This window comes from Bradyrhizobium sp. RDM12, from assembly GCF_051917485.1.
In the GTDB taxonomy this organism is placed as follows: Bacteria; Pseudomonadota; Alphaproteobacteria; order Rhizobiales; family Xanthobacteraceae; genus Bradyrhizobium.
In genome coordinates, this window is record NZ_CM133064.1 from 6,818,533 (window position 1) to 6,930,782 (window position 112,250).

General features: G+C 63.5%; 94 protein-coding genes, 1 tRNA gene, 20 pseudogenes and 1 riboswitch (2 of these 116 only partly in view). Of the genes and pseudogenes, 57 read left to right on the plus strand and 58 right to left on the minus strand.

The window, feature by feature from the left end; all coding sequences use genetic code 11:
- From ACTGJ9_RS33260 to ACTGJ9_RS33285, 6 genes and pseudogenes are all read left to right on the plus strand, one after another.
- On the plus strand, positions 1-194 hold the 3' end of the coding sequence (locus ACTGJ9_RS33260; RefSeq protein WP_456674492.1) for a branched-chain amino acid ABC transporter permease. The gene continues 682 nt to the left of window position 1, outside the view; 194 of the gene's 876 nt are visible here — the last part of the coding sequence; its start codon lies off the left edge, out of view; its stop codon occupies positions 192-194.
- Positions 191-2,731 carry a branched-chain amino acid ABC transporter ATP-binding protein/permease gene (locus ACTGJ9_RS33265; RefSeq protein ID WP_456674493.1) on the plus strand — a complete coding sequence of 847 codons (2,541 nt, stop codon included), beginning with the start codon at positions 191-193 and terminating at the stop codon, positions 2,729-2,731. Before ACTGJ9_RS33260 ends, ACTGJ9_RS33265 begins: the two co-directional genes overlap by 4 nt.
- Positions 2,732-2,861: 130 nt before the next feature.
- Positions 2,862-4,025 (plus strand): IS4 family transposase, encoded by a 1,164-nt coding sequence (locus ACTGJ9_RS33270; RefSeq protein WP_456674494.1) that lies wholly within the window; start codon positions 2,862-2,864, stop codon positions 4,023-4,025.
- Positions 4,026-4,527: 502 nt separating this feature from the next.
- Positions 4,528-5,130: a hypothetical protein gene (locus ACTGJ9_RS33275; protein ID WP_456674495.1), complete on the plus strand. Its 603-nt coding sequence runs from the start codon at positions 4,528-4,530 to the stop codon at positions 5,128-5,130.
- A gap of 23 nt (positions 5,131-5,153) precedes the next feature.
- Positions 5,154-5,228, plus strand: a pseudogene (locus tag ACTGJ9_RS33280) (HGGxSTG domain-containing protein); the annotation flags it as partial.
- 12 nt (positions 5,229-5,240) lie between these two features.
- On the plus strand, positions 5,241-5,405 hold the full coding sequence (locus ACTGJ9_RS33285) for a hypothetical protein (RefSeq protein WP_456678781.1): 165 nt from the start codon (positions 5,241-5,243) through the stop codon (positions 5,403-5,405).
- A 97-nt stretch (positions 5,406-5,502) separates the two neighbouring features.
- Here the strand turns inward: ACTGJ9_RS33285 and ACTGJ9_RS33290 are convergent, their stop codons facing one another.
- The gene (locus ACTGJ9_RS33290; RefSeq protein ID WP_456674496.1) at positions 5,503-6,240 is read right to left on the minus strand and encodes a metallophosphoesterase family protein; all 738 of its coding nucleotides are present in this window, start codon (positions 6,238-6,240) and stop codon (positions 5,503-5,505) included.
- Positions 6,241-6,543: 303 nt separating this feature from the next.
- Here ACTGJ9_RS33290 and ACTGJ9_RS33295 point away from each other — a divergent pair, with 303 nt between their 5' ends.
- The 4 genes from ACTGJ9_RS33295 (at position 6,544) to ACTGJ9_RS33310 (ending at position 11,679) form a co-directional block, all read left to right on the plus strand.
- Entirely contained in the window at positions 6,544-7,788 is a 1,245-nt protein-coding gene (locus tag ACTGJ9_RS33295) for an MFS transporter (protein WP_456674497.1), read from the plus strand.
- Positions 7,789-7,852: 64 nt separating this feature from the next.
- Complete coding sequence (locus ACTGJ9_RS33300; protein ID WP_456674498.1) at positions 7,853-9,058, plus strand: M20/M25/M40 family metallo-hydrolase; 1,206 nt, start codon at positions 7,853-7,855, stop codon at positions 9,056-9,058.
- Between the two features lie 164 nt (positions 9,059-9,222).
- The gene (locus ACTGJ9_RS33305) at positions 9,223-10,305 is read left to right on the plus strand and encodes a mandelate racemase/muconate lactonizing enzyme family protein (protein WP_456674499.1); all 1,083 of its coding nucleotides are present in this window, start codon (positions 9,223-9,225) and stop codon (positions 10,303-10,305) included.
- A 225-nt stretch (positions 10,306-10,530) separates the two neighbouring features.
- On the plus strand, positions 10,531-11,679 hold the full coding sequence (locus ACTGJ9_RS33310; protein WP_456674500.1) for an amidohydrolase: 1,149 nt from the start codon (positions 10,531-10,533) through the stop codon (positions 11,677-11,679).
- A 77-nt stretch (positions 11,680-11,756) separates the two neighbouring features.
- Here the strand turns inward: ACTGJ9_RS33310 and ACTGJ9_RS33315 are convergent.
- Positions 11,757-14,860: pseudogene (locus ACTGJ9_RS33315) on the minus strand (DEAD/DEAH box helicase).
- Between ACTGJ9_RS33315 and ACTGJ9_RS33320 the strand changes: the two are divergent.
- On the plus strand, positions 14,859-15,074 hold the full coding sequence (locus ACTGJ9_RS33320) for a hypothetical protein (protein ID WP_456674501.1): 216 nt from the start codon (positions 14,859-14,861) through the stop codon (positions 15,072-15,074). The pseudogene ACTGJ9_RS33315 and the gene ACTGJ9_RS33320 overlap by 2 nt on opposite strands.
- 232 nt (positions 15,075-15,306) lie before the next feature.
- On the opposite strand, the gene ACTGJ9_RS33325 is transcribed toward ACTGJ9_RS33320, so the two are convergent.
- Positions 15,307-16,482 carry a CaiB/BaiF CoA transferase family protein gene (locus ACTGJ9_RS33325; RefSeq protein ID WP_456678708.1) on the minus strand — a complete coding sequence of 392 codons (1,176 nt, stop codon included), beginning with the start codon at positions 16,480-16,482 and terminating at the stop codon, positions 15,307-15,309.
- Positions 16,483-16,675: 193 nt separating this feature from the next.
- Between ACTGJ9_RS33325 and ACTGJ9_RS33330 the strand changes: the two genes are divergently transcribed.
- Positions 16,676-17,563: a hypothetical protein gene (locus tag ACTGJ9_RS33330; RefSeq protein WP_456674502.1), complete on the plus strand. Its 888-nt coding sequence runs from the start codon at positions 16,676-16,678 to the stop codon at positions 17,561-17,563.
- Between the two features lie 58 nt (positions 17,564-17,621).
- On the opposite strand, the gene ACTGJ9_RS33335 is transcribed toward ACTGJ9_RS33330, so the two are convergent.
- The 3 genes from ACTGJ9_RS33335 to ACTGJ9_RS33345 all read right to left on the minus strand — a co-directional run bounded on the left by ACTGJ9_RS33335 (position 17,622) and on the right by ACTGJ9_RS33345 (position 21,246).
- Entirely contained in the window at positions 17,622-18,683 is a 1,062-nt protein-coding gene (locus tag ACTGJ9_RS33335) for an ABC transporter permease (RefSeq protein WP_456674503.1), read from the minus strand.
- A complete protein-coding gene (locus ACTGJ9_RS33340) occupies positions 18,680-20,206 on the minus strand; it encodes a sugar ABC transporter ATP-binding protein (RefSeq protein WP_456674504.1) in 1,527 nt (508 codons plus the stop codon). The genes ACTGJ9_RS33335 and ACTGJ9_RS33340 overlap by 4 nt, the downstream gene beginning before the upstream one ends.
- A 74-nt stretch (positions 20,207-20,280) precedes the next feature.
- Entirely contained in the window at positions 20,281-21,246 is a 966-nt protein-coding gene (locus tag ACTGJ9_RS33345) for a sugar-binding protein (protein WP_456678709.1), read from the minus strand.
- Between the two features lie 256 nt (positions 21,247-21,502).
- Between ACTGJ9_RS33345 and ACTGJ9_RS33350 the strand changes: the two genes are divergently transcribed.
- Entirely contained in the window at positions 21,503-22,771 is a 1,269-nt protein-coding gene (locus ACTGJ9_RS33350) for an ROK family protein (protein ID WP_456674505.1), read from the plus strand.
- A 156-nt stretch (positions 22,772-22,927) separates the two neighbouring features.
- On the plus strand, positions 22,928-24,028 hold the full coding sequence (gene dinB / locus ACTGJ9_RS33355; protein ID WP_456674506.1) for a DNA polymerase IV: 1,101 nt from the start codon (positions 22,928-22,930) through the stop codon (positions 24,026-24,028).
- A gap of 62 nt (positions 24,029-24,090) precedes the next feature.
- Here the strand turns inward: dinB and ACTGJ9_RS33360 are convergent, their stop codons facing one another.
- The 3 genes and pseudogenes from ACTGJ9_RS33360 to ACTGJ9_RS33370 form a co-directional block, all read right to left on the minus strand.
- Positions 24,091-24,966, minus strand: a complete 876-nt coding sequence (locus ACTGJ9_RS33360) for an exonuclease domain-containing protein (RefSeq protein WP_456678710.1) — start codon at positions 24,964-24,966, stop codon at positions 24,091-24,093.
- A gap of 67 nt (positions 24,967-25,033) precedes the next feature.
- Complete coding sequence (locus tag ACTGJ9_RS33365) at positions 25,034-25,849, minus strand: hypothetical protein (RefSeq protein WP_456678782.1); 816 nt, start codon at positions 25,847-25,849, stop codon at positions 25,034-25,036.
- A 140-nt stretch (positions 25,850-25,989) separates the two neighbouring features.
- A pseudogene (locus ACTGJ9_RS33370) lies at positions 25,990-26,247 on the minus strand (exonuclease); the annotation flags it as partial.
- A gap of 191 nt (positions 26,248-26,438) precedes the next feature.
- On the opposite strand from ACTGJ9_RS33370, the gene ACTGJ9_RS33375 reads away from it, so the two are divergent.
- Positions 26,439-26,639 (plus strand): hypothetical protein, encoded by a 201-nt coding sequence (locus ACTGJ9_RS33375; RefSeq protein ID WP_456674507.1) that lies wholly within the window; start codon positions 26,439-26,441, stop codon positions 26,637-26,639.
- Positions 26,640-26,816: 177 nt separating this feature from the next.
- Here ACTGJ9_RS33375 and ACTGJ9_RS33380 read toward each other — a convergent pair whose 3' ends face one another.
- Positions 26,817-26,987 carry a hypothetical protein gene (locus tag ACTGJ9_RS33380; protein ID WP_456674508.1) on the minus strand — a complete coding sequence of 57 codons (171 nt, stop codon included), beginning with the start codon at positions 26,985-26,987 and terminating at the stop codon, positions 26,817-26,819.
- A 213-nt stretch (positions 26,988-27,200) separates the two neighbouring features.
- Between ACTGJ9_RS33380 and ACTGJ9_RS33385 the strand changes: the two genes are divergently transcribed.
- Positions 27,201-28,136 (plus strand): NADP-dependent oxidoreductase, encoded by a 936-nt coding sequence (locus ACTGJ9_RS33385; RefSeq protein ID WP_456674509.1) that lies wholly within the window; start codon positions 27,201-27,203, stop codon positions 28,134-28,136.
- A gap of 18 nt (positions 28,137-28,154) precedes the next feature.
- Positions 28,155-28,877 (plus strand): annotated as a pseudogene (locus tag ACTGJ9_RS33390) (DUF72 domain-containing protein).
- 25 nt (positions 28,878-28,902) lie between these two features.
- Here the strand turns inward: ACTGJ9_RS33390 and ACTGJ9_RS33395 are convergent.
- Together ACTGJ9_RS33395 and ACTGJ9_RS33400 are read right to left on the minus strand one after the other, a co-directional pair.
- Positions 28,903-29,073: a hypothetical protein gene (locus ACTGJ9_RS33395; protein ID WP_456674510.1), complete on the minus strand. Its 171-nt coding sequence runs from the start codon at positions 29,071-29,073 to the stop codon at positions 28,903-28,905.
- A 27-nt stretch (positions 29,074-29,100) separates the two neighbouring features.
- Positions 29,101-31,410 carry an FdhF/YdeP family oxidoreductase gene (locus ACTGJ9_RS33400; RefSeq protein ID WP_456674511.1) on the minus strand — a complete coding sequence of 770 codons (2,310 nt, stop codon included), beginning with the start codon at positions 31,408-31,410 and terminating at the stop codon, positions 29,101-29,103.
- 183 nt (positions 31,411-31,593) lie between these two features.
- Here ACTGJ9_RS33400 and fdhD point away from each other — a divergent pair, with 183 nt between their 5' ends.
- The gene (gene fdhD / locus ACTGJ9_RS33405; RefSeq protein ID WP_456674512.1) at positions 31,594-32,391 is read left to right on the plus strand and encodes a formate dehydrogenase accessory sulfurtransferase FdhD; all 798 of its coding nucleotides are present in this window, start codon (positions 31,594-31,596) and stop codon (positions 32,389-32,391) included.
- On the opposite strand, the gene ACTGJ9_RS33410 is transcribed toward fdhD, so the two are convergent.
- The 6 genes and pseudogenes from ACTGJ9_RS33410 to ACTGJ9_RS33435 form a co-directional block, all read right to left on the minus strand.
- Positions 32,388-32,999, minus strand: coding sequence for a cysteine hydrolase family protein (locus ACTGJ9_RS33410; protein WP_456674513.1), 612 nt, complete (start codon positions 32,997-32,999; stop codon positions 32,388-32,390). The two genes, fdhD and ACTGJ9_RS33410, sit on opposite strands and share 4 nt — an antisense overlap.
- 2 nt (positions 33,000-33,001) lie before the next feature.
- Positions 33,002-35,239: pseudogene (locus tag ACTGJ9_RS33415) on the minus strand (xanthine dehydrogenase family protein molybdopterin-binding subunit).
- A 9-nt stretch (positions 35,240-35,248) separates the two neighbouring features.
- Positions 35,249-36,260, minus strand: a pseudogene (locus tag ACTGJ9_RS33420) (FAD binding domain-containing protein).
- On the minus strand, positions 36,257-36,763 hold the full coding sequence (locus tag ACTGJ9_RS33425; protein WP_456674514.1) for a (2Fe-2S)-binding protein: 507 nt from the start codon (positions 36,761-36,763) through the stop codon (positions 36,257-36,259). Before ACTGJ9_RS33425 ends, ACTGJ9_RS33420 begins: the two are co-directional and overlap by 4 nt.
- Before the next feature lie 150 nt (positions 36,764-36,913).
- On the minus strand, positions 36,914-37,963 hold the full coding sequence (locus tag ACTGJ9_RS33430) for a flavodoxin family protein (protein ID WP_456678711.1): 1,050 nt from the start codon (positions 37,961-37,963) through the stop codon (positions 36,914-36,916).
- Positions 37,964-38,062: 99 nt separating this feature from the next.
- The gene (locus ACTGJ9_RS33435; RefSeq protein ID WP_456674515.1) at positions 38,063-38,239 is read right to left on the minus strand and encodes a DUF2934 domain-containing protein; all 177 of its coding nucleotides are present in this window, start codon (positions 38,237-38,239) and stop codon (positions 38,063-38,065) included.
- 286 nt (positions 38,240-38,525) lie between these two features.
- On the opposite strand from ACTGJ9_RS33435, the gene ACTGJ9_RS33440 reads away from it, so the two are divergent.
- Positions 38,526-39,428 carry an SCO family protein gene (locus tag ACTGJ9_RS33440; protein ID WP_456674516.1) on the plus strand — a complete coding sequence of 301 codons (903 nt, stop codon included), beginning with the start codon at positions 38,526-38,528 and terminating at the stop codon, positions 39,426-39,428.
- On the opposite strand, the gene ACTGJ9_RS33445 is transcribed toward ACTGJ9_RS33440, so the two are convergent.
- The 7 genes and pseudogenes from ACTGJ9_RS33445 to ACTGJ9_RS33475 form a co-directional block, all read right to left on the minus strand.
- A complete protein-coding gene (locus tag ACTGJ9_RS33445; RefSeq protein WP_456674517.1) occupies positions 39,334-40,311 on the minus strand; it encodes a hypothetical protein in 978 nt (325 codons plus the stop codon). The genes ACTGJ9_RS33440 and ACTGJ9_RS33445 overlap by 95 nt on opposite strands.
- A gap of 95 nt (positions 40,312-40,406) precedes the next feature.
- Complete coding sequence (locus ACTGJ9_RS33450; RefSeq protein WP_456674518.1) at positions 40,407-40,931, minus strand: c-type cytochrome; 525 nt, start codon at positions 40,929-40,931, stop codon at positions 40,407-40,409.
- A gap of 5 nt (positions 40,932-40,936) precedes the next feature.
- Positions 40,937-41,467, minus strand: coding sequence for a DUF3341 domain-containing protein (locus tag ACTGJ9_RS33455; protein WP_456674519.1), 531 nt, complete (start codon positions 41,465-41,467; stop codon positions 40,937-40,939).
- Positions 41,460-42,815: an NrfD/PsrC family molybdoenzyme membrane anchor subunit gene (gene nrfD / locus ACTGJ9_RS33460; protein ID WP_456674520.1), complete on the minus strand. Its 1,356-nt coding sequence runs from the start codon at positions 42,813-42,815 to the stop codon at positions 41,460-41,462. The genes ACTGJ9_RS33455 and nrfD overlap by 8 nt, the downstream gene beginning before the upstream one ends.
- Entirely contained in the window at positions 42,812-44,065 is a 1,254-nt protein-coding gene (locus ACTGJ9_RS33465; RefSeq protein ID WP_456674521.1) for a 4Fe-4S dicluster domain-containing protein, read from the minus strand. The genes nrfD and ACTGJ9_RS33465 overlap by 4 nt, the downstream gene beginning before the upstream one ends.
- Positions 44,062-45,690 (minus strand): TAT-variant-translocated molybdopterin oxidoreductase, encoded by a 1,629-nt coding sequence (locus ACTGJ9_RS33470; RefSeq protein WP_456674522.1) that lies wholly within the window; start codon positions 45,688-45,690, stop codon positions 44,062-44,064. Before ACTGJ9_RS33470 ends, ACTGJ9_RS33465 begins: the two co-directional genes overlap by 4 nt.
- Positions 45,687-46,341 (minus strand): annotated as a pseudogene (locus ACTGJ9_RS33475) (cytochrome c3 family protein). Before ACTGJ9_RS33475 ends, ACTGJ9_RS33470 begins: the two are co-directional and overlap by 4 nt.
- A 133-nt stretch (positions 46,342-46,474) precedes the next feature.
- Between ACTGJ9_RS33475 and ACTGJ9_RS33480 the strand changes: the two are divergent.
- Genes ACTGJ9_RS33480 through ACTGJ9_RS33500 form a run of 5 tightly spaced genes read left to right on the plus strand, consistent with a single transcriptional unit; the run spans position 46,475 to position 50,311 of the window.
- The gene (locus ACTGJ9_RS33480) at positions 46,475-46,828 is read left to right on the plus strand and encodes a hypothetical protein (RefSeq protein ID WP_456674523.1); all 354 of its coding nucleotides are present in this window, start codon (positions 46,475-46,477) and stop codon (positions 46,826-46,828) included.
- A 31-nt stretch (positions 46,829-46,859) separates the two neighbouring features.
- Positions 46,860-47,801, plus strand: coding sequence for a cytochrome c oxidase subunit II (gene coxB / locus ACTGJ9_RS33485; protein ID WP_456674524.1), 942 nt, complete (start codon positions 46,860-46,862; stop codon positions 47,799-47,801).
- A complete protein-coding gene (ctaD, locus tag ACTGJ9_RS33490) occupies positions 47,798-49,405 on the plus strand; it encodes a cytochrome c oxidase subunit I (protein ID WP_456674525.1) in 1,608 nt (535 codons plus the stop codon). Before coxB ends, ctaD begins: the two co-directional genes overlap by 4 nt.
- On the plus strand, positions 49,398-50,039 hold the full coding sequence (locus ACTGJ9_RS33495) for a cytochrome c oxidase subunit 3 (RefSeq protein ID WP_456674526.1): 642 nt from the start codon (positions 49,398-49,400) through the stop codon (positions 50,037-50,039). The genes ctaD and ACTGJ9_RS33495 overlap by 8 nt, the downstream gene beginning before the upstream one ends.
- Positions 50,036-50,311 (plus strand): cytochrome C oxidase subunit IV family protein, encoded by a 276-nt coding sequence (locus ACTGJ9_RS33500; RefSeq protein WP_456674527.1) that lies wholly within the window; start codon positions 50,036-50,038, stop codon positions 50,309-50,311. Before ACTGJ9_RS33495 ends, ACTGJ9_RS33500 begins: the two co-directional genes overlap by 4 nt.
- Positions 50,312-50,314: 3 nt before the next feature.
- Here the strand turns inward: ACTGJ9_RS33500 and ACTGJ9_RS33505 are convergent, their stop codons facing one another.
- The 7 genes and pseudogenes from ACTGJ9_RS33505 to ACTGJ9_RS33535 form a co-directional block, all read right to left on the minus strand.
- Positions 50,315-50,602, minus strand: coding sequence for a c-type cytochrome (locus ACTGJ9_RS33505; RefSeq protein ID WP_456678712.1), 288 nt, complete (start codon positions 50,600-50,602; stop codon positions 50,315-50,317).
- A gap of 157 nt (positions 50,603-50,759) precedes the next feature.
- Positions 50,760-51,545 (minus strand): annotated as a pseudogene (locus ACTGJ9_RS33510) (c-type cytochrome); the annotation flags it as partial.
- Positions 51,538-53,316, minus strand: a complete 1,779-nt coding sequence (locus ACTGJ9_RS33515; protein WP_456674528.1) for a GMC family oxidoreductase — start codon at positions 53,314-53,316, stop codon at positions 51,538-51,540. The pseudogene ACTGJ9_RS33510 and the gene ACTGJ9_RS33515, both read right to left, overlap by 8 nt.
- Before the next feature lie 8 nt (positions 53,317-53,324).
- Positions 53,325-54,053: a gluconate 2-dehydrogenase subunit 3 family protein gene (locus ACTGJ9_RS33520; protein ID WP_456674529.1), complete on the minus strand. Its 729-nt coding sequence runs from the start codon at positions 54,051-54,053 to the stop codon at positions 53,325-53,327.
- Positions 54,054-54,173: 120 nt separating this feature from the next.
- Entirely contained in the window at positions 54,174-55,001 is an 828-nt protein-coding gene (locus ACTGJ9_RS33525; protein WP_456674530.1) for a thiamine pyrophosphate-dependent enzyme, read from the minus strand.
- A gap of 124 nt (positions 55,002-55,125) precedes the next feature.
- Positions 55,126-55,560: a PPC domain-containing DNA-binding protein gene (locus ACTGJ9_RS33530; RefSeq protein WP_456674531.1), complete on the minus strand. Its 435-nt coding sequence runs from the start codon at positions 55,558-55,560 to the stop codon at positions 55,126-55,128.
- A gap of 128 nt (positions 55,561-55,688) precedes the next feature.
- Positions 55,689-55,856 (minus strand): hypothetical protein, encoded by a 168-nt coding sequence (locus ACTGJ9_RS33535; protein WP_456674532.1) that lies wholly within the window; start codon positions 55,854-55,856, stop codon positions 55,689-55,691.
- A 305-nt stretch (positions 55,857-56,161) separates the two neighbouring features.
- On the opposite strand from ACTGJ9_RS33535, the gene ACTGJ9_RS33540 reads away from it, so the two are divergent.
- Positions 56,162-56,377, plus strand: coding sequence for a hypothetical protein (locus ACTGJ9_RS33540; RefSeq protein WP_456674533.1), 216 nt, complete (start codon positions 56,162-56,164; stop codon positions 56,375-56,377).
- 69 nt (positions 56,378-56,446) lie between these two features.
- Here ACTGJ9_RS33540 and ACTGJ9_RS33545 read toward each other — a convergent pair whose 3' ends face one another.
- On the minus strand, positions 56,447-56,848 hold the full coding sequence (locus ACTGJ9_RS33545) for a VOC family protein (RefSeq protein WP_456674534.1): 402 nt from the start codon (positions 56,846-56,848) through the stop codon (positions 56,447-56,449).
- Between the two features lie 201 nt (positions 56,849-57,049).
- Here ACTGJ9_RS33545 and ACTGJ9_RS33550 point away from each other — a divergent pair, with 201 nt between their 5' ends.
- Complete coding sequence (locus ACTGJ9_RS33550) at positions 57,050-57,448, plus strand: VOC family protein (RefSeq protein ID WP_456674535.1); 399 nt, start codon at positions 57,050-57,052, stop codon at positions 57,446-57,448.
- A gap of 455 nt (positions 57,449-57,903) precedes the next feature.
- Here ACTGJ9_RS33550 and ACTGJ9_RS33555 read toward each other — a convergent pair whose 3' ends face one another.
- Positions 57,904-58,758, minus strand: a complete 855-nt coding sequence (locus ACTGJ9_RS33555) for a LysR family transcriptional regulator (RefSeq protein WP_456674536.1) — start codon at positions 58,756-58,758, stop codon at positions 57,904-57,906.
- A 244-nt stretch (positions 58,759-59,002) separates the two neighbouring features.
- On the opposite strand from ACTGJ9_RS33555, the gene ACTGJ9_RS33560 reads away from it, so the two are divergent.
- Both ACTGJ9_RS33560 and ACTGJ9_RS33565 read left to right on the plus strand, forming a co-directional pair.
- A complete protein-coding gene (locus ACTGJ9_RS33560; protein ID WP_456674537.1) occupies positions 59,003-60,514 on the plus strand; it encodes an MFS transporter in 1,512 nt (503 codons plus the stop codon).
- A 209-nt stretch (positions 60,515-60,723) separates the two neighbouring features.
- Positions 60,724-60,846, plus strand: a pseudogene (locus ACTGJ9_RS33565) (transcriptional regulator); the annotation flags it as partial.
- A 207-nt stretch (positions 60,847-61,053) separates the two neighbouring features.
- On the opposite strand, the gene ACTGJ9_RS33570 reads toward ACTGJ9_RS33565, so the two are convergent.
- Positions 61,054-61,128, minus strand: a tRNA-Gln gene (locus ACTGJ9_RS33570).
- Between the two features lie 238 nt (positions 61,129-61,366).
- On the opposite strand from ACTGJ9_RS33570, the gene ACTGJ9_RS33575 reads away from it, so the two are divergent.
- Positions 61,367-63,145 carry an acyl-CoA dehydrogenase gene (locus ACTGJ9_RS33575; RefSeq protein ID WP_456674538.1) on the plus strand — a complete coding sequence of 593 codons (1,779 nt, stop codon included), beginning with the start codon at positions 61,367-61,369 and terminating at the stop codon, positions 63,143-63,145.
- A 43-nt stretch (positions 63,146-63,188) separates the two neighbouring features.
- Here ACTGJ9_RS33575 and ACTGJ9_RS33580 read toward each other — a convergent pair whose 3' ends face one another.
- A complete protein-coding gene (locus ACTGJ9_RS33580; RefSeq protein WP_456674539.1) occupies positions 63,189-64,421 on the minus strand; it encodes an MFS transporter in 1,233 nt (410 codons plus the stop codon).
- Positions 64,422-64,717: 296 nt separating this feature from the next.
- Between ACTGJ9_RS33580 and ACTGJ9_RS33585 the strand changes: the two genes are divergently transcribed.
- The 8 genes and pseudogenes from ACTGJ9_RS33585 (at position 64,718) to ACTGJ9_RS33620 (ending at position 73,687) form a co-directional block, all read left to right on the plus strand.
- Positions 64,718-65,476 carry an enoyl-CoA hydratase-related protein gene (locus ACTGJ9_RS33585; RefSeq protein WP_456674540.1) on the plus strand — a complete coding sequence of 253 codons (759 nt, stop codon included), beginning with the start codon at positions 64,718-64,720 and terminating at the stop codon, positions 65,474-65,476.
- A 49-nt stretch (positions 65,477-65,525) separates the two neighbouring features.
- Positions 65,526-67,185 (plus strand): annotated as a pseudogene (locus tag ACTGJ9_RS33590) (bifunctional metallophosphatase/5'-nucleotidase).
- A 134-nt stretch (positions 67,186-67,319) separates the two neighbouring features.
- Entirely contained in the window at positions 67,320-68,249 is a 930-nt protein-coding gene (locus ACTGJ9_RS33595; RefSeq protein WP_456674541.1) for a histone deacetylase family protein, read from the plus strand.
- Positions 68,250-68,323: 74 nt separating this feature from the next.
- A complete protein-coding gene (locus ACTGJ9_RS33600; RefSeq protein ID WP_008132970.1) occupies positions 68,324-68,575 on the plus strand; it encodes an exodeoxyribonuclease VII small subunit in 252 nt (83 codons plus the stop codon).
- Between the two features lie 591 nt (positions 68,576-69,166).
- On the plus strand, positions 69,167-71,095 hold the full coding sequence (dxs, locus tag ACTGJ9_RS33605; protein WP_456674542.1) for a 1-deoxy-D-xylulose-5-phosphate synthase: 1,929 nt from the start codon (positions 69,167-69,169) through the stop codon (positions 71,093-71,095).
- A gap of 38 nt (positions 71,096-71,133) precedes the next feature.
- Positions 71,134-71,688, plus strand: a complete 555-nt coding sequence (locus tag ACTGJ9_RS33610; protein ID WP_456674543.1) for a nucleoside 2-deoxyribosyltransferase — start codon at positions 71,134-71,136, stop codon at positions 71,686-71,688.
- A 27-nt stretch (positions 71,689-71,715) separates the two neighbouring features.
- On the plus strand, positions 71,716-72,450 hold the full coding sequence (locus ACTGJ9_RS33615; protein WP_456674544.1) for a TlyA family RNA methyltransferase: 735 nt from the start codon (positions 71,716-71,718) through the stop codon (positions 72,448-72,450).
- Positions 72,443-73,687, plus strand: a complete 1,245-nt coding sequence (locus ACTGJ9_RS33620; protein WP_456674545.1) for a class I SAM-dependent RNA methyltransferase — start codon at positions 72,443-72,445, stop codon at positions 73,685-73,687. The genes ACTGJ9_RS33615 and ACTGJ9_RS33620 overlap by 8 nt, the downstream gene beginning before the upstream one ends.
- Positions 73,688-73,726: 39 nt before the next feature.
- Here the strand turns inward: ACTGJ9_RS33620 and ACTGJ9_RS33625 are convergent, their stop codons facing one another.
- From ACTGJ9_RS33625 to ACTGJ9_RS33650, 6 genes and pseudogenes are all read right to left on the minus strand, one after another.
- A complete protein-coding gene (locus ACTGJ9_RS33625; RefSeq protein WP_456674546.1) occupies positions 73,727-74,578 on the minus strand; it encodes an ABC transporter permease in 852 nt (283 codons plus the stop codon).
- A 2-nt stretch (positions 74,579-74,580) separates the two neighbouring features.
- Positions 74,581-75,429, minus strand: coding sequence for an ABC transporter ATP-binding protein (locus ACTGJ9_RS33630; RefSeq protein ID WP_456674547.1), 849 nt, complete (start codon positions 75,427-75,429; stop codon positions 74,581-74,583).
- On the minus strand, positions 75,426-76,472 hold the full coding sequence (locus tag ACTGJ9_RS33635) for an ABC transporter substrate-binding protein (protein WP_456674548.1): 1,047 nt from the start codon (positions 76,470-76,472) through the stop codon (positions 75,426-75,428). Before ACTGJ9_RS33635 ends, ACTGJ9_RS33630 begins: the two co-directional genes overlap by 4 nt.
- Positions 76,473-76,513: 41 nt before the next feature.
- Positions 76,514-77,727: pseudogene (locus ACTGJ9_RS33640) on the minus strand (CaiB/BaiF CoA transferase family protein).
- A pseudogene (locus ACTGJ9_RS33645) lies at positions 77,724-78,658 on the minus strand (hydroxymethylglutaryl-CoA lyase). Before ACTGJ9_RS33645 ends, ACTGJ9_RS33640 begins: the two co-directional pseudogenes overlap by 4 nt.
- Before the next feature lie 68 nt (positions 78,659-78,726).
- Entirely contained in the window at positions 78,727-78,909 is a 183-nt protein-coding gene (locus ACTGJ9_RS33650) for a hypothetical protein (RefSeq protein ID WP_456674549.1), read from the minus strand.
- Positions 78,910-78,953: 44 nt separating this feature from the next.
- Between ACTGJ9_RS33650 and ACTGJ9_RS33655 the strand changes: the two genes are divergently transcribed.
- On the plus strand, positions 78,954-79,658 hold the full coding sequence (locus ACTGJ9_RS33655; RefSeq protein WP_456674550.1) for a GntR family transcriptional regulator: 705 nt from the start codon (positions 78,954-78,956) through the stop codon (positions 79,656-79,658).
- Positions 79,659-79,679: 21 nt separating this feature from the next.
- Here ACTGJ9_RS33655 and ACTGJ9_RS33660 read toward each other — a convergent pair whose 3' ends face one another.
- Positions 79,680-80,273 carry a hypothetical protein gene (locus tag ACTGJ9_RS33660; protein ID WP_456674551.1) on the minus strand — a complete coding sequence of 198 codons (594 nt, stop codon included), beginning with the start codon at positions 80,271-80,273 and terminating at the stop codon, positions 79,680-79,682.
- 239 nt (positions 80,274-80,512) lie between these two features.
- On the opposite strand from ACTGJ9_RS33660, the gene ACTGJ9_RS33665 reads away from it, so the two are divergent.
- The 3 genes from ACTGJ9_RS33665 to ACTGJ9_RS33675 all read left to right on the plus strand — a co-directional run bounded on the left by ACTGJ9_RS33665 (position 80,513) and on the right by ACTGJ9_RS33675 (position 82,751).
- Complete coding sequence (locus ACTGJ9_RS33665; protein ID WP_456674552.1) at positions 80,513-81,571, plus strand: class I SAM-dependent methyltransferase; 1,059 nt, start codon at positions 80,513-80,515, stop codon at positions 81,569-81,571.
- A gap of 151 nt (positions 81,572-81,722) precedes the next feature.
- Positions 81,723-81,887, plus strand: a complete 165-nt coding sequence (locus tag ACTGJ9_RS33670; protein ID WP_456674553.1) for a hypothetical protein — start codon at positions 81,723-81,725, stop codon at positions 81,885-81,887.
- A 33-nt stretch (positions 81,888-81,920) separates the two neighbouring features.
- Positions 81,921-82,751, plus strand: a complete 831-nt coding sequence (locus ACTGJ9_RS33675) for a nucleotidyltransferase domain-containing protein (protein WP_456674554.1) — start codon at positions 81,921-81,923, stop codon at positions 82,749-82,751.
- A gap of 4 nt (positions 82,752-82,755) precedes the next feature.
- Here the strand turns inward: ACTGJ9_RS33675 and ACTGJ9_RS33680 are convergent, their stop codons facing one another.
- Together ACTGJ9_RS33680 and ACTGJ9_RS33685 are read right to left on the minus strand one after the other, a co-directional pair.
- Positions 82,756-83,391 carry a hypothetical protein gene (locus tag ACTGJ9_RS33680; RefSeq protein WP_456674555.1) on the minus strand — a complete coding sequence of 212 codons (636 nt, stop codon included), beginning with the start codon at positions 83,389-83,391 and terminating at the stop codon, positions 82,756-82,758.
- 164 nt (positions 83,392-83,555) lie between these two features.
- A pseudogene (locus ACTGJ9_RS33685) lies at positions 83,556-84,433 on the minus strand (DUF1194 domain-containing protein).
- Between the two features lie 223 nt (positions 84,434-84,656).
- Positions 84,657-84,735, plus strand: a riboswitch (Fluoride riboswitch).
- A gap of 139 nt (positions 84,736-84,874) precedes the next feature.
- Between ACTGJ9_RS33685 and ACTGJ9_RS33690 the strand changes: the two are divergent.
- The 5 genes and pseudogenes from ACTGJ9_RS33690 to clpS all read left to right on the plus strand — a co-directional run bounded on the left by ACTGJ9_RS33690 (position 84,875) and on the right by clpS (position 87,566).
- Positions 84,875-86,037, plus strand: a pseudogene (locus ACTGJ9_RS33690) (MFS transporter).
- Positions 86,038-86,044: 7 nt separating this feature from the next.
- Positions 86,045-86,443 (plus strand): fluoride efflux transporter CrcB, encoded by a 399-nt coding sequence (gene crcB, locus ACTGJ9_RS33695; protein WP_456678713.1) that lies wholly within the window; start codon positions 86,045-86,047, stop codon positions 86,441-86,443.
- 6 nt (positions 86,444-86,449) lie between these two features.
- A complete protein-coding gene (crcB, locus tag ACTGJ9_RS33700; RefSeq protein ID WP_456674556.1) occupies positions 86,450-86,875 on the plus strand; it encodes a fluoride efflux transporter CrcB in 426 nt (141 codons plus the stop codon).
- 2 nt (positions 86,876-86,877) lie between these two features.
- On the plus strand, positions 86,878-87,219 hold the full coding sequence (locus tag ACTGJ9_RS33705) for a DUF190 domain-containing protein (protein ID WP_100179236.1): 342 nt from the start codon (positions 86,878-86,880) through the stop codon (positions 87,217-87,219).
- Between the two features lie 41 nt (positions 87,220-87,260).
- The gene (gene clpS / locus ACTGJ9_RS33710) at positions 87,261-87,566 is read left to right on the plus strand and encodes an ATP-dependent Clp protease adapter ClpS (RefSeq protein WP_456674557.1); all 306 of its coding nucleotides are present in this window, start codon (positions 87,261-87,263) and stop codon (positions 87,564-87,566) included.
- Here clpS and ACTGJ9_RS33715 read toward each other — a convergent pair.
- The 4 genes and pseudogenes from ACTGJ9_RS33715 to fabI all read right to left on the minus strand — a co-directional run bounded on the left by ACTGJ9_RS33715 (position 87,530) and on the right by fabI (position 91,405).
- Positions 87,530-88,740: pseudogene (locus ACTGJ9_RS33715) on the minus strand (adenylate/guanylate cyclase domain-containing protein). The gene clpS and the pseudogene ACTGJ9_RS33715 overlap by 37 nt on opposite strands.
- Before the next feature lie 70 nt (positions 88,741-88,810).
- A pseudogene (gene aroC, locus ACTGJ9_RS33720) lies at positions 88,811-89,898 on the minus strand (chorismate synthase).
- Positions 89,899-89,983: 85 nt separating this feature from the next.
- On the minus strand, positions 89,984-90,583 hold the full coding sequence (locus ACTGJ9_RS33725; protein WP_456674558.1) for a histidine phosphatase family protein: 600 nt from the start codon (positions 90,581-90,583) through the stop codon (positions 89,984-89,986).
- Between the two features lie 12 nt (positions 90,584-90,595).
- Positions 90,596-91,405, minus strand: coding sequence for an enoyl-ACP reductase FabI (fabI, locus tag ACTGJ9_RS33730; RefSeq protein ID WP_456674559.1), 810 nt, complete (start codon positions 91,403-91,405; stop codon positions 90,596-90,598).
- A gap of 171 nt (positions 91,406-91,576) precedes the next feature.
- Between fabI and ACTGJ9_RS33735 the strand changes: the two genes are divergently transcribed.
- On the plus strand, positions 91,577-92,065 hold the full coding sequence (locus tag ACTGJ9_RS33735) for a sigma-70 family RNA polymerase sigma factor (protein ID WP_456674560.1): 489 nt from the start codon (positions 91,577-91,579) through the stop codon (positions 92,063-92,065).
- Positions 92,066-92,171: 106 nt separating this feature from the next.
- Positions 92,172-92,945 (plus strand): anti-sigma factor family protein, encoded by a 774-nt coding sequence (locus ACTGJ9_RS33740; RefSeq protein WP_456674561.1) that lies wholly within the window; start codon positions 92,172-92,174, stop codon positions 92,943-92,945.
- Between the two features lie 315 nt (positions 92,946-93,260).
- Here the strand turns inward: ACTGJ9_RS33740 and ACTGJ9_RS33745 are convergent.
- Positions 93,261-94,225, minus strand: a pseudogene (locus ACTGJ9_RS33745) (DnaJ C-terminal domain-containing protein).
- A gap of 167 nt (positions 94,226-94,392) precedes the next feature.
- Entirely contained in the window at positions 94,393-94,800 is a 408-nt protein-coding gene (locus tag ACTGJ9_RS33750; RefSeq protein WP_456674562.1) for an RT0821/Lpp0805 family surface protein, read from the minus strand.
- 113 nt (positions 94,801-94,913) lie between these two features.
- Between ACTGJ9_RS33750 and pdxH the strand changes: the two genes are divergently transcribed.
- The 3 genes and pseudogenes from pdxH (at position 94,914) to ACTGJ9_RS33765 (ending at position 97,147) form a co-directional block, all read left to right on the plus strand.
- Positions 94,914-95,555 carry a pyridoxamine 5'-phosphate oxidase gene (gene pdxH, locus ACTGJ9_RS33755; protein ID WP_456674563.1) on the plus strand — a complete coding sequence of 214 codons (642 nt, stop codon included), beginning with the start codon at positions 94,914-94,916 and terminating at the stop codon, positions 95,553-95,555.
- A 62-nt stretch (positions 95,556-95,617) separates the two neighbouring features.
- Positions 95,618-96,369: pseudogene (locus ACTGJ9_RS33760) on the plus strand (SDR family NAD(P)-dependent oxidoreductase).
- A 187-nt stretch (positions 96,370-96,556) separates the two neighbouring features.
- On the plus strand, positions 96,557-97,147 hold the full coding sequence (locus ACTGJ9_RS33765; RefSeq protein ID WP_456678714.1) for a methyltransferase domain-containing protein: 591 nt from the start codon (positions 96,557-96,559) through the stop codon (positions 97,145-97,147).
- A gap of 83 nt (positions 97,148-97,230) precedes the next feature.
- Here the strand turns inward: ACTGJ9_RS33765 and ACTGJ9_RS33770 are convergent, their stop codons facing one another.
- Together ACTGJ9_RS33770 and ACTGJ9_RS33775 are read right to left on the minus strand one after the other, a co-directional pair.
- A complete protein-coding gene (locus ACTGJ9_RS33770) occupies positions 97,231-97,452 on the minus strand; it encodes a hypothetical protein (RefSeq protein WP_456674564.1) in 222 nt (73 codons plus the stop codon).
- A 206-nt stretch (positions 97,453-97,658) separates the two neighbouring features.
- Positions 97,659-98,636, minus strand: coding sequence for a magnesium transporter CorA family protein (locus ACTGJ9_RS33775; RefSeq protein WP_456674565.1), 978 nt, complete (start codon positions 98,634-98,636; stop codon positions 97,659-97,661).
- Between the two features lie 336 nt (positions 98,637-98,972).
- Here ACTGJ9_RS33775 and ACTGJ9_RS33780 point away from each other — a divergent pair.
- Positions 98,973-99,654, plus strand: a pseudogene (locus tag ACTGJ9_RS33780) (L,D-transpeptidase).
- Positions 99,655-99,687: 33 nt separating this feature from the next.
- Here ACTGJ9_RS33780 and ACTGJ9_RS33785 read toward each other — a convergent pair.
- Positions 99,688-100,773 (minus strand): extensin family protein, encoded by a 1,086-nt coding sequence (locus tag ACTGJ9_RS33785; protein WP_456674566.1) that lies wholly within the window; start codon positions 100,771-100,773, stop codon positions 99,688-99,690.
- Positions 100,774-100,838: 65 nt separating this feature from the next.
- On the opposite strand from ACTGJ9_RS33785, the gene ACTGJ9_RS33790 reads away from it, so the two are divergent.
- The 3 genes from ACTGJ9_RS33790 (at position 100,839) to ACTGJ9_RS33800 (ending at position 105,024) form a co-directional block, all read left to right on the plus strand.
- Positions 100,839-102,467 (plus strand): fatty-acid--CoA ligase, encoded by a 1,629-nt coding sequence (locus tag ACTGJ9_RS33790; protein ID WP_456674567.1) that lies wholly within the window; start codon positions 100,839-100,841, stop codon positions 102,465-102,467.
- Between the two features lie 147 nt (positions 102,468-102,614).
- The gene (locus ACTGJ9_RS33795) at positions 102,615-103,823 is read left to right on the plus strand and encodes an ABC transporter substrate-binding protein (RefSeq protein WP_456674568.1); all 1,209 of its coding nucleotides are present in this window, start codon (positions 102,615-102,617) and stop codon (positions 103,821-103,823) included.
- 346 nt (positions 103,824-104,169) lie between these two features.
- A complete protein-coding gene (locus ACTGJ9_RS33800; protein ID WP_456674569.1) occupies positions 104,170-105,024 on the plus strand; it encodes a DUF1499 domain-containing protein in 855 nt (284 codons plus the stop codon).
- A gap of 55 nt (positions 105,025-105,079) precedes the next feature.
- Here the strand turns inward: ACTGJ9_RS33800 and ACTGJ9_RS33805 are convergent.
- The 4 genes and pseudogenes from ACTGJ9_RS33805 to ACTGJ9_RS33820 form a co-directional block, all read right to left on the minus strand.
- Positions 105,080-105,996 (minus strand): annotated as a pseudogene (locus ACTGJ9_RS33805) (MBL fold metallo-hydrolase).
- A 168-nt stretch (positions 105,997-106,164) separates the two neighbouring features.
- The gene (locus ACTGJ9_RS33810; RefSeq protein WP_456674570.1) at positions 106,165-107,379 is read right to left on the minus strand and encodes an acyl-CoA dehydrogenase; all 1,215 of its coding nucleotides are present in this window, start codon (positions 107,377-107,379) and stop codon (positions 106,165-106,167) included.
- Positions 107,380-107,518: 139 nt separating this feature from the next.
- A complete protein-coding gene (gene ribB, locus ACTGJ9_RS33815) occupies positions 107,519-108,595 on the minus strand; it encodes a 3,4-dihydroxy-2-butanone-4-phosphate synthase (RefSeq protein ID WP_456674571.1) in 1,077 nt (358 codons plus the stop codon).
- 201 nt (positions 108,596-108,796) lie between these two features.
- Positions 108,797-110,527: a cation:proton antiporter gene (locus ACTGJ9_RS33820; protein WP_456674572.1), complete on the minus strand. Its 1,731-nt coding sequence runs from the start codon at positions 110,525-110,527 to the stop codon at positions 108,797-108,799.
- A gap of 67 nt (positions 110,528-110,594) precedes the next feature.
- Between ACTGJ9_RS33820 and ACTGJ9_RS33825 the strand changes: the two genes are divergently transcribed.
- On the plus strand, positions 110,595-111,122 hold the full coding sequence (locus ACTGJ9_RS33825) for a DUF3124 domain-containing protein (RefSeq protein ID WP_456674573.1): 528 nt from the start codon (positions 110,595-110,597) through the stop codon (positions 111,120-111,122).
- 259 nt (positions 111,123-111,381) lie between these two features.
- Positions 111,382-112,250, plus strand: partial view of an aminotransferase-like domain-containing protein gene (locus ACTGJ9_RS33830; RefSeq protein WP_456674574.1) — the 5' portion only. Its footprint extends 364 nt past the window's final position; only the first 869 of its 1,233 coding nucleotides appear in the window; its start codon is at positions 111,382-111,384; its stop codon lies beyond the right edge, outside the window.

Here is a 112,250-nt window from a genome sequence, read left to right on the forward strand (position 1 = left end):
TCGTGGTCGTGATCGGCGGGCTCGGCAGCTTCTGGGGCGTGGTCATCGCCGCGCTCCTCGTCGGCGTCGTGCGCGGCATCGCCATTCACTTCGAGCCCGCGGCGGGCGAAGCCTCGATCTACATCCTGATGTTCGTGGTGCTGCTGGTGCGCCCGCGCGGCCTGCTCGGCGAACGCATCGAGAAGTTTGAATGAGAAATGCCTCGACCATTGACCGGCTGAGGCCGCTGCTGATCGCAGCGGTGGCGGTGATCGCGCTGCCGTTCCTGCTGCGCGCGCTCGGCCTCTCGCTCAACACCGGCACCTGGATGCTTGGGCTGGCGATCGCGGCGATGGGGCTCAACCTCTGCATCGGCACGACCGGCCTCGTCTCCTTCGGCCACAGCACCTGGTTCGGCATCGGCGCCTACGCCGCAGGCCTGATCCAGCTTCGTTTCTTTCCCGGCGAGATCTGGCTGCCGCTGCTCGGATCGATGGTCGTCGTCGCGATCACCTCGGCCGTGACCGGCCTGCTGATCCTGCGCCGGCGCGGCGTCTACTTCTCGCTGCTGACGCTGGCGCTGGCGGCCCTCGTCTACACCACCGCCTTCCGCTGGACGAGCCTCACGGGCGGCGAGGACGGACTTGGCGGACTGAAGCGCGGTGGCATCGGCCCCGTTAGCTTCGACGGTGCGCTCAGCTATTACGTCGTGGTCGCGGCGATCGGCCTCGTCGTGCTCTACGTGCTGATGCGCCTGGTGCGCTCGCCGTTCGGGCATGTGCTGGCGGCGATCCGCGAAAACCAGTTGCGCGCCAGTTTCCAGGGCTATCCGGTCCAACGCTACAAGCTTGCCGTGTTCGTCATCTCCGCTATCGTCACCGGCCTTGCCGGCGCGCTGATCGCGTTCCTGAATTATCTGGTCTCGGCCGAAGCCGTCTCGGTGCCGTTCGCCGGCGAGCTCTTGGCCATGGTCGTGATCGGCGGCATGCGCAACCTGCTCGGCCCCGCGCTCGGCGCGGTGTTCTTCATCCTGTTCCGCGAGCTGTTCTCGATCTGGACGTCGGACTGGCTGTTCTGGTTCGGTCTCACCTTCGTGGCCTTCGTGATGTATTCGCCCGGCGGCCTCGCCGGCATCGGTTCGCTGATCATGCGTCGCGTCCGTCCGCCCGCGGAAGAGACGGCGGCGATGAGCCGGCGCAAGATCTATGACGGCCTGCCACTGCCGGACTTTTTGCGGCCGGAGGCGCTGAAGGGCACGGTGCTTGAGGTCAGCGGCGTGTCCCGAAAGTTCGGCGGCATTCGCGCGGTGGAGAATGCGAGCCTCAAAGTCGCCGCCGGCGAGATCCACGCGCTGATCGGGCCGAACGGCGCCGGCAAGACCACGCTGTTCAATCTGGTCTCCGGCCTCTACGCACCGGACCAGGGCACGATCCGACTCCAGGGCCGCGACATCGCAGGTGTGCCCGCCAACTTGATCTGCCATCAGGGGCTGGCACGCTCATTCCAGATCACCAATTTGTTTCGGGGGCTCTCGATCTACGAGAACCTGCGCCTGTCGCTGCAGGCGCGGCGGGCGATGCGCTTCAACATCTGGAACGACATCGACGCGTACGAAGACATCCACGCCGAGACGGCCGCGCTGACAAAATTCCTCGGCCTCGAAGGCATAGAGGCGATCGAAGGCGGTGAGCTCTCCTATGGCGGGCAGCGGCTGGTCGATCTCGGCATCGCGCTCGGCTCCAAGCCGCAGGTGCTGCTGCTCGACGAGCCGCTTGCCGGCCTTGCCGCCGCCGAACGCGAGCGCGTCTCCAATCTGGTCACGAACATCGCCGCCAACATTCCCGTGCTGATCGTCGAGCACGACGTCGACCGCGTGCTGGGCTTCTCGCAGGTCGTCACCGTGATGAACCAGGGCGAGGTGCTGATGTCCGACTGCCCCGACGCCGTGCGTGCCGACCTGCGGGTGCAGGAGATCTATACCGGCAAGGGCATTCCCGCCGTCGAGCATCGGCGCAGCGACGAGGCAGGAGGCGTGCACGAGACCGTGCTGCGGCTCGATGGCGTCAACACGTTCTACGGCAAGAGCCACATCCTCAACGATGCCGCGCTCGACGTCCGCGACGGCGAGATCGTCGCGCTGCTCGGCCGCAACGGCGCAGGCAAGTCGACGCTGCTGAAGACCATCGCGGGTCTCGTGCCGGCGGCGTCGGGCAGCATCGCCTATCGCGGCGATGAGATCGCGGCCGTCGCCGCGCCCGACATCGCGCGCCGCGGCATCGGCTATGTGCCGCAAGGCCGCGGCTTGTTCGCCGGCATGACCGTGCGCGAAAACCTCGCGCTCGGGCGTCTCGCCCGCAAGACCGACGGCAGCGACGGCGTGGTCTGGGACGAGGAACAGATCCTGCAATACTTCCCGCGCCTGAAGGAGCGCATGAACATCGCCGCCGACTATCTCTCCGGCGGCGAGCAGCAGATGGTGGCGGTGGCCCGTGCGATGTCGGGCAATGTGCGCCTGCTGCTGCTCGACGAACCGTTCGAGGGGCTCGCGCCGGCGGTGACGCTGGAGCTGTTTCGGGTGTTCGATGCACTCCGCCGCCACATGTCGATCGTGATCGTCGAGCACAATCTCGACCTCGTGCTGGCGCTGGCCGACCGCGTCTTCGCGCTGGAGCGCGGCGCCGTGTTCCACCAGGGACCGGCGGCGCCGCTGCTGAACGATCTCGGCTATCGCAAGCAGATCCTGTGGTTGTGACGGAAGCAGGTGCGCTCCCTCTCCGCTTGCGCAGGGCTGTCCGGGGAATGATTCACTGTGTCGCGGTGCATGCTCGGCAAAACCGAGGCAAATCGGTTTTTTCTGGTTGTCGAGACACAGAAGGCCGAGCATGCGATTTCGTGATAGCATTTTTAGTAGTCTGCTTGAACCGATCAATCGGCGGCAGTTCCAGACGGCTGTGGATCGTCTGGACGGGGATGCCTATGACAAGTCGTTCAAGAGCTGGGATCACCTGGTGACGCTGATCTATGCGCAGTTGAGCGGGAACAACAGCCTGCGCGCCGTGGTGACCGGCTTCAACGCCAATCCCCAGCACCACTATCATCTGGGCACCGGCACGTTGTCGCGCTCGACGCTGTCGGATGCCAATGCCCGCCGCCCGCCCGGCGTTTTTACGCAAACTTTTGCCAGACTGTCGGCGATGGCGAGCCGGCAGTTGCGGAGCGAAGGCCAGGAGATGGTGCGCCTGATCGACGCCAGTCCGATCCCGCTTGGCAAGGTTTGCACTTGGGCGACGTGGAACGGGCGCATCCGTGGCATGAAGCTGCACGTGGTCTACGATCCCAAAGGCGATGTCCCGAAGTGCGTCGAGGTGACAGATGCGAACGTCAATGACATCGAGATCGGTCGCCATGTCCCTATCCAGGCCGGCACAACGTACGTGTTCGACAAGGGATATTGCCGCTTCGACTGGTGGAAGAAGATCAATGACAACAAGGCCTTTTTCGTCACCCGGGCGAAGACGAGCATGCGTCTTCGCAAGATCAAGGGACGCACTAATCGCAAGTGCAAGGGCGACGGCTTCAAGGTCATCGCCGATGACGAGGTGAAGCTCACCAGCAAGGGCGACTCGCGGCTGCCAATACCGCTGCGGCGCATCAAGGTCAGGCGGGAGAACGGCGGCGTGATTACGCTTCTCACCAACGATATGACCCGAACGGCCGTCGAGATCGCCGGCCTCTACAAGTGCCGGTGGCAGATCGAACTCCTATTCCGCTGGATCAAGCAGCATCTCGACATCCGCAAGTTCCTCGGCACCAACGATAATGCGATCCGCCTGCAAGTGCTTGCTGCGATGATTGCCTACCTGCTGCTACGCATCGCTGCGCGGGCCAACTGCATCAAAATGCTTCCCCTCAGGCTGGCCCAACTTGTCGGCCAGTTCCTGTTTACCCGCCGATCCATCGCAACCATCGATAAGCCGCCTCCCATCAACCCCAGCCGTCGACAATCCAGAACATCACCCGACCAGATGGAGCTCTGCTATGCCTGAGTTTCCCCGGACAGCCCTGCCGCTTGCGGGAGAGGGTTGGGGAGAGGGTGCCTCGACAAAGGGACAATCCCCAGAGGATGAAGCCCTCACCCGGCGCTACGCGCCGACCTCTCCCGCGAGCGGGAGAGGTTAAGGAGCCCGCGGCTTTGGCGTGCCCTACTCCGCCTTGATATTCGCGGCCGCCACGACCCCGGCGAGTTCCTTTTTCTCTTCGCGAAAACAACCCCATGCACAGTAGCCGGCGCCAGTCAGCCAAAGGACTTGCGGCGAGATGATTTACGTAATCCCGAAATTACGTTTGACACGTCGGGCAAAACAGGTGCACGATGACATCATCGCGACAATCGCCCGTGTCCACGGCCGCCCGATCATGGGCGCTCGATACTTGGCTGCGCGTAAGCTCCTCATCGACATCCAGAAATCTCAACCGCCGCACAGCAGGCCCGCGATCGGCTTCGCGCGCCGCGAACGCTCGCGCCTGCACCGGCCAAGGACCCACCGCATGACGATACTTCCTAAACCTCCCGAGACGATGCCCATCGCGTCAGCCGCTCGTGCCCCGATCATCGCAAGCCCGAAAGTCAAGCTCCGCCGCCGGCGCATCGTGATCGACCATCCCGACCCCGGCACCGGCGAAAAATTGCTGGCCGAGGCGCTCGGCGCCGTCGACCGCGAGGCGCTGCATGGCCTGTTGAGCCAGCTGGTGAAAGCCAGCGTGGTTGCGCGCAGGCCGGACCAGGGCAATCTCGGTTTCATGGTCTCGATGCTGAAGAGCATCGCGCCGAAGGATCTGCTCGAGGCCATGCTGGCGGCGCAAATGGTGAGCGTTCACGTCGCGTCGATGCGCTGCGCCTGCCGCCTCGCCTGCACCGACGACGCGCCGCAGCAGGAGGGCCTCACGCGCGCACTGACCCGGCTGGCCCGCACCTATGCAGCCCAGATGGAGGCCCTGAACCGCCATCGCAGCAACGGCGCCTGTGCGATCACGGTGCAGAATTTGTCGGTGCAGGATGGCGGCAAGGCCGTGGTCGGCCATTTCACGCAGCATGCGAGCCTGAACGCGGCGCAGCCGGCCCTGGCGGACGCAGCGGCCGTCACCGCGTGAGCCACACCCGCAACACCGGCCCGATGGGGGCGAGCCTCCGTTGCGGCGCGAACACGCGCAGCGGTGGGACCTGCCGCGCGCCGGCGCTGCGCGGCAGGACGCGCTGTCGCATGCATGGGGGAACTGCGGGATCGGGAGCGCCGTTCGGAAACAGCAATGCCGTCAAGCACGGCTTCTTCACCAGCGAGGCCATCGACGAGCGAAAGCTTGTTCGCACCGTGTTGATGGAAGCCGAGGATTTGTTGCGTGAACTGTCGACCCGATGGCGCGGCTGAGGGAAGCGGCGCAACAGGAAGAGGTGTGTTGCCGCAGCGAAGGCTTACCCTCAAACCCGCGCGGCGAGCCGCTTGGCCGGTGCATCTTTGCTGGCTCTCACCGTTCGACCCACCCACTGGCAATCGCGCTTGCCCAAATCGGCATGCCCTTGTTGCGCGCGAGTTCAGCCATGGCCGTGCTGTCGTATGGCACGTACCGGATCGTCGCCGACCAGCCTGCGCGGGCGCGCTCCAGAATGGCGTAGCAGGCGTGGGGCGTGCCGACCTCCACGACATAAGGAACAGGTGCCCGTCCATCGTAGCCGGGCAATCCGACGCTGCCTGGATTGACGATCATCCGCCCGTCCCTCAGGCGGATCACGCGCGGAATGTGCGTGTGCCCGCAGAGAATGAGTTTTGCGTCGACGCCTTCGGCGCCGGCCTCGATCATGTCGATCGGGCTGGCGCGGACGCTGCCGTCGGCGGCGACGCGATCGAGCCAGAAGGCGGCATCATCCCTGGGGGATGCATGACAGAGAAAGACGTCTTCGCGATAGACGAGCGTCGGCGGCATGCTCGCCATCCAGTCGAAGTGCCTGCGCTCCAGCTGTTGAAAATCGCTGCGGGCCGATTTGCCGGTCCGCGAGAGGGCGACGAGGATGTGGTCCTGGTCGCCCTGCACCGAGGGAAAACCGCGTTCGATCAGCAGATCCGCCGTCCGGACCGCCTCGAGCGGGCCGCTGACGTGATCGCCGAGGTTCACAACTTCATTGATGCCGAGGTCGGCGATGTCGGCGAGCACAGCCTCGAGTGCCGCGCAATTTCCGTGGATGTCCGCGATTGCGGCAAATTTCATCGAGCCCTCCCCCTTCGAGACGACCGACGACATTCCTGATGCGGGACGATGCAGACGTGACGCTTCGCTTTAGCTGCATTTGGAGAAGCGCCCGCAAGCTGAGTGTCAAATCGGCGCTATCCTCGAAACTAACACCGCCCGGCGGGCGCAAGCAAGCGGTCGCTATGGCGAGGATCGGAAGCCGACACGAGACGGTGCGCCGCCGCGTCCGGCGGGCCATGCGATAAGCCGCCCACTTCCGCCATTGGCACCCTCCGCCCAATCATGTACCCCACTCAAAACCCCTGCCGGGACGGGACGCTGATGACTGCGGTTGCCAATGATGAAGCGGGACACGGCACCCGCGCGCTGATCTTTGCGCTGGTGGCGCTCGCCTGCGGGCACATGCTGTCGACCTTGCTGCGCACGATCCCGGCGCTCAGCCTCGATCTGATGGCGGCGGATTTCCACGTGCATCCGCAGGCGCTGGCGAGCCTCAGCTCCGTCTATCATTTCGCCTTTGCGGCCTCGCAGATCCCGGTCGGCGCTGCGATGGATCGCTTTGGCGTGCGGCCGGTGTCGCTGAGCCTGCTGGCTGGCACCGTCGTCGGCGCGATCGCGTCGGGCTTTGCGACGGGGCCGGAGAGTTTCGCGTTCGGGCAATTGCTGCTGGGGATCGCGACCTCGGGCATGCTGATGTGCCCGATGACGCTCGCGGCCAAGCAATTGTCCGCAGCGCGGTTCGGGCTGTGGTCGGGCGCAATCCTGTCGATCGGCAATATCGGCATGCTGCTGTCATCGAGCCCGCTCGCCTTCGTGGTCGATCAATGCGGCTGGCGCGCCGGGTTCTGGATCGCAGCAGCCGGCGGAATCGTGGTGGCGCTCGCCGTATTCGCGCTGGTGCCGAACCAGCAAGCCGAGCACAAGGACAATGCCTCGCCGCTCTCGCAGATGATCGAGGTGCTCAGGCTCGGTCTGTCGCGGCCGCTGCGCGGGCTGATCGCGCTGGCGCTGGTATCGCTGGCGACCTCGCTGGTGCTGCGCGGATTGTGGGGCGGACCGTGGCTGATGCAGGTCAAAGGCCTGTCGCGGGTCGAGGCCGGCAACCAGCTCGGCGCCTATACGCTGGCGATGATCGCGGGCCCGCTGCTGATGGGCATGATCGATCGCAAAGTCGGCCGTCGCCGCGAACTGGTCGCCGGTACGCACATGATTGCCGCGCTGCTGGTGGGGCTGATGGCGCTCGGCGCGCCGCATTATGCAGTTGCATGGCTGTTCGGCGTGCCGGTCATGCCGCCGCAGTACGATCTCGTGCTGTTCGTGCTGATCGGGCTTGCGACCTCGGCGCAGCCGCTGCTGTTCGGCATGTGCCGGCAACTGGTCGACGCGCAAACCGCGGGCAAGGCGCTGGCCGCGGTGAACCTCGCCTTCTTCCTCGGCACTGCCCTGATGCAGTCGATCACCGGCGCGGTGGCCGCGTTCGCGGGACTGCCGGCGGTGCTGCTGTTCATGGCGGCTGCGCTCGCCGTGGGCGTGCTGGTCTTTCTGGCTTGCACGCGGAGTGTTTGAGTTCGTAGGATGGGAAGAGCGAAGCGAAACCCATCCTACGCGCTGCATCGGGGGAATTGAGTTCATGCTTGTCGATACCAAAGCCGCCACCGACCGCCTCATGCGCTTTCTCGCGATCGAGGGCGTCACGGGACAGGAGGCGGCGATCGGGCGTGAGCTCACCGCCGCGCTGAAGGAGAGCGGCGTGCCGGCCAAGGCGATCCGGCTCGACGATGCCAACACTCGCATTCCCGTGCCGACCGAGACCGGCAACCTCATCGTCGACCTGCCCGGCCGCGGCGCGCTGCACAACCAGCCGCGCATCATGTTCATGACCCACATGGACACCGTGCCGCTCTGCGCCGGCGCCAAGCCGAAGAAATCCGGCCGCAGAATCGTCAACGAGGCCAGGACTGCGCTCGGCGGCGACAATCGCTGCGGTTGCGGCGTGCTGGTGACGCTGGCGGCCGAGCTCGAAAAGCAGAAGCTCGACCATCCGCCGATCACGCTCTTGTTCTGCGTGCGCGAGGAGAGTGGGCTCTACGGCGCGCGCCACGTCAAGCTGGACGACCTCGGTTCGCCGGTGATGGCCTTCAACTATGACGGCGGCTCCGCGTCCAACGTCGTGATCGGCGCGGTCGGTGCCGATCGCTGGAACGTCGAGATTTTTGGCCGCGCCTCGCACGCCGGCGTCGCGCCGGAGCGCGGCATCTCCTCGACCATGATCATGGCGCTGGCACTGGCCGACGTGAAGGCCGGCGGCTGGTTCGGCAAGGTGGTGAAGGGCAAGGGCGCGAACGCGCGACAGGGCACCAGCAATGTCGGCCCCGTCACCGGCGGCGAGGGCCGACCCGCGGGCGATGCCACCAATGTCGTCACCGATTACGTGCATGTGCGCGGCGAAAGCCGCAGCCATGACGGCAAATTCTTCAAGGAGATCACCAAAGCCTACAAGGCCGCATTCGAGAAGGCGGCCAAGAAGGTGACGAATGCGCAGGGCAAGTCCGGCAAGGTCAAGTTCAAGGCCGAGACCGACTATTACCCGTTTCGCATGAAGGACAGCCAGCCCGTCATCAGGCGCGCGGTCGAGGCGGTATCCGCGGTCGGCGGCACCCCGAACGTCCGCACCGCCAATGGCGGCCTCGACGCCAACTGGATGGTCCGCCACGGCGTTCCCACCGTGACCTTCGGCGCCGGCCAGAACGAGGCGCACACGATCGACGAGTGGATCAATATCGACGAATACGACCGCGCCTGCGCGCTCGCCGTGCAGCTCGCGACGATGCGGTGAGGGATTCGTAGGATGGGTTGAGCCCTTCGCGAAACCCATCTTCTTTGGTTCGTAGGATGGCTTGAGCGCAGCGAAACCCATCGACGTATTCACTGCAATGATGGGTCTCGTGAAGGGCTCAACCGATCCTACGACGAACCAAAGAACGAAAATCGGGAGGCCATATGCCACACATCGCGACGATCGAATCCGCTCTCTACCGCATCCCCCTCCCCGTCACGCTGTCCGACTCCACCCATGGCGAGATCGCGGCGTTCGAGCTGATCACCTGCCGCATCCGCGATGCCGACGGCGCCGAAGGCGTCGGTTACACCTATACTGTCGGGCGCAATGGCGGCGCTGTCGCCGATATCCTGAAGCGCGAGATCCCGCCGCTGGCCGAAGGGCGCGAGGCCGACGACACCGAAGCCGTCTGGCATCACGTCTGGTGGGGCCTGCATTATGGCGGGCGCGGCGGACCTGCGGTGCTCGCGCTGTCCGCGCTCGACATCGCGCTGTGGGATTTGAAGGCACGGCGCGCCAAATTGCCGCTGTACCAGTTGCTCGGCGGCTTCGACGCACGCGTGCCATGTTACGCCGGCGGTATCGATCTCGATCTCCCGGTCGAGGCGCTGCTCAAGCAGACCGACGGCAATCTCGCAAAAGGCTTTCGCGCCATCAAGATGAAGGTCGGCCGGCCCGATCTCAAATCCGACGTCGCGCGCGTCGCCGCGATGCGGCAGCACCTGGGCGACGGCTTTCCGCTGATGGCGGATGCCAACATGAAATGGACGGTCGAGGAGGCGATCCGCGCCGCCCGCGCCTTCGTGCCCTACGACCTCACCTGGCTGGAAGAGCCTATTATCCCCGACGACGTCGCGGGCCACGCGCGCATCATGCAGGCCGGCGTGCCGATCGCCGCCGGTGAAAATCTGCGCTCGCTCTGGGAGTTCAAGAACTATATCGCGGCCGGCGCGGTGTCCTATCCCGAGCCCGACGTCACCAATTGCGGCGGCGTCAGCGCCTTCATGAAGATCGCGCGGCTGGCGGAGGCCTTCAACCTGCCCGTCACCAGCCACGGCGCGCACGACATCACGGTGCACCTGCTCGCCGCCTGCCCGAACCGCTCCTATCTGGAGGCCCATGGCTTCGAGCTCGACCAATACATCGAGCATCCGCTGGTGCTCGAGGACGGCAAGGCGCTGGCGCCCGCGCGCCCGGGCCACGGCATCAGCTTTGACTGGAAGGGGCTGGCGAAGCTGGCGTGACACCCATCGCCTGTCATTCCGGGGCGCGCTACTTGGCGCGAACCCGGAATCCATCGTGCAATAATCTCTGCGGCCCAATGGATTCCGGGCTCGCGACTTCGTCGCGCCCCGGAATGACGAGAGCGGCGTACTTTGCTGCACGCGAGGCATTCCAAGGGGCTTGATGCACCGCGCGGATAATCGGCTAGAGTGTCGGCAGCCGTCACTATTCGAGAGAGCCACGCCTTGACCCCCGAGCTGCACCAGAAACTGACCACGTGGCGCCAGCATCTGCATGCCCACCCCGAACTGTCCCTGCAGGAAAAGGCGACCGCGGCCTTCGTGCAGGAAAAACTCACCGAGCTCGGCATTGCCTTCGAGGCCGGTATCGGCGGGCACGGCGTGGTTGCGACGCTGACGCGCGGGTCGGCGCATGCCCGCGTCGGGTTGCGCGCCGATATGGATGCGCTGCCGATTACCGAGGAAACCGGGCTTGCCTACGCCTCGAAGACGCCCGGCGTGATGCATGCCTGCGGGCACGACGGACACACCGCCTCGCTGCTGGGGGCCGCCGCGCTGCTGGCGGCGGATACCGACTGGAGCGGCACCGTCGACTTCATCTTCCAGCCGGCCGAGGAAGGTTTTGGCGGCTCGCGCGCGATGGTCGCGGCCGGGCTGTTCGAGCGATTCCCGATGCAGCGCGTGTTCGGCTTCCATAACTGGCCGGGCCTCGAGGCCGGCACCATCGCGGTCCATGACGGTGCTGTCATGGCCTCCGGCGGACGCGTCACCATCAGCATCGAGGGCCATGCGGGACACGCGGGCATGCCGCATCTGACCCGCGATCCCGTGATGGCGGCCGGCCATCTGATCGTGGCGCTGCAATCGATCGTGTCGCGCAGCGTCGATCCGCTCGACACCGCCGTGCTCTCGCTGTGCACGATCGAGGGCGGCACCGCGCCCAATCAAATCGCGGGCAAGGTCGTGATCCGCGGCACGCTGCGGCATCATCGCAATGAGGTGAAGGACATCCTCCTGGCGCGGATCCGCGAGATCTGCGCCGGCATCGCCACGAGCTTCGACGTCAAGGTCACGCCTGATATCGTCATGGGCGTCGGCGTGACAATCAACACGCCGGAGGAGGCCGGCTTCGCGCGTGTGGCCGCGGAGAAGGTGCGGGCACAGGTCAGGCGCGATCTCGCGCCGAGCATGGCCGGCGAGGATTTCGCCTTCTATCTCCAGCAGCGCCCCGGCGCGTTCGTCTGGATCGGCAACGGCCCCTTGCGCAACGGCGCCGAGCTGCACGGCCCACGCTACGATTTCAACGACGCGATCCTCCCCGTGGCATCGACATGGATGGCCGAAGTCGCCAAGACGGCGCTGTCGGCGAACTGACGCCGCGAAAGCCGCGCTGGTCGCGATGGCGCGATCCTGGGCGAGCGGGCTCGCGCCGCGCGGCACCACGTCTCCTGTCAGGCTTCGTCGAGCAGCTCGAACAATTGCTCGACCATCTCGAACGGGGCATCGCGCGCATCGCTGTGGTAGACGACGCGATCGCCGTCGCGCTGCAGCGATTTTCCTTTTGATTTCCGCAGCCGTCCCGGCAGGAACGTCGCGGCTACGGCGCTTTGTCCGACGTCGAGGCGGACGATGCCTCGGCGCTTGCACTCCAGCCTCAGCCGCGCGGCCGCAAAGAAGTCGCGCGCGGCTTGCGGCAATGGCCCGAAGCGGCGGGAGGTCTCCTCCTCGAGATCGTCGAGATCGTCCTCGCTGGCGCAGCGCGCGGCGCGGGCATAGAGCTCCAGCCGGACGGGCACGGATTGCACGTAGCTCTCGGGGAGCATGTCCGCGACCGGCAGGTTGAGGTCGGGCACCCACACCACGGACCTGCCGTCATCGACCTTCTCCGAGGCCATTTTCAGAAGATGGCTGTAGAGCACGGGGCCGAAGACCTGGACGTGGCCGGATTGCTGCTCCGAGAACAGATCGCCCGCGCCGCGGAGATCGAGGTCGCGCTCGCTGATGGCAAAACCTGCGCCCGGCCGGCTGAACTCCTCCAGCACGGCGAGCCGCTTTTCGGACTGTCCCGAGGCCGACTCGGTCAGCAAAAATGCGAAAGCGCGGATGCCGCCGCGCCCGATACGTCCGCGCAGCTGGTGCAGCTGCGCCAAGCCGAATTTTTCCGGCCAGCACACCACGATGGTGTTGGCGCGCGGGATATCGAGGCCGCTCTCGACGATGTTGGTCGCGAGCAGGACGTCGGCATTGCCCTCGACGAAGGTCATCATGCGGTCATCGATCTCGTCGGCCGGCAATCTGCCGTGCAGGCAGACGATCTTGAGATCGGGCGCCACCGCCTGCACACGCGCCAGCATCGGCTCCAGATCCTGGATGCGCGGGCAGATCAGGAAGCTTTGCCCGTGACGGCGCTGCTCGCGCAGCAAGGCCGAGGCGATGGCGGCATCCGACAGCGGCGCGATCTTGGTCGCGACCGGAAGCCGGTGCACCGGCGGCGAAGCGATGACACTCAGGTCCCTGAAGCCGGCAAGACCCGCGGCGAGCGTGCGCGGGATCGGCGTGGCGCTCATCCAGAGCGTATGCACATTCCTGGCAAGCCCCGAAAGCTTTGCCTTCTCGGCGGCGCCAAAATGCTGCTCCTCGTCGATGATGACGAGACCGAGGTCATCGAATTTCACGTCCTTCGAGGTGAGCGCCTGCGTGCCGACCACGACCTTCACCCGGCCGCTGCGCAGGCCCTCCCTGGTCTCCCGCGTCTCGGCACCGGAGGTGGCGCGCGAGAGGTTGCCGACCTCGATGTCAAATGGCGCAAACCGCTTGCGGAAGGTCGCAACGTGCTGGCGGGCCAGCACCGTCGTGGGCACCGCGATCGCCACCTGCTTTCCGGACAGCACCACAGCGGCCGCCGCGCGCAGCGCCACCTCGGTTTTGCCGAAGCCGACGTCGCCGCAAATCACCCGGTCCATGGGATGTCCGGACGCGAGATCATCCAGCACGTCGTTGATCGCGTTGGCCTGATCGATCGTCGTGAAATAGGGAAAGCGCGCGACGAATTTTTCGTAGGCCGATCCGGGCGGGACCAGCTTGGCCGCTTTCCGCCGCTTGCGCTGGCTGATGTGCTTGGCGAGCGCCTTGCCGGCGAGCTGGATCTCCTGCTCGGCGGCGGTGCGGCGGGCCCACCATGTGCTGCCATCCGCCTTGTCGAGCGCGAGCTTGCCGCGCTCCGCTGAATAGGGCCACATCTGCGCCAGATCGGACGGCGGCACCAGAACTGCGTCGTCGCCGGCGAAGGACAACCTGACCATCTCGCGCAAGGCGCCGCCGCCGGTGTTCACCGTCTGCAGCCCATCGAGCACGGCAAGGCCGCGTTGAAGATGCAGGACCACCGTGCCCTGTTCCGGCACGTCGGCATGGTCGAACGCCGCGATCCAGCTTCGCGCCATCGGCTGCGGATGATGCGCACGGCTGCCGAGCACGTCACTCGCCGTCAGCACGGCGGCAGGCTTTACCCGGAATGACGAAGCCGGCGTCGAGATCGGCGATCAACGCCACGTCGCCATGACGCGCGCTCCCGGCCTCGTCCCAGTCCGCGACGCGCTCCGCTTTCACGCCGCTCATCCGCTCCATCGCACGCAGATCTTCCTCCTGGGCCGCGACCAGGATCAGGCGCGAGCCGTCGCGCCTGATGTCCTCGACGAAGGCGCGCAGGGCTTTCCTGGCGGATGTCAGCTTGGAGAATTCCGGCGTCGGCTGGAACGGGCGCTGCGCGGCAGCACCTTCATGCCGCGGGTCGCCTGCTTCCACTCGGGGCGTGCCAGATATTCGCGCTCCCTGTCCGCGCGAGCCGCGCCCTCCTCGATCGTGCTCAGCCAGGCATCGGCATGCACCGACACGCCGGCATCCGCGATCCACCTGGCCTTGCCGCAATAGTCGAACAGCGTCGCGCGCTTGGCCCGCGCGCCGGAGATGGCGAGCCGCTCCGACATGGGATCGACGAGAAGCTCCTGGTCTCGAAGATGATCTCGTGCTCTTTCGGATCGAATGCCACGATGCGGCGGATGGCGCGCGCGGAATGCTCGACCCGGAACGGACCCAGCGCGCCTGCGGGAAATATCTCGAAGGTCTGGCCGTGAAACAGCACACCACCCGGATAATCCGGTTCGTCATCGAGATCATAGCCCAGCTCTTCGAGGCGGACGCGAAGCTCGCTCTCGGAGAAATGGCCGCCGACCTTCAAGGCCGTGTTCAGGCGCAACAGGCTCGCCGGCGTCGGCAAGCGCTCCATCACCGCTTCTGCCGTCGAGATGAGAAAGAGCGGCTGTTTGGATTTCGCGAGGCGCCGCAGCACCGAGGCGCGACGGCCGGCAATCTCGCGCGATGGTTCCAGCTGATCGAACGGAAGTGTGTTCAGCCGCGGAAACACCAGCACCTCGCAGGACGGATCGAGCGCGTGAATCACGCTGCCGAGTCGCTCCGCCCTGTTCTCGCTCTCGGCGAGGAACACGAGACCGCTGCGACCGGACTCCTTCCACTGCGCCAGCAGATGCAGCGCCAACATGCCAAGCGGCGACGATGACGCGATCGTGGCGCGCGGCAAGTTCTTGCCTTGCTTCGGTAAAGCCTTGCCTGGCGAGCGTCTGCTTGTCGCGCTGTTCGCCGGGGTGCGCTTCTTTGGCGAACTCTTGACTGACGAGTTCTTCCCGAGCGAACTCTTCTTAAGCGAGCTCTTGTTAGGCGAGCTCTTGGCTGCTGGCCGCAATTTCCTGGAATGACGCACGTTGATCCGTTTCTCGTCGTAGGCAGTCGCTAGTGGCACGCGCAGCCGAGTTCATCCCGATTCGGTCGCGAATGGTCACGCCGAGGGGACGGGGCGTGCGAACGCGCGCCTCCCCTAAAACCTCGCGCGACATGGAAGTCGCCGGCACACGCAAAAGCGCGAGGACAAGCCGGCCTGTCGTCTAGCAGACGCGCCGGCCCATTTCCACTCTTGTGATCACGCGGCGGCTAAATGATGCCGCCCTGTCGAAGCGCCTCGATCGCGGCCTCATCGTAGCCGAGTTCCGCCAGAACGGCATCGGTATGCTCGCCGAGCGTCGGCGGGCGCGACGCGATTTCGCCCGGCGTTTCCGAGAGTCGAATCGCGGCACGGGCAACCGGTGCCCGCTTCGGCAAGCCGGGATAGTCGACGTCCTGCAAAAAGCCGGCGGCGCGGATGTGCGGATGATCAAGCGCCTGCTGCGGGCTCAAAACCGGCCCGGTCGGAATCATCGCCTTGCCGAGGGTATCGACCGCCTCCTGGGTGGTGCGCTCGGCGCACCAGCGCGCCATCCGTTCGCTGATGACGGGGCCGTTGTTGCCGCGGCTGATGTCATCGGCAAAGCGCGGATCGTTCAGCCACTGCTCTTCCTCGCCCATCAGCCTGGCCCAGCGCTTGAACAGCGGATGTCCCGTGACCTGGCACAGCACCCAGCCGTCCCGGGTGCGGTAGATGTCGGCGGGCGCGGCGGTCTGGCCGAGATTGCCGGATGGAACGCGGTTGACGTTGATGACGGCCTGCTCGATCAGCGTCGCGTTGGTGAAAGATAGCGCGGTCGCCAGCAGCGCGCCCTCGACGATCTGACCGCGCCCGGATTTGCCGCGCTCGATCAGTGCCGCGAGCGTCCCGAAGGCGCAATGCAGCGCGGTACCGAAATCGACCCAGTTCACCGCCGCGCGGTAGGGCGGATTGCCCGCGCCGGTCATGTAGACCGAGCCCGACATGACCTGACCTACGCCATCAAAACCGACGCGATCGGACCACGGCCCCGGCCCGCCGAACGCAGTTGCGGTCGTCAGGATGATGTCTGATTTGATCGTCTTCAGCGAGTCGTAGTCGAGCTTCATGGCACGCAAGGTCTGCGGCGGCAGATTGGCGACGACGACGTCAGCGGTCTTGACCAGCCGGCGCATCACCTCCTGGCCCTCGGGCGTCATCGGATCGAGCGTGATGCATTTCTTGTTGCGGTTGACCTGGAGGAACAGCGCGCCCTCGCCGCCTTCGCCGACCGGCGCCACGAAGCGATCCTCGCTGCCATCACGCTTCTCGACGCGAATGACCTCGGCGCCGAACTCGGCCAGCAATGTCGCGCAATACGGCCCCGCGATGTAGCGCCCGAAATCGAGGACGCGCACGCCTTCCAGAACTCCCCATCGACCTCTTCTTTCGCTCGCTGGTTCAGGCAGATTACAGGGAATGCCTGCCACGGCAAGGTGCAGCGCAAACCATGCCTTGTCTCAGGATGGCTGCCAAGATGTGATCATCCAGCCGTTTCGGCTGGCGGAAATTCTGCTCTAGTATAGGCCTGTCGGTCCCTCCAGCCAGAAGCGCACATCCATGCCGCAACAATTCGATCGATCCGCAGAAGATCTCGGCAACGCCATTCATTTCGAGCACGTCAACATCCAGGTCCCGGACCAGCGCCTCGCCACGCTGTTCTACGTCACCGGGCTTGGGTTGACCCGCGACCCCTATCTGATGGTGTCCGACACCAACATGTGGATCAATGCCGGTAGGAGCCAGTTTCATCTGCCGAGCGGCAAGGCGCAGGTGCTGCGCGGCCATACCGGGCTGGTCATCGAGGGCCGCGAGGCGCTGCTGGCGCGATTGGCCTCGGTCGCCAGCAAGCTCCAAGGCACCGCCTTCGCGTATGCCGAGCACAACGATTATGTCGAAGCGACCTGCCCCTGGGGCAACCGCCTGCGCATCCATGAACCCGAAGCGGCGCGCTTCGGGCGCATCACGCTCGGCATCCCCTATGTCGAGTTCGAGGTGCCGGTCGGATCGGCAGAGGCGATCTGCGCTTTCTATCCCGAGATCATGGGCATGCCGGCGAGCTTGCGCAACCGCGGCGGCAAGGTTGCCGCGGTGAAGACCGGCCGCGACCAGCATCTGCTGTTCCGGGAGAACGATCGGCCGCAGCCCGCCTATGACGGCCATCACGTGCAGATGTACATCACCGATTTCTCCGGCCCCTATCGCAAGCTGCTGGCGCGTGACCTGATCTCGCGCGAGGACAACCAGTATCAGTACCGGTTCTGCGACATTGTCGATCTCGACAGCGGCAAGCATCTGTTCACGGTCGAGCACGAGGTGCGCAGCGCGACGCATCCGATGTTCATGCGGCCGATGGTCAATCGCAACCCTGTCGTCAACAACCGCAACTACGCCTACGGCCACGATCAGGCATCGTGGGCGATGGGGCCGGATCAATATGAGGGATAGGACTCCCGCAACATAGCCGCCGACAAAGCGGCTCTGTCTCAACGCGAGCCTCGATCCGTCATACCTGGTCGCCGGTCCTCGCCGGCAGCGCGTCCACGCCGCGCGGCGGTGCGCCCGGCTGTCCTTGCACAGGGGGCGATCTGGGGGCCGTGCGGGCGAGGCCGGCCAGCGCCAGCTTGCGTTTGCGCCGGGCCTGCAATTGCTGATCCGCCAGCACGCCGATCAGAATCACCGTTCCCATCACCGCGAAGTTCAGGGAATTGGGGATGCCCAGGATATTCACGAGGTTCTGCAGCACCTGCAGCAGCGCAGTCCCCAGCACGATGCCGAGAATAGAACCCTCGCCGCCGCGCAGGCTGCAGCCGCCCAGCACTGCAGCAGCGATCGCGTAGAGCTCATAGAAATTGCCGAAGGAGCTCGGAGACACCGAGTTCGTGTAGAACACGAACAACACCGTCGCAACTCCTGCGAGTCCACCACTGATGATATAGGCGGTTGCGATCACGAGATTCGTGTTGATGCCGGAGAAGCGCGCCGCCTCCTCGTTCTTGCCGACGGCATAAAGCCAGCGTCCATAGACCGAGCGGTGCAGCACCACGCCGAGGACGAGCGCAAGGACGATCAGGAGGATGAAGGTGTTCGGGATGCCCGCCACGTGGCCGGAGGCAATGTTGCTCAGTGTCGCTGCCTCGTCGCCGTAGCCGAAGCCGCGTGTCGAATCGGTCGTGTAGTAGCGGGCGGCGCCGCGATAGATCAGCAACCCGCACAGCGTCACGATGAAGGGCTGCATTTTCAGCCGCGTGATCAGGACCCCCTGAATCGCCCCCAGCACCAGTCCGCCCAGCAACACAGCCAGCAGCGCCAAGGGCCAGGGAACCTGGTAGGTCGTCAGAAGATCGACGAAGACGACGCCGAGCAGCGCGAACATCGAGCCGAGCGACAGGTCGATGCCGCCGGTGATGATCACGAGCCCTTCGCCAAGCGCAAACACGCCGAACAGGCCGATCAGATTGGCCAGGTTCAGCAGGTTCACCACCGACAGGAAGGCTGGATTGATCATGCCCGTGATGACGGAAATCACCACGAGCAGCAGGCCGAGGCCAAGTTCTTTCTTGTTCATTGCGCAGCGGCTTCCACGGTTTCCAGCGCCTGGCCTATTGCAAGCCGCAGCACGTTGTATTCGCTGAATTGCGGGCGCTCCAGCACGCCGCTCACTCTTCCCTCATGCATCACCGCGACCCGGTCGGAAACGCCGATGACCTCCTCCATGTCCGAGGAGATCATCACGATCGCGACGCCCTGGTCGGCGAGCTCGCGCATCAGCGCGTAAATCTCGCTCTTGGCACCGACATCGATGCCGCGGGTCGGCTCGTCGAAGAACATGACGCGCGGCTGCATGGAGAGCCATTTGCCCAGCACGACCTTCTGCTGGTTCCCGCCGGAGAGGGTCACGGCCTCCATATCCACGCTCGGCACCTTGATCGAGAGCCGCCTGACCTGCTCCTTCGCGACATTGCGCTCGGACGAGCCGTTGATCAGCCACATCCGCGCATAATTCAGCAGGCTCGCCAGCGTCACGTTCTCGCAGATCGGCAGCTCCAGCACGAGCCCGGTTTTCTTGCGGTCCTCCGGCACCAGATAGATGCCTTGCCTGATCGCGTCCCGGGGCGATGCGACATCGACCGGCGCGTTGTCGATCCTGATCTCGCCACTCAGCACCGGATCGATGCCGAAGGCCGCGCGGGCAAGCGAGGTCCGACCAGCGCCCACCAGCCCTGCCAGTCCGAGAATCTCGCCGTGCCGCACGGAAAGATCGATCTGCCGGTCGGGGAAAGCCGACGTCACGAGGCCGACGATGTCGCAGCCCCCCGGCTGCGGCGGCCGTTTCGGCGGCGTATGCAGCGTTTTCAGGTCGCGGCCGATCATCAGCCGGATCATTGCGGCATGGCTGAGCTGGTCTCGCGCCAGCTCTCCCACCGTGCGCCCGTCGCGCAGCACCACGACGCGGTCGGCGCAGGTCATGATCTCGCCGAGCCGGTGGGAGATATAGATTACTGCGATGCCGTGCGCCTTCAGGTCGGCAATCACCTCCAGCAGCCGCTCGGTCTCCGAAAGCGTCAGGCTCGAGGTCGGCTCGTCCATGATGATCACGCGGGCATCGATCGAGAGCGCCTTGGCGATCTCTACCATCTGACGTTCGGCGATCGACAAATTGTCGACCAGCGTGTCAGGGCTGAAATCGGCGCCCAGCCGCTGCAGCAGCGGCGTCACGCGGGCGCGCATCTCCGCGGTGTCCACCAGCTTCAACGGGCCGCCGATGAGCTTCTCGCGTCCGATGAAGACGTTCGCGGCGACGTCGAGATTCTCGAACAGGTTCAGTTCCTGATGCACGAAGGCGATGCCGGCCTGCGTCGCCTCGCTCACCGTCAATTGGGCATGGTCAGTGCCGCCGATGCGGATCACGCCCGCGCTCGGCTCAGTCACGCCGCCCAGCACGCGCATTAACGTCGACTTGCCGGCGCCGTTCTCGCCGATCAGGCCCAACACCTCGCCGTGGTGCACGCGCAGGCTGACATCGTTGAGGGCCATGACGCCGGGATAGGACTTGCTGATCCCGGCGAGTTCGAACAGGACTTCCGCCATTCACTTCCTCCTGCTCGACACCCGACGGCCATGTTCGCTGGTCATGGTCGCCGGGCGCCGAAAGGCACTCAAAGTCACTTCTTCAGCAGATCCTTCATTTTAGCGGTGAACTCCGCGACGTTGGTCTTGCTGATCACCTGGGTTGGCACGATCAGCTTGCTGTCGGCTGGAATCCAGGACTTGTCGCCGTTCAGAGTCTTGATGATGTTGGTGGCGGAGAGATAGCCGAATTCGAACGGCTGCTGCACCACCGTCGACTCGATCGTGCCGTCGGAAATTCCGCGCAGCGTGCGTTGATCTTCGTCGAAGCCGACGATCTTCACCTTGCCGGCCTTGCCCGCCGCCTTGACCGCATCATAGATCAGCGGTGTCTCGTAGCTCCAAAGGCCGGACAGCAGTGCAATGTCGGGATATTTGACCAGCACGTTCTCCATGTTCGCCTTGGCCTTGGCGGAGTCCACCTGGTCGGTGAACACGTCGACCAGCTCGATCTTGGTGCCGGCGATCGCCTCCTTGATACCCTGCACCCGCTCACGGGCGTTGTCCGCGTCCATCGTGCCGACGAACAGCGCAATCTTGCCGCCGTTCGGCAACGCCTTCTTGAACTCCTCGCCTGCTTGCCGCCCGGCCGCGACGTTGTCGGTGCCGATATAGGCGAGACGCTTGCTCTGCGGCGCATCGCTGTCGGTCGTGATCAAGATGGTCTGGGATGCGACCTTGTTGAGCTCTTCGGTTGCGTGCGGCGCATCGTCGACCGAGATGGAGATGCCGGCGACGCCGCGCACCAGCAGGTCGTCCAGCTCGCGCCGCTGGCCCGCCGCGGTGGCATCGTTGGTGACGATCAACTGGATATCGTATTCCGGGTGCTCTTTCTGAGCCTTCTCGAGCCCACGGCCGGCGATGGTCCAGAAATCGGCCGCGGCATTGGTCACCAGCGCGATGGTCTTCTTCTGCTGGGCCTGTGCCGCACCCGTAGTAAGCGCGAACGCAGCGGCGGTCGCGAGCAACGGCACTAGTAATGTCTTCACTGATCGATTCATGTGGTCCTCCCTTTGGTCACCCCAGATGCGGGGCTTTACAGCGCTTTTGCGCTCTATTTTATTCACGCAGCGAAGAAATGTTGCAGGCAGAACATCAAAATCAAGATGCACTGGCTGCTTCTTCAAGCGGAAATAGTACATGAGGCATGATATTAGTAAATATGGCTCGCTACCACGCACCCCCGCGCTGTGCTTCTCCAAACACACAGCAGCAAAGGCTCTTATTAAATTCATGCCCTGAATTAAATAGGACAGCATGACTGACCAGATTGAGGCGCCGAGACGAATTCCAGGCATCGCCCGTGGCTCGAACCGGGGCCGCCTGGTCGACGTTCTGCGACGCCTAGGACCGCTGCCGCGTGTGGAGCTAGCCCGGAGCACGGGATTGAGCTTCCCGGCGGTCTCCGGCCTGACCTCCCGGCTGATCGCAGAAGAGTTGCTGTGCGAGACCGAGACAGCGGCACCCCCTTGGTCCGACGACCCCGACGAAGAGGATCCCGATGGGCTGAATGGACGCCGCCGTGGCCGCCCGGCCATGCTGCTGACCCTCAACCCGGAGTTCGGCCGCATCATCGCGGTTTCGCTGCGCATGAATCTGATCGAGACATTGATTGCGGATTTCAGCGGCTTCAGCTTGGCACAATCACGACTTGAAATCGCAACCCGGGCTCTCGATGCGGGCGCGTTGTGCGACCTCGTGATCAGGCAAATCAATGCGATGCTGGAGGCGACGGCCACACCGCGCCATCGGCTGTTGGGAATAGGGATTGCCCTTCAGGGTATCGTGGACGCGGACACTGGCCGGCATCTGTGGAGCCCGGTGTTGTCCGTCACCGACATCGATCTGGCGAAGCCGGTCCGCGAGGCATTCGGCACCGAGGTCGTGATGGCGAATGATGCTGTCGCGGTTGCGCTCGCCCTCGCCGCCGCGGAGCCGTCACTGGCGCAGGGCCTCATGGCCACCATCCTGATCGGTCACGGCGTCGGCATGGGCATAGTGGTCGACGGTGAAGCGCGTCTGGGCGCCGGCGCCGGCAGCGAGATCGGCCACACCAAGTTAGGATCGAACGGGCCGCAATGCCGCTGCGGCCAGCGCGGCTGCATCGAAGCCCATCTCGCCGACTATGCGCTCTACCGCGACGCCCGCACCTTTCTCGACTTGCCGCCGGCGGCGTCGCAGCAGCCCTCCGAGGCGCAGATGACCCTCCTGCGCGAGCGGGCACGCAGCGGTGATCCCCGTCTCGAGCACGTATTCCAGCAGGCAGGTCGCGCACTTGCCGAGGCGGTCGCGGCAACGATATCCGTGCTGCGTCCGCACCATGTCGTTCTGGCAGGGCCAGGCCTGCAGGCATTCGACATGATGCGCGCCGCCTATGAGGAGCGGCTCGAGCAAGCGGTATTGCCATGGCTGCTCAAGTCCACGACGATCCATCTGCGTCCAAGCGAGTCCGCGGCCATTGTCGACGGCATGATGCGACGAACACTGCGGGACGTGGACCGAAACCACATGGACGCGACAGAATAGGCAACGGCCCCCTCCGCCGACATGAAGCCGAGCCGGCGAATCCGGGGACGAGTTGCGCGATCCAGAACGCCATCGCGTCCCCCGAGCGTTCCCGCCGAACGTCCGCCAACTTGCGATCATCTCGCGATTCTCGCGGCCCGACTGTATCATCCGCGCATGAGCGAATCCGGCACCGTGGAAAGCGACGCAAGGCGCGTTCGCAAGATCATCCATATCGACATGGATGCCTTCTACGCGTCGGTGGAACAGCGCGACAATCCGCAACTGCGCGGCAAGCCTGTCGCTGTCGGTGGTTCGGCCGAGCGCGGCGTTGTCGCCGCGGCGAGCTATGAGGCGCGCAAATTCGGCGTTCGGTCCGCGATGCCGTCGGTGACCGCGAAGCGGCAATGTCCCGACTTGATCTTCGTGAAGCCGCGCTTCGAGGTCTACAAGGCGATCAGCCGCCAGATCCGCGAGATTTTTGCCGAGCACACGGAGATCATCGAGCCCTTGTCCCTCGACGAGGCCTATCTCGACGTGACGGAGAACCTGCAAGGCATCCCGCTCGCGCGCGACATCGCGCTACGGATCCGCGAAAAGATCAAGGCCGAGACCGGCCTCAACGCGTCGGCGGGCATTTCCTACAACAAGTTCCTGGCCAAGCTCGCCTCCGATCACCGCAAGCCCAACGGCCAGTTCGTGATCTCCCCCGAGATGGGACCCGCCTTCGTGGAGATGCTGCCCGTCGGCAAGTTTCACGGGATCGGGCCGGCAACAGGCGCGAAGATGAATGCACTCGGCCTGTTCACCGGTCTCGACATCCGCAACCAGACGCTCGAGTTCATGAATGCGAACTTCGGCAAGTCGGGTGCCTATTACTACTGGATCTCGCGCGGCGTCGACGAACGGCCGGTCCGGGCCAACCGGATCCGCAAATCCATCGGTGCGGAAACCACGTTCTCGACCGACCTTGCCGAACTCGACGCGCTGATCGCCGAGCTTCGCCCCCTCGTCGACAAGGTCTGGCGCCATTGCGAGACGACCGGCAGCCGGGGCCGCACCGTCACCTTGAAGATCAAGTTTGCCGACTTCGAGATCATCACACGCAGCCGGTCGCTGCTCGCGCCGGTCGCAGGCCGGGACGAATTGGAGCGCCTCGCCTGCGGGCTGCTCGAAGTCGAGATGCCGCTGCCCAAACGCGTCCGGCTCCTGGGTGTATCGCTCTCTTCCCTTCAGCCCGGAGACGATGCGGAGCCGCAGCTGACCTTCGGAATCTGAGACAGAGCCGCCGGCGCGATGCGGCAAGCAAGACCCTCCAGTCATTTTCTCGCCGGCCGGGATCAGGCCGCAATCTCTTCCGCCCCGCTTCCGCCCGCATCGCGCTTTGCATTGATCAAATTGAGAAGGCGTGCGGCCGCGCGGGCGTCGCTGAGAGCGCGGTGGTGGTCTTTCAGTTCGATATTGTAGGCACGGGTGAGCTTGCCAAGCCCGTAAGACTTGTGACCGGGGTAATGCCGGCGCATGCCCGAGCAGGTGCAGAGCTTCGGAAAGCGGAAGCGGCGTTCGAGGCGGCCATATTCCGCGGCGATGAAGCCATAATCGAAGTTGACGTTGTGGGCGACGAAAACGCCGTCGCCCATGAACTGCATGAAACTGTCCGCGATGTCCACGAACAAGGGCGCGCTCCGCACCATCTCGTTGGTGATGCCGGTCAACGCGACGATCTTGGCCGGAATCGACCGCTGCGGATTGAGCAGTGAATGCCACTCCGCCACGATCTGATGATTGCGGATCTTGACGGCCCCGATCTCGGTGATGCGATCCCCGCCGGTCCAGCCGCCCGTGGTCTCGGTGTCGACGACGACATAGTCCTGGTCCGGATCGAAACGAAAATGGGCGCGGCCGATCTCCGCGGCAATGCCGACGTTGCCGAGCTGGCGAAGCCGCGTCAGCTGGTTGCGCCTGATGACGTCGCCCTCGGCCTTCACTTCCATGAACGAGACGATGCCGTCCGCCACGAGCATGAGATCGGGGAAACCGTCGCGCATCGCCCGATAGTCCTCGCACATCAGGCGAAGGATCATGGCGAGGCCGGCAGCACTCGCGCCAGCAAGGAGAGCGCGAAGCGCATCCATATCGATATGGTCCCAGGCGAACACACCGTTCGGTTTTCCCCATTTCGTCGCGACGATCCGCAGGATCCGGGGAGCACGGATTTCGACGCGACGGCCTCCAGCTTCATGTCGATCTCAGGAGCGAACAATCGCGCAAAGGTTCTGTCCTTCAGGCAATGCGGCATCCAATCAAAGCCGCTGTGCAGCTGTCCGGATCGAACAGCTCGTCCCAGAACAGCAATCCGAACAGGCAGCGCCAAAGCGTATTTTCAGCGTAGAAGACCTCAAGGCCCTGCCGGCGCAACACGCCCGCGATCCCGGCCTCAGGACTGCCGCGCCAATTGTCGTCAACCAGGAGCGTCCGGCCCGCCCGCAGCAGCTCGGTGCATAGTCCCGTCCGGCGCCGATCGAACTTCCGGGCATAGAAATCGCTCGCGAAGACGAATTCGTCATCACTGGCGGGATCGTCGATCATCCGACGCAGCAGTTCCTCGGCGGCATCCTTGTCGCCCTCCGCGTAGAGCAGACGGGCGAACCGCTCGTGACATTCGGCCGAGCAGCCGGCGCGGTAGAGCTGGATCGCCAGCTCGGCCTCCCCCTTCTTCTCAAAGTGCAGACCCGCCCTGTGTGCCGCGCGGCTCCGCAGATCGACAGCGTAGTCCGTTGGGCAGGCAGGACCGCCGAGAATGCCGGCGACGGAATTGCGATACATCTCGTCGGATTTGGTCTCGATGCGGCGCAGCAGGCGGGCGTAGTGAAAGCAGGCCCACGCCTCATCCGCGTCGGCAAACCGGGCGCTGAAATCCGCCTGGTCGTTCGTCCGCAAGATGCCGAGGTCGCGCAGCGCGAAATTCTTGAGGTTGTCCTCCGTCTTGCCGAAATAGAGATAAAGCAGAAACTCCAGCGGCTCGGTGTCACCGAGCGCGATGAAGGCCTCACCCCGCAGTGCTGGAATGCCGTGGCGAACGACAGATTGGCGAGACAATACTCCGTCAGCTTGCGCTTGGGCCATGAGGTCCTGATATCGCTCATGCCGGCGGCCTTTGCGCCATCGAACAGCACCGGCTTTGCGAGGCTCGCCACGAACGCAGCGTAATCCTGTTCGATAAGACCCCGGACATACCCGGCGGCAGCAAGCTCCCCCAGCGCGCCGAAAAGGTCGCCGATCTCCGTGTACTTGAACGTGGAGGGATTGAAGACCGTGCCGTTCCGGTTGACCATCCGGATGAACAGGCACTGGGCGTCTCTTGATAGCGACGAGAAGCGAGCGATGAACGCGTGATGTCCCTTCGTCAGCACCGGACCGTAGGTCTCGCAAACGAAGCTCAGCATCTCCGTGAAATGGTCGTGATAGTAATAAACCGGCAGGACAGGCAGCGTCATCCGTGCTTCGCCCTCGGCGCGGCGTCGTGGGATCCTGCTCTGGAATTCGCGCGGGTGGCGGCAACACCACCCGCCCCTGGGTGATGGACGGCCATGTTCGACTTCTGTTCTTTTCGTCCGCCAGTGTCAAGAGCGCCTCGGCTCTCCTGAGCCGCAAGGAACCAACCGCCTCCGAAGGAGGTTCGGAGTTGATGAACGCGCAAATCAACATTTTTGAGAAGCCGATCGAACGGATCAAGAAGACCTGCGACCTGATGGGTCTTGGTGCGGATTTCGAGCAAAGACTGCCGGAACTGGAGACTTACCTGGAAAGCCTCGTCGCGGATGGCGAGACCAGTGAGGACCGGCTAACCGTCAACGGCCTGGCTTTTCTCAAGGGCGACACGAGATAGCCCGTCAGGAAATCTCATCCGGAAGCTTCCATTCGGGCTTTGTCTCACATGGTTCGACCTTGAGCTGAGCTCTGTATTGTCTTGCCGCGTCCAGGAGAGCCTTCCTGACGTCATCATCGGCCGTCTGGGCCGCGAGAGCCTCGGCTCGATCGGCTTCGTGCTCCAGAGATTCCCGATTCACGGCTCGACCCGCTTGACGTGGTAGCCGTCCGGAAGGATCTGGCCGCCCTCCTCGTCAGCCACCGGAACGTCGGTGACGAGCCCTTCTATGAGCGCAGCCTCCCACACTTCCTTTTCGGTTGGAAATGCACTCCCGATTTGTCTGTCGCGTTCGAACAATGCGTACATCGGAACTCCACATGCAGCATTCCTTTCGTCATTTCGCCATCCTGACCGAGCGACCATTCGTTCCGGGGTTCTCCCCGGGGTTTCCTTTCTCCGACTAACCGGCGCCATTAACTGACGTTCCAAGGAGGATCCCAAGCTCCCCGCCCGTCTTTCGGAACGAGGGGTAATGGACACCGTTGATCGTCCAGTCATGGCGAGAAGAACGGCTGAGAGATGACCAGGATACGAAAAATCAGGTTTCACCGTTTCGGTGACAACGAGGTGCTTCGGCTCGACGAGGTGGAGCAGTCGGGGCCGGACGCTCGCCAAATTCTGGTGGCTGTCCGCGCGGCAAGCGTGAACCCGGTCGACTTCAAAATCCGCTCCGGCAAATATCCCTCCGTGAAAGATGACCGGCTGCCTTATACCCCCGGCCGCGACGTCTCCGGCATCGTTCTGCAATGTGGGGCCCAGGTCGATCGCGTGCGTGTCGGCGATGAGGTGATCGGCATGGTCCCGGTCTGGGGCGGAGGCTATGCCGAGCAGGTCGTCCTCGAGGAGCGCGCCGTCGCCGTCAAACCCGCTGGCGTCGATCATATCCATGCGGCTGCAATACCGCTGGCCGGACAGACAGCGCATCAGGGCCTGTTTCGATACGGGCAGTTGCGAGCCGGAGAATCCGTCCTGATTCACGGCGGGTCCGGCGGCGTCGGCCATTTTGCCGTTCAATTTGCCAAAGCAAGCGGGGCGCGTGTCCTGACCACGGTGTCGACAGAACATGTCGCTTTTGCCCGCTCGCTCGGGGCAGATGTCGTGATCGACTACAAGACTCAACGCTTTGAAGAAGCTGCTTCCAACGTCGACCTGGTTTTCGACTTGATCGATGGAGAGACGCGCGAGCGGTCCTGGGCCGTGCTGAAGCAAGGCGGACGGCTGATCTCCACCCTGACGGCACCGTCACAGGACAAGGCGCACGCCGCGGGCGTGAAGGCGATGCGATATACGGTCGAGCCCGATGGAGACGAACTGTCCGGGATCGGCGCGCTGATCGCCGCCCGAAAAGTCCGCCCGCACGTCGAGAAGCGCTTTCCGCTCGAGCAAGCGATGGCGGCGCTTGCATCGGTCGAGCGCGGGCACTCGGCGGGAAAGGTCGTGCTTGCGGTGTCCTGAGTTGAGTTGAAATTCCACATGGCACGCGTTCATATCGGCACGTCGGGCTGGCACTACGCATCTTGGCGGGGCCATTCTTTCCCAAAGATCTTCCGATCAAGCAGCAGCTTTGCTATTACGCCAGCCAGTTCGATACGACCGAGCTCAATGGCGTGTTTTATCGGACACCGACGCCGGAGGCCGTAAAAAGGCTGGCGCGAGCAGACCGGCAAGGATTTTGTCTTTGCGTGGAAGGCTTCAAAGTTCATCACGCACTGGAAGCGATTGTCGGATCGGTCGGTCAACAGTATCGAGCTGCTTGAAGAGCGCCGTTCGCTGTTGGGACAGAAAGCCGGCCCCATCCTCTTCCAGCTTCCACCGCAATTCGAGGCCGATGCAGATCGGCTCGCCTCCTTTCTTGAACTTCTATCGCGCAAACGACGTTACAGCTTCGAGTTCCGGCATCCCAGCTGGTATCATCCAGGCATTCTGAAAATATTGCGGAGAGCAAACATCTCGCTTTGTCTTTCCGATCATCACGACGCCCCGGCGCCCTGGAAGCGAACCGCCGATTTCGTCTACATTCGAGGCCACGGACCGAGCGGCCGCTATCACGGCCGTTACCCCCCGGCGGTTCTGGAAGAATGGACCAGACGCATCAGATCCTGGAAGCGGCAGGGATGTGACGTCTACGTCTATTTCGACAACGACCAGAAAAGCGCGGCGCCGGCCGATGCCAAGCGGCTGAAGGAACTGCTTTAGGCATTTCCGGCTGACATTCGACGCATCACGGACCGCCGGCCACGGACCCTGCGATGACCATGACGAGCTCCGACAACTCGATCTTGCCGTTGACGACCAACTCGTCCGAACCTTCCACGCTGAGAGTCTGAGGGCTGTTTGCGGCCTGACGCTTCAGCTCACCGATGATTGCTTGCTTGAGCTTCTCTTCAAGCATCGTTTGCTCCTTTAGCCGCCATCGCGGTCAGACTGCGGCGGCTTCGGCTTTCACCCGGACCGGGATCGATTTCGCCGCCGGCGTCTTGGCTTTTTCCTCGTGGTGCCACAGAGGCAGCAGCGGGTTGCATTCCGGAAAGTAGCCGGCGATGCAGCCTTCCGGGATGTCGTAGGCAACGACCCGCAAGCCGCTCACCTGACGATCCACGCCGTCGTCAACCGCCGTCGCCAGCGTCACGGTCAGTCCTTCTTTCAATCCCCACCGCTCGATGTCATTGCGATGCATCAGCACCACAAGCCGCGAGCCGTAGATGCCGCGGAAGCGGTCGTCATAACTATAAATGGTCGTGTTGAACTGGCCGTTGCTCCGCAGCGTGATCAGCTGCACCACGTCGCGAGCTTCCGGCGGCCTATCGATGTCGGTCACGAGCGAGGTCGGCACGATGAAATTGGCTTTCCCCGTTTTGGTTTTCCATGATCGTTGCCGGGCGGCGATCGGGCGATGAAAGCCGCCCGGCTTCCACATGCGCTCATTGAAGTCGTGGAAAATGTCCGGATAAGTGGATGCGATGGCGTCGCGGATCCCGGCGTAATCCGCAACCCATGCGTCCCAGGGAATGCTCGTTCGGCCGGACACCGTGGCCTTGGCGAGCTCCGCGACGATTCTTGGCTCGGACAGAAGGTCGGGACTTGCGGGCCGGGCCTGTCCCCGTGAGCCATGCATGCAGCCGGTGGAATCCTCGACGGCGACCGCTTGCGGGCCGGTTTCTTGCAGGTCGATCTCGGTCCGCCCCAGACACGGCAGGATGTAGGATATCTCGCCATGGACGAGCGCCGACCGGTTCAGCTTGGTCAGGATCTGCACCGTGAGCCGAAGTTTGCGCCACGCCGGGACCACCAGGCGATGCTCCGGTACGGAGCGTACCAAATTGCCGCCGAGCTGGATCACCGCCCGAACCGATCCGTCGATGATTCCCTTGCAGGCCTCCACCGTGGTGAGACCCTTCTTCTGCGGCACGTCGATGCCGAACAGCGCCTTGATCTTGTCAGCGGGCACCATCGCCGGCTTCTCGGTAATGCCCACCGTACGCTGTCCCTGGACGTTGGAATGGCCGCGCACCGGACAGATGCCGGCACCCGGGCGGCCGACATTGCCGCGCATCAGCGCGAGATTGACCATGGTTTGCACGGTCTCCACGCCTTTGCGATGCTGCGTCAGCCCCATTCCATAGATGAACATCACCGAACTTTTCTGCGCGTAGACATGAGCGGCTGCCTCGAGCGCACCCCGCGTCAAGCCGGATCTGTCCTCGATGTCGGACCAACTGCACGCCTTGACGGCGGTCGACCAGTCGTCCCAGCCATGACAATGCTCCTTGATGAAGTCCCAATCGATGACTGAGCCACCGGCAGGTCCGGCCTCTTCCAGCTGCAGCAACGCCTTGGCGATGCCCATCATCGCGGCGGTATCGCCACCACTCCTGACCTGATGATATTGCGAGCTGATCGGCGTCGCTGCGCCGCTCAGCATTTCGCCCGGCGATTGCGGGTTGGCGAACTCGACCAGCCCCCGCTCTCGCAAGGGATTGAAGGTGATGATCGGGACGTCCCGCTTCACCGCCTCTTGAAGCTGGTGCAGCATGCGCGGGCTCGAGGTGCCGACATTCTGCCCGAAGAAGAAAATGCAATCGGTCTTGGCGAAGTCATCCAGCGTGCAGGTTCCAACGGGAACGCCAAGGCTCTCGGGAAGCGCCACCGATGAGGTCTCATGACACATGTTGGAACTGTCGGGCAGGTTGTTGGTGCCATAGGCCCTGGCCAAAAGCCCATACATGAAGGACGTCTCGAGCGAGGCCCGTCCGGAGGTGTAGAACACGGCGCTGTCCGGCGTGAGCTCGCGCAACTCCCGGCCGATCCCCGCAAAAGCCTCCTCCCAGCTCACGGGCACATATTTGTCGCTTGCAGCGTCGAAGCGCATCGGGTGCGTCAATCGCCCCGCCGCCTCGAGCTGATGATCGTCCCACGAGTCCAGCTCGCTCACGGGATGATGATCGAAGAACTCGGGCGTCACCCGCTTGTGGGTGATTTCCCAGGTCGTTGCCTTCGCACCGTTCTCGCAGAACTCGAAGACGCGCGGATCGGCGGGCTTCGCCCAGGCGCAACTCACGCAGGCAAAGCCGTCGGGCTTGTTCTGCTTCAGAAGAATGCGCGAACCACTGAAAGGAGCATGAGAGCGTGCGAGGCTTCTGGCAAGCGACCTGACCGATCCCCATCCGCCCGCGGGCGCATCATATCGCTCGACTTTCAAATTGGGGCTGAGTTTGCGTGACCTTGCCATTGATCGATTCCCAAAAACGGCCCTGCCTTGGGAAAAACCGGCCGACATCTTTCGTTCCAACGGCGTCGACAAGGGGCCAACAGCCGATCCGCCGACGCTCGTCATCCAGGAACCATCGGGATAGCTCGGGCGTCACCACTTCACAGGAGGCTCATTTGCATCCCGCGCCGCTCGATCAGGACCATGCCGCCCTCCCCTGCCGTGGTGAATGCAGGCCGCCTCAATCATCGCCATGAGGCGTCCTCACGCCTCCTGGCGGAGGAGACGCCGGTCGCCCTGATCTACAATGGAATGACACTGGCGGTCCTCATGACGACGCCGGCGGACCTCACCGACCTGGCCGTCGGTTTCGGCCTGACCGAAGGCATCATCAACAATCCTGCCGAGATTCGCGATCTGGAGATCATCTGCCATCCGGAAGGCACCGAGTTGCGGGCATGGCTGACGACCGGGCGCGGGCGCGAACTCATGGAGCGGCGGCGGCAACTCGTGGGGCCAACGGGGTGCGGTCTTTGCGGGATTGAAAGCCTGCAGTCCGCGACGAGGGTGCTGCCGCCCGTGCCGCGTGGCCTGTCGCTTCGCCCGCCCCAGATCGCAACGGCGGTGCAAGCGATGGTCGACGCGCAGGAGCTCAATCGCAGGACGCGAGCCACCCACGCCGCCGGCCTCTATCTCCCGCAAGAGCGAACAATTTTGGTGAGAGAGGACGTCGGTCGCCATAATGCGCTCGACAAGCTGGCTGGCGCACTGGCCGTGCGCGGCATGTCCGGATGCGACGGTGCCCTCGTTCTGACCAGCCGCGTTTCGGTCGAGCTCGTTCAGAAGGCTGCCATGATGGGTACGGCAGTTCTGATCGCAGTCTCCGCGCCTACCGCTCTCGCCGTGCGAACGGCCAAGGCCTGCGGCATGACGATTATCGGAATTGCGCGTGGGAATGAGTATGACGTCTTCAGTCATCCCGATCGCGTCCTGCCAGCCTAGGACGTCCCGATCCGCCACCGGTCGAGAACGCACTCGGTCGTCGTGACCTCGATCTGCAAGCTGAAGCGCTGGCTGTAGACACCAAGCAACGCATCGTGACTTTGGTCCGAGGAGCTGCAGAGCGCATCCGTGACGAGTATGACGCGGTAGCCATAGTCCACGGCAGCCAGCACCGTCGCCAGGACGCACACGTCCGTCTCGCCGCCGGAAACGATCAGCGTGTCAATGTTGCGCTCAACGAGATATGCGCGCAGGCGCCCGTTTCCGAAGGCATTGTAGCCGTGGCGATCGACGATGACAGCCGGCGGCACGAACTTTGCCAACGACGGCGCGAGGTCGAGTAGCGCGGGCGCGAGTTTCTCCCGGGTGACGTTTTCCCATTTCTCGTAATAGGCTCGCCAAACGCCGCACGCATCGTGCTTGGTACGCGGCGGGATGAAGCGGGTGAAGACGGTGCGCGGTGGATCGTGCTCGACGACACGAACGATCCGGGGCAACACGCGCTCGAGCCAGGGCGTCGCCCACGGAGCGCCCGGTTCAAACAGCCGCTGCATGTCGATGCAAAGATGCACGGCATTCGCACCGGGAGATGCAATCAACTCACCCACGATTATCCGATGATCTTGTCCAGCGTGATGGGAAAATCCCGTACGCGCTTCCCGGTCGCGTTGAAGATCGCATTGGCAACGGCGGCCGCGGTTCCGACGATTCCGATTTCGCCGAGCCCCTTCACACCCAGTGGGCTGACCTTCTCATCCTGCTCGTCCACGAAGATGACGTCGATGTCGGCGATATCGGCATGCGCCGGAACATGATATTCCGCCAAATTATGGTTCATGATCTTGCCCGAGCGGTGGTCGGTCATGGCCTCCTCGTGAAGCGCCATGCCGATGCCCATCACCACGCCACCCAGAATCTGGCTGCGAGCCGTTTTGGGGTTGATGATCCTGCCCGCTGCCGTGGCACAGACGATCTTGGGAATTCGAACGATCCCCAAATCTCTGTCCACTCTCACTTCGGCAAACACCGCGGAATGGGTATAGCTGACATACTTGCGCATCTGGAGCAACTTTGGAGCGGCCTTCCCGCTCCCCTTGATCTCGTCGAGATCCGACGCATGCATCACCTCAAGCAGGGATAATCCGCGGTCCGGATCGGTCCGAAGGGCGATGCGGCCGCCAAGAAACACGACCTGATCGAACGAGGCTGCTGCCAGCGGGGAATTGGCCATATTCCTGGCATGCTTGAAAAGTGCCTGCTTTATCGTCTCGCATGCCGCAAGAACCGCCGACCCGTTGGATGCGGCGGTCCATGACCCTCCTTCCACGGGAGAGGCTGGCAGCGAGGAATCTCCGATCATGGGCGTGACATCCTCGATTGATAGGCCGAGTGCGTCGGCCCCGATCTGAGGGAGAATAGTCCAGGTGCCGGTCCCGATGTCAGAGGCGGCGGTCGACACCTGAAGTCGTCCATCCGCCGTCAACTTCGCCTCGGCCGATGCCTTCATGAGGGACGCTTCCCACATCCCGGTCGCCATGCCTAACCCGACCAGTTCGTGACCATCGCGGACCGTGCCGGGCTCGGCCGAGCGGCGCTGCCATCCAATGCTTGCCGCTCCTGCCGGTAGCAGGCATCAAGCGCTTTCGAGGTGAATTGCTTGCCCGTGTTCTCGTCGAGCGTCGCGAAATTGCGCTTGCGAAACTCCAGCGGATCGGTCCCCGCCTCATGAGCGAGCTCGTCGACGGCACATTCAAAGGCAGTCACGCCGACCGCCGCTCCCGGCGCCCGCATGTCGCACGGCGTCGCCGTGTTCAGCTTGGCGAGGCCATAGCTGAGCTTGACGTTGTCGCAATGGTACAGCATGCCCGACCAGTTCACGAGGTTCTCCTGGTAGTCCTCGTATTGCGAGGTGGCGGCAACGGCGTCGTGAATGATCGAGGTCAGGCGCCCTTGGTTGTCCGCGCCCAGGGAGATGGCGTGGCGGGTCTCGGGCCTGTAGCCGATGTAGAACATCTGCGAGCGGGTGAGAACGACCCTCACGGACCGTTTGAGCTCGAGGCTCGCCATGACGGCAAAGAACAATTGTTGTTGCGGCCGCAGCCCAGACCCGAAGGCGCCGCCGACATAGTGATTGATGACCCGCACGTTCTTGCTTTTAAGTCCGAAAACGGACGTGACATAGCCCTGACTGTTCTGCGAACCCTGCGTTTTCTCGTAGATCGTGAGCTTGTCCTTGCCTTCGTAGACGCAAGTCGTCGCAAACAGCTCCATCGGATTGTGGTGCTCTGCGCGAAACCTGTAGTCCGCGGCAATGCGATGGGGGCGCGCTCGAAAGCATCCTCCGGCTTGCCACGTGGCTCTGGCGGCGGCGGGATGCCTGATCTCTTTTCCGGGGGCTCGTAAGCCTCGGATCGCTTGACCTCCAGCTCGGTGCAATGCTGCTCGACCTCGTAGGCGGCTGTCACCAGCGAGGCGGCGTCCCGGGCTGCCTCAAAGTCTCGGCCACGACGAGAGCAACAGGCTGGCCATCGAAGAGGATGCGGTCGGAATGCAGGGGCCGAAATGGATGACCCGGCGGCGCGACCTCATCCCTCCAATTGCGGTCGAGCCACGCACCGCTTCCACGATTTTCGTGCGTGAAGATTTTGACCACGCCCGGCACGGACGAGGCGCGCCCGGTCTCGAGACTCACGATGCGGCCGGCGGCGATAGTCGCCGCAACGATGACGCCATGGAGCAGATCCTGCGCCTCATGTTCCGCGGCATAGCGGGCCGCGCCGGTGACCTTGAGCCGTCCGTCCACCCGGTTGGTCGGGTTGCCGATGTGGTGAATGTTTGCCGTTTCCACGATGCGCCCTCAGCGAATGACTTTGTCCGACTGGTTCTGAGGCGTGCCTGCGGCAGCCTGCATCAGCGCACGAACGATGGTGCGTCGCGCCAGCTCGATCTTGAAATCGTTCTGGCCTCGCCCCTTCGCATCGCGCATCAGGCGTTCGGCAAAAGCACGAAACCTGGTCTCGTCCGGCCTCTCGCCCTTGAGCAGGTCTTCAGCAACCTTGTCGCGCCAGGGCTTGTGCGCCAGACCGCCGAGCGCGACGCGCGCATCCTCACAATCCCATCGCGGATCTCGATTGCTGCGGCCACGGAGACGAGCGCGAACGCGTAGGACAGACGATCGCGGACCTTCAGATAGGTGTGGTTGCGGCCGAAATCAGACGGCGGCAGGATCACCGCAGTAATCAGTTCATCGGCCCGCATCGTGTTGTCCCGCTGTGGATCGTCCGCAGGCAGCCGATGAAATTCCGCGAACGGGATCGTGCGAACGCCTTGCGGGCCCTCGACCTCGACCTCTGCGTCCAGGGCGGCCAAGGCGACGCACATGTCGGAGGGGTGAACCGCGATGCAGCTATCGCTGGCGCCCAGCACCGCATGGATGCGATTGACACCGCCGATGGCCGAGCAGCCGGACCCGGGTTCTCGCTTGTTGCACGCGGTCGACGTGTCGTAGAAGTAGTAGCATCGCGTTCTCTGCAGGAGATTTCCGCCCGTCGTGGCGGCGTTTCTCAACTGTGGCGAAGCCCCGGCGAGAATGGCGCTGGCAAGCAAGGAATATCGCTTCGCAATCCGTGCGTCCCAGGCAAGAGCGGTGTTGGTGACCAGGGCACCGATCCTGAGGCCGCCGCCCGCTCTTTCCGCGATGTCCTTGAGCGGCAGCCGATTGATGTCGACCACCCGGCGAGGCTTCATGACGTCGTATTTCATGAGATCGACGAGGTTGGTACCGCCGGCGAGGGCCCGTGTGCCGGGGACGAAAGCGCCGCCACGGCTTCGGCGACCGAGTTTGCCCTGACATAGTCGAACCGGTTCATTCAGCAGCCTCCCGGCCGGCATTTTGCCGATCCATAACCGTCTCGATCGCATCGGCGATATTGGTATAGGCTCCGCAACGGCAGAGATTGCCGCTCATCAGCTCTCGGATGTCTTCGCGCGTATGGGCACGCCCCTCATGCAACAACGCAACACCCGAGCAGAGCTGGCCGGGCGTGCAGTAACCGCACTGAAACGCGTCGTGCTCGATGAATGCCGCTTGCAAGGGGTGAAGCTCTCCTCCTTCCGCCAGGCCTTCCACGGTGGTAACCGCGGCCCCATCGCGGGACACGGCCAGCGCCAGGCAGGAGTTGATCCGCTCGCCGTCCACCAGCACCGTACACGCGCCACACTGCCCTTGATCGCAGCCCTTCTTTGACCCGGTGAGGTGCAGGCGTTCGCGAAGAACATCCAGCAAAGTCTCCCACGGTGCCACCGGGATATCGTGGCGGACGCCGTTAACGGTCAAGGCGATGTCGATTTTGGGAGCGTCGATCTGGGTCACGAGGGCTCTCGCTTCGGTCTCAGCTCTTAAACCATCACCCGGAGAACAGTTCCTGCTTAAGGTCAGAGGCCGGCTCCAATGGAACCTGAGCATTGGTCGCCGCAACGATTGCTGCGGCAAGCCCGCCGGACAAAACTACTTAGGACAGCACTATTTGGGATAAGGCTGCTTGAGACCCTTGCCTGGATTCTCCGAACGCCCTGTCCGCGCGAGATCCACCGCCGCTCCAAGGGCACGCGCCACATTCAGGACCTCTTCCTGAAAACCCCGGTCCTCGTCGAACTCCGCGTGCGATGTGGCATAGGGTTTCATGTACCCGACGTAACCGTCCCTCTCGGCCCAGCCGCCCGCAGAAATCAGCTCCATGTCCGTCAGCCAGTCTGACAGCGAACGACGTACGGTCTCGGCGCCGATGCTGTCGCCATGCGCGACGATGCCGAAATGGCGTCCCTTCAGATGGCGGGGATAGGGCCACCCCTTCAATTCCAGCTCCTTGGCTTCAACCGCGGTCTTGCCGTGGGTTGAGGTCGGATCCGGATTGCCACCATCGGCGCAGACGAGGCGGTCAATCATCGCCTTGAGGACAGTCGGGGCGTGATACCAATTGACCGGCGCGATGATCATGATGCCATGCGCCGCGACCCAGAGCGGATAGATTTCGTTCATCCAGTCGTCCGTCTGCCCGAGAGAGTAGTTGGGGTAGCAACTGCAGGGCCAATGACAGAGCGCCATGGAAGTCGAGACGCAGGATTTGCAAGGGTGGATCTGCCTGCCGTATTCCGAAGTCAGGCGTGACAGGTCGAGGATATCGACATCGAAACCCATTTGGTAAAAGCAAGGCTCGGCAAGCTTCACCATGCGCCAGCTCTTCGACATTTCACCCGGACAGGTATGTTCGCTGCGAGACGAGCCGTTGACGATGAGAATTCGGGCTCTTTGAGCCGGATCATCATGACGGCGACGTGCGTCATCGATTGCCTCTTTGGCGTTGATCCAGTCAATTGCCAGATCATAGTCCGGATCTGCGTAGTCCGGACCGGCCTTCCGCGTATGCGGTGACTTGCGCGAATTTGAATAACCGTCCCATGCGGCGTCGAGAAGTGCAGCAATTTCGGCCTGAAGGTGATCGAAGGCGGGATCGGCGAGACGGGAGCGGAATCGCTTCTCGAATGTCTGCCGGTCGAGTTTGGTGGGCGGCATTCCTTGCGGACGTCGATCGCCAAGACAATCTCCCGAAAACACCTTCAATGAGAGGAGATATACTCCGGTTCCGGTACGACGGCGGTGTGTTGGTCCGCTTCAACCCGGCAGGATGGTCCGGTTGGGCTGGTCAGTGGTGCCAGCAGCCTCGTCTTCGGCGCCGAGTTCGGCTTTCGCGGCGCGCCAGAACTCCTCATCTCGCCCCTCGGGCTTTCCCGCCTTTTCCCAAAGCTGATAGGCATCATTTCGGATCTGCTCTTCCAGTGCCATCATCATCTCCATTGACCGCTGAAACAACACTCGGGCCGTTAGCGGGCTCCGTTACGCTGGAACGGATCAGGGCGCCGTTCATTGCATGCATCGGACACGGAGCGTCGTCGTGGGAAAACTGTTTCTCGCCATCATGCTGGTCGGCCTCGCCATTCTCATCGGCGCCGCTGCGTACATCATCACGCTGTAGACTGCTTCTGCGGTTCCTGACCGGTTGCGGCCGCCGCAGAAAGCGAAAGCCCTCCACGGCAAGCTTTCGGCAGAACGCAGGAACCATACGACCGTTCCTAAATTGAAACCCGAGACCGGAGCATTTCATGGGCCGTGGCCCAATCGGGGGGAGCGCCACTCCGTGATACGACTGCTCGCGACCATGCTGGCTGTCATCCTCGTCGGCGGCACCGCCACAGTTCCGGCACGGGCCATGACGCCGCTTCAGCTGGGCGAGGTTGGCGTCGCCCCTCCTGCAGGTGCCGGCTTGCCCGCCTCACTCGTTCTGTATGGCGAAAACGGAGCGCCACGACCGCTACGGTTCTGGCTCGACAACAAGCCGACCGTCTGGCTGCTGGCGGATTACACGTGCGAGACGCTTTGCGGCCCGATGATCTCGATCGTCTCGGATGTGCTTGCTCGCAGCGGCCTGCATCCAGGCACCGACTTTCGCGTGGTCGTGGTCGGGCTCGACCCCAAGGATACGGCTGCCGACGCCGCCGCCATGAAACGGGCACAGATCGGCTCGGACGCAGTTCTTTCAGCGACGGACTTTGTACGAGGTGACGCCGCCACGATCGGGGCTCTGGCACAGGCGCTGGGATTTCGCTCCATCTACGATGCCGAGCACGACCAGTACGCACATCCGGCGGCGGCGTTCGTCATCACGCCGTCCGGCGGTCTCTCCAGCGCGCTTTCCGGCCTGGCGGTCGAGCCAACGACCATACGGCTCGCGCTGATTGCGGCGGGCGAAGGCAAGACCGGCGGCTGGACCGACCATATCCGGCTGCTCTGCTACGGTTATGATCCGGCCCGCGGAACCTATACGCTCGCGATCGGCCGCCTGCTGGCAACCGCTGCGGCTGTGACGATTGCCCTCCTTGTGCTGCTCATCGGGATCCTGTTTCGGCATGAGCGTCTGGCGCGGACCATGCGCGCGCCGAATTCTTTTGCTCCGCGATCTCGAACGTCCACCACAAACTGATCCCGATGAAAGCGAGGGCGGGGATCAACAGAAGCCCAACGGTCAAAGGTTCAATGTGCGGTATCGCCGGCAGTGTGAGAATAGCGGCTTCCAGCCACCGCATGATCAGCGTCAATCCGCACAGGCCCTGCAGCCAGGCTGGATCGCTTCTCACGCGCGCGCTGAGCAGGGCAAGGAACGGAAAGACGAATTGACCGAGTGCCAGGATCCTGAGGGCGACCTGCCAGCCGCCGGACGAACGCTTCAGATACCAGGTGACCTCGTCAGGAAGATTAGCCGCCCAGATGACGATGTACTGCATGGCATGCAAATAGGCCCATAGCAGGATCGTCGACAGCAGCAATGCACTATACCCGCGGGTGGCTCCGATACGACGTGCCGACAACAGCGCGGCGCCGATGCCGAAGCTAACTCCAGCCAACAGGGTGAAGCACAGAAAGACGAGCCCGTAGATCGAGGAGTGAAACTCCGGTTCGAGCGACTCCATCCAGTCGACGCCGGCCAATGAGACCAGCAAGGCATAGACGATCAGCCCTGCGGATGCCGAACGGATCATGCGCTGAGGTTCGCCCCACGTACTCCGCTGCCAGAGCGCGATGAGTGCGAAAACGACGAAGTAGGCCATGGACCGCGACGCAAAGAACCACGGTGCGAGATAGACGGCCTTGAATGCCGGCAATGAGCTCGCGTCCGAGACGGCGGGATAGAGCTCCTTCATTCCGATCAGGACCGGCGCGAACAGCAATGCGGCCACGGGCAGCACCGCCGTTCCCGCAACAAGGATCGCATGCAGGGCGCGCGTCCAGGCGCGTTGCACCAGATAGGTCGTCATCAGCACGCCCAGGGCGCCGATCGGGACCGCGCCGAGGCCGATCCAGGCCACGAGATAGCTCGCGAGCGTCGCGCGGCGGTCAATCACCGCGCCTGCAAGCAGAATCAGCGCGGAGATGGCAAGCACAACGATCTTGGCCTGACGCCTCATCGAGCTTCCGACAATTTTGCACGCTGCTCTGGAGGCACGTCATCGATCGAAGCGTGCCGGCTCAACTGGAGTGCGCGGATATAGGCCACGATGGCCCATCGATCGCGTGGAGGTACCCGTGCGGCGTAGGAATACATCGCACCGTAGCCATTGCTGATGACGTCGAAGAAATGCTGGTCGTCCGCGGTTCGCAAGCGCTCGTCATGATAACTGGTCGGCCGCGGCATGCCGCGCTGGACGATGATGCCGTTGCCATCGCCGGCGGCCCCATGACAGGGCGAACAGAAGATACCGAACCGGTCCCGCCCACGATCGAGCAACGCCGCCGTTACCGGCGGCTTGTTCACGGCAGCCAGATCCCGCGCGGGATCGTCTCTCGCAACGGCTCCCGGCGGCGGCTCGCGCAATGCCCCGCCTCGAAAAGCCGGTGCATAGGCATATGCGCCGTACTTCGGCTGCGCATCCATGTTCTGCTCGCAGCCAGCAAGTGCGATCGCGGAGATCGCGAGGATGGCAGGCATCCGCCTCATAGTGCCGTGAACTCCACCGATTTGGCTCCGGCCTGCCTGAGAAAGCTGCCGGTTTCCGTCTCGTCGAACCTGCCGTCGTCATCGGCGATGCAGAGAAAAAAGCGGTCCTTGCTGGCAAAATGAAACCGCCTGGCATCAAACAGCGGATGATTCAGCCGCGGCAGACCGTTCTGCCACAGCATCGCCGCGATCATCGACAGTGCGGAGAACAGGATCGTCAATTCGAACATCACGACGGCAAACGCCGACAAGGCGTATAGCGGCCGCCCACCGACGTTGATCGGGAAGTCGTAGTTGACATAGCACTGCATCAGCAGCGCGACGCTCGCGCCGGTGACGCCGCCAGCCAGCCCGACCCAGGAGATGTTGGGCTTCGGCAGCCTCAGGATCTGGGCTAGCCCCTCGACCGGAAACGGCGTGAAAGCGTCGAGCCGGCGATACCCAGCCGCGCGTGCTTGCCTTGCCGCCGCCTTGAGCGCCTCGGGGCTGTCGAACTCCGCCAGCAGGCCGTAGCTCCTCTCAGCCATGCTTCGCCTCCTGCTCCTCGTGCAGAAGTTCCTCGGTTTCGAAAATCGAGATCAGTGGAATGACCCGAATGGCAATCAGAAACGGGACGAGGAACAGGCCGATGGTCCCGAAATAGGTCGACCAGTCCCAGAATGTTGGCGTGAAGCTGCTCCACGACGACACCAGGAAGTCGCGATAGAGACTCGTGACCAGGATCATATAGCGCTCCAGCCACATACCCACCGCAACGGAGATCGAGATCAGCATCAGCGACCAGCCGGTTCGCCGCGCGCTGCGCCACCACAAAGCCTGCAGCGGAATGAAGTTGAAGAAGATTGCGCCCCAATAGGTCCAGGCATAGGCGCCGGTCAGCCGATCGGACAGGGTCTGCAGCTCGTGCGCGTCGCCCGAATACAAAGCGTCGAAAACCTCGAAGATGTAGCCGTACGCGGTCATCAGGCCGGTCGCGAGCAGCACCACGCCGAGGAGGTCGAGATGCTCGTCGGTGACGAGATTGTTCAGTCCGAACCAGGAGCGCAGCGAGATCGCGATGATCGAGACCACCGCAAAGCCGGAGAACGCGGCGCCCAACACGAAATAAGGCGGGAAGATCGTGGAATGCCAGCCGGGAATCTGTCCGGCCGCGAACAGCAATGAAACCTCGCTGTGGACAGAGACGACCAGCGGAACGGCCAGTCCCGCCGTCAGCCGATAGGCCTGCGACCAGCGCAGCCAGTGCGCCGCCGAGCCGCGCCAGCCGAGCGACGTAATCCCGAAGAAGATCTGCCAGCTGCGTGTCTTCGCGCGGTCGCGCGCGGCGGCGAGATCAGGAATGAGGCCCGTGTACCAGAAGGCAAGTGAAACCGTGAGATAGGTGAGGACCGCCCAGATGTCCCATTCCAGCGGACTTCGGAACTGCGGCCAAACGCCCATCGTGGCGGGATACGGAAACATCCAGTACAGGTACCAGGGCCGCCCGAGATGCAGCACGGGATAGATCCCCGCGCACACCACCGCAAACAGCGTCATGGTCTCGGCGAACCGGTTGAGCGAATTGCGCCATTCGCTTTGGGTCAGGAGCAAGAGCGCCGATATCAGCGTGCCGGCATGCCCAATGCCGAGCCACCAGACATAATTGTGGATCGCAAAGGCCCAATTGACGGGGATGTTAATGCCCCAGATGCCGACCCCGCGCGTAAACAGCGCGATCACCGAGATCACGAACATCAGCAGCAGCAGCGAAGCAAGGAACATGGCAATCAGCCAGCGCCGCCCGGTCGGAAAATGCAGGGGAATGCCGGTGAGCTGGTCGGAAACTCCGCCGATGCTTTGATCGGCAGGAAGGACATCGGCTGCGCGGTCGGTCATCCCTGCCCTCCGCCATTGTCGCGCCAGCGGGCGAGATAGGTCGTGCGCGGCCGCGTTCCGAGCTCCTCAAGCAGCGTGTAATGACGGCCATCGCGCCGCAGACGCGACACTTCGGAATTGGGATCATTGATGTCGCCGAAGACGATGGCCTTGGTTGGGCACGCGGCCTGGCATGCGGTCACCACCTCGCCGTCGCGCAGTGCGCGGTTTTCCTTGTCGGCGGTGGCGTGCGCGGCCTCGATCCGTTGCGTGCAATAGGTGCACTTCTCCATCACGCCGCGCGAGCGGACGGTGACATCCGGGTTCTGCGCAGCGTGCTCAGGCGCTTCCGGCGGGGTGCGATAGTCGTAGAAGTTGAAACGGCGCACCTTGTAAGGGCAATAGCTGGAGCAGGTCCGCGTGCCGATGCAGCGGTTATAGACCATCTGGTTGACGCCCTCGGGACTGTGCGTCGTTGCATGGACGGGACAACCCATCTCGCAAGGCGCCTGCTCGCAATGCATGCAGGGGACGGGTTGGAAGAAACTGCGCGGCGTCTCCGCCTCGCCGGAATAATAGCGCGCGATACGGAGCCAGTGCATCTCGCGGCCGACCGTCACTTGGTCCTTGCCGACGACTGGAACGTTGTTCTCCGCCGTGCACGCAGCGACGCAGGCATTGCAGCCGATGCAGGAATCGAGGTCGATCACCATGCCCCACGCGTTCTTCGAGGATGGCCAGGGCGGATAAAAGCTCTCTTGCGGTTTCGGCTGCGGCAGTGCCGGCTGGTCCGCGCTGACCTCGCGCACGAAATCGAATCCTTCCATGCGGTGGTGCAACTGGGTCACCGCCAGAGTTTCGCTGCCACCTAGCTTACGGAGACGCCCTTTGGCGAGCCAGGGGCGATCGGCTGGTTGAACGCCGTAGGCGTCGTAGCCAAGGCTATCGCCAACACGTCCCGTCCGCCTGCGGCCGTATCCGAGATACAGCGCGATGGTGTTGTCGGCCTGTCCGGGCATGATCCAGGCGGGCCCCACGACTTTGCGCTCGTCGATCTCGACTTCGACGTGGTCGCCGTTTGCGATATCCATGCGCTTCGCAAAAGCCGGGCTGACGCTCACCACATTGCCCCAGGTCAAGGTCGTCAGTGGCTTTGGCAATTCCTGCAGCCAGCCGACATTAGCGAAGCGGCCATCCCGGACGGTTGGATCCAGCCGAAATACGACATCGAGGCCCTCGGTTGCGATATCGACCGGCGTGCCGCCGCTCATTTTGGGTGCCGCATCGACGAAGGGCGCCGCCCCTGCGATGAAACCGTCGTGGAGCGCCGCCCGCCAGCGAACGTCGAAATCGTCCCCGAATGCCGATTGCCAGGTCGCGCGAACCGCCGCATCAGGCGCCGGATCGATCTCGCCAAGCAGCATCGCCATGACTTGATGGACGTTGCGGACGTCATAAAGGGCGTGATCGTCGGTTGCAGGATTGACGCGGTACCATCGACCGCCCGGGCATCGCTCCAGCTCTCCAGCGGATGCGCCACCGCAAGCTGCCATTCGCAGAGCTCGCCGGTTTCGTCGCGTTGCAGGCCGATATGCAGCGTCGAGGAAACCTGCTTGAGCGCGTCCGCGAAGCCGAGCACGCCGGGCGCCGCATAGGCCGGATTGCAATCGAGAATGATCAGCGACTGAACCGTACCGGCGCGTATATCGCGCACGAGCTCAGCGAGCGTTCCTGCGCTGGCCGGACCTACGATCGGCCGCGTCGCTTTGAGAGCGGCACTCTTCAGGACGTCGTTGATCCGCGCGACCCAGACCGCCGTAGCCGGGTCCCCGCACGCGCTCGACGTCACAAGGGTCCGTTCCGCGGCGGCACGACAGGCTTTTGCGGCGCCGTCGATCCAGCTTTGTTCGGTTGATGTCAGATCCCTGGCTTTGGCTCCGCCGACGCCAAACACGCTGGCGAGTGCCTCGGCAAGCCCGGCCATCCGAGAGGCGTCCGCGATCAGGCGTTCGCCCGCAACCACTCCCGTGGCCGACGGCACGCTTTCGGCGGCATAAAGGGTGATGCCGGGCCGATCCGCAGCCCGACGTCGCGATGCCGCCCAGCCCCGCGCGTTGCGCACCTGATCCGGTCCCGGTCCCAACACATCATCATCGAAGCTGACGACAACGTCACAGGCGTCCAGCACATAATGCAGATCGAGCGCCTGACCATAGGCAGCGGTCGTGAGGGCTGCACGCGCGGTCGTACCCGCGGGCGCGTCAAGATGGATCCGCATTTTTGGGAACTGGCTGCGGAGCGCATCGAGCTGTCGCAACAGGGTCGGCGAACTGGTCGGCCCGAGCAGCATCCGCAACCGCTCGCCCTGATCGCTACCCCATGCCGTCCGGAGGAGGGCAATAGCTGCAGCCACCTCTTTCCAGGTGACGGGCTCGCCATGCCGAGCCGGATTCTGCGCACGATCGGGATCATAGAGCCCAAGCACGGCAGCTTGCATGAACGCATCGCTGCGCCCCTTCGTGACAGGATGCTCCGGATTGCCGTCGAGCTTTGTCGGCCGGCCGGAATGCGTGGTGGCAATGACCGGCTGCGCGTAGCCGTCCAGCAGCACCGCGGTCGCATAAGAACGCGGCTCACCGATCGCCTCCCGTTCGGGCTGGCTTACATAAGGCAGCGCCGTGACGAACGGACTCTTTTCGCATCCGGTCAGTCCCGCGAGCGCGAACGAAGCGCCCATGAGCTTGAGAAACTGACGCCGTGCGGTCGGCGCGAATACGGCAACGGCCGGATATTCCGCATCGACCCAGGCCTCGAAGGCGGGATCACCGGACAACTCTTCCAGGCTGGACCACTGCCGCGGTGCGGTCGGCATGATGCGTTGGGACGGGCGCGTCATCGGTGACACATAGCAATGGGTGAGTTTGCCAAAGCGGATGCCTTCATGCGCCGCAATCGCCTCGCCTACGGTCCGGGCATCTGGCGCCGGCTTCCAGGCCATGTCGGTGATGTGATCCTGCTGACGCAGATGGGGCGTGGGATCGCGGTGACAGTCGAGGCAGAACTCCATGGTGAAGGCCTTGGCCCGATAGGTCAGCGCCATCTCGTCGATGCGGCCGTGGCAACTTTCGCAACCGACGCCCTTGGCGATATGGACGTCGTGACGAAAGAATACGTAATCGGGAAGTTTGGCGACCCGCGTCCATTGGATCGGCTGGTGGTCGGCGAGGCTCCGTCGCACCGGCTCCAGCATCGATGCATTGGTCCAGATCTGGGAATGGCAGGTCATGCAGGTTTCCGTCGGCGGTAGTCCGGCCCGTCGCGAGGTCTCGACGCCGCTATGGCAATAGCGACAGTCGATCCCGAGTTCGCCGGCGTGATGCCGGTGGCTGAAGGGAACCGGCTGCGGCGGCCGAAACGCGGTCGAGGTCACGTAGCTCGATCGCGCAAAGCCGCCGATCCCAACCGTTCCGCCCGCCAGGATAGAAAGCGCCGCAAGCAAGGACAATCGCAGCCAGGTGTCGGCGGCAGGAGAGAATATCTGGGCCATCCCGGCTGACCGATCGTGAGTGTTTTGTCGTGAGTGCTTTGCGACGAACAATCCAGCCGCCCGGGATTCGTTCCTGTTCTGGAACCCCTTTGCTGCTCCGGAATTGTCCGGACGCGCTTGGGAGATCCGGGCCATGAAGGGCACCGCAGGGTTCGACTATGAGCGGGCTGACATCAACCCGGTCGGCATCGGCTGGATTGCGCTGGGGCTTGGATCGTTCGTGATCGCCACGCCGCTGTTGATGCCGGTCATCTTTCCGCAGGCCATGAGCCACCGCACGCCGTCCGCTCCGCCTGCGCTGAGTGCCGACGCCCCACAGCTGGAGATAACGCCACAACGGGATCTGCAACACCTGCGCCGAGGCAATGATGAACTGGCGCAAAGCTACGGCTGGACCGACCGCGGCCACGGCGTCGTTCGCATTCCGATCGCGCGGGCGATGGAGCTGTTGGTGCAGCGGGGTCTACCGGCATGGCCATCGCCGTGACGTCAAACTCTTGATCTAGCCGGACAGTTCAATGTGGCGTCAATGGATTCCCCTTTGGCATCCCGGCATATCGCCCCATGGTGGCGACGTTGATCTTCTCTTTATCGGTCTGCTGGTCGTCAGTTCGCTCGTGCTCGGCCTGTTGTTTTTTTTGCTGGTTCTGTTCTGCGTCCGTTATCGCGCGTCCAACCCGATCGACCGCGGCCCCGAAACCAGCAAGAGCTGGCACTGGGAGGTGAGCTGGACGGCGGCTTCGCTGATCTGCTTTCTCGCCCTGTTCGTCTGGGGCGCGAGCATCTACTTCCAGATCTTCCGAACCCCGCTGGATGAACTGTCGGTGTTCGTCGTCGCCAAGCAGTGGATGTGGAAGGTCCAGCACGCCGGCGGCCAATCCGAGATCAATGCGTTGCATATTCCCGTCAACCGGCCGGTCCGGCTGGTGATGGCCTCGCAGGATGTCATTCACAGCTTCTTCATTCCGGCGCTACGGCTGAAGCACGATGTCGTGCCGGGGCGCTATCAGGATCTGGAGATCACGGCGCAAGTGCCCGGGCATTATCACCTGTTCTGCGCCGAATATTGCGGCACCGAGCATTCCGGCATGACCGGTGAGATCGTGGCAATGGAGGCCGCCGACTATGCCACCTGGCTAGGGAGTCAGACGCCATCGAGCCCCCTCGCACAAGAGGGCGGCGTCCTGTTCCGCGAGCTCGGCTGCAGCGGCTGTCACGGCACGGGCAGCAAGGTCAGGGCGCCGCTACTCGAGGGGGTCTACGGAAACCCGGTGCCGCTTGCCGACGGCAGCGTCGTCACTGCGGATGACAAATATATCCGCGACTCCATCCTGCTGCCCCGCAGCCAGATCGCCGCAGGTTACGACCCGCTGATGCCATCGTTCGAGGGCAAGATCGACGAGGAGCAGTTGCTGAGACTGATCGCCTACATCAAGTCGCTGGGTGGACACGGATCATGACCGACGTCAATTATCTGAACGCCGAATACAGCCTGCGATCGTGGTTTTTCACCACCGACCACAAGCGCATCGCCATCCTGTATTTCGCAAGCCTGATCCTGTTCTTCTTCATTGGCGGCGCCGCGGCAACCGCGATCCGGATCGAGCTGGCGACGCCGCAAGCCGATCTCGTCAGCTCCGACATGTACAATCGACTATTCACCATGCACGGCATCATCATGGTGTGGTTCTTCCTGATCCCTTCGATCCCCAACACGCTCGGCAACTTCATCGTGCCGCTGATGATCGGCGCGCGCGACCTGGCCTTTCCGCGGCTCAATCTGCTGAGCTGGTATCTGTTCATGCTGGGAGGTGCCGTGACGCTGTTTGCGGTTTTGGCAGGCGGGATCGACACTGGCTGGACGTTCTACACGCCCTTCTCGACGCTCTACTCCAACAGCTATGTCGCCGTCGCCGTCACCGGTGTCTTCCTCTCCGGCTTCTCTTCGATCCTGACCGGGCTGAACTTCATCGTCACGATCCATCGCCTGCGCGCACCCGGCCTCACCTGGTATCGATTGCCGCTGTTCATCTGGTCGCTTTACGCCACGTCGATCATTCTCGTCCTCGCCACACCCGTTCTGGCGATGACGCTGGTGCTGATCGCCATCGAGCGGCTGCTCGGCGTCGGCATCTTCGATCCCGCGATCGGTGGCGATCCGCTGCTGTTCCAGCACCTGTTCTGGTTCTACTCCCATCCGGCCGTCTACATCATGATCTTGCCCGGGATGGGCGTGATCAACGAATTGATCTCCTGCTTCTCGCGCAAGGCGGTGTTCGGCTACAAATTCGTGGCCTGGGCGAGCCTCGCCATCGCCGCGGTCGGGTTTTTGGTCTGGGGGCACCACATGTTTGTCAGCGGGCAATCATTGCTGGCAAGCCTCGTTTTCTCGTTCATGAGCTTCGTTGTCGCGGTCCCGTCCGCCATCAAGGTGTTCAATTGGACTGCGACACTGCACAAGGGTTCGATCCATTTCGACGCGCCGATGCTGTATGCGTTGGGCTTCATCGGACTATTCACGACCGGCGGCCTCACCGGCCTGTTTCTGGCCTGCCTCGCCTACGACGTCCATGCCACCGACACCTATTTCGTCGTGGCCCATTTTCACTACATCATGGTCGGCGGCATGGTGACCGCTTATTTCGGCGGACTGCATTACTGGTGGCCGAAGATCACCGGCAGGCTCTATTCCGAATACTGGGCACGCACCGCGGCCGTTCTGATCTTCTTCGGCTTCAACCTGACGTTCTTTCCGCAGTTCGTGCTCGGAGCCGAGGGCATGCCGCGCCGCTATCACGTCTATCCGCCCGAATTCCAGGTCTGGAATGTCCTCTCGTCGGGAGGGGCTACGATTCTCGCCGTCGCCTATTTATTGCCGCTGTTCTATCTCGGCTATTCACTATTTTTCGGCGCCCGCGCGCCGGCCAATCCCTGGAACGCGCCGGGGCTGGAATGGCAAACGCCGTCGCCGCCGCCCGAGCATAATTTCGACCACCAACCGGTCGTCACGCGGCCGCCATATCAGTACTCGCCCGATTTCAAAGCCGAGCCGCAAAATGCCTGAAACCAGGGCCTTCGCACCACAATTCGTCTCCGGTCAGCATCGCGACGAAGCGGCCGAGCTCGGCATGTGGGTGTTCATTGCCACCGAGGTGCTGCTGTTCGGCGCGCTCATTCTCGGCTATTTCGTCTATCGGCATCTCAACCCCGCCGGCTTCGCCGCCGCGAGCGGCCGGACCGATCTCGTCATCGGGACTGCGAATACCGCAATCTTGCTGACGTCCAGCTTTGCCGTCGCCTGGGCCGTCGAGGCCTTCTCGGCAGAGACGCGAAAATTCTGCGCGACACTACTCGCCTGCGCCATCGGACTCGGAATTGCGTTTCTCGTCCTCAAGGGCTTCGAGTACAGGAGCGAGTATCGCGAGCATCTCGTTCCAGGCATCGATTTCAAGTTTGATAGTGTTCACGCCGACGGCGCTCGGTTGTTCTTCCTGTTCTATTTCGTCGCGACCGGGCTTCATGCGCTTCATATGATGATTGGCATCGGCGTGCTGGGGGTCATGGCGCTACTCATCAATCGGACACCGTCGACCCGGCATCGGACCGCCTTGCACAGCGCCGCAATCTACTGGCACTTCGTCGATGTCGTCTGGATCTTCCTGTTTGCCTTGATCTACCTGCCGGGGCGAGCAGCATGACGAAGTGGCGCCCTCCTCTTCATCTCGTCGGAGCATGGCTCGCACTCCTTGCGCTGCTTGCGCTGACCGTGAGCCTCGCCCATCTGCCGCTTGGCGCTTTCAACGCGGTCATTGCCATGTCGATCGGTGCTGTCAAAGCGGCGATTGTCGCAGCGATCTTCATGGAGCTTCGTCACCGCAACGCCACAACTCTCACCTTTGCCGGCGCCGGCTTGTTTTGGCTTGGTATCCTGCTCTGGCTCGGGATGATGGATTTCCTGACGCGCACCTGACGGTCAATTGATCCGCGCAGTCTGGGCCGTGCGCTCGTTCTTGACCTGAGTTTCACTGACAGCTGGCGCCTTGCCGAAATGATCGCGAACATAGGTCGCGACCGCGGCGATCTGGGCATCGTTTAGCTGCCACCCAAAGGCTGGCATTGCCGGCGCCGTGGGTTCGCGATCTGTCGCGGCCGTCTGCGCGCCCTGGAGGAGGACTCGAATGACACTCGTCGGATCGGCCGCTTTGACGGTAGCGGCCTCCGCAAGATCTCGGGAACATATTGGGGACCCCATGACCGTCATGGCGATGGCAGGCCGCGCAGAGATCCTGGTAAATGGCACCGCCGGCCGCAAGCACGCCTTGATCGGCAACGGGTGAACCTTCTGCTGGCGTTCCCGAGACGTCTTTCAGATACGTGGCCATTGCCTTGATATCGCTGTCGGTCAATTTTGAAGTCGAGAGCTCGATCACCTCGCCCATTAGTCCAGCGGCCGCGGCGTAAGCGTTGTGGCCGGATTTGAGGTAGGTCGCAATTTCATCGGCCGACCAGTCGCGCAGGGCGCCCTGTCCGCTGGTGATGTCGGGTGCGGTCCAGCCTTGCAGCGTATAGCCCCGAAGAAATTCAGACGTTTTGTCGCCGCCAAGAAACGTCTTCGGCGTGTGGCACGCCCCACAATGTGCGGGTCCCTGCACGAGATAGGCTCCGCGATTCCATTCTGCCGGCTTGGAAGCATCGGGGCGGAACTCGCCGGGCGTAAAATAGAGCGCATCCCAAGCGATCATCGCGGTTCGCAGATTCAGCGGGAACGGCAGGCGGTTCACCACGACCGCGTTATTCGCTGGCTCGATTGTGTTGAGATAGGCGCGAATGTCGCTGACGTCTTGGCGTGACATCCGGCTGTAATAGGGAAACGGCATCGCCGGATAAAGCCGTGCACCGTTGCGGCTGCGGCCCTGCCGTACCGCCGCATCGAACTGCTCATCGGTCCAGCTGCCGATTCCGGTTTGTTGATCCGGTGTAATGTTGGGGGCGGCAAGATATCCGAACGGTGTTTCGATGGCACGACCGCCGGCGAACGGATGGTCATTGCCAGGCAACGTGTGGCAGCTGCCGCAATCGGCGGCGGCGACGAGGTAGCGGCCCCGCTCGACGGCCGCAAAATCCTGCAGGCCGGCGGCACGACAGACGTTCATTACGACGCCAAGCACGCCAAGCACCACCGCGATGGTTTGCATCCTAACCATCGATCAACCGGCCCGGGTTCTTGAGATATTTGTTCCGGATAGAATCTGCGGCCCAGTAAGCCAGCGCCGCGACCGTGCCAGTCGGATTGTAACCGGGGTTCTGCGGAAAGGCGCTGGCGCCGGTCACGAACAGGTTCGGGACATCCCAACTCTGCAGATAGCGATTGAGCGCACTGGTCGACGGATCGGTGCCCATGATGGCGCCGCCACACAGATGCGTGGTCTGATATTTTGTAATGTCATAAGGTGCCTTGCGGTATTCCTTGACGACCTGTCTCGCCCCCATGGCCTGGAAGATTTCGGCGAACTTGTCGGTGAGGAATTTGTTCTGCTTGATCTCGTTGTCATGGAAATCCATTGTGATGCGCACGAGGGGCCGACCGAAGCGGTCCTTGTAGGACGCATCGAGATCCAGGTAGACGTCGCGATAGCTGTACATGCTGCCGTGGACGCCGGTGCCGGGCTTCAACGCACTCTGGTAGTTGTCCTTGACCGCCTTCTTCCATTGCGCGCCCCAGCGCGGGGTTCCGGGCGGCACAGGGGCAGTCTCGATCGGCCGGCCGTTGGTCTGAACCTGTCCCATGTAACCGCCACCGACAAATCCATGCGGACCATGATCGAAATTGTCGCCGTTGAACTCGTCGATGCACATTCCGATCGCGCCGGACGCGATGAACGGATTGAAGACGAATTTGGCGGGATCGAAAAAGCTCACGACATCGGAGATCGTCTGGTGCGTGAAATTGCGACCGACGACGCCGGAATTCGCATTGGGATCATAGGGCTTGCCGATCCCCGACAACAGCAGAAGCTGAACATTGAAGATCGTATAGGCCGACAGGATGACGAGTTCGGCGGGTTGCTCCCACTCATTGCCGTCCGTATCGACGAAGGTGACGCCAGTCGCACGCTTGCCCGATGCGTCGAGATTGATCCGCGTCACCTCGCTGTTGTCACAGGCCGAGAAGTTCGGCTTGCGCAGCAGCGCAGGCAGGATCGTGGTTTGCGGCGTCGCCTTGGAGTAGTTGCCGCACCCAAACCATTCGCAGAAGCCGCAATAGGTGCAGGGTCCGAGGCGAACGCCTAGCGGATTCCGGTAGGCGCGCGACATGTTTCCGGATGGTTGGGGAAACGGCTTGTAGCCGAGGTCGCGCGCGGCTTTTGCAAACAAAGTGGCCCCGAACGGCTGCTCCTGCGGAGGATTTGGATAGGCGCGAGAACGCGGCCCCTCGAACGGATTGCCGCCGTCGAGAATCTGCCCCTTGACGTTGCCCGCTTGCCCCGACGTACCGCAGAGATATTCGAACCGATCGTAATGCGGCTCGAGATCGTCGTAGGTGACACCCCAATCCTGGATGGTCATGTCGCCCGGAAGGAAGCCCGCGCCGTAGCGCTCGGTCAGGTGCGTGCGCGCGACGAAATCCGAGGGGAGGAAGCGCCAGGTCTCGGCATTCCAGTGCACCCCACCGCCCCCAACGCCATTTGGAGGCATGAATGCGCCCCAGGAGCGGATCGGCAGCGCCGTCTGGTTCATCTTGTTGCGAAACGCAAACGTCGTCTGCTCCGGGCGGAGGAACAGCTCGTGCCGAATCCGATAGCGCAGCTCGTCGGCGGCATAGCCCGGCGGATGATCCGTGGCCGTGCTGCGCCACGGCCCGCGCTCGATCGCCGTCACGGCGAGACCGGCCTCGGCGAGTTCATACGCCATGATGGATCCGGTCCATCCCAGCCCGATGATCACGACGTCCGTGGCCGGCAGTTTTCGCGGCATGGCGACACTCAGGATTTGTGCGGCGTCCAGTCTGCACGCCCGGGGATGCTGACTGGCGGATGAGGATAGCGTTCGTTGTGACGGCCAACCCAATCGCGGTAATCATAACGGATGCCGGGAAACCCGATCATCTTCCACCCGACCATGTCGCGATTGCCGCCGTGAATGGGATCGGAGAAGAACCCCTCGGGGATATCCTTCAACAGGGCATCGAAGAAGCCCTGCGCGTCGACGCCGTCGAACTTGATCTCTCCCGCTTCGAGCTTCTTCAGCGTGTCGTCCTGCTGGTCGGCCGAGAGCTGGTCGAAGGCTTGCCCCAGGGACACCTTGCAGTACTGGTCGAGCCCGGCAAGGCCCTTCCGATAGAGCTCTGCCGGCGTGACCTCCGATTGCGGTCCCTGCTCTTTCGTACCCTTGAGGTACGGTCCAAGCCGATACAGTCCCGCGGCCGAGCCGTAGGGTCCCTTCAATTGCCGATCGATGAATACGGCACAACCGGCGTCCTTGCCGCCTGGCGTATCGGAATCTGGCGGAATAATGCGATCGGCCAAGGCTTCGATGACCCGCACCTCGTCTGCCGTGAAGAACTGCCAAGGGCCTGGCCGCGCATCTTGCGGAGCCGAGGAGGGAAAGGGCGACCACGGCATATGATCACGAACGACGGAAGCACGAGTCAGCGATGTCGAGCCCGCAAACCAGAAAGCGGCCGAGATCAGCAATGAACGACGATTGACCATGACAGCGCCCGATGACGCCTGTGAACGCAAACGGAAGCGGGTTGGTTCCTGGAAATGGACCAATCCTGCCACGGTCGCTCGGCCGCTGGGCGTCCGGCGACGAGACGCCTGACACCCGGATTAGGCTTTTAGCTGCTCCGGATTTGTCGGCTTTTCCTCGGCATCCACGACCGCTTCGACCAAAGCGGCTTTGCTCGAATCCAGCGCAGCTCGAATAGCCGGCTGGATCTCGTCTGGCGTCACGCAGCGGAACGCATCGGCACCACAGGCTTTCGCAAAGCTCACGAAATCAATCGGTGCCAGCCCGCAGCCGAACTCCGGATTCCCGATCTCGCGCTGCTCGAACATGACCTCGGCGAGACTGTTATTCTTGAGCAGGATAATCTTGACCGGAAGACCTTGCGCGACTGCCGTCGAGAGTTCGGCCATTAGCATGGCAAAGCCGCCATCGCCGACGACAGCCACCGACTGCCGCTTCGGCCATGCCAGTTGTGCCGCAATTGCGAATGGCAGGCCTGGCGCCATGCTGGCCAGCATGCCGGTGCCCGTCACGCGCTGGTTTTCGCGAAGGCGAAGACAACGCGCCGCAAAATGGGCGCTGGCGCCGCAGTCGAGTGAGATGACGGCATCGTCCGCCAAGAGGTCACTCAATGCGCGCACCACCATCTGCGGACGCAGAGGCACGCGCCGGTCTGCCTCAATCTTCTCGAGCATGCCGTTCCAGTCGGACATGCGCTGCTGCGCCTCGATCAGGAACGACCGGTCACCGTTGCGCCGCAACAACGGCAACATGGCTCCGAGGCTGGCCTTGACGTCCGCCACGAGCCCGACCTCCACCGGATAGCGCAGGCCGATGCGGTCGGCCTTGAGATCGATCTGGATCCCGCGCGCCTGTCCCGGACGCGAGTAGTATTCCTCCCACGGCATGGTCGACCCGAGGATCAGCACGGTATCGCAATTCTTCATTGCCCAGGATGACGGTGCTGTGCCCGAGCCAGTTTGCCTTGTTCGAAACCGCCCACGTGAAGGGGTTCCCTTCTCCGTCGAACGAGGGCCCGGACACTCCGCACGTTCAGATGCTGATGAGCGCGATACCGAGATCGCTGCGCTTCTTGCGACGAAGGTGCAGCGCGGTCTCGATGATCGTCACCTCCAGCGTCGGCTGAACTGTTCCCGACAGGAAATGACCGCCGCGGAGTGTGCCGTCCTTCAGGCCGAGGACTGCATGCACATGCAGACTGGCCTTGCCGTCATCACCTTGCGCCACGTCACCGAGCAGGCTTAGAACCTCGCATTGTTCTTTTACTTCGATCGGCTTGTACGCTTTCGCGGCGAAATCAAACCAGCCGACCTTGGCTGCCGAGAATGCACCAATTGCCGATACCGAAGCGCCCGCGATCCGCTCGCGATCTGCGAATTTCGTGATGGATTCAAATGCCTCCTCGCCTTGATCGAGGATCAGGACGAAAGTCCGTTCTGCACCGTCATTGATCGACTTCGATTTCATCGGACAATCCCGTGACTTGGTATGGTCGCCGCGGTGTGACGACTCTCGCCCTTCTTTCTGGTCGCAGGCGGGACCTTCACGAGTCCCTCACCGCTGAAGCGGGACGGCCGTTTGCAAGTTCAGATGGCTCATCCGGTGTGGCCGGGGTCAACGTCCTTGGGCGTTTTCTTCGCTCGTTGCGGTGTCATTTTGGCGGGACTTTCCCTGCCCGGCACGCCACGGGGTCCGAGCTGCTCGCGCTGGATGTCCTCTTCGGAGAGTTCTGGCTCGCGGCCATTGATTGGATCTTTATCCACGCACCCGCTCCTCAGGTTCGAATTGTGTTCCTATCGATCGCGAATGGTCTCGTCAGGCGCCATCTTCCGCCGCCTCGACGTGTCATGGTCATTCACACGCAATCTGCCAGGCATTGGGGCTGGGCGCATCACAAGGAGACAACTCATTTTCGTGGAACGCTCGGTCGGCATGATCGTTCCTCGTAACCCGTGAGAGGCGCCAGCGACAAGAAATAACGAGGGCCACGGAGTTGCGAAGACCGAGCCGGATCATATGCCTCCGCAGGAGCTGCGAAGGAACCCCGACGCGGATAAAGGAGAGACCAATGAAGTCGATTATCGCTTGCGCCGCCTTTCTGCTGTGCGGGGTCGCCTTCGCCCAAAATACCGGTCCCGCGCCTCAAACCGGCATGGAGAAGCCAGCCATGACCAACGGCGCGAAGCAAGACGGCAAGATGGACACCACGGGCATGAGCGCCGCCAAGGCGAATGTGAAGCGGGACCGCGACGGCGCACCGGGCCAGCCCGGCGTGAAGAAGTGAGATCCGGAAGAGGCGAAGCACGGCGGTACCGCTCCGCGCACGCGTTCGATCAGCGGGCCGACGCTGCCGCTATCGCCGTTCGATCAGCTGCGCAATCTCCCAGACATGACCTGAAGGGTCGGCAAAGGACGCGGTTCGCCGCCCCCACGGGCGGTCGACCGGTCCGTTGAGGAGATCCACGCCAGTCTCGCAAAGGGCCGAACACGCCTTGTCGACGTCAGCGACCCTGATCGTCAACAATGCGCGCGTCCCTGCTGAGGGCTGCGCGACAGGCAACGGCTCAACCAGCGGAGGCGCCTGAGACACGTCGAGAAGATTGATCAGGAGCCCGCCAAATCTAAGCACGGATGAGACTGCATCTTCCCAGACGATTTCAGGTGCGAAGACCCTTGCGTAGAAGGCTCTCGACGACACAATGTCGTCGACGAACAAGGTAATGACCTCAACCTCGTTCGGCAGACCAATGCTCATGTCGCTGCTCCCTCCGGTTGCGACGCCGGCTTGCGTCACGAGACAAGCCGCAGGCTACAACATCTCACGAAGTGACGACATGGCGCAATTGCACCGAGGCACAAGAGTGCGTATGTGCATGGCGACAGACAGGTCCGATTGCGCATGGCTTGACAACATCGCGAGCGATCCGATCTTGAGTGGAGATCAGGGAGCTCACTCATGAAAATCCTCAACATCCTTACCCGGCGCTGCCTGCCGCTCGAAGAACTTGATTCGGCTGTCTCGTCTTACGAAACGCTGATCGGCCAGAAAGCGCGCCTTCGCTTTGATTATCCCGAGTACGACCTGAGACTGGCGCAGGTCGCATCGATCCTGCTCATCGCCGGCACCGAGCAGAGCCTGAAGCGGTTCACCGCGACCCACATGACGTTCATGGTGGAGGACATCGAGGCTTTTGCCGCGCATCTTCCGACGGTCGGCGCAACGATCCTGGAAGCGCCGAAGCCGGTCCCGACCGGCCGCAACATGCTGGTGCGGCATCCGGACCAGACGCTGGTTGAATATGTCGAGCATAACGACAAGCATCCAGCCGATGTGCTGTCATCGGCCTCTCGCTGATCCGGCTGCGGATATTTCTTGCCGCGGCGGCCCTCAAACCACTCTGCCCGCGATTGGCGCAATTGGAATGCGTAGCGATCGGCGACATAGCGCAGAATTCGCTGCGGGGAATCGAAGAGGCGACGGCCGTTGGCGACGTCGGCATCCACTGGCACCGATTGGCTCTCGTCGATGACCAGAACCGGAGGCGATTAATGCTGCTCGCCCGGGATCTCGACAAGCGCCGTCGAGGGTGGTCGCACCGGAGTCGCTGAATGCTTTCGTCGATCTCGTGGTGCCGGAGCTGCAATCCCGTGGCGTCTACAAGACGGCTTACCGTGACGGTACACTTCGCGAAAAGCTGTTCCCCGGGGCGCGGTCCGCGGTTGCACGGCACGCACCCCCGCGGCGAATTTTCGGAGTTTGCCTCCTGTTGGTGCGCTCAGATCCGACGCGGCCGAATAGAAGGGCGAAGCTCACGCCAGCGTGCGATGCGCACGGAACGCGGCGGCCAACGCGCTCAGTGCGGCGCGCGACCGTCGATCGCTCAACGATGAATGAAGCACGACCTCCGAAGGCGGCAGCTTGGGAAGCCCAAGCTTCTCCCCGATGTCGAAGGTGCCGGCCGGTGCAATCCGATACGATAGCGGCGCAATGGCAAGTCCCGCCACGACAGCCGCGTGGACCGCCGAGGAGCCGCCGCCCAAAAATACCTCGGTCCATTTGATACCGGCCGCATCCAGCGCCTGTGTGGCGATGTTGCGGACGCCGCAGGTCGGCGCGAGTGCGGCGAGGCGCAAGGGCTCGCCCTCCCTGTGATCGAACCCTTGCGCCGCAAACCAGCCGAAGCGCTCATGCGCCAGCGTCTCGCCATCGCGACGATCGTCCTCGCGCTGGACGATGGCCGCATCGAGTCGTCCCTGGTCGAACAAGTCCAAGAGATTGCGCGAATTGTCGAGTTGGACCTCGATCGTCAAATTCGGATCGTGCGCGTGAAGCCGTGACAGCAAGGCGGGGACCTCCGGGCCCGCAACATGGGCGGCAATGCCAAGGCCGAAGTGACGCGGAGGCGCGCTGAGCCCGGCGATCGCGCGCTCGTGCGCCGCGATGAGCTCCCGTGCGCCCTGCAGAAACGCCGTCCCCTGCGCCGACAGCCGCACCGATCGCGGCGTGCGTTCGAGCAATCGATGCCCGACGCGATCTTCCAACCGCTTCAGCTTGACGCTGATCGCGCCTTGCGTGGTCCCCAGCGCCTTGGCAGCCCTCGTAAAGCTGTGGAGGTCCGCCACCATCACAAAGGCTCTGACGGCATCGACATCGAGCGAGAGCATTCCAGTCATCCGGCTTTGTTGTCTCTGAAATCTATATTGATCGGATTTTGTTGTGGTCAAGGGCGCCCTATGTTCGCTCGGCCTGACGCAGGCCTGGGCGCACGGGAAACCATTCTTTCCCGGAGCGAGCGACGTCGCGCGTCCGCGCCGGCAATCAGCACGATTTTTGGAGATCACGGCCTTGACGTTCTCACCATCACGACGAAACACAATCGCACTGGCCGCGGCGTGCCTCGCGTCCCTCATGTTCGGTCTGGAGATCTCGAGCGTGCCGGCCATCCTGCCCACGCTGGAGGTGGTGCTGCACGCCAACTTCCAGCAGCTGCAATGGATCATGAATGCCTATACTATCGCGGTCACGGCGGTGCTGATGGCGACGGGGACACTGGCGGATCGTTATGGTCGAAAGCGCGTGTTCGTCGTCAGCATCGCCGTGTTCGGCCTGGCTTCGCTGATCTGCGGCCTGGCAGAGGACGCGCTCCTGCTCATCGTAAGTCGCTTCCTTCAGGGCATGAGCGGCGGCGCGATGTTGATCTGCCAGGTCGCGGTCCTCTCCCATCAATTCCGAGAAGGACCCGAGCGCGCACGCGGCTTCGCCGCCTGGGGGATCATCTTTGGCATCGGCCTTGGCTTCGGCCCTATCATCGGCGCAGCAATCGTCGCGGTCTCCGGCTGGCAATGGGTGTTCCTGATCCACGCATTCATCGCGGTCGTCACGATCGCGCTTGCCGCGACGGGCGTACGGGAATCGCGCGATCCCGAGGCCAAGCACCTCGATATCACGGGCATCGCGACACTCTCGATATCAGTATTCTGCGTCGCCTTCTACATCACGCAAGGTTCCGACTTCGGCTTCGGCAGCCTGACCGGCCTTGCAATCGTGGCGACGGCCGGTTTGAGTTTTATCGCCTTCTTGCTGGCCGAGCTGCATAGCGCCCGTCCGATGTTCGACTTCTCCGTTTTCCGGATCAGGGCCTTTTCGGGCGCACTCATCGGATCGGCCGGCATGAACTTCAGCTTCTGGCCGTTCATGATCTACCTGCCGATCTTCTTCCGCAGCGCCCTTGGATACGACAACGTCGCGGCAGGCCTTGCATTACTCACCTACACGCTTCCCACGCTCGTGATCCCGCCATTCGGCGAACGGATATTGCTGAGGTTCGGCGGCGGGATCGCCGTCCCGTCCGGCCTGTTCGTCATCGGTCTCGGTTTCATGCTGATGTGGGCCGGCAGCGGCGTCGCGCATATCACATGGCTGACGCTGGCGCCCGGATGTCTGGTTGCAGGCGCGGGCCTCGCCCTCACCAACACGCCGGTGACGAACGTCACGACGGGTGCAGTGTCGAGCACGCGCGCCGGCATGGCATCGGGCATCGATATGAGCGCTCGCATGATTTCGCTGGCGATCAACATCGCCTTGATGGGATTCATCCTGATCGCGGGCATTTCCTCCTCGCTGCGTGGCGCGTTGCCGGGTGGGCTCGATGCCGATCGCCTGCAGGATCTCGCGCAACAGATCGCAAGCGGCGCCGCTCGCATCTCGGACTTTCCCGAGCTCGGCTTGCTGCCGGCAGCGGAGGCCGCCCTGCAAGGCGCGCTGATCCACGGCTTCAGGCTGGTGATGCTCTACGGCGGATTGTCCGTCTGGATCATGGCGCTGGCGAGTTCTGTGGTTTTTGGCGAGAGCTACATCACACGGAAGCGCCGCGCCCAGAACAGAGATGAGCCAAGTTGTCTTCCTCGCTCATCGGCCTGATTGGATGGGTTCGGCAATGCCTTGCAGCAACACCTTCTGGTCGAGGTAAGGCTTGCCGCCCGGGAATGCTGCACCCACCCTCCACGCGGCTCGATGACAGGCAGATCGGCCTGCGCATTCATGCGTGAGACATGGTCGGCAGATCACTCCAGGCCGCACGATGGGAAACGTACGGCACCATGCCCCGAGCTGGCGCGATTATCCCGAACATGCAGAGCTACGACGTGTTCTATAAGAAGCTGATCAACGCCGTCCCGCTCAAGAACGTCACCTCGCGTTTCGCGATGGAGAAGATCAAGTCGATCACCGCACTGCCGATCCCGCTGGTGGTGCCGGACCAAGAAGCGGGGCGGAGGCGAGCCTGCCCCACGCCGAGCGGCTGGGTAACGACAGCACGGTACCAGCACGCACGCATTGCATCGGTTGTCCGACTTGTTCGCCGCATTACGCGGTCCTCCGACGAGGTCGCTGCAGCCCCGCTCGAATGGCGCCCGGGGGCTGTATGCTGGCTATATAAGCGAACTCAGTAGCTTAGGTGCTGGCTGGGGCGGGAGGGATCGAACCTCCGAATGGCGGAATCAAAATCCGCTGCCTTACCGCTTGGCTACGCCCCATCAGACGACGAAGGGAACGGCGGAAGAACTGGCACCCGCAGATTCCTCTGGTCGCAGCCGGTCTATAGGGAGCGGCGCAGCATTTCAACCGCCTGGAGGGGCAAAATACCCCGGAGCGAGGGCCGGCCCGGCCACACTCTTATACGCCCGATCCCTGCCCGGCCCCGGCCCTCCCGCCCATTGAGACCTCCGGCGTTTCATGGGAATACGGCGCCAAACCTGTCTTCGGGAGTGAGCCATGACCTACCGCGCACCGATCTCTGACATGCTGCTGTCGCTCAACCATGGCGCCGGCCTCAAGGCCGCCGTGGAGGCCGGCCATTACGGCGATTTCGACGGCGACATCGTGTCCGCCGTGCTGGAGGAAGCCGGTAAATTCGCATCCGCCGTGCTGGCGCCGCTCAACAAGGTCGGCGACGAGCACGGCATCAAGCTCGACGCCGGCAAGGTCACGACCGCGCCGGGCTGGCCGGATGCCTACAAGCGTTGGATCGACGGCGGCTGGAATGCAGTGTCCGGACCGGAAGGTTTCGGCGGTCAGGGCCTGCCGACCGCGATCAACGCCGCCTGCACCGAGATCTGGAGCGCGTCGAACGTTGCCTTCGGCCTCTGCCCGCTGCTCACGGCCTCCGCGATCGAGGCGCTCGATGCGCATGGCAGCGACGAACTCAAGACGATCTATCTCGAGAAGCTGGTCACCGGCGAATGGACCGGCACCATGCAACTGACCGAGGCGCAGGCCGGCTCAGATGTCGGCGCGCTGCGCACCCGCGCAGAAAAGCAGGCCGACGGCACCTATCGCATCAAGGGCACGAAGATCTTCATCACCTATGGCGAGCACGACATGACCGACAACATCGTGCATTTCGTGCTGGCCCGACTGCCGGACGCGCCTGCCGGCACCAAGGGCATCTCGCTGTTCCTGGTGCCGAAATTCATGGTCAATGCCGACGGCTCGCTCGGTGCGCGCAACGATATCTTTGCGAGCGGCGTCGAACATAAGCTCGGCATGCATGCCTCGCCGACCTGCACCATGACGATGGGTGATCACGGCGGCGCAATTGGTTTCCTGATCGGCGAAGAGAACCAGGGCATGCGCTGCATGTTCACGATGATGAACCAGGCCCGCCTCGGCGTCGGCCTCGAAGGCGTCGGCGTCGCCGATCGCGCCTATCAGCAGGCACTCGCCTATGCACAGGAGCGCAAGCAGGGCCGCGCCGTCGGAAAGAAGGGCGACGGGTCGGATGCGATCTTCGTGCATCCCGACGTCAAGCGCATGCTGATGCGGATGCGGGCGCAGACGGCGGCCGCGCGCACCATCTGCTATGCGACTGCGGTCGCGATCGACGTCTCGACGCGCGCCAAGGATCCGAAGGTACGCGCCGACGCGGCCGCACGCGCCGCGCTGCTGACTCCGATGGCAAAAGGCTATTCCACCGATATCGGCAACGAGGTCGCCTATCTTGGCGTGCAGGTGCATGGCGGCATGGGCTTCATCGAGGAGACCGGCGCCGCACAGCATTATCGCGATGCCCGCATCACCGCGATCTATGAAGGCACCAACGGCATCCAGGCGATCGACCTCGTCACGCGCAAGCTCGCGGCCAATGGCGGGGCGTCGGTGTGGGCACTGCTCGACGAGCTTTCCGCCACGGTCGAGCAGGTCGAAGCCTCGAACGATCCCGCCTTCGGCACCACCGGCGTGAAACTGCGCGAGGCGCTGGAAGCGCTGACGCGAACGAGCAAGTGGCTCCTGGAGCGCGTCACATCTGCGCCGAACGAGGCGCTCGCCGGCGCGACGCCGTATTTGCAGCAGTTTGGCTCGACGCTCGGCGGCTGCATGCTGGCCTCCGAAGCGCTCGCCGCCAAGGCCGGCGGCAACACGGATGCCGCGCGCTACGTCTCGCTCGCCCGCTTCTTCGCCGAGAACATCGCCGTGCAGGCTGGCGCGATCGAGCGCACCGTGACGGAAAGCGCGGAGTCGGTCGCGGCGGCGGATGCGGTGCTGTTGGGGTAACGTGAGGCGTGCGTAGCCCATACGGAGCGAAGCGCAATCCAGGCTATGACGTTGCGACCTTCGCCCGCCTCCCCGGCCGCCACAGCACGATGCAAGCCGCGACGACATCGAGCACCACGCACATCGCGAACGCGATGGTGTAGTCACCGCTCGCGCTGCGCACGAGGCCGACGATGCCCGGGCCGAAGGCGCTGACGATGCCGCTGATCGACGTCCCTAACCCCATCGCGGCTGCGAAAGCAGTGCTGCCGATCTCGCGCTGGATGATCAAGGGAGGGAACGTGATCATGTTGCCGATCGAGAAGCCATAGACGGCGCAGCACATGAGCAGCACGGCCGGGCTCTGGCTTTGCAGGAGAACGAGCAGCGCCGCCGCCTGGCTCATCATCGACGCCGCGCATGCAAGTCGCGGCTCGAGCCGGTCGACAAACACGCCGAGCGACAGCCGCCCGACTACGGCCATGGCCGCCATGACGGTGACCGCGAGGCCTGCACTGGCGCGGCCGATCAGCGGCTCGAGAAACGTCACCTGGTGGATGATGAATCCCATCTGCGCCAACAGCGCGATCGCGATCGGCAGCACCATGGTCCAGAATGACGCGTTGGCGAGCAGCTCCTTTCGCGGATGACGCGCGGCATTGCCTCCCGGGACACCTGCCGCTGCATTCGACAAAGCGTCGGCCGGCCAACTGGTGAATACGACGACCACCGGCAGCACCAGCACCACCATCACGATCGTGGCCGCAAGCATGGCCGAGCGGAAACCAATGCTGCTGCTCAGCGCCAATAAGGCCGGAACGAGGATGATGCCGCCGAAGGTGGCACCGTTGAAGGCGAGGCTGAGCGCGAGCCCGCGGCGCTGCGCGAACCACGCATTCAGCACGGTCGCGATCACCACCGAGCCCATGCCGGTCCAGCCGACCGACATCAGCGCATAGGCAAGATAGAGCTGCCAGGGCGTCTGCATCAGTCCCAGCAGCGCCGTCGATGCGCCAAGCGCCGTCAACCCGCTCAGAATCAGCGCCCGCAACCCGATGCGGGCAAGCAGATCGTCGGTGAAGATGACGAGGACGGAGGTCAGCAGGAACGAGAAGGTGCTGGCCGCGGACACCAGCGTACCGGGCCAGCCATGGGCGCGCTGAAGCTCGGCGAGATAGACACCCTGGCCATACAGGCCAAAGCCGAACATGAAGAAGGCCATCAGGAAGCAGGCCAGCACCACGCGCCAGCCGCGGTAGTGAAGAGAGGATCTGTCAACGCCCGTTGCGGCAGTCATCGATCAAGTATCGGCCTTATGGAACGAGACGGCTGATCGTGACGCACAACCACCGGTTTTTCAATTGAAACATTGTAGCCGTTTGTTGCAACGCGCAAACGCCGCAGCACCTGTGACGGAGCTTTCGCGCCGCGGTTCCCGGGCGGCGCCGCCATCGGACGGGTGTCATGCAACCGCTTGCGAGTATCGCCGCCGAAATGGTTGAGCCGCAGGATTGGCACGCCTGCCGGATCATGTAGGCTGAGCCTCGCGAGAGTCGCCGATGGCAGGCGCCGCGGCGGCAGCAGGGAGTTGTCATGCCGAACGGCAATATCGTCGTCACCGAAGAGCGTGGAACGCGCGTGATCACGCTGCGCCGGCCTGGCAAGAAGAACGCGATCACCCAGGACATGTATCGCGAAATGAGCCGCGCGATCGACACCGCGCAGAACAATCCCGACATCCGCTGCATGATCATCACCGGCGGCTCCGGCGTATTCACAGCCGGCGACGACATCGACGATTTCATGAAGGCCGACGCGTCGCGTCCCGAGACGCTGTCGGATGGTGCCAAATTCCTGTATTCGCTGGCCCTCAACCTCAAGCCGATCATCGCAGCCGTGGACGGCGCCTCGATCGGCATGGGCACGGTGATGCTGTTTCATTGCGACTACGTGCTCGCCTCCAACGCCGCGACGTTTTCGGCGCCTTACATCAATCTCGGGCTCGTGCCGGTCGGCGCCGCCAGCCTGCTGATGCCGAGCACCATGGGTTACCAGCGCGCCTTCGCCATGCTGGTGATGGGACGCAGTTTCACCGCCGCGGAGGCTCATACCGCCGGCTTCGTCAACACCGTGGTGTCGCCGGGACATACCGAGGTCGAGGCCCGCAAGGTGGCGCGCGAGATCTGCCGCCTGCCGGCGGAGGCCGTCGCAATCTCGCGCAAATTGCTGCGCGCAGCCCCGGAAGAGCTCAGCCGCCGCATCGACCAGGAAGGCCATTTGTTCAGCGAACGGTTGAAATCGGACGAGGCAACGGCCGCATTCAATGCGTTTGCGAACAGGAAGAAGAGGTAGGCAAGAGAACTTTCGTGAAATCTTCGCGCGGAATGACTAATCTGGTTCCATGCGATATCTTCTCCGCCTGACCAGCTTCGCCCTCGCGCTCGCCGCCCTTCCCGCAGCGGCCCAGACCGCGGCGCCCGTCGAGTTGCGCATTCTCGCGATCAACGATTTCCACGGCAATCTCCGTCCGCCGCCGGGCGGCATCCGCATCAATGACCCCGAGGACAACAGCAAGAAAGTGATGGTCGCCGCCGGCGGCGCCGAGTACTTGGCGACGCTGGTCAAGCAATTGCGCGAGGGGCACAAGAACACCATGTTCGTCGCGGCCGGCGACCTGATCGGGGCGAGCCCGTTCCTGTCGGCGATGTTTCACGACGAGCCGTCGGTCGAGGCGCTCTCGATGATGGGGCTTGCGATCACCTCGGTCGGCAATCACGAATTCGACGAGGGCACGACCGAGTTGCTCAGGATGCAGAACGGCGGCTGCCATCCGGAAGATGGATGTCAGGGACCAGGTCCCTTCACCGGCGCGAAATTCCACTATCTCGCGGCGTCCACCATCGAGGCCGCGACCGGCAAGAGCGTGTTGCCGCCTTACGAGATCAGGGAATTCGAGGGCATCCCGGTCGCCTTCATCGGACTGACCTTGAAGGACACCGCCGGCATCGTCTCTCCGTCAGGCATTGCCGGGCTCGAATTCTGCGACGAGGCCGAGACGGTGAACGCACTGGTGCCGCAACTGAAGGCGCGGGGCGTCGAGGCCATCGTGGTGCTGATCCACCAGGGCGGCGAGCCAAGCGGCGATTACAACGAATGCGCGGCGATCACGGGGCCGATCGTCGATATCGTCAAGAAGTTCGACCGCGCGGTCGACGTCGTGGTCAGCGGCCACACCCATCGTGCCTACGTTTGCCAAATCGACGGCCGGCTGGTGACCAGCGGCGACAAATACGGCACGCTCGTCACCGCGATCGACCTCAAGCTCGATCCGGCAACACGCGACGTCGTCAGCGCCAGGGCCGAAAACGTCATCGTCGCCAACGCTTCACTCGCCAAAGATCCCGAGCAGACAGCGCTGATCGACGCCTATGACAAGCTCTCGGCGCCGATTGCCAACCGGCCGGCAGGGTCAGTGACGCAGACGCTGTCGCGCGTGCCGAACGAGGCCGGCGAAAGCGCACTCGGCGACGTCATCGCCGATGCACAGCTTGCCGCAACCAGAGACGCCAAGGATGGCAGCGCTGTCATCGCGTTGACCAATCCCGGCGGCATCCGCACCGACATCATCCCGAAAGAGAACGGCGCGGTGTCCTACGGCGAACTGTTCGCGAGCCAGCCGTTCCGCAACCGCCTCGTCACCATGACGCTGTCGGGCAGCCAGCTCAAGGACATGCTGGAGCAGCAATGGCTCGATCCGAAGCGGCCGCGGATTCTTCCAGGTGTCGATCGGGTTCAGTTACAGCTGGGACGCATCAAAGCCGTTCGGCGAGCGCGTGATGGCCGACAAGATGACGCTCAATGGCAAGCCGATTGAGCCGGATACGGGCTATCGCGTGACCGTCAACGACTACCTCGCCGTCGGCGGCGATGGATTCACGGTCGCAAAACTGGGCGCATCGCCACAATATGGCGGCTATGACGCCGATGCTCTGTTTGCCTTCTTTAAAGCGCATGGTCCGATCGGCCCGCTGCCGCCCACCCGCATCCTGCGGGTGAATTGATCGGGATCAAACCCGGGCGGAACGGGACGCCCTTTGCCATTCGCGGTGGAACGCATAGATTGGGTTTCGCATTGCGTTTTGGCGCCGGATGCGCCAAGCGACGCTGAGAGTTCGTTCGCAGTGAGGCCGACTTGATGAGCACGCTTCTCCTTTCCCACAAGGCCTGCCTCGACCACGTCACGCCGCCGGGACACCCTGAAAGACCGGACCGCTTGCGCGCGGTAGAGGAAGCGCTGTCGGTCGAGCGCTTCCAGTTCCTGGCACGCGACCTGGCGCCCGAGGGCGATCTCGACCTCGTCACACTGTGCCACAACGAGGATTACGTCACCGAGCTGCGCCACATCGCGCCGACCAGCGGTCAGGTCTATATCGACGGCGACACCTCGATGTCCCCCGGCACGTGGGAAGCGGTGATGCGCGGCGTCGGCGGCGCCGTGGCTGCGACTGAAGCGGTGATGAACGGCGAGCATCGCAACGCCTTCGTCGCGGTGCGCCCGCCCGGCCATCACGCCGAGATCGGCAAGCCGATGGGCTTCTGCTTCTTCGACAATGCCGCAATCGCCGCGCGCCATGCGCAGCGCAAATACGGCATCAAGCGCGCGGCCATCGTCGATTTCGACGTGCATCACGGCAACGGCACCCAAGACATCTTCTGGTCGGACCCGACGGTGATGTACTGTTCGACGCATCAAATGCCGCTGTTTCCGGGCACCGGCGCCAAGGGCGAGCGCGGCGATCACGACACCATCGTCAACGCACCGCTCGCCTCGGAAGACGGCGGGCCCGAATTCCGCAGTGCGTTCGAGAATTTGATCCTGCCGCAACTCGAAAAATTCAACCCGGAGTTGCTCGTCATCTCAGCGGGGTTCGACGCGCATTACCGCGATCCGCTGGCCTCGTTGAATTTGCATGCGGAGGACTACAGCTGGGTCACGCGCAAGCTAATGGACCTTGCCGACAAGTCCGCTGGCGGGCGCGTGGTTTCTGTGCTCGAAGGCGGCTACGACCTGCAAGGACTGAAAGAATCTGTTACGGCGCATGTCGGCGCCCTGATGGGCGCTTAGACAGACCCGCCACATTAAGCCCGCAAAACGCTGCTGTTTTACACGAGAAGCGAATCGGGCAATCGGAAACGGATATGGCCGAAAATACCCAAGTCGACGTCTCCCGGCTCACCTTCGAGCGTGCGATCGAGGAACTCGAAACGATCGTGAAGCGGCTCGAGGACGGCAAGGTGCCGCTCGAGGAATCCGTCACGATTTACGAGCGCGGCGAAGCCCTGAAGCGCCGCTGCGAGGAGTTGTTGCGCCAGGCCGAGGCGCGCGTCGACAAGATCACCACCGATGCCAGCGGCCAGGCCACCGGCACCGCCCCGCTCGACGTGCAATAAAGGGCCCCTTCCCAAAGCTGCCCGTTTCGAGCATCGGCCGCCTGCGTTTTTTCGAGATCGCACGCCGCTATCTCTACTCTCGCCGCTGGGTGGCTGGACACCTTAATTGAAGAACTTTCTCGCGGGCGCCGTCTTTTCCGGCGAATCCCGCTGGATACCGGGTTCTTTGGCCCCGAATCCTGCCCGGGAACCGGGCAGGATTGGAACCTCCTCTCCAGCGCCGCGGTTAACCAAACTGGCCCGCCGGTTGCACATGCATATCCGTAGTCGGTCGGGCGGGTTGGCTTTGGCCCAAGCTTTGGTGTAAAGCTGCGCGGAGTGTGGCTTTTTGTTAGCTTTGACGTGGGGACCGAGTGCCGACGACAAACGCTTCAAATTGCTAAGGAAATTGGCTGGGACGGACGAAGCCGATCTACGTGACAGGGATCACAGAGACTGAACCGGAGCGCACTTAAGCTCACCTAAGCTTGAATACGGGGCATTGCCCCGTGCCGGTGGCTCTGACGGTTTAAGGACTCGCGCTGCGCCGATATTGTGCAAACCCATCGCGCACCGGAATGATGTTCCGGCGCTGACAAATTGGAAATCGCCGTGAACGCATACAGTAAAACGCCGCTTCTCGACACCATCCGGACGCCGGAAGACCTGCGCAAGCTCAAGGTCGAGCAGGTTCGTCAGGTCGCCGACGAGTTGCGTCAGGAGACCATCGATGCCGTCTCAGTGACCGGCGGTCACTTCGGTGCGGGCCTCGGCGTGGTCGAGCTCACCACTGCGATCCACTACGTCTTCGACACGCCGCGCGATCGGCTGATCTGGGACGTCGGCCATCAGGCCTATCCGCACAAGATCCTCACCGGACGCCGCGATCGCATCCGCACGCTGCGCACCGGCGGCGGCCTGTCCGGCTTCACCAAGCGCAGCGAGAGCGATTACGATCCGTTCGGTGCCGCGCATTCCTCGACCTCGATTTCCGCGGGCCTCGGCATGGCCGTCGCGCGCGACCTCGCCGGCGGCAAGAACAACGTTATTGCTGTGATTGGTGACGGCGCGATGTCGGCGGGCATGGCCTACGAAGCCATGAACAACGCCGGCGCCATGAACTCGCGCCTGATCGTCATCCTCAACGACAACGACATGTCGATTGCGCCGCCGGTCGGCGCCATGAGCGCCTATCTGTCGCGCCTCTATTCCGGCAAGACCTATCGCACGCTGCGCGATGCGGCCAAGCAGATCAACAAGCGCCTGCCCAAGATCCTCGCCAATCGCGCCAACCGCGTCGAAGAATATTCCCGCGGCTTCATGATGGACGGCGGCACGCTGTTCGAGGAGCTCGGCTTCTATTACGTCGGCCCGATCGACGGCCATAACCTCGACCATCTCCTTCCCGTGCTGAAGAACGTGCGCGACATGGAGACCGGCCCGATCCTGGTCCACGTCGTCACACAGAAGGGCAAAGGTTACGGCCCGGCGGAAGCTTCCGCCGACAAGTACCACGCCGTCGTCAAGTTCGACGTCGCGACCGGCACCCAGGCGAAAGCCAAGCCGAACGCGCCGGCCTATCAGAACGTTTTCGGCCAGAGCCTCGTCAAGGAAGCCCAGAAGGACGACAAGATCGTCGCCATCACCGCGGCGATGCCGTCCGGCACCGGTGTCGACATATTTAACAAGGCGTTCCCCGACCGCACCTTCGACGTCGGCATCGCCGAGCAGCACGCGGTGACGTTTGCCGCCGGTCTTGCGACCGAAGGCTACAAACCGTTCTGCGCGATCTACTCGACCTTCCTGCAGCGCGGTTACGATCAGATCGTCCATGACGTCGCGATCCAGAGCCTGCCCGTACGCTTCGCCATCGACCGCGCAGGCCTTGTCGGCGCCGACGGCGCGACGCATGCCGGCTCGTTCGATAACGCCTATCTCGGCTGTCTGCCGAATATGGTCATCATGGCGGCGGCAGACGAAGCCGAGCTGGTGCACATGGTGGCGACCCAGGTTGCCATCAACGATCGTCCGAGTTCGCTGCGTTATCCGCGCGGCGAAGGCCGCGGTATCGAGATGCCGGATGTCGGCGTTCCCCTCGATATCGGCAAGGGCCGCATGATCCGCCAGGGCAGCAAGATCGCCCTGCTCTCCTTCGGCACGCGTCTGGCCGAGTGCGAGAAGGCCGCCGACGAGCTCGCCGCCCATGGCCTCTCGACCTCCATTGCCGACGCGCGCTTCATGAAGCCGCTCGACACTGAGCTGGTGCTCAAGCTCGCCCGTGACCACGACGTTCTGATCACGGTGGAAGAAGGTTCCATCGGCGGCTTCGGCTCGCATGTCGCGCAGTTCCTGACCGATCAGGGCGTGCTCGACACCGGCATGGTCAAGTTCCGCACGATGGTCCTGCCCGACGTGTTCCTGGACCACGACACGCCGAACGCGATGTACGCCCGCGCCGGTCTCGACGCCAAGGGCATCGTCGCCAAGGTGTTCGAGGCGCTCGGCAAGGACGTCAAGACCGAGACGGTCAAGCTCGCCTAAGGGCGAGCTTCGGCCTGACGCGAAGCAGCGCGACCTTCATGAAAATCTATCTGGCAGGTCCCGACGTGTTCCTGCCGGATGCGATTGCGATCGGCCGGCAGAAGGCCGCGATTTGCGCTGTCCACGGCCTCACCGGCCTCTATCCTCTCGACAACGCCATCGACCTCACCACACCTGACGCGTCGCGGCAGATCTTCTGCGGCAACGAGGCCATGATGGATGCGGCCGACGCCATCATCGCGAACATGACGCCGTTCCGCGGCGCCGGCGCCGATCCCGGCACCGTCTACGAGCTCGGCTTCATGGCCGGGCGCCGCAAGTTTTGCATGGCCTATTCCAACGATGGCACCACCTATGCCGACCGTCTCGGCCGCTTCATGCACGTCTCCTCCGAGGACGGGCGGCTGGTCGACGCACAGGGGTTGACCGTCGAAGATTTTGGCCTCGTCGACAATCTCATGATGATCCATGCGCTGGAACTGCACGGCTGTCCGCTGGTGACGCCGACGAGGCAACCAGTCAATGTCTGGCACGATCTCGCCGCGTTCGAGACTTGCGTCCGGATGGCAGCCGCGCGATTGATCGCACCATAAGCGCTTCACTTCGCCTCCGGAGAGATCATGTCCCCTGCCCGCAAGCGCGCGGATGTTCTGCTGGTCGAGCGCGGCTTGTTCGAGAGCCGGGCCCGGGCGCGTGCGGCGATCGAGGCCGGCCTCGTCAGGGCTGACGACAAGCAGGTCGCAAAGCCCTCGGAGACGATCGCCGAGAACGCGGTGATCGAGGCCGAGCCTGCGCACCCCTACGTTTCGCGCGGCGGCGTCAAGCTCGCGGGCGCACTGGAGCGCTACCCGATCGACATCGAGGACCATGTCTGCCTCGACGTCGGCGCCTCCACCGGCGGCTTCACCGAGGTGCTGCTGGCCAACGGGGCGAGCCTGGTGTTCGCCATCGATGTCGGCACCAGCCAGCTGCACGCCTCGCTGCGCGATCATCCCAAGATCGTGTCGATCGAGGAGACCGATATCCGCAGCTATGAGGGCAAGCGGCTGCCGGCGCGGCCCGATATCGTCGTCATCGACGTCAGCTTTATCTCGCTCAAGGCGGTGCTGCCCGTCGCGCTGTCGCTCGCGGCTGCGCCGATGAGCCTGCTCGCCCTGATCAAGCCGCAGTTCGAGGCGGATCGGAAGCACAACAAGAAGGGCATCATCCGTGATGCCGCGGTGCATCAGACTATCTGCGAGGACATCGCGGCCTTTGCCGCGTCGCTCGGCTGCACCGACATCGAGGTGTTTCCCTCCTCGATTGCGGGCGGGGATGGCAACATCGAATTCTTCCTGGGCGCGCGCCGTGGTTGAACGCGTCACGATCGATCATGTCGGCCATCGCGGCGATGGCGTCTCGCTGACGACCGGCGATGCGGTCTACGTGCCCTACACGCTTGGCGGCGAGAGTGTCGAGGTCGACCATGTCGCGGGCCATCCCGACCGCCGCAAACTGCTCGCCGTCGACGTCGCAAGCCCCGAGCGCGTTGAGCCGTTCTGCCCGCATTTCGGCATCTGCGGCGGCTGCGCGATCCAGCATTGGGCGGCCGAGCCCTATCGTGCCTGGAAGCGCGACATCGTGGTCGAGACGCTGGCGCAGGCCGGCATCGATTGCGAGGTGGCGCCGCTGGTCGATGCCCATGGCGCCGGCCGCCGGCGCGTGACGCTTCACGGAAGGTTCGGCACACATGACGTGCTGAAGGTCGGCTTCTCGGCCGCAAGCTCGCACGACGTGATCCCGATCCATCGCTGTCCGATCCTCGATCCCGCGCTCGATGGCGCGCTCGATGCCGCCTGGGCATTGGCCGAGCCGTTGACGTCCAAAATGGCAGTGACGAAGCCGCTGGACATCCAGGTCACCGCGACCGCCAGCGGTCTCGATGTCGACGTGCGCGGCTCCGGTCCGCTGCCGACGCCGCTGGTCACGGCGCTGTCGCGCGTTGCCGAGCAGCATCGCCTGGCGCGGCTGACGCGGCATGGGGAGCTGGTGCTGCAACGCCTGCCGCCAACGATAAAGATGGGCCGTACTGAAGTGACGTTGCCGCCGGGCTCGTTCCTGCAGGCCACGGTGGCGGGGGAAGAGACGCTTGCTGCACTCGTTGCCGAGCGCGTTGGCAAGGCAAGGGAGGTTCTCGATCTCTTCTGCGGCGTCGGCCCGTTCGCTCTCAGGCTCGCCGAAAAGGCGCGTGTCACGGCTTACGACAATGACGCCGGCGCGATCGCCGCGCTCGCGAAGGCCGCGCGCACGCCGGGACTCAAGCCGATCAAGGCCGAGCCGCGCGACCTGTTCCGCCGTCCGCTGGTGCCGCCGGAGCTGCGCGATTTTGATGCGGTGATGTTCGATCCTCCGCGTCAGGGCGCGCAAGCGCAGGCGCTGAAGCTTGCTGCGAGCAAGGTGCCTGTCGTGATCGCAGTGTCCTGCAACGCCGCGACGTTTGCCCGCGACGCACGGCTGCTGATCGACGGTGGTTACAGGATCGAGACCGTCGTGCCGGTCGACCAGTTCCGACACACGCCGCATGTCGAACTGGTGGCGCGATTCAGCCGGTGACGCTATACCGGCAACTCTTCCTCAATTCGTTCCAGGCTGCTATGCTGACGGCTCGAATTGCGGCTGCCATCGCAGCAGGTAGGACTGCAGCGAGCGCACCGCGATCGCCAGCAGGATCCCGACGAACATCATGACGAAGATGGCGACCATCATCTCGCTGGCATTGGCCCGCGCCTCCGCTTCGATGATCAGCTTGCCGAGCCCTCGCTCGGCGCCGATGAATTCGCCGACGATGACGCCGATCAGCGCAAAAGACACGGCCGGCAGCAGCGAGGCGAACACCCAGGCGAGTGCGGAAGGGATCACGACCGTGCGCAGCACGGTGAATTCGCTGGCGCCCAGCAGACGGGCGGCGGCGATCTGATCGCGATCGACCGCCCGCGTCCCTTCAAAGGTGTTGAAGAACACCACGAAGAAAACGACGAGCCAGGCCGTCGCGATCTTGGAGAGATCGCCGAGGCCGAAGATGAGGATGACCAGCGGCACCAGCGCGATGCGCGGGATCGAGTTGAGCGCCACGATGTAGGGTCCGAACACGCGGGCAAGGAAGTCCGACCGGCCGAGGATCAGGCCGGCCGCGATTCCGCTCGCTGACCCGAACAGAAAGCCCCACCAGGTGTTCTTCAGCGTGACGAGCGTGGCGAACCACAGATTGTTGTCGTTGCCCTTGATGCAGGCGGCAAAGCCGCCGCGATCGGTAAAGCAACCAAGCCGCAGGAAGCTTTGCCAGATCAGCGATGGCTTGGCGACGAAATAGGGATCGAGGATCTTCGGTACGTAAGCCTTTGGCAGCAGCGCCTTGCTCCATTCAAAGCCCCACTGCCAGATCACGAGAACGGCTGCAAGTATAGCCAGCTGCCAGAACAGAATCACAATACGGCTGTTAGACATGGTCAGTCGGCCCTGATGCGGCGAAATTCCTCGCCGAGGGAATGCCAGATGTGAGAATAGAGGCGACCGAATTCGGCGGTCTCGCGCACGCCCACGGGATCGCGCGGGCGCGGGATGGCGACGTCGAAGTCTTCCTTCAGTCGCCCGGGCCGCGCCGAAAGCAGGATGATGCGGCTCGCCAGCGTCAATGCCTCGCCGAGATCGTGGGTCACGAAAAGCACGGTCTGCCGCTCGCGCTCCCATATCTCCAGCAGCGTCTTGTGCATCTCCAGCTTGGTGTGGGTGTCGAGCGCGCCGAACGGTTCGTCCATCAGCAGGATCTCGGGCTCCAGGATCAGCGTGCGCATCAAGGCGACGCGCTGGCGCATTCCGCCGGACAACATGCGCGGAAAGCTCCGCGAGAACCCCGAGAGCCCGGCCTTCTGGACCGCCGAAGCGACGCGTCCGGCGCGCTCGGTCTTTGGCAGCCCGGCGATCTCGAGCCCATAGCCGATGTTCTGCTCCACGGTTCGCCAGGGGAACAGCGTGTCACGCTGGAAGACATAGCCGACGCTGGGGTTGACCTTGCCAGTCTCGACCGTGTCCTCATCGATCAGGATCCGGCCGGCCGAACGCGGCAATAGCCCCGCGACCATGTTGAGGATAGTGCTCTTACCGCAGCCGGATGGACCGAGCAGCGCGACAAATTCGCCCTGCTTGACCTCGAAGGACACATCATCGACCGCCACGAACTCACGGCCGGACGCGTTGAATCGTTTCACGAGACCCTGCACCGCAATACGGGTGCGCGCCGCCGCTATTTCGTCCTCGTCTCGCGCGAGCGCAAGGTCCGGGCCTGGCGCGGCGATCATTTGTATTTCGCCCTGGCTGCCTGAAGGAAGCTCATGTCGACGACATCCTCGTATTTGGTTTCGGGAATGTCGGTGCCCTTGCGATACCACGGCTTGGCGCCGCGTTCGAACGAAGGCTTGTCGATGACACCGTCATATGCCCACGTCGACTTGTCGAAGCCGAGCTCGGCGCCGACCGCATCGGGGTCGATGCCGGAGAAATATTTTGGCGTGATCAGCGCTTGCACGTCCGCGAGCGGCGTCGCCTTCACGAACGCCATCGCGCGATAGATCGCGTTCACATAGGCCTGCACCATCGCCTTGTCCTGCTCGATCGTGTCCTGAAGCGTGTAGATCACGAGCACGGGCAGCGCCCCGCCGAAATCCTTGTCGAACACGCCGGGCTTGGAGGTGTCGTAAATCGTCTTGCCAAAGCCCTTCTTCTCGACCTCGACGATCCAGCTCGGCGGCGCCATGATGGCGTCGAATTGCTTGGTCTGGAGCGAGGGGAACATCGTGTTGGGCCCACCGCCGGCGACCCAGTTCACCTTGCCGCCCAGCCCGCGCGCTTCGAACACATAAGTGCCGAACACCCAGGTGCCAGATCCGATGGCGGTGGCGGCAACGATCGGCTTGGCGTCATCCGCCCGCTTGTACTCCGCAAGCTTCTCGACCGAATTGATGCCGCTGTCGTGAAGGTCTTGCCGGACCATGATATTGGCGTAGGAGCACACCATCTCGGTGGCGAGCAGGATCTTGCACGGCTTGCCGCGCGCGCTGAGCTGGAGCGGATGGCTGGCGTCACCATGCGCGAACAGGGCCTGCCCCGCCGCCAGCGTCTGGCGGCCAAACGTGCCCGCATTGCCGGTGACGAGCTTCGGATCGAGCCCTTCGTCCTTAAAGTACCCCTTCAGCTCCGCGATCATGCCGATGGCGTAGACCGGCGACACCGGTCCGAACGCAAGCGAGACCTGCTTACCCTCCGCCTGCAACCGTCTCGGCAGCAGCGATGCGCCGGCTAGTGCGGAGCCCGCGATCAGCGCCTGACGCCTAGTAATGCTCATGTGCTCCTCCTCCCTTGTTTTTGTTCGATCGCGCCGATCGTTCAGGACGGCGCGATCTTGATCGTCCCTGCTTGCCGCAGCGTTTCGATCTCGTTCGCGGAAATTCCGATCTCCCTCAGGATCTCGCCGCTATGTTCACCGATTTGTGGTGGATCGTAGCGGTTGGTCAGGCGCCGGCCGTCCATGGAAATCGGCAATAGCGGCGTCTTTGCCGTTCGGCCGTCGGGCAGCCGAATGTCGGTCAGGCCGCCCGACTGGTTGAGATGCGGATCATCGAAGAGATCGCCGGGCTTGTTCACCGGTGCGTAGGGCAAATCAAGCAGTTCGAGGCGCGCGGCGAGATCGGCCTTGTCCCATTGCTTGAAAATCTTCGCGATCTCGGGGATCAGCCAACCGCGCTGATCGACACGGTCGTTGCTCGTCGCAAAGCGCGGATCAATGAGCCAGGCTTCACGATCAAAGGAGCGGCAGAACGCCGCCCATTGTTCTTCGCCGACAATAGTGACGAACAGCTTCGAGCCGTCCCGGGTGTCGAAGAGATCGTAAACCGGCCACGGGCTGTCCTTGATCGAATAGGGGATCGAGGGCTGACCGCTGACCACCTCGCACATCATGGCCTGCGCCATCAGGAAGACGTTGTTCTCGTAGAGCGCACTCTGGATATAGCGACCTCGGCCGGTCCGTTGCCGCTCGGCGAGAGCGGCCTGGATCGCGATCACACCGAACATGCCGCCCATGACATCGTTGACCGAGGCGCCGGCGCGCATCGGCCGGTCGGGCAAACCGGTCATGTAGGCGAGGCCACCCATCATCTGCACGACCTCGTCGAGCGCGAGGCGGTTCTCGTAAGGGCCAGGCAAATAGCCCTTGAGCGAGCAATAGATCAGGCGCGGCGCGAAGGCGGCGACGGTGTCGTAATCGAGACCGGTCCGCTTCAACAAGCCCGGTCTGAAATTCTCGATCAGAACGTCGCTGTTCTGGATCAGCCTGCGTGCGATGTCCCGGCCTTCCGCGGTCGACGTATCCAGCGCGATGCTGCGCTTGTTGCGGCTGTAGGTGGCGAAGAAGCCGGCGGCGGGTCCCTTGAAATACCGGGTGCGGTCCCTTTTGGCGGCTCGACCTTGATCACGTCGGCGCCGAGATCAGCGAGGATCAAGCCGCAGCTCGGCCCCATCACCATCTGGCTGAACTCGATGATACGGATGCCGGCGAGCGGACGAAGCTCCGACGCGGTCTCGCGCGCAGCCGCCGTCATGCCGCCCTCCGCAGAACCTTGGGGATGCCGGCCTCGTGCAGATGCCCCGTTAGGTGCTTTGCCGGGATATGGCGGGTGAGGATCTCGCGTGTCTGCATCAGGCGGTCGAGGTCGATGCCAGTGGAAAGTCCCATGCGTTCCAGCATGAACACCAGATCCTCTGTGACGATGTTGCCGCGCGCACCGGGGGCAAAGGGGCAGCCGCCCAGCCCGGACACCGCGGCGTCGAAACGGCGGATGCCGGCTTCGAGGCCGGCGACTGCATTGGCAAGGCCGGCGCCGAGCGTGTCATGCAGATGCAGCCGCAGCGTCATTTGCGCCCCGACTTCGCGCCTGACAGCTCCGACGATCTGCCCGATCAGCTTAGGGTCGCATAGCCGACAGTGTCGGCAAGCCCGATTTCGTCGGCACGGGCCTCCGCAAAGGCGCGCGCCACCCGGCACACGGCCGCTTCACTGACCTCGCCTTCCAGCGAGCAGCCGAACGAGGTCGAGATCGCACCCATCAGTTGCGGCCTCTGGCCCACCGGCCGGGCATCGATCGCCGCACGGACTGATCGAAATCCTTCGATCTGCTCATCGACCGAGCGGCGCACGTTGGCCCGGTTGTGCGTCTCGCTCGCCGAGACGACGAAATAGATGGCGTTGACGCCGGCGCTAATGGCGCGCTCGGCGCCCTTCGGGTTCGGCGCCAGCGCGCCGATGACCGCCGATTTATGTGTGAGCGCATGCGCCATCACGTCGTCGACATCGGCGAATTGCGGCACGACTTTTGGCGGCACGAAGGATCCGGCATCGATCTCGCCCAAGCCGGCGGCGGCGATCGTGTCGATCAGCGCGCATTTGGCTTCGGTGGGAAAGAAGATGTCGAGATTCTGAAGACCATCGCGGGCAGCGGTCTCGCAAATGTAGATATCTGGCGCGTACGCCATCGGGACTCTCCCTGCTCGATTGTATATTATTGCGTAAAAGAACAATCGATGAGACACTCTGTCAAGCTCTAAACTTTGCGTGCACTGCAATGACGGTATCCGACAGTTCCCGACAACGCACCGCCAGAAACAGTGGTTCTGAGCGTGCCGAACACCTCGCCGGCCTGATCATGTCGCTCGCCCGACGCGAAGGCATGAAGGCCGGCGATCGCTTGGTCGAACAAAGGCTTGCGGACGCGCTCGATCTTCACGCGCGCCGATCCGGCTCGGCCTCAAGGCTCTCGAGACGGCGGGATTGGCGTATGGCGAGCCACATCGCGGCTTCGTGCTGGCGAAAAGCCCGACCAGCGGCGCGGCCAAACCGGCGCTCGCGGCGATTCGGCACAGCGAGCAGATCTATGCGACCATCGCAGGCGACGTGTTCGCGAGCCGGCTGCCGACTGACGTCACCGAAGCGGAGCTGATGCGCCGCTATGATCTAAGCCGGGCTGAGCTGCAGCGGTTGCTCGACCGCATTGCGGCCGAGGGATGGATCGCTCGTCTGCCCGGCTATGGCTGGCGCTTCGCGGAGACCCTCTCCAGCCCCGAAGCACAGGCCAAGGCGATGGCGTTTCGTGCGGTAATCGAGCCGGCGGCGATCGCGCAGCCCGACTTCATGCTGCCGCAGGAGGTGATCGCTCGCTTGCGTGAGCGCCAGCGTCGCATCCTGGAAGGCGAACTTGAGAAGATGACGATCGGCGAGATCTATCACTCTGGCTGCGAGTTCCATGAAGGGATTGTCCGCGGCGCCGGTAATCCGTTCTTCGTTGAAGCGCTCAAGCGCGTGAACTCGATCAGGCGCCTATTCGCCTATCGCAGCTTCGCCGACCGCGAGGGCATGCGGCGGCACGTGCGCGACCATTTGCGCCTGCTCGAAGCTCTGGAAACGCGGCGCTACGGCGAGGCGTCGGAACTGATGGCCAAGCACCTGCAGCGCCCGCTGGTGGCGGGCCTATCGTGACGTCCGTTCCGCGGTGATCTCTCAGCGTCGAAGGCCGCTTAGCGCCGGCGATTCGCCGGGCAGCATGTCCGACCTGATGTCGCTATCCATGCGGCCCGAATCTCGTTGGGTGAAACCCGCCCCGAACGACAGGCTGAGGTTGGATGTCGGCTTGAATTCGATACCTCCGAATGCGCCATAGCCGGGCGCAGCGCCGGAGGTCAGCGGCGCAACCGAACTGCCGATGCCGTTGCCATATTTCAACGTGTCGAAGCCGGCAAAGAACGTCACGGGCATGCCGCCCGCGCTCTTCATGTTGTAGCCGAACTGCGTGCTGTCGTAGGACAGGGCGCTAAAATTGGCCAGTGGTCCAGTCTGGTTAAGACCGCTCCAATTCAGGTTGCCGCGCTGGCTGCCGACAAAGAAGCCGTTCGCAAAACTGGTGCGCCCGCTGGCATCGAAGCTCGGAAAATTGCCATAGGTATCGGAGCTCTGGCCGGCACTGCCGCCAAACCCGAAAGCTCCGCCCGGTATCCAATAACTCAGCGGCGCGGCTTGCGCATGAACCGGTGCTCCACCGAGGCAAAGCACGGCGAAGAGAGCTGCGAAACCACAAGAACCTGCAAGGCCGGACATTCAGGCTTCCGTCGAAAAAGGGGCCCCCAAATTATAACCTCGGGATCGCGCGAATGCCAGCGGAGGGGCGCTGCATATCGCGTGATCCAGTTCCAGGACGACGTTGTCTTGATGCGTTGAACCTCCCCCGCGCCGGATTGACCCACATAGAGGACGCGTGAGCCTAGGTCGCAGCGCAGTCCCGCAGCGCGCAATTGCGCAGACCCTTGAAAATGCCCAACCTTTTTATGGAGACTGTCATGGAGGTCAATTCCGACAGGTTGAATGCCTTTATGGGCAAGATAGTCACCGAGTTCGGCGCGGCGATGAATGCATCGCTGGTCCTGCTCGGGGACAAGCTCGGTCTCTACCGGACCCTCGCCGCCAAGGGGCCGATGAACTCGACCGAGCTCGCGAGCGCCACCGGAACGGCGGAGCGCTATGTCCGCGAATGGCTGTCGAGCCAGGCGGCATCCGGCTACATCGAATACGATGCCGCATCTCGAAAGTTCTCGATGCTGCCCGAGCAAGCGATGGCGCTCGCCGATGAGGACAGTCCGGTCTTTCTCGGTGCGTTCGGTAACGTCATTGCTTCAGCCTTTCTCGATGAGCCAAAGGTCTCGGATGCATTCAAGTCCGGTAAAGGCGTCGGCTGGAACCGGCGCAGCGAGTGCCTGTTCTGCGGCACCGCCCGCTTCTTCCGCACCGGCTACATGCATCATCTGGTGCAAGAGTGGTTGCCCGCGCTCGACGGTGTCGTGGACAAGCTGAAGCGTGGCGCCAAGGTCGCTGATGTCGGCTGCGGCCACGGCGTCTCGACGCGGCTGATGGCGCAAGCCTTTCCAAACTCACGCTTCTACGGCTTCGACTATCATGAGGGCTCGATCGAGGCCGCGCGCAAGGCGGCAGTCGAAGCCGGGCTCGGCGATCGGGTCAGCTTCGCGGTTCACTCGGCCAAGACCTATCCGGCTGAAGGGTACGATCTCGTCTGCTTCTTCGATTGCCTGCACGACATGGGCGATCCCGTCGGCGCCATAAGCCACGTGCGCCAAACCATGGCGAAGGACGGCACCTGCATGCTGGTCGAGCCGTTCGCGGGCGACCGCCTCGAGGACAATCTCAACCCGGTCGGGCGGGTCTACTATGCGGCTTCGACAATGATCTGCACGCCGGCCTCGCTCGATCAGGAGGTGGGCCTCGCGCTCGGCGCGCAAGCCGGCGAGGCAAGGCTACGCAAGGTCGCCAGCGAAGGCGGCCTGTCGCGCTTCCGCCGCGCCGCCGAAACACCCTTCAACCTGATCCTGGAGGCACGGATCTGATCTTCACCGGGCGCCGGGCGCATGAACGCGGCATACGGCCATGCCGATGCCGCAGCCTCGGCCGGCGCCGTCATCCTTGCCTGCCTCGAATCGCAACGTAAGCTGGCGATCGAGCAAGCCGGCGCGTATCCGCCTGACGGGAAGGATGACCATGAAATATTCTGGCCTGACGTTCGCCGCGCACCAGAAATTCGGTGAGCGCGGCATCATGGATATCATCAGCCTGATCGGCTATTGCGATCTGGTCTCGATGACGCTGATCACGATACAGGCGGAAGCGCCGAATGACAGAGTGCCACCGCTCGCGCCGAAATAGAAGCAGTACGCGCCGTCCATGACGCAAGATCCCTTGCTCACGCGCCTGACATCCGCCTTTGCCGAGGTGCCGGGCATCGAGGCCATTGTGCTCGGCGGCTCGCGTGCGCGGGGCAGCGCGCATACGACGTCCGACTACGATATCGGCCTCTATTTCACGGCGGCCGCTCCGCTGGATACGGAACGGCTGCTGGCGGCTGCGAGGGCGCTCGCCGAAAACCCGGCGGCCGCTTCAGTGACGCCGATCGGAGAATGGGGACCGTGGATCGTCGGCGGCGCGTGGCTGTCGGTTGAGGGATACAAGGTTGATCTGCTCTATCGTAACGCCGATGCCGTCGAAGCTGTGATGGAAACCTGCCGCGCCGGGACCGTCACCATGGACTACCAGCCCGGCCATCCGCACGGCTTCTGCTCGGCGATCTGGATGGGCGAGATCGCCTATTGCCAGCCAATGCACGATCCGCGAGCCCTGATCGCGCGGCTTAAATCTATTGCGCGGCCCTATCCGCGATCCCTGCGCGATGCTTTGATCCGGCGATTTCAATGGGAGGTGCTGTTTGGCATCGAACATGCCGAGCTTGCTATCGCGCGCGACGAGCGGACTCACATTGCCGGATGCATATACCGATCGCTCGCCTGCGTCGCACAGGTCCTGTTCGCGCTGAACGAGCGCTATCTCATCAATGAAAAGGGCGCGCTGCTGGAGGCAGCGCACTTGCCGCTGACGATTCCGCATTTGGCCGGACAGGCAAAGGAGGTCTGGCGGCTGATTGGCGACGGCGCCCTCGCGCCCGCCTGCAATGTTGTGCGGGAAATCGACCGGCAGTTGCAAGTGCTGACACAGTCTGGTGCGAAGCAGCCGTAAGCGGCTACGCCGTCACGTCGACCGAGGACGATGAATCCGCCGGCGGATATTTCGTCACCGGCACCATGAAGGACTTCGTGCCGACCTGGTAGATGATCTTGCCGTTCTGACCGTCATCGGTCGCGATCTGGGATTGCCCGAACATGATGACGTTCTTGTAGACGATGCCGGTGCCCTGGCGGGTGATGCCGTCGGTGGTGACGCTGACCTGGGCTTCGTTGCCGTTGACGGACAGCACGCGAAAGCTCGCGCTCTTGCCGTTGTCACTGGAATAGCCGCCCCAGCTTCCCATGAGACGGCTGTCGGAGGCCGGCGGCGCCTGTTTCGCCAGCGTCGCGGTCTGCTTGCCGGCGCCGCCCGCGGAAAACAATAGCACGAGGTTCTTGCCGTCCTTGGTGCCGACCGTCACCGAACCGAAGGTGATGAGCGAGCCGCTGATTTGGGCAAAACCACGGTCGGTGTGCCCATTGTGGGTGTACTCGACCTGTGCCCGGCTGCCGCGGATGTTCACGACCTTGAAGCCGACGGGCTGGTTATTGCCTGCCCAATTGCCCTTCCATTCACCGAGCAGAGCGCTCTGATGATACATCCGCTCGTTGGCGGGCGAAATCTGGCTGGTGCTTTGCGCGATGATGGCCATGGACTTGCTCGGTGAACGGTCCCGACGAACTCGCGTGCTTTCGATGACAGGCAGGCGACGTCAGAAACATTCAGAAACACCTCGAATAGGCCACGCCTTAGTTAATGAACGGTTAATCCAACCGTCGCACGCGGCGAGACAATTGGCCTCACTGCAGTGGGACTTTAGCGGCCCCAGCGGTCCGACCAGATTTTCTCGCCGATCAGGCAGTTCACACGCGGCTCCTTGTCCTTGTCCGCAACGTGCACAACCGGATGCTCGGGTGTGCGGTCGGCAACTTCCATCAGCAGCTTGGTGCGGATCGCTTCCTTGAATTTTTCGCGATCCTTGATCGAGATCACGAAGGAGCCGGGACCGCCGATGACGCAATCCTCGTAGTAATAATCGAGGTTGTCGATATCCATGGTCGAATAGGATGGCTCCTTTACCATGATCGGCAGGCCGTTGATGATGATGCCTTTCTCGAGCGCAGCATCGCGCGCCAAGGTGACCGGGCCGCCATTGTTGTTGGGGCCGTCGCCTGAGATGTCAATGACGCGGCGAATTCCATGATAGGGATCCTCGTCGAACAGCGGCATCGCAAATCCGATCGCGCCGGAGATCGAGGTGCGTGAGGCGCGCCGGATCGGCGTCTTCATGATCTCGGCTGCGACCGCGTCCGCCGACTCGGGTCCGTCGATGAGGCGCCACGGGATGATGATCTTCTGATCGGAGGATGCAGCCCATTCGAAATAGGTCACCGCGATCCTGCCATTGGGGCCGGCCTTCAGCGCCTGCAAAAATTCCTTGGACTGGATCGCCTGCGCGTAACCCTCGCGCTGGATCGCGAGCTCGTCCATGTCCATGGAGTAGGAGACGTCCACCGCAAGGATCAGCTCGACATCGACCGATTGCGCATCGCCGTCGGCCGCCTGCCGCTGATGTCTTGACGGTTCAAATTTCGGCGGTTCAAGTTTAGGACTTGGTGCCGCGATGCCCGCGACGTCCCCCCGGCAAGCACGCCGGCCACCAGCACAGCCCCGATCGAGAACAGCAACCGCATCGCAGTCTCCCGTCGTATGACGCGATGGTGACATGCAAACGCCTTACCGCAAAGTGCGAAGATCGCTTGTGCTTCACAATTGGGTTAGGGATTTGCGAGTTTGGGGTCTTCGTGCACTGCGCGAAATCGCCGCCATGTCGCCACGCTTGCGCCGCCGCGCGTTCGCGCCATGGGACGGAGCACCCCGCCTACTTGTTCCCTGTGATTTCCATGCTAGGCTGACCATACAGATGGGGATGGAGTCCCCCGATAACCGCCCGGCGGTCGAATGACCGTAGTGGGCTGATGACTCCTGCTTGAGGTGAGGCAATGATTGAGCCTCTGCCTGAGGCGGGAGCATGGACAAACCCGCCGCTGGCGGGTTTTTTTGTTGCCTGAAACGAAGGCGAGGGACGTGACGACGACCACACCGAATACTGGGCGCACCAGGCTACCCGGGGAATCTGGGTGCTCGGCTTCGTCTCGATGCTGATGGACATCTCCTCGGAGATGATCCACGCGCTGCTGCCGGTCTATCTCGTCACCGTGCTCGGCGCCTCCACGCTCACCGTCGGATTCATCGAGGGCATCGCGGAGGCGACCGCTTCGATCACGAAAATCTTCTCCGAGCGCTGTCGGACTGGCTCGGCCGGCGCAAGCTGCTCGCCGCCTTCGGCTATGGCCTGGCCGCCCTGACCAAGCCGCTATTCCCTCTTGCGCCCAGCGTCGGCTGGCTGGTCGCGGCGCGCTTCATCGACCGCGTTGGCAAGGGCATCCGCGGCGCACCCCGCGATGCGCTGATCGCCGATATCTCGCCGGCCGGCCTTCGCGGCGCGAGCTTCGGCCTACGACAATCGCTCGATACCGTGGGGGCCTTCGTCGGACCGCTCGCCGCGATCGGTCTGATGTGGTGGACGGCGGATCATTTTGCCGCGGTGTTCTGGGTGGCCGTTGTGCCGGCGTTTTTGTCCTTCGGACTGATCGCGTTCGCCGTGAACGAGCCGGAGCCGGATCCGAGCAGGGCACCCGCGAGGAACCCGCTCAACACCGCAGCCATGCGGCAGCTTGGGCCCGTGTACTGGCGCGTCGTCGCGGTCGGCGTTGTCTTCACGCTCGCCCGCTTCAGCGAGGCCTTCCTGATCTTGCGTGCGCAGAACATCGGCCTCAATGCGATGTGGGTGCCCGCGGTGCTGGTGCTCATGAACATCACCTACGCGCTGTCGGCCTATCCGGCCGGTGTGCTGTCGGACCGGATCAACCGGACCGCCCTGCTCGCGCTCGGCCTCGTTTTTCTCGCCGGCGCCGACCTCGCACTCGCACTGCTGCCGAGTCTCGGCGGCCTCGCACTTGGCGTCGTGCTCTGGGGTCTTCACATGGGACTGACGCAAGGCTTGCTCTCGGCCCTCGTCGCCGATACTGCACCATCAGCGCTGCGCGGCACCGCCTTCGGCTATTTCAACCTGTTCACGGGGCTTGCCTTGCTGGCCGCGAGCGTGATCGCCGGCGCGCTGTGGGACGCCTATGGTTCGGCGGGCACATTCCTCGCGGGGCTTGGCTTCGCGCTGGCCGCGCTCGTAGGACTGCTTGCGGTCGGCAACGGCTTGACGGCGGAGAACAAGGAATGACGGGGAGCTGTTCATCGTGCTGAGTGGAGTGATCGCCATCGTGGTCGGCAGCGTGCTGGGCGGCTGCGCCCGCTATTTCGTCTCCGGCGCGATCGCGCGGCGGCTGGGCGAGACTTTTCCATGGGGCACCATGACGATCAACGTCACTGGCGCCTTCCTGATCGGCATCTTCGGTGCGCTGGCGACCCATCCCGGCTCGGTGTTCGCCGCGCCCAATCCGTGGCTGTTTGCGGTGACGGGGTTCCTCGGCTGCTACACCACGGTGTCCTCGTTCAGCCTGCAAACGCTGACACTCGCCCGCAACGGTGAGCCGGTGCACGCATTCGGCAATGTCCTGTTTTCGGTCGGACTGTGCCTCGCAGCTGTGAGCTGCGGCTTCCTCCTTGCGGACAGTCTGGGAGGCTAGAGGCAGATGAATTCCTCCTCCGCCGACCGCCGGCGCACGGCGATGCTCTATGCCTGGGTCTCTGCCGGCAGCATCGTCGGCGGGTTGACGCGCTACCTGGCCGGACTGGCCCTCGACACCGGCCCCGGCTTTCCGTTCGCGACGCTGTTCATCAACGCGACGGGCTCGCTCGTCATCGGCTTCTACGCGACGCTGACCGCCCCCGACGGCCGCATGCTAGCGCGACCGGAGCACCGGCAGTTCGTCATGACCGGCTTCTGCGGCGGCTACACCACCTTCTCGACTTTCAGCCTGGAGACTTTCCGCCTGTTTCACGGCGGCATGACATACACGGCGCTCGCCTATGTCGCGGCGTCCGTGGCCTGCTGGCTGGTTTCGGTATGGGCAGGGCACATGATGGCAAGCCGTTACAACCGCTTGACCAGGAGTTGACCATGCAAATCCCCAATCAGGCTGTTTCACTCCGCATTTTTATCGGCGAGAGCGACCATTTCGACGGCAAGCCGCTCTATGAAGCGATCGTGATGACGGCGCGCGAGCGCCACCTTGCGGGTGCCACCGTGCTGCGCGGCCCGATGGGCTTCGGCAAGTCGAGCCGGCTGCACACCTCGAAAATCCTGCGGCTCTCGGAAGACCTGCCGCTGTTGATCGAGATCGTCGACAGCGAGGACAATATCAACGCATTCCTGCCCATCCTGGATGGCATGATGTCGAGCGGGCTGATCACCTTGGAGAAGGTGCAGGTCCTGCAATATGGTGAGAAGGCCGCGAGCTGATCGCCGGCAGGAACCCAAGCCCGCCGTTTACGGGAGGCGGAATGAACGACACTGTCACCACGCCGAAAACCAGGACCAGGACCAAGGTCGAGCGGCCGAAGCTGCACAAGGTGATCCTGATCAACGATGACTACACGCCGCGTGAGTTCGTCACGAGGATCCTGAAGGCCGAGTTCCGCATGACCGAGGATCAGGCCTACAAGGTCATGATCACCGCGCACAAGCTGGGCGCCTGCGTCGTTGCCGTCTTCACCAAGGACGTCGCGGAGACCAAGGCGACGCGTGCCACCGACGCCGCCCGCACCAAAGGCTATCCGCTGCTGTTCACGACGGAGCCGGAGGAATAGCGTATCTCTTCGGCCAGTCCATATACGCGCTGTGCCTTGGAAAATCCTGCGATTGGAAATTCACCAAGCTCGCGCCAGTCGTGGCCGCAGACATTGGCAAAAGCTTCCGAGGCGACGAGGGTCCGTCCGGTCCGGCCCGCGATCTTCTCCATTCTTGCTGCGAGATTGACGGCGGGGCCGATGCAGGTGAAGTCGAGCCGGTTGCCGCCGCCGATATTGCCGTAGAGGATGTTGCCGACATGGAGTGCGACGCCGAACCGGAAGCGCTCGATGACGTCGCCGACCGGAAAAGCGAGCGCCTCGACGCTGGCGCGGGATCGCGTGCGGCTTCCAGCACGCGCGTGCAGACATGCGCGGCATCGCCGACATATTCGTCAATCGGGAACACCGCGAGCAGGCCATCGCCCATGAACTTCAAGACCTCGCCGCCGTGGCCGCGGATCGCCGTGACCTGACAATCAAAATATTGGTTGAGGATCTCGACCACGGTCTCGGCCGGCAGCCGGTCCGACAGCGCGGTGAAGCCGCGCAGATCCGACAGCCAGATCGCAGCCCGAATGGTGTCGTTGTGACCGCGGCGGATCTGGCCGCCGAGGATGCGTGCGCCGGCGCGATTGCCGACATAGGTGTCGAGCAGCATCTCCGCGGTGCGGCGCAGGCTGACGATCTCGCTGACGCGGGCGAGCGGCGCCATGATCATCCGGATCACCGCGATGTCGTCATCGCTGAAGCCGCCGGGTTGGCGCGTGACCCAGCTCGTGGCGTGGGTCGAGCCGTCGAGAAACGGCATCGGCACCGCGATATAATCGGTCACACCTTCGGCGCGCATGTCGTTGATGACCGGAAACCGCGCGCTCTCGGGATCGTCGATCCGGCCCCTGACCTCCACCCCGTGCTCGAACACGATGCGGAGCGGGCTCTGCGCGAATTCGGGTGAGTCCAGGATATCAAAATCGACGGTGCCCATTTCGACCTTCTGGCCCTGCCGCCAGATGAAGTTACGGCCGAAGATTTCGGGATGCAGCGTGCGAATGAAGATGCCGAACCGCCACAGCGGCAGGCCGGCGTCGACGAGACGTTCGCAGACTGCGGCGATCATGTCGGCCGAAGTCCCCGAAGACCTCGCGCCGTCGATCAACCAGTTCAGGACACGTTGAAGCCCGGCGCTTTCCATGGCCGCATTTGCTGACGAAGATGTGGAATCGTCAAGCTGCGCGGTGGGCTTCATGGGGACCTGACGCTAGCTAACGCCCCACCTGCCCGCGGTCGCGCAAAAGTGGTCGGCCAGCACGCAGGCCATCATGGCTTCGCCGACAGGGACGGCGCGGATGCCGACGCAGGGGTCGTGGCGGCCCTTGGTGAAAATCTCGGTATCGGCCCCCTTGCGATCGACCGTCAACCGCGGCTGCAGGATCGACGAGGTCGGCTTCACCGCGAAGCGCACCACGATCGGCTGTCCCGTCGAGATGCCGCCCAGAACGCCGCCGGCGTGATTGGACAGGAAGCGCGTGCCGTCATTGCCGGTGCGCATCTCATCGGCGTTCCCTTCGCCGGTGAGCTCGGCGGCGCCAAAGCCGGCGCCGATTTCCACGCCCTTCACCGCGTTGATGGTCATCATCGCGCCCGCCAGATCGGAATCGAGCTTGGCATAGATCGGTGCGCCAAGTCCTGCCGGCACGCCTTCGGCGACGACTTCAAGCACCGCGCCGATCGAAGAACCGCTCTTGCGGATGCCGTCGAGATAGGTCTCGAAGAACGCGGCCTTGTCCTTGTCCGGACAGAAGAACGGATTTTTGGCGATCTCGTCCCAGTCCCACTTGTCGCGGTCGATCTTGTGCGGCCCGATCTGCACCAGCGCGCCACGCACCTTGACGCCGGGCAGCACTTTTCGCGCGATCGCACCGGCGGCGACGCGCATCGCGGTCTCGCGCGCCGAGGAGCGGCCGCCGCCGCGATAGTCGCGCAGGCCGTACTTCGCTTCATAGGTGAAGTCGGCATGACCGGGGCGAAACTTGTCCTTGATCTCCGAATAGTCTTTCGAGCGCTGATCGGTGTTTTCGATCAGGAGGCCAATCGGCGTGCCGGTCGTCACCTGCACGCCGGTCTCCGGATGAGCCATCACGCCGGACAGGATCTTGACCTGGTCCGGCTCCTGGCGCTGGGTGGTGAAGCGCGACTGGCCCGGCTTGCGGCGATCAAGATCCTGCTGGATGTCTGCCTCGGTAAGCGGGATCATCGGCGGGCAGCCGTCGACCACGCACCCGATCGCCACCCCATGGCTCTCGCCAAAGGTGGTGACGCGAAACATGTGGCCGAAGGTGTTGAAGGACATTGCTCGCTCGCTGGCTGGGGTCCGGCGTGTGGTAACGCGCGGGGGGCGGGGGTCAAACCCGACTGCCCCGGCAGGACCTCAAGCCTTAACTATACTTGTCCAGCCGGCCCTCGCGGAACACGTAGACGGCGCCCTGCTCGATGTAGAGCTCGGCGGCGCTGGCCGGCGTCTCCAGGCCGAGCGAGACCATCAGGGCCCGGCAGGTGCCGCCATGGGCAACCGCGACGGTGTCGGTCCGGAGTTCGTCGTACCAGGCGCGCACGCGGACCTGCACATCGGCGTAGGTCTCCCCGCCCGAAGGCCCCACCGTCCATTTATCGGCGAGGCGCCTGGCATAGATGTCGGGATCTTTCGCCTCGCTCTCGGCCAGCGTCAGCCCCTCCCAGACGCCGTAGCCGATCTCGCGCAGGCGATCGTCCAGCGCATAATCCGCGACCGGCAATGCAAGCTTGTCGCGTGCGAGCTCCATGGTCTGGCGCGCACGACCGAGCGGGCTCGACACATAGGGCAGCGCCGCCTTGTCGCGGCCGTCACGCTTCAGGAGATCGGCCAGGATGAGACCTGCCTGCACCGCCTGGCTGCGGCCGCGCGCGTTCAGCGGAATATCCCTGGTGCCCTGGAGCCGGCCGAGCGCATTCCACTCGGTTTCGCCGTGGCGAAGATAGTAGATCGTGGGCGCGGGCATTGCGGGCGGTGGTCAGTCCTTCGGCGCGTCGGGTCGCATCATACCCAGTACGTTGTAGCCGGAATCGACATGGTGGACTTCGCCGGTAACGCCGCGTGACATGTCCGACAGGAAATACACCGCACTGTCGCCGACCTCCTCGATGGTCACGTTGCGCCGCAGTGGTGCGTTGACTTCGTTATACTTCAGGAGCAGGCGGGAATCCGAGATGCCGGCGAAGGCAAGCGTCTTGATCGGACCGGCCGAAATCGCATTGACGCGGATCGCCTTCTCTCCGAGGTCGGCTGCAAGATATCGCACACTGGCTTCGAGTGCGGCCTTCGCCACACCCATCACGTTGTAGCGCGGCATCCACTTCTCGGCGCCGTAATAGCTGAGCGTGAGTATCGAGCCGCCGTCGATCATCAGCTTCTCGGCGCGCTGCGCGAGCGCGGTGAGCGAGTAGCAGGAGATCAGCATCGACTTGGAGAAATTTTCCGGCGTGGTGTCGACATAGCGGCCGTCGAGCTGTTCGCCATAGGCGATCGCGTGCACGACGAAGTCGATCTTGCCCCATTTCTCCTTGAGCGCATCGAACGCCGCATCGATGGTCGCGGCGTCGGTGACATCGCAATGGCCGAGCACGAGCGCGCCGAGTTCGGCAGCCAGCGGCTCGACGCGCTTCTTCAGCGCATCGCCCTGATAGGTGAAGGCGAGTTCGGCGCCGGCCGCCTGGCATGCCTTGGCGATCCCCCAGGCGATCGAGCGGTTGTTGGCAACGCCGAGGATCACTCCGCGCTTGCCTTGCATCAGTCCTTGCATCAGACCTGAATTCTGCGCCATCTGCTAACGTCCTGTAGCTCTCGTTAGGGTCTGGAGGTACACCAGCCCTCCCCTGCGGTACAGTCCTAATACACGGCGTTAACGCTGTTTCCAGCGCCGGAATAGCCGTTCCGTTCGGGTGTTATGATCGTTGAGGCGCTCGCGCCTGATGTGAAGGACGTCTAGACGCCTATGAGTGCGTTTCGCCAGAGCGTGGAAGCCATGATCCCGGCGTTGCGCCGCTACGCCCGCGCACTCACGCGCGATGCGGACGCAGCCGACGATCTGGTGCAGGATACGCTCGTGCGTGCGTTGCGCTCGGAGCGATTGTTTCTCGGAGGCGACGTCAGGAGCTGGCTCTACACGATCCTGACCAACCTCAACAAGAACCGGCGGCGCTCGCTGGCAAGGCGGCCGCAATTCATGCAGCTGACGGAGAACAACCCGGATGCCAGCGGGACCGAGGCCGAAGGACGCGACATCGAACGCGCACTCTCGACATTGGTCGAGGAGCAACGCTCGGTGCTGCTGCTGGTGATGCTGGAGGGCATGAGCTACCGCGAGGTCGCCGACATCCAGGGCGTGCCGATCGGCACTGTCATGTCCCGCCTGGCACGCGCCCGCGCGCACGTTAAGGCATCGCTGGAGGGCGCGCGCCCGGCGCTCAAGCGGGTGAAATGATGGCAGGATTGATGCATCGCGCATGCCCCGTCCGCTGCACTGAGAGAGAAGCGGCGCAGTTGAACCGCGTCAGATATTTTGGGCCGCAGAGCCAGAGACGACAGATATGAACGACCGCAATATTCCCGTAACCGAAGACGAGTTGCACGCCTTTGTCGATGGCGAGCTGCCGACCGAGCGCCGTGCCGACGTCGAGGCCTGGCTGGCCGCCCATCCCGAGGATGCCGAGCGGGTGCAGTCCTGGCGCGCCATGGCCGAGATGCTGCACGCCCGGTACGACAGCGTCGCCCTGGAGCCGGTGCCGGCCCGGCTGGAGCTCGAGCGGCTGGAACGCCGTCCGCGGCAATGGCTCTACGGCGCCGTTGCGGCCACACTGGTTGCCTTCATTGCCGGCGGCGCCGCCGGCTGGGTGGCACATGGCGCCGCCAACGCACCCTCGACCTTTCAGAGCTTTACGGCGGATGCGCTCGATGCCCACCGCCTCTATGTCGTCGAGGTCCGTCATCCCGTCGAGGTCGGCGGCAACGAGCGCGACCACCTCCAGGCCTGGCTGACCCGGCGCTGCGGCTGGACCGTGTTCGCCCCCAATCTGGAGGCGAACGGGCTGAAGCTGGTCGGTGGCCGGTTATTGCCGGGGCCGAACGGGCCGGCCTCCTTCCTGATGTATGAGGGTGCCTCGGGCGAGCGCTACACGATCTACACCGCCAAGACCGAAACCGGCGCAACGCAGATGCGTTACGCCAAGGCGGACAAGGATGGAGCGCTGTTCTGGGCCGAGCGCGGCGTCGGCTACGTCGTCAGCGGCGGCGGCGCCGACCGCGATCGTCTGACCAAGGTGGCGCAGGCGGTCTACGACCAGGCCGAGAAAACCGGTAGCTAAACAACCGCGCCGTGCCTCGATTCCGTCATTGAAAATCTGGAATGAAGACATGTGTGCGTCTCATTATCGCACCGGGTGCTCACGCGAATATGAGCAGCGTTCGATCCGCCGATCGACGCGGGCGGCCTCGATTGGGGTTTTTGGTACCGCGCTGGTCCCCTCTCGAGGCCGCACCTTTTATCGGCTGCCTTGCTGGACAGTCGACGCCTCGACCATGCGAGCCAAGAATCGCTACCACGCCTCGGCCGTATGATGCGCATCATCTGCTGTAAGATGCCCTAGACCTTAGGAAAACCCCTTTGGTTGGATCTCGCCCTAACCAAGCCCGCTACGTGGATTGTAGGGGTGTTGGTCCCGCCACTTCTCCATCAATGCTTCAAGCTCGGCGTCGTTCCCGTCCGGTAGCGTAATCCTGACCGTGACGAAGAGGTCCCCGGTTCCGCCAGATTTCGGCAAGCCCTTACCTTTGAGGCGGAAGGTCCGGCCGCTGGAGGTGTTTTTCGGGACCGACAGTTCCACGGCATTGCCGAGCGTGGGCACGCGCACCTTGCCGCCGAGCACGGCCTCGTAGAGCGTGACCGGCAAGTCGATTCTGAGATCGGCACCCTCGATCTTGAAGAACGGATGCGGCGCGATGTTGATCGTGATCAGGAGATCGCCGGGCGGATGGCCCTGGGCGGTCTCGCCCTGGCCTCGCAGCCGGATCTGCTGACCCTCGATGACACCGGCCGGAATCTTGACGTTGAGTTCCTTGCCATTCGGCAGCCGGACGCGCTTCTCGCCACCCTTGACCGATTCTTCCAGCGAGACGGACATGGCGACGTTCACGTCCAGATCGAGCCGGATCCCGCCGGTGTCGAATTCGAACTGGGCACCACCGCCGGCCCCAGGGCGAGCGCCGCGCGTCCCACCACCGAACATGCTGTTGAGGATGTCCTCAAACGCGCCCGAACCCTGGCCGGGGCCTGCCCCGCCGGCCCGGAAATTATAGCTCTCGAATCCGCCGGGACCCGCGCGGCCGCGCGGCCGCCGCCGCCCGGAAAGCCCTGGAAGCGCGGCTTACCCTCGGCATCGATCTCGCCGCGGTCGAACTGCTTGCGCTTGTCCTCGTCGCCGATGATCTCGTTGGCCGAATTGATCTCGGAGAAGCGCTCGGCGGCCTTGGGATCATCCTTGTTGCTGTCGGGATGATGCTTCTTGGCCAGCTTGCGATAGGCGCTCTTGATCGCGGCAGCGGTAGCGCTCCGCGGCACCCCCAAGACCTCATAGGGGTCGCGCATCCGTTACGTCTCCTCTTGGGAATTCAATATGTCGAAAGGGGCTGCCCGCCCCCACCTGAGCTTCATGTGGGGAGCGAGTGGCATTTTTGCAACTAGTCCGTCGAGCCGATCCTAAGCTTGGAGCACGATCTTATCGGAAAATTGGCCTCCATTTTTCCGGATCATGCTCAGCTCCGCCACGGCTTTAGCGTATGAATCTCCCAACGGCCACGGCTGCTTTGGCAACCGGCGCCCTGGAGCCAGCTTTCGGTCGTCCCGTTGACATAGCTCGCCAGGAAATCGCGGCACTTGCGGCCGTCCTCGGCAGCGTAGGATTGCGCAATCGGCGTCACCGAGCCGCGCGCGCCGGTTTCGGGATTCTCCCAGTGCTGGCTGGCATCCTTGTCGCCCATGCTCAGCACGTCGGAGGCGGCGTTGCGCGCGAAGGCGAGATCGGTTTCGGTCGGCGGGGCGTTTTTCGCCGGCCGCGCGATCGAACCGGTGAGGTCGTTGTCGTCGGCCTTGGCGTAGGCGCTGGTCTCGGTGCGGGGCAGACTGCAGCCGCCCGCACCGAGCCCGATCAAAATCATCATCATGGCAAGCCCCGACGGCCGCATCGCCGATAGGCCAACGCGTCCCCATGCCCTATATAGGGCCGTAGCAGACAACAGCGCGCTTCGGGCCGCGGGACGCAATTCGGACTCCAGACATGACCGACACGACCTCGATGAAACACCAGACACCCTTAACATCCGGTGATTTCACCGCCGCCGACGAGCCCTTTGCGCTGTTCGAGGCCTGGCTGAACGAGGCGATCAAGAGCGAGCCGAATGATCCGAACGCCATGGCGCTCGCAACCGTCGATCCCGACGGCCTGCCCGACGTGCGCATGGTGCTGATGAAGGGCTTCGATACCGAAGGTTTTGTCTTCTACAGTCATATCGCCAGCCAAAAGGGCCGCGAACTCGCCGCAAATCCTAAGGCGGCTTTACTTTTTCACTGGAAGTCGCTGCGCCGTCAGGTCCGCATCCGCGGCAACGTGTCGCCGGTGACCGATGCCGAGGCCGACGCCTATTTCGCGACGCGACCGAAACAGGCGCAGATCGGCGCCTGGGCCAGCAAGCAGTCGGAGGAGTTGGAGAGCCGCTTCGCCTTCGAGCAGGCCATCGCCAACGTCGCCACCAAACATGTCATCGGCGAAGTGCCGCGGCCACCGGGTTGGAGCGGCTGGCGCATTACGCCGGTGCGCATCGAGTTCTGGCACGATCGCCCATTCCGTCTGCACGACCGCATCGAGTTTCGCCGTGACGCGGCCGGCCAGAAGTGGTCCAAGACGCGGATGTATCCTTGAGCCTTGTCTCGAATCTTGTCTCGAATCTCGTCTCGAATCTTGGGCCGACCTGAAAGATGTCCATGCCGCATTCGTCCAATGCGCCGCGCCGCACGCTGCTTCTGACCGGAGCGAGCCGTGGTATCGGCCACGCCACCGTGATCCGCTTCTCCTCGGCGGGATGGCGTGTGATCACCTGCTCGCGGCATCCTTCCCCGAAGATTGCCCTTGGGATGCCGGCCCCGAGGATCACATCCAGGTCGACCTCGGCAATCCCCAGGACACCGCGCGCGCGATCACCGATATCCGTAACCGCCTCGAAGGCGGCATGCTGCATGCGCTGGTCAACAACGCCGCAATCTCGCCGAAGGGAGCCGGCGGCAGTCGGCTGGGCTCGGTCGACACCGACCTCGACACCTGGACGCACGTGTTCAACGTCAACTTCTTCGCGCCGATCATGATCGCGCGCGGGCTGCTCGAGGAGTTGAAGGCGGCCAAGGGCTCGGTCGTGAACGTCACCTCGATCGCGGGCTCGCGCGTGCATCCCTTCGCGGGCGCGGCGTACGCAACCTCCAAGGCTGCACTCGCGTCCCTGACGCGCGAGATGGCCTCGGATTTCGGTCGCGTCGGCGTGCGCGTCAACGCGATCGCGCCGGGCGAGATCGACACCTCGATCCTGTCGCCGGGCACCGAGAAGATCGTCGAACAGCAGATTCCGATGCATCGCCTCGGCACGCCGGACGAGGTCGCCAAGATCATCTACGTGCTGTGCACGGACACCAGTTCTTACGTCAACGGCGCCGAGATCCACATCAACGGCGGTCAACACGTTTAGGCCAGGTGACGCATGGGCCGGTTTGCGAGCACGGCGTCAACTTACGAGCACTTGCGGCCGCCCTACCCGGGCGCGTTCTTTCGCAGCGTCGCGCAGCAGCTCGGCCTCTCCGAACGATGCGCCTTGATCGATCTGGGCACCGGCCCCGGGGCTCCTCGCGCTCGGCTTCGCCCCCTATGTCGGCCGTATCGTCGGCGTCGACCCTGAAGCCGCGATGCTCGCGCGACGGGCGGCGAAGCGCGCGTGGCAGGAGCTCACACTGATCGCAGGCAAGGCCGAGACGCTCGCCTCCGAGATCGGCGGGTTCGACATCGTCACGATCGGCCGCGCGCTACATTGGATGGATCGCGACGCGACGCTCGCGCGGCTCGATGGACTGGTTGCGCGCGACGGCGCGATCCTGCTCTGCGCCTCCTTCTCGGCCATCGACGGCCGCAACCCATGGCTTGATGGCTACAACGAGATCCGCCGCCGCTGGTCCTCAGCGCAACTCTGGGAGGAGGCCGGCCGGGGCACGCGGACCCATCGCGACCTTGCCGCGTTCTTCCGCGGCAGCGCCTTTGCGCCCACCGAGCTCGTCACGGTCGAGACCAGCCACACGGTCAGCATGCAGGACCTGGCGCAACGCACCCTCACCTACTCGTCGTCCTCACCGGAAAGCCTAGCCGACAACGTCGAGGCGATGTTGCACGACGTCGAGAGCCATCTGGCATCGTTCAGCCGCGACGGCTTGATCGCCGAGACCATCGTCTCGACGGCGCAAATCGTGAAGCGCTAGATGATTGGCCGCGAAAGGCGGGAAGCAAGGCGATCCAGATAACGCCGCCGCAAGACTGGATCGCCCGCCCTTCCTTCCACTCCTCAATCCAGGCGAATCCGACGCGACCGTTCGCGCAGCCGCGGAGCGGCGGCTGCGTTGAATGCAGTCGAGCAATCGTCATCGTTCTCGCCATCGAGCAGCGGAGCACCACAGTGCCGGCACATGCGCGCCGACAACGACGGCGCCTTGCCGCTCGCCACGGCCTGACGATAGCTCGTCAGGTCGATGACGTTGCGGGGCGTCGTTATGTGTTTTTCAACCATGGCTGTTCCTCGCGGCTAACCCGCTGGTTATGGCAGACAAGTTTCGCGCAAACGTTCAGCCCACTGCTCAAATTTTACCGGAGGAATTGGGGCACAGCACGCGCATCACCGCGTAGCCGCAATGACGCTCTATTCTGCGACACCATCAGCCTCGTCTCTGCGACGGGCGTAAGGTCTCGGTCACTATTTTCGGAGCGCAGGCCAGCTCAGAGCCACTTCTTCCATTTGAAGATCCAGTACGGGACGATCGCGGCGCACACCATCAACACGAGCGCAAAGGGATAACCGTGCGTCCATTCGAGCTCCGGCATCGACTTGAAGTTCATGCCGTAGATCGAGGCGATCAGCGTCGGCGGCATCAGGACAACTGCCATGACCGAAAATAGTTTGATGATGTTGTTCTGCTCGAGATTGACGACACCGAGCATGGCGTCGAGCACGAAGGTGATCTTGCTGGAAAGATAGGAGGCGTGGTCGGTCAAGGATGCGACGTCGCGCTGCATGGTCTTGAGCTGCTCACGCATGTCCTTTGACCATTTCACGCCCTCCACCACCGCGGACAGAAACGTGACGACGCGGCCGATCGACACCAGGCTCTCGCGAACCTTCGAGGTCAAATCGCCCTTGCGGCCGATCGAGATCAGGATCTGGGAATATTGCTTCGCGTGGCCGTGCCGCTCGCTCTCGGGCTCGAAGATGTCGTGCGAGACCTGGTCGATCTCGGCGCCGCAGCGTTCCAGAATATCGGCGCAGCGGTCGATCACGGCGTCCAGGAGTTCCATCAGCACCATCTCGCCGGTGATCCCCGGGGTGCAGGTCCGCGCCAGCTTGGCCTCGACCAGGGCGAACGGCTTGGGCTGGTCGTAGCGCACCGTGACCAGGCGATGGTCGCCGAGGATGAAGGTCACCGCGGTGGTCCGGGGCATGTCAGTGTCGGAGTGGCACATCAGCGTCGCGGTCATGTAGCGGGCGCTGTTCTCGATATAGAGGCGGCTGGAAATCTCGATCTCCTGCATGTCCTCCCGGGTCGGGATGGCGATCCCCAAGAGCCGTTCCACGGCCTTGTCCTCGGCCGCGGTCGGGTTGACCAGGTCGACCCACACGGCGTGGTCCGGCACGGCGGCGAGATCGTCGACAATGGCCTTCTTCAGGGAGGAGTCGGTCGGAACGAACACAGAAAACATGAACAACTCCAGCGAAGGCCTGCGACAGATTGACAGCGCTTAGCGCGATTCTGACAAGTTCACGATGACAAGCACATTAACGGAGCGTTTGCATTTGTGGCGACGACACGGCTCAACTGTGGCGCGGAATCGACAGGTTGGCATTTTCCGCCCAAAAACCGGCCGAAGCCCGTAAAACTTGCGGCAAAAAAGCCACAGGTTGGCTCTCGCAGCGCGGGAAAAGCCCCTAAGCGCTGGAATTGTGGCAGATTTCAACCATAATGAAATCAACGGAGTCGAAGGCCTTGGGCGCTACGCACAGGACCTGCGCGGTGTTGTTTTGATTGGAACCGAACCATGTCGTCGCTGAAAGTTATGTTGGGAATTTTGGCTGCCGGTTTCATGCTGTCGGGCTGCATGCAGGCCACGCATTACGAAGCCACCAACACCCAGAATTTCAAGCCGAAAGACAAGGAACTCCTTGCCAAGATCCGGTACGAGAATACGCCGGTAGCAGAGCCGTTCCGTCGCGCCATCGTCGACTATCACCGCAAGGAGGCGCCGGGCTCGATCGTCGTCGATTCCGACAACCATTACCTCTATTATGTGATGGATGGCGGCAAGGCAATCCGCTACGGCATCACCGTCGGCGAAGAGGCCATGGCTTGGTCCGGCATTGCCAAGGTCGGCAGCATGACAGAATGGCCGGCCTGGCATCCGACCCCGGCGAGATCTCGCGTCTTGGCGTGCCCACCTTCGTCGCTCCGGGCCCGGACAATCCGATGGGTTCGCGCGCGCTGTATCTGTATTCGGGCGGCAAGGACACGCTGTTCCGCATCCACGGTACCAACCAGCCTGAATATATCGGCGCCTCGATCTCCTCGGGCTGCATCCGCCTGACCAACGAGGATGCGATCGATCTTTACGGCCGCGTCAAGCTCGGCACCATCGTGGTTGTGCTCGAGCCCAAGCACGGTGATTCCCCTACAACTCGCGGCTTGCACTGCAGGGTGGCGGCAACAGCAACTCGCAATACTGACCGCTTTCGGACAAAGCTTAAAAGGCGCCGATCTCACCGGCGCTTTTTTGTCGCCGGCTTGCTCTTGCCGGAGTCGGGCTCGGGCTTGTCCGCCGGCGCGGCAGGCTTCGCGCTCTCCCGATCGTCAGCCCCACCATTTGCTCCATCCTTGGCGCCCTCCGACTTGGCCGCAACCTCGCGTGGCGGCGCCTCCTCGGGGCGCTCGGCCGGCAGCAGGGGCGCGACCTGGGGCAAGGGATCCCAGACGTTCCACTGGCAAATCCGGTAGTCGTTGCGTCGCTGCGCCAGATCAAGGTGAATGTGGTCTTCGTGGTACCAGTCCGAGCCTGGACCGAGCACCGTGGAAAAGCGCGAGCAGACCGAATGCAGCACGCGCTCGCGCACGTCGCGTGACAGCGTGCGGTCGGTCAGGCCGATCGACTGGCCGTTGGCAAGCTTGAGCGAGCGCACGTCGAGCGCGTTGGCCTTGCCGTGCTCGGACAGCATCGCGCCGACGACGCGGTTGCGGCCGCGGCACTCAAAACTGTCGAAATTGTCGAGATCAGTAATGGTCGAGCCGAGGCTCGCGGCCAGCGGCACCATGTCGGTGCGGACCCAATCGGCAATCGCTGATGCCATGGTGCAGCGGAGGATTGCCGCCGGCTTGACTGCGACCTTGCGCTTGTCCGGCAGTACGATCGCTTCCAGCCGCACCAGATCCTCGCCTCCGCAGGCGCCGGGGCCATGGATATCGGGAATGGAGGGCGCGACCGCGATCTCCTCGGTCAGCGCCATACGGCAGGCCGAGGGCTGCTTCTCGGGCGGCGGCGCGGCCTCGCCCGGCTTGCCCGGTTTATCCGCAGAAGGCTTGCCGTCGGCCTCAGGCGCGGCCTTGTCCGTTGCTTGGGGGGCCTCCTCGGGGCGTGGCATTGGTAGCGGTATCTTGGCGGAGTGAGCGCTCCGGTGCGGCCGTGGCGTACCAAGACCAAAGATATCGAGTGGCGCAGCATAGTTTCGCGCCGCCGCCCGATCCGCGAGCACAAGCGTCAGCCCGAGCGCGGCGGTAACCATTGCCGCGCGGGCGGACATATTGCCGCGACAAGACCATTTGCGGCGAAAGTCCGGCAGGCTAAAACTCATGACAATTCTTTGGCCCTGCGCTGAGAGCGAAAACGCACCCAGCGACTTCTCGGAGGAACGTCTGAATGCTCGGCTTGATGCAAGATTGGCCCCTGCTCTGCCACCGGATCATCGAACACGCTGCCAGGATTCATGGCAAGCAGGAGGTCGTGACGCGATCGGTCGAGGGACCGATTCACCGCACTACCTACGCCGAAATCCACCAGCGCGCGCTCAAAGTCTCGCAGATGCTGGAGCGCGACGGCATCAAGCTCGGCGACCGCGTTGCCACGATCGCCTGGAACACCTGGCGCCATCTTGAAGTCTGGTACGGCATCATGGGCATCGGCGCCATCTGCCACACCATCAATCCCCGCCTTTTCCCCGAGCAGATCGCCTGGATCATCAACCATGCGCAGGATCGCATCGTGATGGTCGATCTCACCTTTGTGCCGGTCGTCGAGAAGCTCGCCGACAAGCTCCCAAGCGTCGAGCGCTACGTGATCCTCACCGACAAGGTGCATATGCCCGAGACCACGTTGAAGAACGTCGTCGCCTACGAGGACTGGATCGCCGAGGCCGACAGCAAATTCAAATGGAAGGACTTTGACGAGAACACGGCGGCCGCAATGTGTTACACGTCGGGCACGACCGGCGATCCGAAGGGCGTGCTGTATTCGCATCGCTCCAACGTGCTGCACGCGCTGATGGCCAACAATGTCGACGCGCTCGGCACCAGCGCCTCGGAGACGATGCTGCCGGTGGTTCCGCTGTTCCATGCCAACAGCTGGGGCATCGCCTTCTCCGCACCCTCGCAGGGCACCAAGCTGGTGATGCCTGGCCCCAAGCTCGACGGCGCCTCGGTCTACGAGCTGCTCTCCACCGAGAGGGTGACGCACACCGCCGGCGTGCCGACGGTGTGGCTGATGCTGCTCCAGCACATGACCGCCAATAACCTGAAGCTGCCGCACCTGAAGATGGTGATCTGCGGCGGGTCGGCGATGCCACGCTCGATGATCAAGGCCTTCCTCGACATGGGCTCAAACGTCCGTCACGCCTGGGGCATGACCGAGATGAGCCCGATCGGCAGCGTCTCGGCGCTGAAGCCACCGTTCCAGAACGCGACCGGCGATGCGCGGCTCGACGTGCTGCAGATGCAGGGCTATGCGCCCTTCGCGGTCGAAATGAAGATCACCGACGATGCCGGCAAGGAACTGCCCTGGGACGGCAAGACCTTTGGCCGCCTCAAAGTCTCCGGCCCCGCAGTGGCCAAGGCCTACTTCCGTCTCGATACCAACATCCTCGACGAGGATGGCTTCTTCGACACCGGCGACGTCGCGACAATCGACGAGGGCGGTTACATGCGGATCACCGACCGTTCCAAAGACGTGATCAAGTCCGGCGGCGAGTGGATCTCCTCGATCGACCTCGAGAATCTCGCGGTCGGCCACCCGGCCGTGGCAGAGGCCGCCGTGATCGGCGTCTTCCACCCCAAATGGGACGAGCGGCCGCTGCTGATCGTGCAGCTCAAGCAAGGCCAGCAGGCCACGCGCGACGACATCCTGAAATACATGGACGGCAAGATCGCCAAATGGTGGATGCCCGACGACGTCGCCTTCGTCGAGGGCATCCCGCATACCGCGACCGGCAAGATCCTGAAGACCGCGCTGCGCGACCAGTTCAAGGACTATCGCTTTCCGAACGCCGCGGCCTAAAGCCCACGGACAGCGCCACGTCGGGTTCGGCCCCTGATCATCAGGGGCCTCTTTCCTTCCGGTCACGCGACCAAAGACGAATTGGAGCCGCCCCGGCGGCTTCCTAACGTCGCGCCGAACTTCAAGCCAACAAAGGGAACGCTCAAGATGAAATTGTTTGCGCTACGAATGCTGCCGTGGCTGCTGGCCGCGTCGATTGCGGCCACCACCGGCACAAAGGCGGCCGATAACAAGGTCGTGATCGGGGATATCGATGATATGTCGGGTCTCTATGCCGACGTCATCGGCCCCGGCGGCGTCGAGGCGGCCAAGATGGCGATCGAGGATTTCGGCGGCAGCGTCCTCGGCAACAAAATCGAGTTCATGGTCTCGGACCATCAAAACAAGCCTGACCTCGGTGCGCAGAAATTCCGCGAATGGGCCGACCGCGATGGCGTCACCATGATCCTCGGCGGCTCGAACACCGGCGTCAGCCTGGCAATGAACAACGTTGCCAAGGAGAAGAAAGTCCCCTTCATCGCGATCGGCGCCGCTGGTGCATCGCTGACCGGCAAGGACTGCACACCCTACACCGTGCACTACGTCTACGACACCACGGCGCTGGGCAACGGTACCGCCAAGACCATGGTGAAGCAGGGCGGCAAGACCTGGTTCTTCCTGACGGCAGACTATGCCTTCGGCACGCAGTTGCAGGAATCCGCCTCGAAGGTCGTCGAGGCCAATGGCGGCAAGGTGGTCGGCGCGGTGCGCGTGCCGCTCTCGACCTCCGACTTCTCCAGCTATCTGCTTCAGGCCCAAAACTCGGGTGCGCAAGTCTTGGGCCTCGCCAATGCCGGCAACGATTTTACCAACTCGATCAAGTCCGCCGACGAATTCGGCATCGCCAAGACGATGAAGCCGGCCGCGTTGCTCGCCTTCATCAGCGACATCCACAGCCTCGGGCTGAAGACCGCGCAAGGCCTCTATCTAACCACCGGTTGGTACTGGGATCTCAACGACAAGACCCGTGCCTTCGCCAAACGTTACTATGAGAAGACCAAGCGCGAGCCTACCATGAACCAGGCGGGCTACTATTCGGCCACCTTGACTTACCTCAACGCAGTCAAGGCAGCCGGTACGACCGACGCCGACAAGGTGATGGCCGAGCTCAAGAAGATGAAGATCGACGACATGTTCACCAGCAACGGCAAGATCCGCGCCGACGGGCTGATGGAGCATGAGATGTACATCATGCAAGTGAAGAAGCCCGACGAATCCAAGCAGCCCTGGGACTACTACAAGCTGGTGCTGACCATGTCAGGCGAAGAGGCATTCGGAAAGTTGTCGGACTCGGCCTGCCCGCTGGTCACCCACTGAAGCCTGGTCAGGTTCAAGGGCGACATGAGAGGCGCGCCTGTTGACGCGCCTCTCCCTGCCCCTCAAGGCTGGTCGGGAAATCCACCTCTAAGGGACCACGCCAGCGCGTGTCGTGATTGCCCCTTGCTCCCTCATCTCCCGCGGCTTCACCATGGCCCCTCGCGCGAACCGCCATACATACTGTGTGGTTCGCCGTCGGCCGTTGGTTCGGCCGCGACTGCCCCGGATTGTCACCGGTTCAGAACCGGGCATAAACCGCTTCACAGCCTTGCGGAAAATGCGCTAGGTCAGCTTGCTCCCGTCGCCCGTGCCCTCGCCCGGCGACTCACATCGGTGATGGAACAGCATGGCCCGCAGGTTTTCCGCTCCCTATCAGTCGGAGCCCGTGTCCAGCCTCGCGAGCTGGGCGCGCAATCTGGCGGTCTTCGCGGTGGTGGCCGTGGTGGTATCGATCATCATCGTCCGTTTCGACTTCCTGGAGATGAAGCCGGCGCTGGCCACCTTCTTCGGCGGCCTCGCGATTGCCGCGCTTTCCATCCTGTTCGGCCTCGCCGGCTTTGCCGCGATCTGGCAGAACGGCTCGCGCGGCATGGCGCGCATCCTGCTCGCTTTCCTGATCGACGGGGCGATCCTCGCCTATCCCGCCTATCAAGCTCTGCTGTACCGCAAGCTGCCGCCGATCCACGACATCACCACCGACCCGATCGATCCGCCGCGCTTCGACGCGCTATCGCGCCTGCGCACCGGCGACGGCACCAACACCGCTGTCTATGCCGGTCTCTATTCGGCCGAGCAGCAGCGCCGGTTCTATCCCGACATCGAGCCGATCGAGCTCGAGATCCCCGTTGACCGCGCCTATGCGATCGCACGCCAGCTCGTCATCAAGCGCAAATGGACCGTCATCGACGAACGCGAGCCGCAGCCGCCGCGCCGCATGGGCCGGATCGAGGCGGTGGCACGCACGCCGATCATGGGCTTTCGCGAGGACATCTCGATCAGGGTCGTCCCTGATGGCGACGATTCACGCGTCGATATCCGCTCCGCCTCGCGTTATTTCGAGAGGGATCTCGGCAGCAATGCCGCGCGCGTGACGAAATTCATCGACGACCTCAACACCGCAGCCGACGCCGATGCGCTGAAGCCGGCGAAGAAGACGCCGGTCGTGCCACCGAAGGCGCCCGCGAAGACGGTGAAGAAATAGCGAATGACGAGTGGCGAATCTTGCCTACTCGCCATTCGCTAGTGGCTATTCGCCCTTAGGCCAACCGATACGTGCCGCCGATCACGGGATCACCGTCCGTCACGACAACGCCGCGCGCGACGAGGTCCTCCAGATGCGCCAGCACGGAATAGCCGGCGGCCGTCGTCAGCCGCGGATCAATGCCGATATAGATCGCGCGCACCACAGTCGGGATATCCGTCTCGCCCTTGGCGAGGCGGTGCAGGATCGAAGCCTCGCGCGCCTTGCGGTGGCGGATCAGGAAACGCACGAAGCGCTGCCCCTCGGGATCTCCGGACCGTGGCCGGAGAAATACAGATCCTCCTCGCGCGCCGCGAGCCGGTCGAGCGATTCCATGTAGTCGATCATCGAGCCGTCGGGCGGCGCCACGATCGAGGTCGACCAGCCCATGACGTGATCGCCGACAAAGTTGAACTTTCGCTCGGGCCAGGCCAAGGCGAGATGGTTGGCAGTATGGCCGGGCGTCGCCACGGCCTGGAGCCGCCAGCCAGCGCCTTCGACGACGTCACCATGGGCGATCCTGACATCGGGGACGAAGTCGCGATCGGAGCCGGATTCGGGATTGTGCTTCTCGCTCTCGAAGCGCGGGCGCGAGGCGCGGTGCGGGCCCTCGGCATAAACCGGCGCGCCGGTCGCCTGCTTGATGCGCGGTGTATTGGGCGAGTGGTCGCGGTGCGTATGGGTGACGAAGATATGGCTCACCGTCTCGCCGCGCACGGCGTCGAGCAGCGCGGCCGCATGCGCCTCATCGTCGGGACCGGGATCGATGATCGCAACGTTGCCGGTGCCTACGATGTAGCTGACGGTACCGGTAAAGGTGAACGGGCTGGGATTATTGCAGAGCACCCGCCGCACGCCGGGGCGGACTTGCTCGACGACGCCTGCCTTGAGCGGAAAGTTGCGGTTGAACGGGACGTCGTCGTTGTCGGACATGGGACTTCCTGTACGTACCGCCACACTCTGCCGTCATACCCCGCGAAGGCGGGGTATCCGGTACGCCGTGGCGTCCGAGGTGAAGGCGAGGTCTCTGGGATACTGGATCGTCCGCATTCGCGGACGATGCCAGCGGGAGCAAAAGGCCAACACCGAACGCCGCGGCGTCTAGAAAAACGCCTGAATGCCGGTGATCGCGCGGCCCAGGATCAGGGCGTGGACGTCGTGGGTGCCCTCGTAGGTGTTGACCGTCTCGAGGTTATGGACGTGGCGCATCACGTGGTATTCGGCCGAGATACCGTTGCCGCCGTGCATGTCGCGGGCGACGCGGGCGATGTCGAGGGCCTTGCCGCAATTGTTGCGCTTCATGATCGAGATCATCTCGGGCGCGAACTTGCCCTCGTCCATCAGGCGGCCGACGCGCAACGATCCTTGGAGGCCGAGCGCGATTTCGGTTTCCATGTCGGCGAGTTTCTTCTGCACCAGCTGGGTCGCGGCGAGCGGCTTGCCGAACTGCTTGCGGTCGAGCGTGTACTGGCGGGCGCGATGCATACAGTCCTCCGCGGCGCCGAGCGCGCCCCAGGAGATGCCGTAGCGGGCGCGGTTGAGGCAGCCGAACGGACCCTTCAGGCCGGAGACGTTGGGCAGCAGCGCGCTTTCCGGCACCACCACCCCATCCATCACGACCTCGCCGGTGATGGAAGCACGCAAGCTGAGCTTGCTTCCGATTTTCGGCGCAGAGAGACCCTTCATGCCCTTTTCCAGCACGAAGCCACGGATCTGGTTGTCGTGCTCGGCCGACTTGGCCCAGATCACGAACACGTCGGCGATCGGCGCGTTCGAGATCCACATCTTGCTGCCGGTCAGGCGATAGCCGTCGGAGACCTTCTCGGCGCGGGTCTTCATGCCGGCCGGGTCGGAGCCGGCATCGGGCTCGGTCAGGCCGAAGCAGCCGACCCACTCGCCGCTGGCGAGCTTCGGCAGGTACTTCTTGCGCTGGTTCTCGTCGCCATAGGCGTAGATCGGGTACATCACCAGGGAGGACTGCACCGAATTCATCGAACGATAGCCGGAATCGACCCGCTCGATCTCGCGCGCGACGAGGCCATAAGCCACGTAGCTCGCGTTGGCGCAGCCATATTCCTCGGGCAGCGTGATGCCGATCAGGCCGAGCTCGCCCATCTCGTTGAAGATCTCGCGATCGGTCGTCTCTTCGAGATAGGCCTTGGTGACGCGCGGCAGCAGCTTGTCCTGGGCGTAGGCGCGCGCGGTGTCGCGCACCATGCGCTCGTCTTCGGTCAGCTGCTCATCGAGCAGGAACGGATCGTCCCACTGGAAGGAAGCCGCAGCCGGCTTGTCCTTGGTCTGAGGGCGCACGCTCATGAAACGTCCTTTCGGTCTGGTTCCGTCGTAAAATTGCCGGACAAACTAGTGCGCCGCGGCAACAAGTGCAATTGCGTTGCAGAAGTATGGGTCTGCGTGAATCCCGGGGGTGCGTGTCGCGCCTGCCGGAATGACAGCGCTAGCTTTCAAGCTGCTCGTTGGCGACGATCTCGATGCCGAAGCCCGAGAGGCCCTTGTAGTCATGCACCGACGAGGTGAGATGACGGATCGAGGTGACGCCGAGATCGCGCAAGATCTGGGCTCCGACGCCGACTTCGCGCCACTGGCGGTTGCGGTCTGCCTCCGTCGCCGTCTCATCCGGCAACGCTGCCACGGGAACGCCGGCCGCGCCATCGCGCAGATAGACCAGCACGCCGCGACCGGATTTCTTGAACTGCTCGAGCACCGCCGCCATGCGCTTATGGCCGGTGAAGATGTCCTTGACTATGTTCGGCTTGTGGAAGCGCGTCAGCACGTTCTTGCCGTCACCGACGCCATTGTAGACGAAAGCGACGTGGGCGATGGAATCGAACGGCGAGCGGTAGGCATAGCCCTGGAGCGGCCCGATCGGGCTTTCGGTGGTGAAGGTCGAGACCCGTTCGATCAGCTTTTCGCGCGCCTGGCGATAGGCGATCATGTCGGCAATGGTGACGTGCTTGAGCTTATGCTTGGCGGCGAACCGGGCGACCTGTTCGCCCTTCATGACGCTGCCGTCGTCGTTCATCAATTCGCTGATGACGCCGACCGGCGGCAAGCCCGAGAGCTTGCAGAGATCGACCGCGGCCTCGGTATGGCCGGAGCGCAGCAGCACGCCGCCGTCCTTGGCGATCAGGGGGAAGATGTGGCCCGGACGGGCGAAGTCGTTGGCGCCGGCATTGGGATTGGACAGCGCACGGCAGCAGGAGGCGCGCTCCTCGGCCGAGATGCCGGTGCCGCCGTCGGGCTTGTAGTCGATCGAGACCGTGAAGGCAGTGGTGTGGGCGGAATCGTTGTGGGCGACCATCGGATCGAGCCGCAGCCGCCGCGCGTCCTCGGCGGTAATCGGCGCGCAGACGATGCCTGAGGTGTGGCGGATGATGAAGGCCATCTTTTCCGCCGTGCAGAACGAGGCGGCGACGATCAAATCGCCCTCGCCCTCGCGATCGTCGTCGTCGGTGACGACGACGAGCTCGCCCCGGGCAAAGGCCTGCAAAACTTCCTGAACGGTGTCGGGCATTTCCCAATCTCTATCGGTTATGGGCCGGAGGCTTAGCGGACGCCTTAGCCGGACGCCTTAGCCGGACTTGGGCCCAAGCGCTAGTGTCCTGGATGCAACCGGATATACCCGGAGGCCGCTCCCAGGCAGGCTTTCAGGCTTGCACCGAAGCTACCAGCGATATAGGCGCGCCCGAGCCGGACGGAAGACGGCCGCACCGCCTCAGGGCAGCACTTCGCGCCGCTCGCCAAGCCGAGCATCGAGCTCGGCGCGCTTCTCGGCCAACAGGCCGGCTTGGGCGGCTTCGATCACCGTAAACAATTCATGGGCGTCGCTGAGCCGGGTCACGGTGACATAGCTGGCGCCGGCTGCGTAGAGCTCACCGACATCGGACAGGAGATCGGCGGTGGCGACGATCAAGGCGTTGGGGTTGAGGGTACGGACGTGGCGGACCAGCTTCTCGTTGCTGGCGCCCTTCAGCAGCGCGTCCGGCACGCTGAGGATGATCATCTCGGACTTGCCGATCCCGGCATGGAGTAGCGTGTCGGCGCTGCTGATGTCGCCATAGATCACATGCAGGCCGCGCGATAGCAGGGTCTGGTACACATTGGGGTTGAAGTCGATTACCGTGATCTGCTCCAGCAGCACCGGCGCCTGCCGTTCGATCTCGGCCAGCAGCGCGCTCGCCGCACGGAAAAAGCCGAGGATGACGATGCGGCGCGCTTCGCCGTGGCCGCCTTCGTGCTCCTCCTCGGCGTGGCCGTTGCCATGGTCGAGGTCGCGCAAGCCGATCCGCTTGAGCGGGCCGATCGCCCAGCGGGTGATCTCGTCGCTGCGGGTCATGACGAAGGTCGAGAGCACGGCCAGCACCACGAAGGCGAAGGAGGCCGCATTCGCCGTTTCGGCTGCGATGTGGTTGTCGCTGACGCCGGTCTGGATCACCACCAGCGAGAACTCGGAGATCTGCGCCAGATTGATCGCGGGCAGCAGGCTCGCGCGCAGGCCCTGCTTCATCAAATAGAGCGGCGCGAAGGTGGTGACGAGGCGGCTCACCACCGTGAACGCGGCGATCATGAGCGCGAGCCCGATCACGGAGAGGCCGGGCACGGGAATGGTCATGCCCAGCGCCACGAAGAACAGCGTGATGAAGAAGTCGCGCAGCGTCGTGACCTTGGCCGTGACGTCGAGCGCGTAAGGAAAGGTCGAGAGCGAGACGCCGGCGATCAGCGCGCCCATCTCGCGCGAGAGCGAGAGCTGCTCGGCGGTCTCGGCGACGAGAAAACACCACGCCAGCGCGCCGAGCAGGATCAGCTCGGGGCGGCGGGCGATCTGGTGGAACAGGCGCGGCAGCACATAACGGCTGACCAGCAGTGCGGCGGCGACCAGCACCGCCACGCGGCCGATGGACAGCAGGATGACGCTGACTTCCAGATTGGCGAGGCTCGGCTGCACCGCCAGGAACAGGATGGCGAAGATGTCCTGGAGCACGAGGACGCCGAGGGTGATGCGGCCGGGCAAGGTGTCGAGCTCGCGCTTCTCGTAGAGCACCTTGACGATGATGACGGTTGAGGAGAGCGCACAGGCGATGCAGAGATAGAGCGCGTCGAAATGGCCGCCGCCGAGCGACAGGCCGATGCCGACGAAGAACAGTACCCCGAGCGCGCAGCCGCCGAGCAGTTGGCCGCCGGCTGCGAACAGGATCACCTTGCCCGCCCGCACGATCTTCTTCAGGTCGATCTCCAGACCGATCATGAACAGCATGAAGATCAGGCCGAGCTCGGAGATGACGCTGATCGAGTCCTGCGACTTGACCCAGCCGGCGCCGAATGGACCTATGCAGAAGCCGGCGATAAGATAGGCCAGGATCAGCGGTTGCCGGGAAAAATGGGCGAGCAGGCCTAGCATCCAGGCAAACAGGATACAGAGAGTGATGTCGCGAATGAGCTCGTGCATGCCAGATCGGTCCGTTTCGTCGCACCCTAGAGACCGAGTGCAGCGCGGCAAGCGAGCAATTCGTCACATGCAGGCGGGCCTCGCCGCTGCAATGCTGCTATGCCCCCTCCCCTTCGCCGGCCCGGCGGTCGCGCAGCCCAAAGTGAACGTCGAACACACCTTCGCCGATTCGCTCACGGCGCTGCCGAAGGAGGAACTCACGGTCTCCGGCGGCTTCTACGTGCCGGCCTATTCCAGCGTGGCGATGAGCCAGGGCAAACTGCGGGTCGATTTTTCGGTGACGCTGAGCGTCCACAACGCCTCCGAGACGCAACCACTCGTGGTCCGGCGCATCGCTTATTTCGACACCGCAGGCAAACAGGTCGAGAGCTATCTGAAGGCACCGGTCGCCGTGAAGCCGCTCGCCACCGTCTCGATCTTCATTCCGACCGACGATGTGCGCGGCGGGACCGGGGCGAATTTCATCATCGACTGGGCCGCCACGGGCGAGATCACCGAACCAGTTGTCGAGGCCTTGATGGTTGGCGGCGTCGCCAATGCGCATTACGCTTTCATCAGCCAGGGCCGCCCGACCAGGCCGGCCGGCAAGAAGTAAAGCCCGCATCGAGGGCGTCTACGGCCGCGGCTTCAAGCGAGCTGCAGATCGAAAACCCGAAAACAACCCCATGCACAGTAGCCGGATCTGCAAAATCAGTAACTCGTTGGTCCGCGCGACGCAGATGCTGATTTTACGAATTTTGTTTGACGCGTCGGGCAAAACACTGGCATGATGACATCATCGAAATCGCGGCGCCCGGTCGCCACCAGGCAGGCCGCTCAATAAGAATTCAATAAAAATAACGAGGAACGCCCCCATGACGTCCAGCTTCGATTTCGCGCCCCTGTTTCCCGCAGGGCTGCCGGCCCCCTCCGCGCGCTGGACGGGCCTCGCCAAATACAGCTTTGTCGGCGGCAACAACGATTCCGAGCAGTTGCCGCTCGACGAGCTGATCGAGGCGGCCAATCAGGCCCTGCAACGCGAGGGCCGGTCGCTCGCCACTTACGGACTGGCGCACGGCCCGCAGGGTTACTTGCCCTTGCGCGAATTCCTGGTGACAAAACTGAAGCGCGATGCCGGTATCAGCTGTACGGTCGACGATCTCATGATCGTCTCCGGCTCGCTCCAGGCACTCGACCTCGTCAACAACACGCTGCTGGCGCGCGGCGACACCGTGATCGTCGAGCAGGAGACGTATCAGGGATCGCTGCAGCGGCTGACGCGTCTCGGCGTCAACACGATCGGCATTCCGCTCGACGACGACGGCATGCGCATGGACGCGCTGGCCTCGGCACTGGCCGACCTGAAGGATCGCGGCGTCAGGCCAAAATACATCTACACCATTCCGACCGTGCAGAATCCGACCGGCAGCATCATGCCGGAGACGCGCCGCGTCGAGTTGCTGCGGTTGTCGGCCGAATATGGCGTGCCTGTCTTCGAGGACGATTGCTATGCTGACCTGGTCTGGTCGGGGCAACGGCCGCCCGCGATCCACGCCCTGAGCAAAAATGGCGGCGTGATCCATATCGGCTCGTTCTCGAAATCGATCGCGCCGGCCTTGCGCGTCGGCTTCATTGTGGCGTCCTGGGATGTGATGTCACGGATGCTGGCGCTGAAGACCGATGCCGGCTCCGGCGCGCTGGAGCAGATGGTGCTCGCCACCTATTGCCGGCCGCATTTTTCGAC

What these genes read in the sequence shown, in the direction of transcription:
- ACTGJ9_RS33555 (WP_456674536.1), bottom strand. Translation starts at nt 58,758, where the DNA reads ATGCTCTCGCTCGATGTCGATGCCGTCAGAGCCTTTGTGATGGTGGCG.
- ACTGJ9_RS33625 (WP_456674546.1), bottom strand. Translation starts at nt 74,578, where the DNA reads ATGTCTAACAGCCGTATTGTGATTCTGTTCTGGCAGCTGGCTATACTT.
- ACTGJ9_RS33790 (WP_456674567.1), top strand. Translation starts at nt 100,839, where the DNA reads ATGCTCGGCTTGATGCAAGATTGGCCCCTGCTCTGCCACCGGATCATC.
- pdxH (WP_456674563.1), top strand. Translation starts at nt 94,914, where the DNA reads ATGACCGACACGACCTCGATGAAACACCAGACACCCTTAACATCCGGT.
- ACTGJ9_RS33295 (WP_456674497.1), top strand. Translation starts at nt 6,544, where the DNA reads ATGACTGCGGTTGCCAATGATGAAGCGGGACACGGCACCCGCGCGCTG.
- crcB (WP_456674556.1), top strand. Translation starts at nt 86,450, where the DNA reads ATGAATTCCTCCTCCGCCGACCGCCGGCGCACGGCGATGCTCTATGCC.
- ACTGJ9_RS33330 (WP_456674502.1), top strand. Translation starts at nt 16,676, where the DNA reads ATGCCGCAACAATTCGATCGATCCGCAGAAGATCTCGGCAACGCCATT.
- ACTGJ9_RS33545 (WP_456674534.1), bottom strand. Translation starts at nt 56,848, where the DNA reads ATGAGCATTGGTCTGCCGAACGAGGTTGAGGTCATTACCTTGTTCGTC.
- ACTGJ9_RS33665 (WP_456674552.1), top strand. Translation starts at nt 80,513, where the DNA reads ATGGAGGTCAATTCCGACAGGTTGAATGCCTTTATGGGCAAGATAGTC.
- ACTGJ9_RS33350 (WP_456674505.1), top strand. Translation starts at nt 21,503, where the DNA reads ATGACTGACCAGATTGAGGCGCCGAGACGAATTCCAGGCATCGCCCGT.
- ctaD (WP_456674525.1), top strand. Translation starts at nt 47,798, where the DNA reads ATGACCGACGTCAATTATCTGAACGCCGAATACAGCCTGCGATCGTGG.
- ACTGJ9_RS33520 (WP_456674529.1), bottom strand. Translation starts at nt 54,053, where the DNA reads ATGGTCAATCGTCGTTCATTGCTGATCTCGGCCGCTTTCTGGTTTGCG.
- coxB (WP_456674524.1), top strand. Translation starts at nt 46,860, where the DNA reads ATGTGGCGTCAATGGATTCCCCTTTGGCATCCCGGCATATCGCCCCAT.
- ACTGJ9_RS33600 (WP_008132970.1), top strand. Translation starts at nt 68,324, where the DNA reads ATGGCCGAAAATACCCAAGTCGACGTCTCCCGGCTCACCTTCGAGCGT.
- ACTGJ9_RS33740 (WP_456674561.1), top strand. Translation starts at nt 92,172, where the DNA reads ATGAACGACCGCAATATTCCCGTAACCGAAGACGAGTTGCACGCCTTT.
- ACTGJ9_RS33300 (WP_456674498.1), top strand. Translation starts at nt 7,853, where the DNA reads ATGCTTGTCGATACCAAAGCCGCCACCGACCGCCTCATGCGCTTTCTC.
- ACTGJ9_RS33580 (WP_456674539.1), bottom strand. Translation starts at nt 64,421, where the DNA reads ATGACTGCCGCAACGGGCGTTGACAGATCCTCTCTTCACTACCGCGGC.
- ACTGJ9_RS33500 (WP_456674527.1), top strand. Translation starts at nt 50,036, where the DNA reads ATGACGAAGTGGCGCCCTCCTCTTCATCTCGTCGGAGCATGGCTCGCA.
- ACTGJ9_RS33785 (WP_456674566.1), bottom strand. Translation starts at nt 100,773, where the DNA reads ATGAGTTTTAGCCTGCCGGACTTTCGCCGCAAATGGTCTTGTCGCGGC.
- ACTGJ9_RS33470 (WP_456674522.1), bottom strand. Translation starts at nt 45,690, where the DNA reads ATGACGCGCCCGTCCCAACGCATCATGCCGACCGCACCGCGGCAGTGG.
- ACTGJ9_RS33455 (WP_456674519.1), bottom strand. Translation starts at nt 41,467, where the DNA reads ATGGCTGAGAGGAGCTACGGCCTGCTGGCGGAGTTCGACAGCCCCGAG.
- ACTGJ9_RS33375 (WP_456674507.1), top strand. Translation starts at nt 26,439, where the DNA reads ATGAACGCGCAAATCAACATTTTTGAGAAGCCGATCGAACGGATCAAG.
- ACTGJ9_RS33530 (WP_456674531.1), bottom strand. Translation starts at nt 55,560, where the DNA reads ATGAAATCGAAGTCGATCAATGACGGTGCAGAACGGACTTTCGTCCTG.
- ACTGJ9_RS33575 (WP_456674538.1), top strand. Translation starts at nt 61,367, where the DNA reads ATGACCTACCGCGCACCGATCTCTGACATGCTGCTGTCGCTCAACCAT.
- ACTGJ9_RS33435 (WP_456674515.1), bottom strand. Translation starts at nt 38,239, where the DNA reads ATGATGATGGCACTGGAAGAGCAGATCCGAAATGATGCCTATCAGCTT.
- ACTGJ9_RS33800 (WP_456674569.1), top strand. Translation starts at nt 104,170, where the DNA reads ATGGCCCGCAGGTTTTCCGCTCCCTATCAGTCGGAGCCCGTGTCCAGC.
- dinB (WP_456674506.1), top strand. Translation starts at nt 22,928, where the DNA reads ATGAGCGAATCCGGCACCGTGGAAAGCGACGCAAGGCGCGTTCGCAAG.
- ACTGJ9_RS33595 (WP_456674541.1), top strand. Translation starts at nt 67,320, where the DNA reads ATGAGCACGCTTCTCCTTTCCCACAAGGCCTGCCTCGACCACGTCACG.
- ACTGJ9_RS33630 (WP_456674547.1), bottom strand. Translation starts at nt 75,429, where the DNA reads ATGATCGCCGCGCCAGGCCCGGACCTTGCGCTCGCGCGAGACGAGGAC.
- ACTGJ9_RS33795 (WP_456674568.1), top strand. Translation starts at nt 102,615, where the DNA reads ATGAAATTGTTTGCGCTACGAATGCTGCCGTGGCTGCTGGCCGCGTCG.
- fabI (WP_456674559.1), bottom strand. Translation starts at nt 91,405, where the DNA reads ATGGCGCAGAATTCAGGTCTGATGCAAGGACTGATGCAAGGCAAGCGC.
- ACTGJ9_RS33345 (WP_456678709.1), bottom strand. Translation starts at nt 21,246, where the DNA reads ATGAATCGATCAGTGAAGACATTACTAGTGCCGTTGCTCGCGACCGCC.
- ACTGJ9_RS33560 (WP_456674537.1), top strand. Translation starts at nt 59,003, where the DNA reads ATGTTCGGTCTGGAGATCTCGAGCGTGCCGGCCATCCTGCCCACGCTG.
- ACTGJ9_RS33290 (WP_456674496.1), bottom strand. Translation starts at nt 6,240, where the DNA reads ATGAAATTTGCCGCAATCGCGGACATCCACGGAAATTGCGCGGCACTC.
- ACTGJ9_RS33465 (WP_456674521.1), bottom strand. Translation starts at nt 44,065, where the DNA reads ATGAGCGGCGGCACGCCGGTCGATATCGCAACCGAGGGCCTCGATGTC.
- ACTGJ9_RS33750 (WP_456674562.1), bottom strand. Translation starts at nt 94,800, where the DNA reads ATGATGATGATTTTGATCGGGCTCGGTGCGGGCGGCTGCAGTCTGCCC.
- ACTGJ9_RS33820 (WP_456674572.1), bottom strand. Translation starts at nt 110,527, where the DNA reads ATGCACGAGCTCATTCGCGACATCACTCTCTGTATCCTGTTTGCCTGG.
- ACTGJ9_RS33615 (WP_456674544.1), top strand. Translation starts at nt 71,716, where the DNA reads ATGTCCCCTGCCCGCAAGCGCGCGGATGTTCTGCTGGTCGAGCGCGGC.
- ACTGJ9_RS33335 (WP_456674503.1), bottom strand. Translation starts at nt 18,683, where the DNA reads ATGAACAAGAAAGAACTTGGCCTCGGCCTGCTGCTCGTGGTGATTTCC.
- ACTGJ9_RS33610 (WP_456674543.1), top strand. Translation starts at nt 71,134, where the DNA reads ATGAAAATCTATCTGGCAGGTCCCGACGTGTTCCTGCCGGATGCGATT.
- ACTGJ9_RS33825 (WP_456674573.1), top strand. Translation starts at nt 110,595, where the DNA reads ATGCAGGCGGGCCTCGCCGCTGCAATGCTGCTATGCCCCCTCCCCTTC.
- ACTGJ9_RS33385 (WP_456674509.1), top strand. Translation starts at nt 27,201, where the DNA reads ATGACCAGGATACGAAAAATCAGGTTTCACCGTTTCGGTGACAACGAG.
- ACTGJ9_RS33400 (WP_456674511.1), bottom strand. Translation starts at nt 31,410, where the DNA reads ATGGCAAGGTCACGCAAACTCAGCCCCAATTTGAAAGTCGAGCGATAT.
- ACTGJ9_RS33670 (WP_456674553.1), top strand. Translation starts at nt 81,723, where the DNA reads ATGAAATATTCTGGCCTGACGTTCGCCGCGCACCAGAAATTCGGTGAG.
- fdhD (WP_456674512.1), top strand. Translation starts at nt 31,594, where the DNA reads ATGCCGCCCTCCCCTGCCGTGGTGAATGCAGGCCGCCTCAATCATCGC.
- nrfD (WP_456674520.1), bottom strand. Translation starts at nt 42,815, where the DNA reads ATGACCGACCGCGCAGCCGATGTCCTTCCTGCCGATCAAAGCATCGGC.
- ACTGJ9_RS33515 (WP_456674528.1), bottom strand. Translation starts at nt 53,316, where the DNA reads ATGCCGCGAAAACTGCCGGCCACGGACGTCGTGATCATCGGGCTGGGA.
- ACTGJ9_RS33395 (WP_456674510.1), bottom strand. Translation starts at nt 29,073, where the DNA reads ATGCTTGAAGAGAAGCTCAAGCAAGCAATCATCGGTGAGCTGAAGCGT.
- ACTGJ9_RS33550 (WP_456674535.1), top strand. Translation starts at nt 57,050, where the DNA reads ATGAAAATCCTCAACATCCTTACCCGGCGCTGCCTGCCGCTCGAAGAA.
- ACTGJ9_RS33305 (WP_456674499.1), top strand. Translation starts at nt 9,223, where the DNA reads ATGCCACACATCGCGACGATCGAATCCGCTCTCTACCGCATCCCCCTC.
- ACTGJ9_RS33430 (WP_456678711.1), bottom strand. Translation starts at nt 37,963, where the DNA reads ATGCCGCCCACCAAACTCGACCGGCAGACATTCGAGAAGCGATTCCGC.
- clpS (WP_456674557.1), top strand. Translation starts at nt 87,261, where the DNA reads ATGAACGACACTGTCACCACGCCGAAAACCAGGACCAGGACCAAGGTC.
- ACTGJ9_RS33495 (WP_456674526.1), top strand. Translation starts at nt 49,398, where the DNA reads ATGCCTGAAACCAGGGCCTTCGCACCACAATTCGTCTCCGGTCAGCAT.
- ACTGJ9_RS33505 (WP_456678712.1), bottom strand. Translation starts at nt 50,602, where the DNA reads ATGACGGTCATGGGGTCCCCAATATGTTCCCGAGATCTTGCGGAGGCC.
- ribB (WP_456674571.1), bottom strand. Translation starts at nt 108,595, where the DNA reads ATGCCCGACACCGTTCAGGAAGTTTTGCAGGCCTTTGCCCGGGGCGAG.
- ACTGJ9_RS33340 (WP_456674504.1), bottom strand. Translation starts at nt 20,206, where the DNA reads ATGGCGGAAGTCCTGTTCGAACTCGCCGGGATCAGCAAGTCCTATCCC.
- ACTGJ9_RS33585 (WP_456674540.1), top strand. Translation starts at nt 64,718, where the DNA reads ATGCCGAACGGCAATATCGTCGTCACCGAAGAGCGTGGAACGCGCGTG.
- ACTGJ9_RS33275 (WP_456674495.1), top strand. Translation starts at nt 4,528, where the DNA reads ATGACGATACTTCCTAAACCTCCCGAGACGATGCCCATCGCGTCAGCC.
- ACTGJ9_RS33320 (WP_456674501.1), top strand. Translation starts at nt 14,859, where the DNA reads ATGCCAAGCGGCGACGATGACGCGATCGTGGCGCGCGGCAAGTTCTTG.
- ACTGJ9_RS33810 (WP_456674570.1), bottom strand. Translation starts at nt 107,379, where the DNA reads ATGAGCGTGCGCCCTCAGACCAAGGACAAGCCGGCTGCGGCTTCCTTC.
- ACTGJ9_RS33270 (WP_456674494.1), top strand. Translation starts at nt 2,862, where the DNA reads ATGCGATTTCGTGATAGCATTTTTAGTAGTCTGCTTGAACCGATCAAT.
- ACTGJ9_RS33540 (WP_456674533.1), top strand. Translation starts at nt 56,162, where the DNA reads ATGAAGTCGATTATCGCTTGCGCCGCCTTTCTGCTGTGCGGGGTCGCC.
- ACTGJ9_RS33660 (WP_456674551.1), bottom strand. Translation starts at nt 80,273, where the DNA reads ATGTCCGGCCTTGCAGGTTCTTGTGGTTTCGCAGCTCTCTTCGCCGTG.
- ACTGJ9_RS33480 (WP_456674523.1), top strand. Translation starts at nt 46,475, where the DNA reads ATGAAGGGCACCGCAGGGTTCGACTATGAGCGGGCTGACATCAACCCG.
- ACTGJ9_RS33770 (WP_456674564.1), bottom strand. Translation starts at nt 97,452, where the DNA reads ATGGTTGAAAAACACATAACGACGCCCCGCAACGTCATCGACCTGACG.
- ACTGJ9_RS33285 (WP_456678781.1), top strand. Translation starts at nt 5,241, where the DNA reads ATGCATGGGGGAACTGCGGGATCGGGAGCGCCGTTCGGAAACAGCAAT.
- ACTGJ9_RS33265 (WP_456674493.1), top strand. Translation starts at nt 191, where the DNA reads ATGAGAAATGCCTCGACCATTGACCGGCTGAGGCCGCTGCTGATCGCA.
- ACTGJ9_RS33450 (WP_456674518.1), bottom strand. Translation starts at nt 40,931, where the DNA reads ATGCCTGCCATCCTCGCGATCTCCGCGATCGCACTTGCTGGCTGCGAG.
- ACTGJ9_RS33705 (WP_100179236.1), top strand. Translation starts at nt 86,878, where the DNA reads ATGCAAATCCCCAATCAGGCTGTTTCACTCCGCATTTTTATCGGCGAG.
- ACTGJ9_RS33380 (WP_456674508.1), bottom strand. Translation starts at nt 26,987, where the DNA reads ATGTACGCATTGTTCGAACGCGACAGACAAATCGGGAGTGCATTTCCA.
- ACTGJ9_RS33635 (WP_456674548.1), bottom strand. Translation starts at nt 76,472, where the DNA reads ATGAGCATTACTAGGCGTCAGGCGCTGATCGCGGGCTCCGCACTAGCC.
- ACTGJ9_RS33775 (WP_456674565.1), bottom strand. Translation starts at nt 98,636, where the DNA reads ATGTTTTCTGTGTTCGTTCCGACCGACTCCTCCCTGAAGAAGGCCATT.
- ACTGJ9_RS33735 (WP_456674560.1), top strand. Translation starts at nt 91,577, where the DNA reads ATGAGTGCGTTTCGCCAGAGCGTGGAAGCCATGATCCCGGCGTTGCGC.
- ACTGJ9_RS33680 (WP_456674555.1), bottom strand. Translation starts at nt 83,391, where the DNA reads ATGGCCATCATCGCGCAAAGCACCAGCCAGATTTCGCCCGCCAACGAG.
- ACTGJ9_RS33725 (WP_456674558.1), bottom strand. Translation starts at nt 90,583, where the DNA reads ATGCCCGCGCCCACGATCTACTATCTTCGCCACGGCGAAACCGAGTGG.